This window comes from Pseudarthrobacter sp. 01T43 (genome assembly GCF_056398665.1).
Window position 1 is genome coordinate 1 of record NZ_JBFTPV010000008.1, and the last position, 113,137, is coordinate 113,137.

Sequence of the window (113,137 nt, forward strand, 5' to 3'; positions counted from 1 at the left end):
AAAAAGCTTTCCACCCCCCACCATGCGATGAGGAGTCATATCCGGTATTAGACCCAGTTTCCCAGGCTTATCCCAGAGTCAAGGGCAGGTTACTCACGTGTTACTCACCCGTTCGCCACTAATCCCCCCACAAGTGAGGTTCATCGTTCGACTTGCATGTGTTAAGCACGCCGCCAGCGTTCATCCTGAGCCAGGATCAAACTCTCCGTTGAAGTAAAACAAAAACGAACACAACCAACACCCCCGGAAATAACGGRARACGAAGGCTGCAAAATTTGAAACCAGCTGTAAAAACCAGACCACACCACAGGGGCGGCACGGCCTGGCAAATTCAACCAATTCAATACAATAAATTGGTATCAACAAACTTGGCACACTATTGAGTTCTCAAACAACAGACACATTCGAATACTTCCCGAAACAATTCAGTAATTGAATTCTTTTGCTTCGTTTTTCTTCGCTGCGATGTTTATACTTTAGTTGATTCAAGTTTACTTTGCAAATCCCGGTATTTTCCGGATATTCATCTCAGTAAGCCGAATCCGCCCAGCAACAATCGAAGCTTTTCATCATCTTTGTGCCTTGCACATGACGAATTGCTTGATTTCGAAGGGGGTTTGTCACCACTCAGCGGCGGCGACTCAGAAAACATTACACGCTCCCCCGCGGCCGTGCAAATCGGCTGCGGAGGAGCGTGCATTGAAGCCGGAAGTACCTTAGGGGACCAGAACCTCCACGGTGGCCAGGTTCTTTTTGCCGCGGCGCAAGAGCAGGTACTGCCCGTGCAGTAGCTCATCTTCGGAGATGACAGCCTCCGGATCGGACACCTTCTCGTTATTCACGTAGGCACCGCCTTCACTGACTGTCCGCCGGGCAGCAGACTTGCTGTCCGCCAGACCTGAAGCCACCAGCAGATCAACGATCCCAAGCCCGTCCACCTGGACCCGTGCAGACGGAAGCTCCGAAGTCGCGGCCTCGAGCGTCGGCTTGTCCAATGTGGACAGGTCGCCATTGCCGAAGAGGGCAGCCGAGGCGGCGATGACTTTCTCGGTTGCTTCAACACCATGGACGAGTGACGTAACTTCGAACGCCAACTTCCGCTGGCCCTCCCGGGCAAACGGACGCTCAGCCACGGCAGCGGCAATCGTGTCGGTCTCCGCGCGGGTCAGGAAAGTGAAGACCTTCAGCCGGTCCACCACGTCGGCGTCGGCGGTGTTGAGCCAGAACTGGTAGAAGGCGTACGGGCTGCACATTCCGGCGTCGAGCCAGATGGCGTTGCCTTCACTCTTGCCAAACTTGGTTCCGTCCGAGTTGGTGATCAACGGCGTGCCTAGGGCGTGGACAGTCTTGGCCTCCACCTTGCGGATCAGTTCGGTGCCGCTGGTGAGGTTGCCCCACTGGTCCGAACCCCCAGTCTGCAGCATGCAGCCGTAGTCGCGGAAGAGCTGCAGGTAGTCCATGCCCTGGAGGATCTGGTAGCTGAATTCCGTGTAGCTGATGCCCTCATCTGAACTGAGGCGGGAGGCCACGGCATCCTTGCGGAGCATGGTGCCCACCCTGTAGTGCTTGCCGATCTCCCGCAGGAAATCAATCGCGCTCAGGGGCGCAGTCCAGTCAAGGTTGTTGACCATTCGCGCAGCGTTTTGGCCATCAAAGCTCAGGAAGCGGCGGACCTGGGCCTGCAGGTAGCCCACCCACTCATTCACGGTGTCCTTGGTGTTCAGCGTCCGCTCGGCCGTCGGCCGCGGGTCGCCGATCAGCCCGGTGGAACCACCCACGAGTCCCAGCGGCTTGTGGCCGGCCAACTGGAGACGGCGCATCAGGAGGAGCTGGACCAGGTTTCCCAGATGCAGGCTCGGCGCGGTGGGATCGAACCCGCAGTAATAGGTGACCGGTTCACCGGCGAGGAGCTTTTCCAGTTCCGCTTCATCGGTGGAGACGTGGACCAGGCCGCGCCACTTCAACTCCTGCCAGACATTGGCGAAGGTGGGGTCGTTCTGCTGGGATTCGAGATCGTTGAGTTCTGACACGACTTCTAAGTTAGCAGGATCGACGACGCCCGGCGCCGTCATGATCGGCGCCGGGCGTCAGAAGGGCAGCAGGGGACCAGCTCAGCCTTCGATACCGGCGGGAATACCGTCCGCGGCGATCAGCCTGAGCCGCTGCGTCGGACGGGTCATGGCCACGTACAAGTCACCCACGCGGCCGTGCTCATGGTTGAGCATCTCCGACGGTTCCAGCACCACAACGCCGTCGAACTCCAGGCCCTTGGCCTCGCGCGGGCTGATGACCACGATGTCCTGCTCATAGCTGCCCGCCCCGTTGCCGATACGGCGGCCGTAGACCGCGCGGAGGGCTTTGGTTGCAGCGGGAAGGAGGTCGCCGTCGGCAATCACCGCCAGCAGGCCGCCGTCGAGCGCTTCGAGTTCCTCGGGGAGCACCTCCACGAGGCGGCTGACCACCTGGCCGTGACCCACCTTGTCAATGACAGGCGACCAGCGTCCCTCCCGAACGGCCTTCGGGGCGGACACAACCAGCCCGGCCGCGTTGGCCATACGGGCGGCGGCTTCGGCGATCTGCGAGGGCGTCCGATAGTTGACCGTCAGCTCCTCCAACTGCCAGCGGTCACCAAACATGGGTCCCAAAGCACCCTGCCAGGAGTTGGCCCCGGCAACGGAACTCGTCTGGGCGATATCCCCCACGATCGTGAACGACTTCAGCGGGCACCGGCGGACCAGGAGGCGCCACTGCATCGGCGAGAGCTCCTGTGCCTCATCCACCACAATATGGCCGAAGGCCCACGTGCGGTCGGTGGTTGCCCGCTCGGCGGCCGTCAAGCGGTTCTGCCGCTCCTGGTTCTGGTCCACCAGTTCCTCGGCGGTCATCATGACATCAACGCCCATGTGCTCCATGTTCACCAGCGTCTGCTTGGCGTTGGCGAGATCGCGGGCACGGTCATGCTCTTGCTGGGCAAGCCCGCGGCCTGCGGCCGGATCGAGCTCACCAAGGAGTTCGGCCGCTTCGTCCAGGAGCGGGACATCCGCCTCGGTCCAGGGAGCATCCGCCGGGCGCAGCAACAGTGACTGCTCTTTGAGGCTGAGGTGCGGTGTGCAGGCCGCCAGCACGGCGGGTTTGCTCAGGAGTTCGGTGATCAGCTTCTCCGGAGTCATGGGCATCCAGCACAGGTTGAGTGCGATCCGGACATCGCGGGCCGTGCGGACGTCCTCCGCAAGATAGGAGCGGTCCGCATTGTTACCGATGCTCCCGGCCTCCACAAGCTCAGTCATCTGTTCTGTCAGCTCACGGAGCAGGATTTTGACGAACGTCAGGCGTGCCTCGTTGTGTGGCTTGCCGGTTGACCGGGCACGTTCGCGGGCACGGCTCACCTGCCGGGGCGTCAGCACCAGCTTCCGGCCATCGACCTCGAGGACGCGGTCCTCACCCGGGATCCGCTGCCGGTTGGCCACGGCGTTGGCCACAACCTTCGCCATGTCCAGCCGCCCCTTGATGGCTGCGACGTCGGCCTCGGGTTCAGGAACGGCGTTAACGCCCGGCATCAGGCGTCCCAGGCTCGCCATAACCACGCCGGTCTCACCGAGTGAGGGAAGGACACGTTCGATGTACTTCATGAACGACGACGACGGCCCCACCAGCAGCACGCCGGCAGTCTTCAGCCGTTCCCGGTGGGTGTACAGCAGGTATGCCGCACGGTGCAGGGCGACAGCCGTCTTCCCGGTGCCCGGACCACCCTGAACCACCAGGGCCCCGGAGATGGAGGACCTGATGATGCGGTCCTGCTCGGACTGAATGGTGCCGACAATGTCCGACATCCGGCCGGTACGCTTGGAGTCCAGCGCGGCCAGCAGCGCACCTTCACCCTGCAGCGAGGCGTCATCCGCCAGCATCCCGGCGTCGAGCACGTCATCCTCGATGGCCTTGACTTCACGGCCCTGGAGGATGAGGTGCCGCCGGCGCCGGACGCCCTGCCGGTCAAACGCGGTTGCCTGGTAGAAGTGCCCGGCTTCAGGCGCGCGCCAGTCCACCATGAGCCGCTGCAGGTCATCGGTGGTCAGGCCGATGCGGCCGATGTACTGGGCCTCACCGGAATCCAGGTCCAGGCGGCCGAACACCAGGCGGTCATCAACCGCATCGAGCTGGGCCAGGCGGTCCTCATAGAGCGCGGCAAAGGCATCACGTTCGGAAACATTCTGCATGGTGCCCACAGCACCGGCCCGGCGGACCTGTGCCAACTGCTGGCGCTTCTCAACGCGGAGCTCTTCGAGCCGCGCGTACAAGCCAGCGACATAATCGCGTTCGTGGGCCAAATCGGCGTCAAGCATTAAACGTTCCCCTATCGCAAAAGACAGACCGTCCATTCTACAACCATTTCGGTTAACGTGCCCGCCCGCCCCCTCGCCCCGGATGTCATCCAATGTTCACTTTTCCGGCCGCCTCCATCTGTTTCGGCGCGGGCCCCGGACTGATTCAATACTGCAATGCACCACGAGACTGTCCTGACCGGATACGGGCTTTCCCTCATCCCGCTAACACCGGACCATGCCCTTGCCCTGCACGACTTCGTGGATGCCACGATGTGGGCCGGCATGGCGGCACCGCAGCCGCGCACCGCCGGGGAGCTCACGGCATTGTTTGAGACCAAAATTTCCGATCCGGCCAGCCTGGCCTTCGCCGTGACGGACCAACGGACGGGTGCGCTCCTGGGCACCACTGCCTTGAACGCTTTCGACGCCGGACAGCAGCGGGTCGAGGTCGGCGGAACCTTTTTCGGCCGGCAGTTCTGGGGAAGCCACGTCAACCCGGCCAGCAAGCACGCCCTGCTCACCTTCGCCTTTGAGGATCTGCACGTCCAGCGGGTCGCTTTCCGGTGCGACGCGCGCAATGTGCGCAGCGCCGCGGCAATCGAACGGCTCGGCGCCACGTTCGAGGGTGTGCTGCGCAGTCACCGCACCGCGCCTGACGGCACCAGGGCGGACTCTGCCGTGTTCTCGATCCTGCAGCCGGAATGGCCTTCCGTGCAGCGCGACCTTCAGCGCCGGCTGGTGTCATTTGCCCAACAGGGCGACAGCCCGAGAGATCACGCCGAAATCCGGCCGGAAAGCCGACCCGGCCACGCCGGCGCCGCTATCTATGCCCGCCGGACCTTCGCGGCCTTGTAGCGGGAGACGGTGGGATCCCCGGGCAGCCAGAAACGCCAGGGGTAGTCGGCGGAACCGCCGTCGCCGGAGACCCCCACCCTGGGTCCGGAACTGTAAGCGGGGGCGGGCGCCGCCGGCAGCCGCAGTTCGAAGGGCTCCGCCAGCGCGTCCCGGCCGCTGTCCGCAGTAGTGAGGGCCAGGGCTGTGGCGAGGCGGGCGGGTCCGCTCGCCAGGTCCAGTGGTGATTTCGACGTCGGCCGCCTCACCAGCGCCAGGTGCCGCCCTTCCACCACCTCGCCCGCGCGCAACAGCACGCCCGACGCCGTGCCGGCAGGCCCGCAGACGATGTTGGCGCAGTAGTGCATCCCGTACGTGAAGTAGACGTACAGGTGCCCGGCCGGCCCGAACATGGGCGCGTTGCGGGCCGTGGGTCCGCGGAACGTGTGGGACCCGGGATCCGGGTGCAGGGAGTCACCGGGACCCATGTACGCCTCCACCTCAGTGATCCGCACGGCGACCGTCCCCTCGTGGCTGTTGTGGCTCAGGACGGAACCCAGCAGCAGCGGCGCGATTTTCCGCGCGTCACCGGAAAGCAGGTCCCGGAGCTGCGCCGGGGACTGTTCCGGCCCCGGGTGAGTGCTGCTGACGGTCATCCACCGACTCTACCGAACGCCCACGGCCGTGTCCGATTTCCGCTAGCACACCCGGAGCCAGGCTGGCAGGATAGGGGGATGGACTTCTGGCAGCGCTATCGCGCCATCGACGCGCGGGACACCCGTTTCGACGGGCAGTTCTACACCGCTGTCCGGACCACGGGGATTTACTGCCGCCCGTCCTGCCCGGCCCGGACCCCCAAAGCGGCAAACGTCACCTTCTACGAAACCTCCGCCGCGGCGCACGACGCCGGCTACCGGGCCTGCAAGCGGTGCCTCCCCGAAGCCGTTCCCGGGACGCCGGCCTGGAACGTCAGGCAGGACCTGGCCGGGCGGGCCATGCGGCTGATCAACGACGGCGTGATCAACCGCGACGGCGTGGAAGGGCTGGCGGCCCGGCTGGGCTACTCCGCCCGCCAGTTGAATCGGATCCTCAGCCACGAACTCGGCGCCGGCCCGCTGTCCCTCGCTCGGGCCAGCCGTGCCCAAACCGCGCGCACCTTGCTGGTCTCCACGTCCATGAAGCTTGCAGACATCGCCTTCGCGTCCGGCTTCAGCAGCGTCCGGCAATTCAACGACACCATGGTGGAGGTCTTCGCCATGACGCCCACCGCCCTGCGCGCCACTGCCCGGCACCACGCAGCCACCACTGCGGCGACGTCGCTGACACTGAGCCTGCCATACCGCGAACCGTTCGACCCCGGCGTTTTTTCCTTCCTCGCCGTCAGGGCGATCCCCGGGATCGAGGCGGGGACACCGACGTCGTACGCCCGTACCCTGCGGCTCCCCCACGGTGACGCGCGCTTCAGTGTGAATTACGACGACGGCGCACCGGGGCGGCCGCTGACCCTCACCATCGGCGCGGTGGACCTCCGGGACCTGCCCGCGCTGCTGAGCAGGGTGCGCCGCCTGTTCGACCTCGACGCGGACCCCGTTGCGATCGACAATGCGTTGGCTGCTGATCCACGCCTCGCCCCCTCAGTGGCGCGCGTCCCGGGGATGAGGATGCCGGGGGCGGTGGACCCGCAGGAGCTCCTGGTCCGGGCCATGATCGGGCAACAGATCACCGTGGCTGCAGCACGCACCGCCCTGACACAGCTGTCCGCCGCCGGCAGCACCAGCATGGTCCCGGGCGAGGGACTGGACCGGTTGTTCCCCACCGCAGCCGAGATCGCCGGTTCAGGCTACTCGCTGCTGCGCGGTCCCCAGCGCCGGATCGATTCCCTTCGGTCCGCCGCGTCAGCCCTCGCCGGCGGCGAGCTGGAGTTCGGCTACGGCGACGACCTGCCCGGGCTGGAAGCCAAGCTGCTCCCCCTGCCGGGCGTGGGACCTTGGACGGTGGGCTACGTGGCCATGCGTGTCCTCGGCGCCCCGGACGTCTTCCTGGCCAACGACGCCGCGGTGCGGAACGGCATTCGTGCCCTCGCTCCGGAAGCCAGTGGCGCTGAGGTGGGCACGGTTGTGGGCACGGCACCGAATTTCCGGGAGGTCAGCCCGTGGCGGTCCTACGCCACCATGCACCTGTGGCGGGCATCGTCGTCGTCGAAGGCCCCCAAGCGTAAACAGAACATTCCAGAGAAAGCGATGCAATGAAAGCCCAGCTGTTGACTATGTCCACCGCGGACGGTCCGTTCACCATCCTCGCGCAGGACGGCGTGGTCCTTGCGTCCGGCTGGACCGCCGAGCTTGGCGAGCTGACCGGGCAGATCCACCCTGAGCTGCGTCCCGCAGAGATGGAGGCCGTGACCGATCTGGGTCCGATTTCCCGGGCCGTGGAAGCGTATTACGCCGGAGACTCGGCCCCTGCCATGGCTGTTCCCGTTCTGCAGAGGTCCGGGCCGTTCAGGGCTCATGCCTGGGATGTGCTGAGGACTGTCCGCCCGGGGTCCCCGGTGACCTACACCGAATACGCCGGACTGTCGGGCAATCCCAAGGCGGTCCGGGCCGCCGCCAGCGCCTGCGCCTTCAACGCCGCTGCCCTGTTCGTGCCGTGCCACCGCGTGATCCGTACCGACGGTTCCCTGGGCGGCTTCCGCTGGGGCCTGGCCATCAAGGAGAGCCTGCTGGCGAGGGAGGCAAAGGAAAGCCTGCTGGCCCGCGAGGCGGTGTAGCCCCTACGTGAGCGGGATTCCGTCCGGGCCGAAGCGGTGCCGAATGTGCCGGCGGTCGTGGCGTGCCTGCCAAAACTCCAGTTCCGTTGGCCTGACCGCGTAGAGCTGCCAGTCGGGATTGTGGCTGCCGTCCGCGGCGGGCCGCGCGTCCCAGTCTGCCGCCGACGCCTCAGCAGACAGCTCAACCACCGGGCCGAGCACCCGGACCTGTCTGCCCAGCTGCGGCCAGAAGAAGTTCAGAGCCGCGGCGGGGTTGACCGCGAGTTCCCGGCCCTTCCGTGAGGTGCGGGATGTGGCGAAATGCCAGCCGTCGTCGTCGATGTCTTTCAGGATCAGCATCCGGGCGGATGGTTGGCCGTTACGGTCCGCCGTGGCGAGGCTGCAGGCGTGCGGTTGCAGCACCCCGGCAGCCAGCGCCTGGTCCAGCCATAGTTTGAAGCGCGCCACCGGATCGGCGGGTGCCGTGGCGGGGTCGAAGTCCGGCAGATCTGAGGGAAAATCCGGCAGGGCCCGGAGTTGGCTGCGGAAGGCGTCGCTCATGCCGCAATGGTAGCGGGGAGGTTCCGCCCGTTAACGCACAACGCTCTCTCACTTTCCTCAGGAAAGTGAGAGAGCGTTGTCAGAAAACCCGCATTAACGGAGAGAGCGTTTGACGGTCAGGAGGCGTAATCCCTGACGCCGGCTAGCTCGGCCTCCAGCGCCACAAGCTGGCGTTCGACGGCGGCCGGCGCGGTGCCGCCCTGGGAGTTACGGCTGTTGAGCGACCCCTGCGTGGACAGGACGGTGCGGACCTCGGGGGTGAGGTGCTCCGAGATGGCAGCGTATTCCTCGTCCGTCAGGTCCCACAGCTCCACGCCACGGCTTTCGGCCTGTTTGACCGCTGCTCCGGAGAGCTCGTGTGCCTCACGGAACGGAACACCCTGGCGGACCAGCCATTCCGCAATATCCGTGGCCAGCGCGAAGCCCTGGGGTGCCAGGGACTCCATCCGTTCGGTGTTGAACTTCAGCGTCGCGATCATGCCGGACACTGCGGGGAGCAGGAGCTCCAGCGTGTCGGCGGCGTCGAAGACCGGTTCCTTGTCCTCCTGCAGGTCGCGGTTGTACGCGAGCGGCAGCCCCTTGAGCGTGGCCAGCAGCCCGGTCAGGTTGCCGATCAGGCGCCCTGCCTTGCCGCGGGCCAGCTCCGCCACGTCCGGGTTCTTCTTCTGCGGCATGATCGATGAGCCGGTGGAGTAGGAATCGTGCAGGGTCACAAAGGAGAACTCCTTGGTGGCCCACAGGATGACTTCCTCCGAAACACGGGACAGGTCCACTCCGATCATGGCGGTCACCCACGCGAACTCGGCAAAGACGTCACGGGAGGCGGTGCCGTCGATCGAGTTGTGGGTTGCGGAGAAGAAACCCAGATCCGCTGCGACTGCCTCCGGATCCAGGCCCAGCGAAGAGCCTGCGAGGGCGCCCGAACCGTAGGGCGACACCCCGGCGCGCTTGTCCCAGTCCTGGAGCCGCTGCACATCGCGCAGCAGCGCCCAGGCGTGGGCCAGCAGGTGGTGGCTGAGCAGGACCGGCTGGGCGTGCTGCAGGTGGGTGCGGCCAGGCATGGCGACACCCTGGTGTGCCTTGGCCTGGTCCACCAGCGCTTCGATGGTGGCGAGCACGCCTCGCGCGATGATCCGCGCGTGGTCACGCAGGAACATGCGGCCCAATGTGGCCACCTGGTCGTTGCGGGACCGGCCTGCGCGGAGCTTGCCGCCCAGCTGGGTGCCGGCGCGCTCGATCAGTCCGCGCTCCAGCGAACCGTGCACGTCCTCGTCCGACTCCGCCGGCAAGTACGCGCCGGAGGCAACGTCAGCGTCCAGCTGGCCCAGGGCGTCGAGCATGCCTTCGAGCTCGGCGGCATCCAGCAGTCCGGCCTTGTGCAGCACACGCGCGTGCGCCTTGGAACCGGCAATGTCGTAGCGGGCCAACCGCCAGTCGAAGTGCGTGGACTTGCTCAGCGCGGCAAGGGCATCTGCGGGGCCGCCAGCGAACCGGCCGCCCCACAGTGCGCCGGTGTTGGTCGCTTCTGCCTTCTTGGTTTCGACGGGCTCAACCACGGAGTCTTACTTTCCTGCGACGCGGATATCGCGGCCCGAGGCGACCTTGGCGGACATGCCCCACAGCTCGATGAACCCGCGCGCCATTGACTGGTCGAACGTGTCGCCGGTGTCGTAGGTGGCGAGGTCGAAGTCGTAGAGCGAGGTCTCGGAGCGGCGTCCGTTGACGATCGCCTGGCCACCGTGCAGGGTCATGCGGATGTCCCCGGAGACGTACTTCTGGGTGTCTTCGATGAAGGCGTCCAGGGAGCGCTTCAGCGGGGAGAACCACTGGCCGTCGTACACCAGTTCGGCCCAGCGCTGGCCAACGGTGGCCTTGAAGCGGGCCTGCTCGCGCTCAATGGTGATGTCCTCGAGGTGCTTGTGCGCGGTGATCAGGGCCATGGCGCCCGGGGCTTCGTAGATTTCGCGGGACTTGATGCCCACGAGGCGGTCCTCGACGACGTCGATGCGGCCCACGCCCTGGGCGCCGGCACGGCGGTTGAGTTCCTTGATGGCCTGCAGCGGGGTGACCCGGACGCCGTCGATCGCTACCGGCACGCCGGCTTCGAAGGAGATAGTGACTTCATCCGGCGCCGGCGGGAACTCCGGGGTGGCGGTGTAGTCGTAGATGTCCTTGGTGGGGGCGTTCCAGATGTCCTCGAGGTAGCCGGTTTCGACGGCGCGGCCCCAGACGTTCTGGTCGATGGAGTACGGGTTCTTCTTGGTGGTCTCGATCGGCAGTCCCTTTTCCTCGGCGAAGGCGATGGCCTTGTCGCGGGTCAGGGCGAGGTCGCGGACGGGGGCGATGCACTTCAGGTCCGGGCCGAGGGTCTGGATGCCCACTTCGAAGCGGACCTGGTCGTTGCCCTTGCCCGTGCAGCCGTGCGCAACGGTGGTGGCGCCGAATTCGCGGGCGGCCTTGACCAGGTGCTTGACGATCACCGGGCGGGAAATGGCGGAGACCAGCGGGTAGTGGCCCTGATAGAGGGCGTTGGCCTTCAGGGTGGGCATGCAGTACTCGTTGGCGAACTCATCGGAGGCGTCGGCCACATAGGCTTCGACGGCGCCGCAGCCCAAGGCGCGCTGGCGAATGGTTTCCAGCGACTCGCCGCCCTGTCCGACGTCGACCGCTACCGCGATGACCTCGGCGCCGGTGGCTTCACCGATCCAGCCAATGGCTACGGAAGTATCAAGGCCACCGGAGTAGGCCAGAACAATACGCTCAGTCACGAAAATGCTCCTTAGTTGTTTGGTTCTTGGTTGTCTTCAAGTTTATGGCGCGAAGTTTATTGCGCTGCTTCCTCGGCCAGTTGCAGGAACCGGACGGCGAGGTCCTGCCCGCCCTGCGGATCCCGCGAGACCAGCAGCACGGTGTCGTCACCGGCGATGGTTCCCAGAATGGATGGCATCACCGAGTGGTCGATGGCCAGGGCAAGGAAGTTGGCTGCGCCCGGCGGCGTCCGAAGCACCGCGATGTTGGCCGACGCTTCGGCAGTGACCAGCAGTTCGCTGCACAGCCGGGCCAGCCTGGCGTCCAGGATTTCCTGGCTCACACCGCTCTTGGCCGCACGTTCTCCACCTTCGCCGGGGACGGCGTAGACCAGCACGCCTTCCTTGCCGCGCACCCGGACAGCGCCGAGTTCCACCAGGTCCCGGGACAGGGTCGCCTGGGTGACCTGGACGCCGTCGTCCGCCAGCAACGCGGCCAGCTCCGCCTGGGAGCGCACCGATTCACCCGTCAGGATGGCGGCGATGCGCGCCTGACGGGCGGTTTTGGTGGCCGGGCTAGCGCCCGGCGCTGCGGACGGGACGGACACTAGAACGCGCTCTCCCCGGCGCCTTCAACCGGCGAAAGGCCCTCGACGAATGCCAGCCCGGACCGGTGCATCAGCCACGCCATCAATGCCTTCTGGGCGTGCAGGCGGTTCTCGGCCTCGTCCCAGACGATGGACTGCGGGCCGTCGATGACACCGGCAGAGATCTCGTATCCGCGGTACGCGGGCAGGCAGTGAAGCACGACGGCGTCATCCGCCGCGTGTGCCATCGCCGCCTCATCGACGGAGTACTCCCGGAACAACTGCATCCGGGCTTCCTTTTCGGCTTCCTGCCCCATGGAGACCCACGTGTCTGTAGCGACGACGTCGGCATCCTTAAGGGCTGCGGTGGCGTCGGTGGTGACCAGGACGGACCCGCCAGTCTCGGCTGCGCGCTCCTCGGCTGCGGCGACGATCTCCGCGGCCGGCAGGTAGCCCTCTGGCCCCGCGATGCGGACGTGCATTCCGGCGGTGACACCCGCCAGCAGGTAGGAGTTGGCCATGTTGTTGGCGGCATCGCCAAGGTAAGTCATGGTCAGGCCCTTGAGCCCGCCCTTGTGTTCCTTGACGGCGAGCAGGTCCGCCAGGAGCTGGCAGGGGTGGTAGTCATCGCACAGGGCGTTGATGACCGGCACCTTGGAGTTTTCCGCCATGGCCACCAGGCCGGCGTGGGCACCGGTGCGCCAGACAATGGTGGACACCATGCGCTCCAGCACCTTGGCGGTGTCCTCCACCGATTCCTTGTGGCCGATCTGCGCCTCGCCGGGGTTGATGATCAGGGCGTTGCCGCCCATGTCCGCGATGCCGGTGGCAAACGACACCCGGGTACGCGTGGAGGTCTTATCGAAGATGACGGCAACGGTCTTGCGGCCGTTCCCCTTGGCGGCAAACGGCTGCACGCTGTACGGCTCAGCCTTCATCCGGACAGCAAGCTCCAGGACCTCTGCCTGCTCGGCGGGGCTGAGGTCGGTGTCCTTCAGGAAGTGGCGGGTGGTGCTGGGTGCTGCACCGGAGGATGAAACTACGGGGGTCACTTCGCGTCCTTAGCTGTCTGGAGGAGGGCCGGGAGGGCGGCGAGGAACGTGCCGGCCTGTTCGGTGGTGAGGACCAGCGGCGGGGCAAGCCGTATGGTGCGGGGTCCTGGACTGTTCACGATGAAGCCGGCGTCCAGTCCTGCAGTGACCACGGCAGGGGCCACGTCCGCATCCAGGTCAAAGCCGATCAGCAGGCCTTCGCCGCGGACTTCCGTGACGCCGTCGACGCCGGCCAGTCCGGTGCGGAGGTACTCGCCGACCTTCGCGACGTTCTCCAGCACGCGTTGGCTTTCAATTGCGTGCAGCGTCGCCAGTGCGGCCGCCGTCGCCACCGGGTTCCCGCCGAAAGTGCTGCCGTGCTGACCGGCGCCGAGGAGCGACGACGTCTGCTCGCCGAAGGTGACCAGCGCGCCGATGGGGAACCCGCCGCCCAGGCCCTTGGCCAGGGTGATGGCGTCCGGAACAATCCCGGCGTCCTCGCTGGCGAACCATTTCCCGGTGCGGCCAATGCCGGTCTGGACCTCGTCCAGGATCAGCAGGGCGCCGGCCCTGGTGGTCGCTTCCCTGGCTGCCTTGAGGTAACCGGCGGGCAGGGGCCGGACGCCGGCTTCGCCCTGGATAGGTTCCAGGAAGACGGCGGCCACGGTCTCGTCGATGGCAGCTTCGAGTGCTGCGACATCACCGAACGGGATGTGGACCACGCCGCCGGGCAGCGGCTCGAACGGTGCCCGGTAGGCTTCCTTGGCTGTCAAGGCCAGGGCACCCATGGTGCGCCCGTGGAAGGCACCTTCGAGGGCAATGATCTTGGTGCGGGGCGCACCGTTGGGGCCCGTGTTGTTTCGCCGGGCCAGCTTGAAGGCGGCCTCCACGGCTTCCGTGCCGGAGTTGGCGAAGAACACCTTGGAGCCGGCAGGGGCGTGCGCCAGGGCCAGCAGTTTTTCGGCCAGCGCGATCTGAGTGGGGCTGGTGAAGAAGTTGGAGACGTGCCCCAGGGTGGCCAGCTGGCTGGAGATCACGGACGTGACAAACGGGTTGGCGTGTCCCAGGGCGTTGACGGCAATACCGCCGAGCAGGTCCAGGTATTCCTTGCCGTCCGCGTCCCAGACCAGGCAACCGGCACCACGGACCAGCACCCGCTGAGGGGTACCGAAAACACCCATCAGCGACGTGGAGTAGCGGGCCAGCCACTCAGCGCCGCTGGTGTGGCCTACGAGTGCACTTGCGGCGGACTGGCTCAGTTCTGTGTTGTTCATGCGTTCACCTCTTCGTCGGGGACGACCTGCGTGCCGATGCCCGCCGTCGTAAATGTTTCCAGGAGCATGGAGTGCGGCAGCCTGCCGTCAACGATGTGCGCGCGCTCCACTCCCCCTTCGATGGCTTTGAGGCACGCTTCCATCTTGGGGATCATGCCGGACTCGAGGGACGGCAGCAGCTCGCGCAGTTCCGACGCCGTCAGGGAGGAAATGAGCGAGGACCTGTCCGGCCAGTTGGCGTAGAGGCCTTCGACGTCGGTAAGGATCACCAGTTTGGATGCCCCGAGGGCTTCGGCCACGGCGGCCGCTGCCGTATCGGCGTTGACGTTGAGGACCTGGCCCGTGGTCTGAACCTCTCCAGCCGCTGTCTCGACGCCGTGGGATTCGATCTCCGGGGCGACGGTGGAGATAACCGGAATGCGGCCGGCGGCCAGGATGTCCAGAATCCCCTCCGGGTTCACACCCACTACTTCGCCCACCAGGCCGAGGTCCACCTCCTCGCCATCAATGACGGTTCCGGTGCGGACGGCCTGCAGCAAACCGCCGTCTTCGCCGGACATGCCCACTGCGTAGGGGCCGTGGGAGTTGATGAGGCCCACGAGTTCGCGGCCGACCTGCCCCGTAAGCACCATCCGGACCACGTCCATGGCTTCGGGGGTGGTGACGCGCAGGCCGCCCTTGAACTCTGACTCGATGCCCAGCCGCGCCAGCATGGCGTTGATCTGGGGTCCGCCGCCGTGGACCACTACAGGATGGATGCCTACATGGTGCAGGAACACGACATCTTCGGCGAACGCCCGGCGCAGCTCCTCGTTGACCATGGCGTTGCCGCCGTACTTGATCACCATGGTGGTGCCGGCGAAGCGCTGGATCCAGGGCAGCGCCTCGATCAGCGTGCCTGCTTTGCTTTGGGCATCGCTCATGGACGTGGTTTCGCGGGTCTGGGTGTTCATGCGGCGGTCTCTCCAGGGTTGCTGGCGGATCTAGCTTGAGTAGGCGCTGTTCTCGTGGACGTAATCGTGGGTGAGGTCGTTGGTCCAGATGGTTGCCTCGGCGTCACCGGACTGCAGGTCGATCTCTACCAGGACTTCACGGGGTTCCAGGTCCACCAGGTTGCGGTCATCGCCGATGCTGCCGTTCCGGCAGATCTGGATGCCGTTGATGGCCACGTTCAGCTGGTCCGGTTCAAAGACGGCGTCCGTGGTTCCTACTGCGGACAACACGCGGCCCCAGTTGGGGTCCTTGCCGAAGATGGCTGCCTTGAAGAGGTTGGACCGGGCCACGGACCGGCTAACAGTTTCGGCGTCCCGCTCGGAGGCTGCATTGAAGGTCCGGATGGCGATGTCGTGGCTGGCTCCCTCGGCGTCTCCGATGAGCTTGCGTGCCAGTTCTGCACACACCCGGGTGAGCCCGGTACCAAACGCTTCGGCGGACGGAACAGCGCCGGACGCGCCGGAGGCCAGCAGCACCACGGTGTCGTTCGTGGACATGCAGCCGTCGGAGTCCGCCCGGTCGAAGGTGACGCGCGTGGCATCGCGGAGGACGACGTCGAGCATTTCCGCTTCGACAGTGGCGTCGGTGGTGAGGACCACCAGCATGGTGGCGAGCCCGGGTGCCAGCATGCCGGCTCCCTTGGCGATCCCGCCGATGGTGAATTCCTGGCCGTCCGCGTCCGTTCCGATGAACAGCGCAGACTTCGGCACCGAGTCGGTGGTCATGATGGCGTTTCCGGCATCCGGGCCACCGTCAGTGCTGAGCGCCGCGGCGGCAGCTTCAACGCCGGGGAGGATCTTGTCCATCGGCAACTGTTCGCCGATCAGGCCGGTGGAGCAGACAAAAACGTCCGTGGCTGAGATGCCGAGGACTGCGGCGACCTTCTCGGCTGTGCTGTGTGTGTTCTGGAAGCCCTGGGGACCTGTACAGGCGTTGGCCCCGCCGGAGTTGAGCACCACGGCGTCCACCCGGCCGTCGGAGACAACCTGACGGGACCAGTGGACAGGTGCCGCGGCCACGCGGTTGCTGGTGAATACAGCGGCCGCCGTCTTGGACGGGCCGTCGTTGACTATCAGGGCGAGGTCCGGCTTACCGGACGTCTTCAGGCCGGCGGTGACGCCGGCGGCCCGGAATCCCAAGGGGGCGGTTACGGTCACGGGGCAACTCCCTGCAGGTTAAGGCCGGCCGTTTCCGGCAGGCCGAGCGCAATGTTCATGGACTGCACGGCGCCGCCGGCAGTCCCTTTGGTGAGGTTATCAATGACGCAAGTCACAATCACACGGCCGGTGTGCTCGTCGAAGGCCAACTGCATGGCCGCATGGTTGGACCCAACCACGGACTTGGTGGTGGGCCATTGCCCCTCAGGGAGCAAGTGCACGAACGGCTCGTCGTCGTAGGCATCCGCCCACGCCTGGCGAAGGTCAGCGGCAGTCGTGCCGGATTTGACCTTGGCGGTGGCCGTGGTGAGGATGCCGCGGCTCATGGGTGCCAGCGTGGGGGTGAAGGAGACGATGACACGTTCGCCGGCCGCCTTGGAGAACCCCTGTTCCATCTCCGGCGTGTGCCGGTGGCCGCCGCCCACTCCATACGGGCTCATGGAGCCCATGACCTCAGAGCCGATCAGGTTCACTTTCGCAGCCTTGCCTGCACCCGAGGTGCCGGAGGCGGACACTATGACGACGTCGTCGGGCTGAAGCAGTTTGGCGGCAAAACCTGGCGTCAGCGCCAGCAGCGCCGACGTCGGGTAGCAACCGGGGACGGCGACCCGGGTGGCACCCTTGAGTGCCTCACGCTGGCCGGGTAGTTCCGGCAGGCCATAGGGCCACGTGCCGGCGTGGGCGGAGCCGTAGAACTTCTCCCACGCCGCCGGATCCTCGAGGCGGTGGTCTGCGCCGGCGTCGATCACCACGGTGCCTGCGGGAAGCTGCGCCGCAATCTCGGCGGACGCGCCGTGCGGTAGCGCCAGGAACACCACGTCGTGACCGGCAAGGTTTTCCACGGTGGTGTCTTCGAGGATGCGGCTGGCGAGCCCGTGCAGGTGCGGCTGGAGTTCACCGAGGCGGGAGCCCGCATTACTGTGCGCAGTGATGGCGCCAATGGTCACGTCCGGATGGCCCGCGAGCAGGCGCAGGACTTCTCCTCCGGCGTAACCGCTGGCCCCGGAGACGGCAACAGAAATAGTCATGGCTAAAATCTTACAGCAAAAGTATTCAGTGTGCCCGATATTTATGCAGGCACTGCTTCCTGCCCCGGGCCGGTTGGACACGTACCCGTAGGCTGGAGTGAGGGTGATCCTGACCGTGCAGTCCGAATGTCGGCTGCAGCGTTGCCCGTAACTGTGACGAGGCCCCGCTTCATGTCCACCACCCTACACACACCTCAATCGCGTGTCCGCAAGCCCAACGCAGTTGTCCTGAGTTACTCGGAGCTGCTGAAGAGCGTCAAGGCTGAAGGCCTGCTGGAACGCCGCGTCGGCTTCTACATCACGTTGTTTGCCAGCCTTGTCCTGCTCATGGCTGCGGCCTGGTTCGGCTTCGCCCTGATCGGTGACAGCTGGTTCCAACTCCTTATCGCCGCCGCTGTCGGTGTCCTTTGCACCCAGCTAAGTTTCCTGGCCCACGAGGCCGGCCACCGCCAAATCTTCGCATCCCGCAGGGCCAACGACTGGACCGCACGCATCCTGGCTACCTCGGTGGCCGGCATGAGCTACTCCTGGTGGGAGCAAAAGCACGGCGCCCACCACAACCACCCCAACGTCATCTCCAAGGATCCGGACATCGCCCCCGGCCCCATGGCGTTCCACACCGAAGCGGTCGCCGACCGCCAGGGCCGGTTTTCGTTCCTGACCCGCAAGCAGGGCTGGTTCTTCTTCCCGCTTCTGTTCCTGGTGGGCCTGGGCCTCCAGATCGACTCCGTCCGGTTTGTCTTCCGCCGGGCCAAGGTCACGCACCGCTGGGTGGAGATCCCCATCCTGCTGGTCCGACTCGGCGCCCTTCCCGCCCTGGCCTTTACCTTCCTGCCGCTGGGGATGGCTTTCGCCTTCATCGGCGTGCAGCTTGCCGTGTTCGGCTTCTACATGGGCGCATCCTTCGCACCGAACCACAAAGGCATGCCGGTCCTGCCGGCGGACAGCCGTGTGGACTTCTTCAGCCGACAGGTCCTGACCTCGCGGAACATCTCGGGTGGCCGCTTTATGGACATCCTGCTCGGTGGCCTGAATCGGCAGGCTGAGCACCACCTCTTCCCCGACATGGCGCGCCCCCAACTGGACAAGGCCGCCAAGATCGTCCGCGAGTACTGCAAAAAGCACCAGGTTCCCTACACGGAAACCACCCTGCTCCAGTCCTACGGCATCATTGTCCGCTACCTCAACAACGTAGGACTCTCCGCCGGGCGCCACTTCGAGTGCCCCATGGCAACCGTCACCCGCCGCTACTGACCCCCGCAAAACTTCGTCGCAGGAAGCGGCATCCCTAGGATGGTCAGAGAAGCCGGCCCGGGAAATCCCCGCCCGGAGAGGAGACGTTCCATGCATGCCATCGTTGCCCGCCAGTCCGGAGGTCCGGAAGTCCTCGAGTCCGCGGAGGTGGAGCGGCCCACACCCGGCCCCGGTCAGGTGCTGATCAAGGTGGCTGCCACCGGGGTCAATTTCATTGAGACATACCAGCGTGGCGGCATGTACAAAGTGGCATATCCATTCACGCCCGGGTCCGAGGCGGCGGGAACCGTTGAGGAAGTCGGGGAAGGCGTCGAAGGCTTCACGGTGGGCAGCCGGGTGGCAACCGCCGAGGGGCAGGAATGCTACGCCGAATACACCGTCCTGGACGCGGCGAAAGCACTTCCCGTTCCGGACGGCGTGGACCTCCACACCGCCGCAGCGCTGCCTCTGCAGGGCATGACCGCCCACTACCTCATCAATTCCTCCTTCAACGTGCAGCCTGGGCATACGGTGCTTGTCCACGCCGGAGCCGGCGGCGTGGGATTGCTCATCACACAGCTCCTGAAGACCCGGGGCGCCCGTGTCATCACCACGGTCTCCACCGACGAAAAGGAAGAACTGGCACGCGCCGCCGGCGCGGACGAAGTCCTCCGCTACGAGGGATTCGCGGAGGCCGTCCGTCAACTCACGAACGGCGTGGGGGTCGATGTGGTGTACGACGGCGTGGGGAAAGACACGTTCGACGGCTCGCTTGCCAGCCTGCGCGCGCGGGGCTTCCTAGTGTTGTTCGGCGCTGCTTCCGGCGCGGTGCCGCCGGTGGATCCGCAACGGCTCAATTCCGGCGGCTCCCTGTCCCTGACGCGGCCAAAGCTGGCCGATTTCCTCGCCAATCCCCAGGAACGGCTGTGGCGGTCCAGCGAAATTTTCGCCGCCGCGGCAGATGGAAGCCTGAACGTGAGGATCGGCGCGAGCTATCCACTGGCAGAGGCGCGGCGCGCCCACGAGGACCTCGAAGGCCGCCGCACCACTGGCAAGGTCCTGCTGGTTCCCTGACACCCGCCAAGTCGGAAGTGAACGGAATGTGAACCTTCAACTAATTACGGACACCTTCCGTTCACCTTCGGAAGGCATAATTCGACGGTGAGTGAGCATCTGCCTGACGTCGTCGCATCCCTTCCTGAAGAGCTATACCGCGCCCAGCTGCCCGGCTTGCCCCTGGCCCCGCCTGAGCGGACCCTGATGGACGTACTTGAGGACTCGGCTACCCGTTTCCCCGAGGCGTCGGCCCTCGACGACGGGCGGCGGTCCCTGAGCTACGCCGACCTGATGGCCGCCGTGCGGGCCAAGGGACGTGCCCTCCAGGCCGAGGGTCTCGGCGCCGGGCACCGGATCGGCGTCCGCATACCGTCCGGGACCAACGAGCTCTACGTCTCGATCCTGGCCATCCTCTACATCGGCGCCGCCTACGTGCCCGTCGACGCCGACGATCCGGAGGAACGTGCCCGGCTGGTCTTCGGCGAAGCGCGTGTCGCGGCAGTCCTCACCGGCGGGGACGCAGTCACTTTCCCGGAGCCCCGGGACTCCACCGGGCGCCTCCACGCCGAGGGCAAGGAAACCGCGCACACCGATGCCGGTCGCAGTGAAGCCGGTCGCAGTGAAGCTGCGCAGAACACAGCCGAGCGTCGCCTCGCGGCGCCAGGCGACGACGCGTGGATCATTTTTACCTCCGGGTCCACCGGCACACCCAAAGGCGTAGCCGTCCAGCACCGCTCCGCCGCCGCCTTTGTCGACGCCGAGGCCAGGATCTTCCTTCAGGAGGAACCTCTCGGTCCACAGGACAGGGTCCTGGCCGGTCTTTCCGTCGCCTTTGATGCCTCCTGCGAAGAGATGTGGCTGGCCTGGCGCCACGGCTCCTGCCTGGTGCCCGCCCCGCGTGCCCTCGTCCGGACCGGTACTGACCTTGGTCCCTGGCTCATCAACCACGGAATCACCGCCGTGTCCACGGTCCCCACCCTTGCCGCCCTGTGGCCGGCTGAATCCTTGGAGAACGTCCGGCTGCTCATTTTCGGCGGTGAGGCCTGCCCGCCCGAACTCGCCGAGCGCCTCGCCGTCCCGGGCCGGGAAGTCTGGAACACCTACGGCCCCACCGAGGCCACAGTGGTGGCCTGCGCCGCTCCCCTGGGTGGCACCGGCCCCGTCCGCATCGGCCTGCCGCTGGACGGCTGGGACCTGGCCGTGGTGGACACCGACGGACTGCCCGTCGGCGAAGGCGAAATCGGCGAGCTGATCATCGCCGGCGTCGGTTTGGCGCGCTACCTGGATCCGGACAAGGACCGGGAGAAGTACGCGCCGATGCCCACCTTCGGCTGGGAGCGCGCCTACCGTTCCGGCGACCTGGTCCGCTACGAAGCCGAAGGCCTGATCTTTATGGGCCGCGCTGATGAGCAGGTCAAGCTGGGTGGCCGCCGGATCGAACTGGGTGAAATTGACGCCGCCCTGCAAGCCCTCCCCCACGTCGCGGGAGCTGCCGCAGCCGTTAAGACCACCGCGGCGGGCAACCAAATCCTGGTGGGCTACCTGGCGGCCGCAGATGCGGATCTCGACCTGGTGTCCGCCCGCGAACACTTGGCGGCAAGCCTCCCCGCCCCGCTCATTCCGCTGCTGACTGTGGTGGACTCGCTGCCCACCAAAACCAGCGGGAAGGTGGACCGCCACTCGCTGCCCTGGCCACTGACCGGATCCGGCGCAGCCGATGCTGACGCCGCACCGTTGAACCTCCCCGAAGACGCCGCCTGGGTGGCCGAACAGTGGGCCGCCGTCCTGGGCAGCCCTGTAACGAGCCTCGACGCCGACTTCTTCGCCTACGGCGGCGGCTCGCTCTCGGCCGCCCAGCTGGTTTCGGCCCTCCGGGTGCGCTATCCCACCATCACCGTCGCTGACATCTACGCGACGCCCAGGATCGGCGCGCTAATTGATACGGCCCGCCAGTCCCTGCCGGAAGGGGTGGCTGCAGGACCGCCGCCGGCGAGGACCGTCCGCCCCACCGCGTTGAAGTCCCAAATCTTCCAGACACTGATGGGTATCCCACTGCACATTTTGGTGGGGATGCGCTGGCTGACGTACCTGATGCTGGCCAACAACCTGCTGGCCGCGTTCGCAGGCTTCACCGCTGCCCCCACCCTGTCCTGGTGGTGGGTGGCCGCGTCCTGGCTGGTGTTCGTCTCCCCTGCCGGCCGCATGCTGATTTCCATCGCCGCGGCCCGGTTCCTGCTCCGCAGGGTGGTCCCCGGTACGTATCCACGCTCCGGGAAGATCCACCTGCGCCTGTGGCTGGCGGAACAGATCCAGGATTTGGCGGGCGCGATCAGCCTGGCCAGTGCACCGTGGGTGCCGTACTACGCCCGGGCTTTGGGCGCCACGATCGGCAATAACGTCCAGCTGCACTCCCTGCCACCGGTCACCGGACTGCTGTCCCTCGGCAGCGGGTCGAACGTGGAGCCCGAGGTGGACCTTTCCGGCTGGTGGATCGACGGCGACGTTGTCCACATCGGCGCCGTCCGCATCGGCGCCGGAGCCAGCGTCGGTGCGCGCAGTACGCTGATGCCCGGCGCTTCGATCGGTGCGGGCGCACAGGTGGAACCGGGTTCGGCTGTCCTGGGCAAGGTGAAGGCCGGGCACCACGTGGCCGGTTCGCCCGCCGAACGCCGGGGCAAGGCCAAACACACACTGCCGGTCCCACCGGTAGAACACCGGCTGATTGGCCGGCTCTGGTTCGTCGGGTTCTCCCTCGCCTCGGCCACGCTGGCGCTCATTCCCTACATTTCCGCCGCCGCCGCCGCCCTGGTGATCTTCGCCTTCATCCGCGGAAGCGAATCGCTGTCTGCGGCTGTGCCTCAAATCCTGCTCTCCCTGGCGCCCGCAGCCCTCGCCTGGTTCGTGGTCAACCTCCTGTTGATCCTGGTCGCAACGCGGTTGCTGGGCATTGGTCTGCAAGAGGGCTACTACCGTGTCCGCAGCCGGATCGGCTGGCAGGTCTGGGCCACCGAACGGGTTCTGGACCTGGCCCGKGAYCTGCTCTTCCCSRTCTACGCCAGCCTCTTCACGCCSGTSTGGCTCCGCCTGCTCGGGGCGAAGATCGGCAAGAACGTTGAGGCCTCCACTGTCCTGCTGATCCCCAAGATGACCACGGTGGGTGAGGGTGCCTTCCTGGCGGACGACACCATGGTGGCGTCCTACGAGCTCGACGGCGGCTGGCTGCGGATTGCGCCGGCCAAGATCGGCAAGCGCTCCTTCCTCGGCAACTCCGGCATGACCGCCGCCGGCCGGAACGTGCCCAAGAACTCTCTCGTTGCCGTCCTGTCCGCCACACCGGCCAAGGCAAAATCCGGGACATCCTGGCTGGGCAGCCCGCCCGTGCGGCTCCGCCGCACCGCCATCGCCTCGGACGACACCCGCACTTACGAGCCCCCGCTGCGGCTCAAGTTTGCCCGTTGCCTGTGGGAGCTGGGCCGCTTCGTCCCGGTGGTGACCACGGTGGCAATAGCGGTTGGTGTGATGCTTGCGTTCGACTGGCTGGCAACGGCCTACAACTACGGAATTGCGGCTGCGGTGGGCGGGGTGGTCATGCTGGTGGCCGGTGCGGTGGCCGCGGGCAGCGCCGTCGTCGCCAAATGGGTCCTCGTGGGACGGATCCGCGAAGGTGAGCACCCGTTGTGGAGTTCCTTTATCTGGCGTAACGAGGTAGTGGACACGTTCATCGAGATGGTCAGCGCTCCCTGGTTTGCACGCGCAGCCACCGGGACGCCGGCCCTGCTCTGGTGGCTACGGTCGCTCGGCGCGAAGATCGGCCGCGGCACGTGGTGTGAAAGCTACTGGCTCCCGGAAGCGGACCTTGTAACGCTCGGCCGGAATTCCACCGTCAACCGTGGCTGTGTGGTCCAAACGCACCTCTTCCACGACCGGGTCATGAGCCTGGACACTGTTACGCTCGAAGACGGAGCAACCATGGGACCCCACGGCGTCATCCTGCCCCAGGCAAGCATCGGCAACGGTGGAACAGTGGGACCGGCGTCGCTGGTCATGCGTGGCGAATCGGTTCCGGCCGCGACGTACTGGATGGGCAACCCGGTGAGTCCCTGGAGTGGCCCCGCGAAGGCTGCGCCAAAACCAAGATAGCCCCGCACCACCCAGCTGTCCCTGCCGCCCCTCCTGATCGGAAAGACCGTCTTATGAGTTCCCCCGCACCGAGCCCCGCGGTCGCCAGTACCGGCCCGTCACCCACCTCGGAGCAAGGCCCGTCAGCGCCGGACCCCTATGTGCCCGGCCATGGCACCAACGCCTATCGGGTGAACCGCTACGAGCTGGACCTTGACTACAAGCTCAGCAGCAACCGCCTCAGCGGGCGCGCAGTCCTGCACGCTGTCACGCAGTACAGCACGGCGGCCCTGGTGCTGGACCTGACCGGGCTGCGGGCCACCAAGATCCAGCTCAGCGGGCGGCGCGTGCGCAAGTACAGCCAGCGCGCCGAGCAGTTGGTCATCGTGCCTGAAACTGCACTGCCAGCCGGCGAAGTCTTCACCCTGGACATCAAGTACGAGGGCAATCCTGCTCCCCGGCGCGGTTTCTGGGGGGAAGTCGGCTGGGAGGAGTTAACTGATGGTGTCCTGGTGGCGGGCCAGCCTAACGGCGCTGCATCCTGGTTCCCCTGCAACGACCACCCCGGTGAAAAGGCCAGCTACCGCATCAGTGTGACCACAGACGCCAATTACCGGGCGGTCTGCAATGGCACACTTGTCTCCCACAGCAGCAGGTCAAGCCGCGAGACCTGGGTCTACGAGCAGCCGGAGCCCATGGCCACCTACCTTGCCACGGTGCAAATCGGCCGCTACGAGCTGCTCAGGCTGGACTCCGCCGCCGCGAAGGGGCAGGTCCCCCAGTTTGCGGCCGTGCCGGCGCTATTGGCCCAAGCAGCCCGGGAGGGCCTGGCCAGGCAGCCGGAGATGATGCGTACCTTTGCAAGCTGCTTCGGGCCTTACCCTTTCCCGGAATACACCGTCGTGGTGACTGAAGACGAACTTGAAATACCCCTTGAGGCGCAAACGCTCTCCATCCTGGGCCGGAACCACCTGACGAAGGAGTGGGAGTCCCAACGGCTCATCGCCCACGAACTCGCCCATCAGTGGTTCGGCAACTCCCTCACCGCCGCAACCTGGGCGGACATCTGGCTGCACGAGGGATTCGCGTGCTACGCAGAGTGGATCTGGTCCGAGGAAGCCGGCGTCATGCCCGTGGCTGACCGAGCCGCCGCGGCCTGGCGGAAGCTCGCGTCCGGCAGCCAGGACATCGTCATCGGTGACCCGGGTCCGGAGCTGATGTTTGATGACCGCGTCTACAAGCGCGGGGCCCTGGCCCTGCACGCCCTGCGGGTCCGGTGCGGTGATTTGGCGTTTTTTGCCCTCCTGCACGACTGGACCACTACCCACCGGCACGCTTCGGTGTCCACCGCGGCCCTTATTCTCGCCGCGGACCGGGCCACCGGACTGGATACTGAGGCGCTGCTGCACCCGTGGCTCCACGAAACGGCCCTGCCGCCCCTGCCTGTGCACTGACGGTCTGTGCGCTGACGGCCTGTGCACTGACGGTCTGTGCGCTGACGGCCTGTGCGCTAAGACGCGGTAGCTGAAAGCGCGACGGCGGCGCGGAGGTCCAGCGGCAGGCCCGCCTCCCCGGGGGCCAGGTCACGGAGTTCCGCGCAATGCAGGATATCCACCGTGTCCGGGGCGGTGGTGAGGCCCCGGCCGCTCATCTTGAGCCACGCCTCCTTGCGCGCCCACAGCCGGGCCCGCTCGTCGAGAAGGGCGGCCCCGGACAGCCCGGCAAGTGCCGCACGCTCGGCCAGGGTCAGGGCAACAGCGTCGAACCCGTCAAAGTCCAGCCGGGCCGGGCCCTCCAGGTCCACGCCGATCGTTACACCGGCCGGTGGTTCCACCACGGCACCAAGCAGGATCCAGCCGGAACTCCGCGAGAGGCTCAGCGCCAGCGGTACCGGCTTTCCCCGGAACGCGTAGCCCGGCCTGCCATGAGCTAAGCCGGGGCCGGTACCGCACCGGGGGCAGCTGAAATTCGTGGTGAGGTCCGACGCCGGAACGTTGAGCAGTTCTGCGGCCAACGTTCGGAGGGCCAGCCTGCCAGCGACAAAACCGGCCCGCGGTCCTGGCGCCAGGGCGGCTGCCCGCTCCAGCTCGGCTGGGCCCAACAGCGGGCGCCCGCCAGCCGCCGTCGGGCCCTGCCCGAACCCTTCGTGTTCCGGCCACAACCCGAACTGCCCTCCCGGATCACCGGGAGGGCAGGAACGCAGGACCGGAACCGCCGTTGCCGGTCCTGCCACGGAGATCAGCGCCTAGCGCTGGACGGCGCCGAAGCGCTCGGCGGCCAGGGCCACGGCGCTCTCGCGGGCGGCCGAGGCCTCATCTGACGTCAGCGTCCGGTCCGTTGCGCGGAAGCGCAGGCCGAAGGCCAGCGACTTCTTGCCGTTCTCAATGCCCTTGCCGGCATAGACGTCGAACAGCGCCACGTCCTCCAGCAGCTCCCCGGCGCCTTCGCGCAGCGCCTCGAGGACCTGGTCTGCCGGGATCTCCTGCGGCACAACCAAGGCCACGTCCTGGGTGGCTACCGGGAACGTGGAGATGTGGCGGGCCACAATGACATCCGCGGCTGCTTCGAACAGTGCATCGGCGTTGAACTCCAGCGCCACGGAACGGGCAGGCATGTCGTGCGCGGCCAGGAGCTTCGGGTGCAGCTCGCCGGCGTAGCCCACGACTTCACCGGTGCGAAGCGAAAGCTGAGCAGCGCGGCCCGGGTGGAACGCCTGGTGCGCCCCCTGGCTGACCACAATCTCCACGCCCAGGACCTCGCCGGCGAGCCGGGCAATATCCAGCGCGTCGGACCAGTCCCACAAGCGCGGCGTGTGGCCAGCGGCAGCCGGTGAATCATGGCCGGTCAGGACGGCAGCGACGTACAGCGGCTGGTCCGGGACGCCGTCGTACAGTGCATCCAGTACCTCGTCGGCGGGCTTGACGCCCAGCGGCGGGATGGACGGCGTTCCCATCGTCCCGCCGGGCAGGAAGACGAGGCCTGATTCAAAAAGCGCCAGGTCGCGGAAGCCGCGCGAGTGGTTCCGCTTGGCCACCTCGATGAGCCCGGGCAAGTTGGACGTCCGCAGGTAGCCGTGGTCCGCGCTGATGGGGTTGGCCAGCTTGATCGCCCGCCGGGCAGCGCCCTGCTCCGCCACACCGAACGTGTCATTGGCTGCCTTGGAGACGAACGGGTAGGCCAGGACTTCGGTCAGTCCGGCGTCCGCCAGTGCCTGGATGAGCCGCCGGCGCTGCTGCTGCACGCGGGTCAGGCCACGTCCGGGAGGGGCCACAGGGAGGGTGGCGGGGATGTTTTCGTAGCCCACCAGCCGCGCGATTTCCTCGGTGAGGTCCTCTTTGGTTTCCAGGTCGTTGCGCCAGCTGGGGGCGGTAACCGTCCAGCCGCCGTCGGTCTTCTCCACCATGGCGCCGAGGTCCACGAGCGAGGTGACAATCTGCTCCTCGGTGAAGTCGATGCCGATCCGCTGGGCAGCGAAGCCCGCGGGCAAGGTGATGGTCACGGCGTCGGGTGCGGTCCCGACGTCGGTCCCGGCCTGGTCAGCGACGCCGCCGGCGAGCTCCACCAGGAGGTCAACCACACGCTGGGCGGCGATGTCCGCCACGTGCCAGTCCACGCCCCGCTCGAAGCGCTTGGACGCCTCGGACGGTAGCTTGTGGCGGCGGCGGGAGCGGCCAATGGACACCTCGTCAAAGTGCGCGGCCTCAACGAGGACGTTCGACGTCGAATCGCTCACCTCGGTGGCTGCGCCGCCCATCACGCCGGCGATGCCGATCGCGCCGGAGCCGTCGGTGATGAGGAGGTCCTCGACGTCGAGCGCGCGCTCTTTGTCATCCAGGGTAGTGATTTTCTCCCCTGCCACGGCACGCCGGACCACGATGTCACCGGACAGTTTGTCCAGGTCGTAGCAGTGCGTGGGCTGGCCGAGCTCGAGCATCACGTAGTTGGAGATGTCCACCGGCAGGGAGATGGAGCGGATGCCGGCCAGCCTCAGCCGCGAGGTCATCCACGGCGGAGTGGGCCTGGTGGCGTCCACGCCGCGGATGGTGCGGGCCACAAAGCGGTCGCAGCCGGGCTTGCCGTAAATGGGGGCGTCGTCGTTGAGCTTGACGCCGTAGCCACCTGTCAGCTCGGCCGGCGCCTGCACCTTGGACGCCGGATCGGTGAACGGCGTTCCGGTGGCGTGCGCGTATTCACGGGCCGCGCCGCGGATGGAGAACGCGTAGCCGCGGTCAGGGGTCACGTTGATCTCGGCGGCCTGGTCGTAAAGACCGAGCAGGTCCATGGCATCCGTGCCGATTTCCGGGTCGAGCCCGATCCGGGACAGGACAAGGATGCCGTCGTGGTCATCGCCGATGCCCAGTTCACGGACCGAGGCGATCATGCCGGCGGAGAGGTGGCCGTAGGTCTTCCGCGCGGAGATGCGGAAGTCGCCCGGCAGCACGGCCCCCGGAAGGGTGACTACCACTTTGTCGCCCTCCACGAAGTTGTGCGCGCCGCAGATGATGCCCTGGACGCCGGAGGGGTCGATGCCCTCGCCGGTGAGGGTCTGGGCCTGGCCTTCGGGGACMACGCGGACCTGGCACCAGTTGATGGTCTTGCCGTTGGTCTGCGGTTCCTTGACGATGCTCAGGACCTGGCCCACCACAACCGGGCCCTGCAGGGCGTCCGTGGGGCGGTGGACGGCCTCTTCTTCAAAACCGACTTTGACCAGTTCGGCCATAACGTCTTCGGCCGTTGCTCCGGCCGGTACTGCTGCGAATTCACGCAGCCAGGAAAGTGGGATACGCACTGTTAGATCTCCATCCCGAAGTGCTCGCTGAAACGTACGTCGCCTTCGATCATGTCGCGCATGTCGCCAACCTCGTTGCGGAACATCAGCGCACGCTCGATGCCCATGCCGAAGGCAAAACCTGAATAGATGTCCGGGTCGATGCCGGCGGCGCGGAGCACGTTGGGATTGACCATGCCGCAGCCGCCCCATTCGATCCAGCGCGGACCGCCCTTGGCACCCGGGTGCCAGATGTCCAGTTCCGCGGACGGCTCGGTGAAGGGGAAGTAGTTCGGGCGCAGCCGGACGGAGGCCTCGTCTCCGAACATCTGCCGGGTGAAGTGCTCCAGCGTGCCGAGGAGATCGGCCATGCTCAGGTTTTTGTCGATGGCCAGGCCCTCGAACTGGTGGAACACCGGCGTGTGGGTGGCATCCAGCTCGTCGGTACGGAACACCTTGCCGGGGCACAGCACGTAGATGGGCACCTCGCGTTCCAGCATGGAACGGACCTGCACCGGGGAGGTGTGTGTCCGCATCACGAGGTGGGCCTCAGGCGGCTCCACAAAGAAGGTGTCCTGCATTTCGCGGGCCGGGTGGTCCGGCTTGAAGTTCAGCGCGTCGAAGTTGAACCATTCGGATTCCACCTCGGGGCCTTCGGCGATTTCCCAGCCCATGCCCACAAAGATGTCCGCCACGCGGTCCTGCAGGGTGGAGAGCGGGTGGCGTGCTCCGGCCCGACGACGGCGCGGTGCGGCAGTGACGTCCACCGTTTCTTCCAGCAGGATCCGGGCGTCGTTTTGGGCTTCCAGCTCGGCTGTCCGGTCCGCGAGCGCCTTGTTGACCTTGCCGCGGGACGCGCCCATGAGTTTGCCTGCTACGGCCTTCTGGTCTTTCGGCAGGCCGCCGATCTCGCGGTTGGCCAGGCTCAGCGGTGACTTCTCACCGGTATGGGCCAGTCTCACCGCCTTGAGTTCGTCAAGGGAGCCTGCGCCGGCAATGGCGGCGATGGCCTGGTCTACAGCGGCAGTGATGGCGGCTTCATCCGTGGGGTTCGGGATGGGGGCGCCCGGCAAAGTTTCAGTCATCTACTGTTCTTAGCTACGAGTCGGGGCTGCCGGTGAAGGTGCGGCAGTGCGCGGTCTCCCGGCACCGCATCCGTCACTGGCAGGTCATTTCGTGAATCCATGCACGACGGATGCACTCGATGACCAGGGCAGGGCCGCTGGCGAAATACCCGGTTGGAAAATTACCGACTGAAGAATTACCGGCGGCCACTATCCATCAGTCTAATTGAACCCTCCGGCTACCATGGCCTCATGACAGAACGATGGCGTCTGGCAGGAGCATGGCCGATGGCGCGTGTGCAGAAAGCAGCCGCGATTCCGCCGTTGACGGATCACCTGACGGAGCACTTGACGGCGGCACAGCGGGCGCGGCAGCTTGTCAACCTTGCCAATGGCACCACCCTGCTTGGTTTGGCACTGGCGCGGGCTGCCGGGACGGCCATCACAAAGGGGCCCAAAGGGCTGATCATCGCCTCCGGCTATACGTGGCGGGTCCCCTTCGCCGGGGCGTTCACCCTGGGCAACGTCGTCATCTGCCGGGTCCGCGCTGAACAGCTGACAGCCAACAGGTCGCTCCTGGGGCATGAGGCAAGGCACTGCAGCCAGTACGCCTGGTGCCTGGGGCTCCCCTTCCTTCCGTTGTACTTCCTGGCTGCGGGCTGGTCGCTGCTTCGGACCGGCAACCCAGCGTCAGCCAATTTCTTCGAACGGCAGGCCGGCCTGGCAGCCGGCGGATACGTTGACACCAGGACACCAAAGCCGGCTCGCGGCGGAATCGAGGTCTGACCATGGCGGGCGACACCACTATCAGAACCGTTACCGTGACGGGAACGGGAACGGCCGAGGCGCCGCCTGACCTGCTGACCATTTCCGTAGGCGTCGAATGCCGCCGGACGAGCGTTGGCTCCGCCTATGCCGACGCCGGGACAGCGTCCGCCGCCGTTTCGGAAGTTCTCCGCCGGAGTGGCGTGGCGGACGCGGATATCCGGACGTCAGGGCTGAACGTCCGGCCGGAGCTTGTCTGGCGCGAGGGCGAGGGCCAGCAGGTGGCCGGGTACGTGGCGTCCAGCGTCCTCACCGTGCGGGTCAGGCGGGTGGCTGCTGCTTCCGCCGTTATCGCGTCCGTGGTTGAGGCCGGCGGCGACGATGTGCGGCTGAACGGCCTCGAGCTCGGCTTCGCGGACGAATCCGCTGTGCTTGCCCGGGCCCGGGAAACCGCATGGCAGGACGCCGTTGCCGCGGCGGAGAAGTTTGCCTCCCTCGCCTCGGCACACCTCGGCGCGGTAGTGTCCGTCGCTGAGCACCCCCTCTCATCCGGACCGGTCCCGGTGGCCAGGATGCAGCGCGCCGCCGCCACCGAAGCCATCAGTATCGAGGCCGGCCACGCGAGCATCGGCGCCAGCGTCACTGTGGTGTGGGACTTGATGGCCTGAAGGCCGCGCGGGGCTGCACCTGGCTCTCGACGCGTGAAGGGTGTCGGGAGCCAGGTGCACCACGTCAGGTGGCCGTCAGACGCCGCTAAGCTCCTCCACCGACGCGTCCTTCGCGATTACCTCTTTGGACCGGATCATTCCAACAGCGACGGCGCTGATAAGTACTACGGCACCGACAGCGAGGTAGAGCTGCACGGCTGACCATGAGGCGTCGAGCAAGGCGCCGGTGATCAGGGGCGCAATGATGGCACCGATTCGGCCGATGCCGATGCCCCACCCGACCCCTGTGCTGCGGACCGACGCAGGGTAGAGGGAAGGGGCTAGCGTGTACAGGCCGGCGATGCAGCCGTTGATCAGCATGCCAACGAGGACGCCTGCGCCCAAGGCGAGCACAATCACAGAGGCAGAGGAGATGAAGACGACAATCATCACGGACGACAGGCAAGTGAACGCCACGAGGACCACCTTGCTGTTCCATTTGGTGGCGACGACGCCGTAGAGGACTGCTCCAAAGATTCCGCCCAAGGTCAGCATAAGTCCGCCGGTAATGCCTTGGCTTTCAGTCATGCCAGCGGTGACCAGCAGGCGTGGGGTCCAGCTGTTGACGAAGTAGAAGCCGAACATTGTGGTGAAGAAGGCCAGCCAGAGCAGCAGCGTTGACCGCCGGTTCGAGGCTGACATGAGCTCGGAAATTGGATTGGCCTTCTTCTTGGCCGAGACAACGGCGTCCTGGAGGGAATCACTTTCGGGGTGCCCGGTCTTGCGTGCGATTCGATTCAAGCGATCCAGGACGTTCCGGGGCCTTTTTGTCACCAGGAAGTCGACGGATTCGGGCAGCAGGAACAGCAGGACGACCAGAATGCTCAGAGTGCTGATGCCGCCGAAGACGAAGACGGAACGCCAGCCGTACTGGCTTTGGAGGTACACAGCTGCAGCACCTCCGAGGGTCGCCCCGACACTATAGCCGGCCGTGTAAATGCCAATGCTCAGTCCACGCCGCTGCTTGGAGGAGTATTCGCTGGCAATAACGTTTGTGCATGCCAGGATGCAACCGACGCCGAGTCCTGTGAGCAAACGCCAGATTCCCAGCTGCACCATGTCCCCGGCAGTGGCGGCCAACAGCATTCCTGCTCCAGCTACGCCGACTGCAGCCAAAATCATCGGCCGCCGCCCGATGGCGTCTGCCAGTGGGGCGAGGCAGAGAGAGCCTATCGCCATACCGACCAGGCCCGCACTGAGCAAAACACCCAGCTCTGAGCCGGTCAGGCCAAATTCCTTGGTGACCCCGTTGGCCGTGAAAGCCATCGCCAGGACGTCGAAGCCGTCCAGGGCGTTCAGCAGGACGCACATTCCGATGATCAGCCATTGGTACGGCGACATTCGGGAGGTGTCTATACGTTCACGTAGATCCATTATGTTTTCCTCGAAGAGTCAGGAGCTCCCGTGGGAGCCAATTCTTGTGAAGGACGGCGGGAGATGTCCGCGGCCCGTCCGGGGTAAGTCAAAGGGTGCTGGGGCAGGCGCGGTCAGGACACGTCGATCGTGACGACTGCCGGGAAGCCCGAGCTGTTGGCGTCGGCCCGGGAACCGCTGGCGGAACTGACGGCCCGTGAGACGCAGCAGCACATCTTCTCCTCAGCGTTCTGCTGCCGTTGGCTGTAGAAGACGTCGCGGTGGTCGACGGCGCCGTTCAAGCCCAGGATGCGGACCTCGCAGAGGCCGCACTCGCCCTTGCGGCAATCGAACATCATGTCGACGCCGGCGTCCTCGAGTGCCTCAAGCATGGAGCGGCCCTGCCCGACTGTGGCTTCGACACCCAGCCGTGGAATGCGGACGAGGAACTCCTCCGGGTCATACCAGCCGGAGTTGCCGAACGTTTCGTAACGCAAATCAGGCAGCTCCAGTTCGCGTTCGGTCCAGCCGCGGCGGACCGCATCCATGAGCCGGATAGGTCCGCACATATAGAGTTCGACGCCCGGGTCGATTTCCCCTACCAAAGCGCTCACGTCCAAGGTGCTTCCTTCGTCGTCGACGTGGACCTCCAGCCGGGCGCCGTGGAGGTCCTGCAGATCCTCCAGGTAGGCCATGGCAGCTCGGGTCCGGCCGGCGTAGACCAAGGTGTAGTCCGCCTTGACGTTGCGAAGCACCGCGGCCATGTTCATGATTGCGGTGATTCCAATGCCACCCGCCAGCAGGACGTAACGCTCTGCCCCGACCCGCAGCGGAAAATTCTGCAGGGGCTGGGTGATGCGGAGTATGTCACCAGGCTTGAGCGTGTGCATGAAGTCGGATCCGCCCCGGGAGACGGGGGCTCTGAAGACGCTGATGGCCAGGGTGCTTCCGCCGTCGACGGATTCAACCACGGAATAGGAGCGCTTCTCCTGCCCGCCGTTGATGGTGACCATAACGTCGATGTGCGATCCGGGCTCTGCTTGCTTGGGCTCTGACGGTTCCAGTTCGATGCGCCGGATGCCCGTTGCCACGTCTGAGACGGCTACGACCTTTGCGGACTGCCAGACCTCGTTGTTGGTTGCTGCCATTGTCTATTCCCCTGTAGTCCCGGGCCGCTCAGAGCGCCGCCGCCAGGCGGCCCTCTGCCTGGAGCATCCGCTCGATTAATCTGCGGACCCACATGCCGCCGGCGTCGATGTTCAGGCTGTAGAACTCGTAGTCAGGATTGGCGTCGATTGCTTCCTGCTGAGCCTTCAGCATGGCTTCGTCCTCACCAAACACGCCATGGACGCCATTGCGCAGCTGGGTGGTGATGACCTGGCTGTCCAGGCGATAGTTGCGCATGAAGGCCCAAAAGTAATGGCAGGTCTTGGCAGTCTCCGGGCTGATCGTGTTCATGACATAGCCGTTGACCCCGTGGCTGCGGTCGCCCTCCGGGGCACCCGTGCCGGCCTTGGCAACACCGACGTCGATGCGGATAGTGGAGGGCGCCTCGAAGCGGATGATCTGCCAACGGTCCACTTTGCCTTCGAAGCCGGGGAACTTGTCCCGCATGTTCTTGAGCCAGAACGGCGGGGCATCGATATTGTGCATCCACCGCGTGACAGTTACGGTCCGGTCATCGTGAGTGACCACGAAGTCGGATTCGCTGAGCTCTTCCTGGCCGATGCTGGAGGCGTGGACAAACTCCTCGTGAGTGAGGTCCATCAGGTTGTCCAGGACCAGCTGGTAATTGCACGGCGCGAAAATCGTCTCACCGTCACCTGCCCAGTCGGGGCTGTCCATTTGGTGCATATCCGGCACCAGGTCGGGGTCCGCCTTGGTCGGATCGCCCAGCCAGACCCAGACAAACCTATAACGCTCAACCACGGGGAAGGACGGGACTGTGGCAGAGGGATTGATGCTCTCCTGCGCCGGCATGGAGGCACAGCGCCCCGCGGAGTTGTAAACGATGCCGTGGTACGGGCATTGGATCCCGTCCTTGCCAACGGTTTTGCCCATGGACAAGGGTGCCAGCCGGTGCCAGCACGCATCCGCCAGGGCAATGGCCTTGCCGTCCTCGGTGCGGTACAGGGCCAGCGGCCGGTCCGCAATCCGGCGGGCCATCGGTTTGCGGGTCACCTCGTGGTCCCAGGCTGCGACGTACCAGGCGTTCAGTGGGTGACCGAGGACTTTGTTGGTGGTGGAACTGCTGGACTCAAGCACAGTCATCATTGACCTCTTTCGGGGTGGCCGGGCAACCTTCGGTGAAGGTGCCTGCCAGAGATGGAATCGTTCGTACCGGACAACTAACTATGAACATAGGTAGTGGCTTGGATCACAGACTATCTATAGATATAGTTAGTTGGCAAGACCTCGAAAGGAATCTCCATGAGTCTTCGCTTCGCGCTGTTGGCCCTCCTGACCGTCGAACCGATGACCGGATACGATCTGGCCAAGCGATTCGAGTCCTCCGTGGCATTTGTCTGGCACGCGCCGGACTCGCAGATTTACCCCGAACTGCGGAAGATGGCGAAAGAGAGGCTCCTCACGGCCGAAGAAATCTCATGGGGGCCCAACGGCAAAAAGACGCAGTATCGCATCACCCCTGAAGGCCGCGCGGCTTTCAGGCAATGGATGAACACGCCCCTGGAGTACGCCCGCGAGCGCGATCCGGTCCACCTGAAAGCTGCTTACCTCGAATGGGCCGAGCCGAGCATGGCAAAGCAACACATGCAGGCCCACGTTGAGTACCACAGGATGCGCCGCGGCCAATGGGCGGACATGATCCAGGGGCTACGGGACGGGACCAACGAAATGCTTGGCAAGCGCTTGGCCGCAACCGCCGAGCAGGATCGCCACCGCACCCTTGAATACAAGATCTTCACCTATGAGGGACTCATAGCCAGGGCGGACACGGAAATCGAATGGGGCCTGCGAGGCCTGGAGCTCATCGATTCACTCTCGGATACCCGTCCGGATGTTCAACCCATCCACACTCATCCCTCTACTTAAAAACTCCCGCGCCTCGCCGGCCTTGACTTAAATTAGAACATACCTTCGAATAGAGTGCATGAGATGGGATGCGCAAGCACTGATGCAGCGGCCTGCCGACGCCGCCGGAAACGTCGCAACACCGGCGTTGCTACCGCTCGCCGGGCTAGTCCGTTCGGTCACCACTCCCGAGTTCGCCGGCATCACCCTCCATGAGGTCACCGCCAAATCGGTGCTCAACAAGGTGGTTGCCGGTTCGCGGATGCCATTCGAATGGACCGTGAACCCGTACCGCGGCTGCAGCCATGCCTGCGTCTACTGCTTTGCGCGCAAGAGCCACACGTATCTGGACTTTGACGCCGGACTCGATTTCGACAGCCAAGTGGTCGTCAAGATCAACGCCGCCGAGGTGCTTCGAAAGGAACTCGCCAAGCCTTCGTGGGGCCGCCACCAGGTTGCACTGGGCACCAATACAGACCCGTACCAGCGGGCCGAGGGCCGCTACCAGCTCATGCCGGGAATCATTTCAGCGCTGGCGGACTCCGGCACGCCGTTGTCCATCCTCACCAAAGGGACGCTGCTGGCACGCGACATTCCGCTCCTGAAGCACGCTGCTGCCCAGGTTCCGGTCGGGGTCGGCATCTCGCTTGCCATGACGGACGAGGCACTGTCCGAGGCTGTGGAACCGGGCACGCCTGGGCCCCGGGCCCGGCTCAAGCTGGTCTCGCGCCTCCGCGACGCCGGACTCCCCTGCGGTGTGATGGCCATGCCCATCCTGCCTTGGCTCTCCGACAGCGACGAAGCTTTGGATGCCCTCTTCGGGTCCCTGGCTGCGGCCGGTGCCACAGGTGTGACGGCCGGCGCCCTGTACCTGAAGCCGGGCACCCGGGAATGGTTCATGCAGTGGATTGCCAAGAACCACCCCGACCTCGCCGGTCGCTACCGCGGCCTGTATGGGGCCGGATCATATGCCTCCAAGGAATACCGCATCTGGCTCGCGGCGAAAGTCCGCTACTTCAAGCAGCGGCACGGATTCACTAGCGGCCACGGGTTCAGCCACCGCGACCTTGAGGACGATCCCCGGGGTGAAGAAGCACAGTACCCCGAGGGGATCCTCCCGGTTTCCGGGCAGCCCGGCGCAGACAGCGGGCACGGATCCGGCGGCCCGGCCCTGCGCCAACCAACCCTGTTCTGACCAAGAGTTTTAACCACGTTAGGCGTCCAGGTCATGCGGACCTTCAGCGTGTGCGGGAGTGCAGCACCTGTGAGCTGAGCGCGTCCAGCAGGGCCTGGACAATGGGAAAATCGGCAGGAATCCAGGGAAGGTCAAGAACCGCTTGGTGATCTGCCAGGCCCACCCAGCGAAGTTCGTCGTGGTCCTCCAGCGGATGCGGCTCCCCTTCAGTGATTTCTGCCTGCCAGACCCGCATGCTTGCCCGCTCGTTCAGCCGCCATCCGGCGGGCTCGCCTGCCGGCAGTTCGGTCCCCAGCCGGACACCAACACCAAGCTCTTCCTTGAGTTCACGGTGCAGCGCGGCCTGGCATTCCTCGCCGGCTTCCACCTTCCCGCCGGGGAATTCCCAGAGTCCGGCAAACTGCTCCGGAGCCGTCCGCCGCGCCACCAGCATGCGGACAGGATGTTCCAACGAGTCCAGTATTGCTGCGCCAACTACCTGTATCTGTTCACTCACCGCCCCAGTCTATGAGCGACAATGGTTTCGGGGCCTTTCCCCAGCATCCCCTCTGAAAAGCAGGCACATGAGCAGCACCACCCGAACACCCACCACGTCCAGAGTGAAGACTCACAACATTGGTGCGGCCATCTTCGCTTTGGCCATGGGCGGAGTGGGGATCGGCGTCACGGAATTCACCATGATGGGCTTGCTCAAGGAGGTGGAGCAGGGACTCAACATCAGCACTCCGGAAGCAGGCCACCTCATTTCCGCTTACGCCCTGGGAGTGGTGGTGGGGGCGCCCCTGCTCGCCGCGGTCGGCGCCAAACTTCCCCGCAAACACCTCGCACTCGGACTGATGCTGTTCTTCACCTTGGCAAACCTGACTTCCTACTTTGCTCCGGACTACGGAACCATGCTGGTTTCCCGGTTTGCAGCGGGATTGCCACACGGTGCGTTCTTTGGCGTCGCGGCCGTGATCGCCGCCTCCCTGGTTCCAGCCAGCCGACGCGGCTGGGCCATTTCCATGGTGATGGCCGGTCTGTCAGTATCCAACGTTATTGGCGTTCCTGCCGCCACGTGGGTGGGACAGACTTTCGGCTGGCGGCTGCTGTTCGTCCTCGTGGGCGGCATTGGCGCCCTGACGCTGGTCCTGCTGTGGAGATTCGTGCCCTTCCAGGCGCCCCATCCGGACGCCAGCATCCGCCGCGAGTTGGGTGCGCTCAAACGGCTGCAGGTCTGGCTGGCAATCCTCATCGGCATCGTGGGCTTTGGCGGCTTCTTTGCCACCTACACGTACATTGCCCACACCATGACGATGGTGGCCGGTATCCCTGCTTCGCTGCTCCCCCTTGTGGTTGCGCTTTACGGGCTTGGCATGGTTGCCGGAACCGTGGTAGGCGGAAGGCTGGCTGACAAGTCCGTGATGGGTACCCTTTACTGGGTCCTGCCAGGCATCGCGGCCGCCCTGGTGATTTACGCCGTAGCCGTTCACTGGCCGTGGTCAGCCTTGGTCATGGTCTTTGTGGTGGGTGCATCGGGGTCCCTGCTCATCCCCGCACTCCAGACCCGCCTGTTGGACGCCTCACCCGACGCCCCTTCCCTGGCGTCCTCACTCAACCATGCAGCGCTCAACGTGGCCAACGCCTTAGGCGCCTTCCTGGGCGGCGTGGTGATCGCGTGGGGGTGGGGCTTCGTGGCGCCCGCGCTCGTGGGTGCGGTACTGGCCCTCCTGGGCCTCGCCGTCGCGGTCATCAGTGGCCTGCTGGAACGCAAAAAGCCGCTGACTGCCTGATCCGAGGGAACGGGCAGCCACCGGCCGCTCCGGGACAACCAGCTCCCTGATCCCTGTTCAGGGCGCCCTGAACAGGGATCAGGCCTGGGAGTCCTGCGGCCGTGGCTCGGCCGGGACCTGGCCGGCACCTTGCGCGTCTTCGCGGTACAGATCCGGTTCCAGATAGATCACGCGGGCGATCGGAACAGCGCTGCGGATCCTGGACTCTGCGCCGTCAATGGACGCGGCGATGTCCCTGCCCGTTTCGGCGGCCCCCACGGAAATCTTTGCGGCCACCAGCAGCTCCTCCGGTCCGAGGTGAAGGGTCTTGAGGTGGATGATGCGGTTGTGCCCTCCGGCCTCGATGGCCTCACTGATCCGGACCACGTCGTCCCGCGTGGCAGACTCCCCCAGGAGCAGGGACTTGGTTTCGACCGCCAGCACCACGGCGATAGCCACAAGCAGCAGGCCGATCATGCCGGTGCCTGCGGCGTCCCAGATGCCGTTCCCGGTAATGAGGGTCATGCCAACTCCGACGAGCGCGAAGGCCAGGCCAAGAAGCGCCCCGAAGTCCTCCAACAGGATCACCGGCAACTCAGGCTGTTTGGCCGTGCGAACAAAGCTCACCCAGCCCTGGTTACCACGAATGAGGTTTGACTCGATGATCGCCGTCCGGAAGGAGAAGGACTCAGCCGCGATGGCCCCGATCAGCACAGCCAACGGAACCCACCAGAAGTCCCCTTCAATGCCATGCGGGTCCTGTAACTTGTTCCACGCCTCGAACAGCGCAAAAAGGCCACCCACGCTGAAGAGCACGATGGAGACGATGAAGGCGTAAATGTAGCGTTCGCCGCCATACCCGAACGGATGCTCAGCGCTGGCTGCCTTGCGGGCGCGTTTGCCACCGATCAGCAGCAACAGCTGGTTGCCCGAGTCTGCGACGGAGTGGATGGCTTCCGCCAGCATGGACGAGGAAGCGGTAAGGATGAACGCGACGAACTTGAGGACAGCGATGGTCAGGTTCGCGGCAAGCGCCGCGACAATCGCTTTGGTACCGCCATGTGCAGCCACGGAAGCCCCCTTCAGGGTCACGGAACGAGCAATGATCATCACAGGGCCGGAATGGGCCCCGTCCATCAATACCGTACCTTTTCAGCTGAAACCACACCCCCGCGACAGGCACTAAGCCTGCTGACAATGATGCAACCGTGTGTTAGCTTGAACACTAATCGGGACATTTAAAATCCCGACGAAATATGAAGGAGGAGACATGGGCTTTCTAGGCTGGATCATTCTCGGACTCATAGTAGGTGCCATTGTTAAGGCAGTCATGCCTGGCAGGGTCGGCGGCGGCTGGGTCACCAGCCTGGTGCTCGGCGTAGTCGGGGCAATTGTCGGCGGCTGGATCGGTGACCTGCTCTTCGGCGGCGGCAAGATGGAATTCTGGAATCTCGGTTCCTGGCTCCTGGCCATTGTTGGCGGCCTCGTCGTTGCCGGCATTTACGGCGCCATCACGGGACGCAGCAAGTCCACGCGGGCACCTTAATAACTTCACGCAATCTATTCACTACGAAGGGCCCCGAAAATTTCGGGGCCCTGCCTTATTCTCCGGAGGCGCCTGTCACCCCGCCTGTTCGGGTTCGGACGGCGTCTTGTTGGGACCGCGCACTGGCATAGAGGCACACCGTCGCCGCCGTACCCAGGTTCAGGCTCTCCGCTGCTCCATAGACGGGCACAGCCACCCGGTGGTCGGCCAAGGCCAGTTCAGCTTCTGAGAGCCCCTGCGCTTCGTTCCCGAAGAGCCACGCTGTTGGCCCCTCTAACGCATACGCCGATTCGACGCCGGAGGACGCAATGCGACGGGCGGCGTTTTGGTCCTGGAGCGTATCCAGGTTGACGTCGCCGTCGCCATCGGCGGCCAGCAACCCAATCCCCCGAGCACGGCACGCGGCTGCCACGTCTGAAATGTCGGCGCCCAGGACCACGGGCAGATGGAACAGGGAACCGGCCGTGGACCGGACCGCCTTGGGATTATAAATATCGACGCTGGAGGCGGTCAGGATGACGGCGTCCGCCCCGGCTGCGTCAGCTGCCCGGAGGACGGTGCCGGCGTTGCCGGGGTCCCGGACCTGACACAGCACGGCAAGCAGCCGCGGGCCGGCGTCGAGGACCTGCTCCAGGCTCACGTCCAGGAAACCGCAGACCGCGAGAATGCCCTGCGGGGTGACCGTGTCCGCCATCGCGGCAAGGACTTCGTCGGTGGTGAGGTAGGCGTCCGTGCCCTCGGCGAGAGCCTCCAGGTCCGGGTGCCGGTCGAGGCACGCCTCACTCGCGTAGACCTCGTATACGACACCGGGCTCCCCCGCAGCGATCCGCTTCCGGTGCAGCGTCAAAGCCTCACGGACAGCCTGCGGACCCTCCGCCAGGAACTCGCTGCGCTTTAAACGGGCCGGGCGCCCGGCAAGCTGTGCCACCTTCCTCACCCGATCAGCTCGGGGATTGGAAAGTGGCAAATCTTGCGGGCGCCCGGTTTCGTTCATATAAGAACCTTAGTGGCTTCAGCCACCAGTCCTCGAACGGCCTTCAGTGCTACTTTGCAGCCGGAGCCGACGTGTCAGCAGGCAGGGAATCCTTGGCAATCTTCACCAGTGCAGCGAAAGCGTTGGCGTCAGAGACAGCCAGCTCGGCCAGCATACGGCGGTCAACCTCGACCTCAGCGGCCTTCAGGCCCTGGATCAGACGGTTGTAGGTGAGGCCGTTGGCGCGGGATGCAGCGTTGATACGCTGGATCCACAGGCGACGGAAGTCACCCTTTTTCTTTTTGCGGTCACCGTAGCTGTACACAAACGAGTGCAGCAGCTGCTCTTTGGCCTTGCGGTACAGGCGTGAACGCTGTCCACGGTAGCCCTTTGCGCGTTCAAGGATAACCCGGCGCTTCTTGTGGGCGTTGACCGCCCTCTTCACACGTGCCACGTGCGTACTCCTTCGAAAATCTGATCCCAAGCATCTACTGCCGGAACAACCGGCTGGCCTGAGAAGCCTTTTTGGTAGTTGACTGCTGCCAGGTGGCATCAGTCAGAGAACTTGGAACTTAGATGCCGAGCATCTTCCGGATGACCTTTGCGTCACCCTTGAAGACGATCTTGTCGCCGGCGAGACGACGAGTCAGCCTGGAGGACTTGTGCTCCAGGTAGTGGCGGCGGTTGGCCTGCTGGCGGCGCAGCTTGCCGCTGCCGGTCAGCTTGAAGCGCTTCTTAGCACCACTGTGGGTCTTCATCTTCGGCATGGGAACCGATCTCCTTACGTATCCACAGACATTGTCTGCAGTTCTTTCGAGCAGCCACCCCTGCAGGCGGCATGCTGGTTGCGTACTGCCGGAGGAAACCTCCTGCAGCTTTGAACTAGGTAGTCTTCTTGCCGGCCGGCTTCGGAGCTGCCTTGGGGGCAGGCCTCGCAGCCGGCTTCGGAGCTGCCGGCCGGGCTACCGGCTTGGGCATCGGTACCGGCGGCCTCGGAGCTGCCGGAGCCGGAGCGGCTGCCTTGGCTGCCTCGGCGGGCTTGGCCTCGGGAGCCTTGGCCGGAGCCGGGGCTGCCTTGGGGGCCTCCCGTTTGGGAGCAGCGGCCTTCGGGGCAGCCTGCTTGGGCGCCTCCTGTGCAGCGGCTTCCTTCACCGGAGCTTCCTTCGCAGCAGCTTCCTTTGCAGGGGCTTCCTTGGCGGGAGCTTCCTTCGCCGGGGTCTCGGCTGCAGGTGCAGCAACGGGCGCCTCGGCTGCTTCAGCCTTGGCGGGCGCTGCCGTTTCCGGAGCTGCCGCCTCAGTGGCTTCAGTTTCAGGGGCCTCCGTTTCAGGGGCCTCCGTCTCGGGCTGCGTGGTGATGGCGAAACCTTCCGGAAGAAGGTCAGCCAACGACTGGGTCAGCGGCGCTTGGTCGTCACCGGTGACGTCGATGCGGCCCGAAGCCTTGGCTTCGTTCTGTGCCTTGGCCTCTGCACGCTGCGATGCGCGGCGTGCCTCAGCCTTGGCCTCGGCCTTGTTCTTGAGCGGGCCCACGACCATCACCATGTTGCGGCCGTCAATACGCGGGCTTGACTCAACAACACCAACCTCGGCGACGTCGTCAGCGAAACGCTGGAGCAGGCGGATGCCCATCTCCGGACGCTGCTGCTCGCGGCCACGGAACTGGATCATGGCCTTGACCTTGTCACCTGCACCGAGGAAGCGGAGCGCATGGCCGCGCTTGGTCTCGTAGTCATGCGTGTCGATCTTCAGACGGAAGCGGATTTCCTTCAGAACCGTGTTGGTCTGGTTCTTCCGCGCTTCACGTGCCTTGACTGCGGCCTCGTACTTGTACTTGCCAAAGTCCATCAGCTTACACACCGGAGGCTTGGCCTGGGGTGCTACTTCAACGAGATCAAGATCGGATTCAGCAGCCAAACGCAGGGCATCCTCAATACGGACGACTCCTACCTGTTCACCTGCAGGGCCGACCAGCCGCACCTCGGGGACGCGGATACGCTCATTGATTCTTGGCTCGCTAATGTTAAAGCTCCTGTGATTGATGTAGTAACCCACCGGCAAATAGAGAAGGCCCCCAATTGCCGGAGCAATCGAAGGCCTCGATGATCGGATGCACAGGGCCCCGAAGAGGCTGTGCGCAGTTCTTCGGGCTCAACGCCTGATGAACTGTCCGACCGGTACCCGGCAACCTTGCTTCCCTGGAATGACTTCCGGTGGGAAAACGGCTGACGCGGGTGGGAGAGAACTCCGCTTGCAAACTGGATGCCATTCTACAGAAAAAATCCCTCACGACGCAGCGGGGCGCCGGTGGGACCTTAACACAGCAAAATAACGACATTCAGTCGGTCTGTGACAAGCTTACCAGTATGAGTACCCCAGACAGCAATTCATACGTTTTCGAGGCTGCCCCGGCCGAAGCTGACGTGAGCCAGCAAATCCGCGACATCTCCGAGGTGGCGGCCATTGAGGTCATCACCACCGCCGCCGTTCACCTGATGAGTGCAGCAGCCGTAAAGCTCGGCCTCGCCGCCGAGGACAACGCGGAGGAACTGAAGGACCTGGACGAGGCCCGCAAACTCATCACCGCCCTTGCCGGCCTGGTGACGGCGGCTGCCCCCGAAATCGGCTCCCAGCACGCCGGGCCGTTGCGTGATGGCCTGCGTTCCCTGCAGCTCGCCTTCCGCGAAGAGTCCGTCATTCCTGACGCCCCGGGCAAGGGCCCCGGCGAGAAGTACACTGGCGCGGTCAACTAGTACCTGACCAGGAATTCCTTCAAGAAACCAAATCACGACGGCGGCGGGCGGACCACGGAGGTCCCCACCAGGCAAAGCACAACTCCAGCTAAGCCCACTGCCACAAACCCTCCGGACGGCCCCGTCCCGTCGATGAAGATTCCGGCAAGGGGCGCTCCCAGCGCCACACCGGCTGTCAGCGCAGAGCCATACCAGCCCATCGCCTCGCCGCGGCGGTCCTCAGCCACCAGGTCAGCAACTTTTTCGGAAGCCGCTGAGAGCACAGGTGCGCACAGGAGCCCCGGAAGGATCGAAACAAACGCCAGGGTCCAGGTATCGTGCGCGAAGCCCATCGGGATGGTCAATGCTGCCATGCCGAGGAGCAGGACGATCGGCGAGACCGGCCGGTGCATGGCGCCGTAGACCAATCCACCGATGACGGACGCGGCGCACCAAAAGAGGAAAACGATGCCAATTTCGCTTTGGTGCCCGCCGGTTTCCAGGGCCGCAACAATGCCGACGTCGGTGCCGCTGAGCACCATCCCGGTTCCCGCCGCAACCGCAAAGACCGCCGCGACGGTGGCAGTGAACCAGGCAAAATTGTGAGCCACTTTGCCGCGCAGGCCAACCCGCCCGCCGCGGGCGGTTTCCGTACCGGCCGGCACAAGGTCGGCCGCCGCCTCCTGGACATGCGCGGGCGCTGCGCACACCACCGCCACTTCCGCGGCGTGCCGTTGGTCCGCCTCGCCTTCCTCGGTCTGCGTGGCGCTGCGCGTGGGTGGATTGAACCACATCAGGAACAGGCCGGCGAGGGACGTGGACGCACCCACCACGGTGAGCCCCAGAACGGTGAAGCCGCTGGTGGCCACGACGGCGCCGACGGCGGGTCCGATCATAAACACGATCTCCGTGGCGATCGAGTCCAGGGCAAAAGCGGTCCGCCGCTGGGTCCCGTCCGCGAGGACGCCCAAGGACTGTCGGATCACGCTGAAGATCGGCAGGGTCAGCAGGCCGCCGATGAACACCAACGGCAACAGCAACTCGTAGCTGACATGCGGCACGACGGACCAGATGACTGCTTCGGAAACTACTGATGGGATAAGGGCCCTGCGCAGGCCAACCGTGTCAACACGCCGGCCGCGCCAGGGCGCGCCCACAGCTATGCCGATAGTCATTACCGCTGCAGCTGCGCCGGCGGCGGCATAGCCCTTGTCCAGGGTGAGGACGATATGCAAGGTCAGCAGGACGCCTGCGGCCGAGTGCGGGATACGGGCCACCATACCCACAAGCAGGAGCCGCCTGATGGGCTCGACGGCGAGCAACTCCCGGTAGAGAGCGAAATTCACGGGGAATCCTTTGGGTCTGGCACGGGCAGCCCGAGGGGTCTCCCCGGTGACCGTCAGCTACTGAACCGCGCGCCGCAACTTGATTTCCATCGAATCGACCCGCTCCCCAAACAATACAGTCCGGGACCAGGCAGCCTGAAGTCCGGCCACGAGTTCCTGGACCCCGGCGGCATCAAGGCCGTCCTCGAGGTAGAGAACCGCCTGCAGTTCCGGTCCGGCGCCGCCCCCGGAGAGCGGGACTCCCCCGCCGGTCACGGCGGCAACTCCGGAGCCCGGAAGCAGTTCGATGTTCCGGACCGCCGGGAATTCGGCCGCCGCGGTGGCCATTTCGGCTGCCAGCGAGGCATCCCTGTAAGAGGGAATCCACTCCTGCTGTTGTGCAAGCGCCCAGACTGCAGGCCGACGGACCACGAGGGTAACGTCCGAGCCGGGGTCAAGGACCAGCAATTCGGCCCCCTCGGCGACGGCTGACAGCGCGGCGCGGGCCGCGTAGACAGCCACAGGCCGTGCGTCAGGATGCCAGGCGGCCAGGCGGCCAGAAGACGTGAACGCGGGCATGGCTGTCCGGCCGTCTGCGGCCTTCAGGGTGACCAGCGCCATGTCTGCCTGCTTGTCCGCAGTGAGCCCGTCCACGCCCTCCGCTTCGGCGCCGAGCTGCGCGATGATGGGGATGAAGACGCGGGCAGTGGCGAGCGTGGCCACCACTACCGCTTCGTCGCCGCTGCCGCCAACCAGCGCCGCCACGGCGGCGAGGTAACCGGCGTCGGCCGTTCCGTCGTCGTCCCCGAAGTTGTGGATCTTGGCGTCGTCCCCGGCCAGGCTACGGCCTTCCCAAGGCCTCCCCGCCGAGTCTGCGGGGCCACCCGCACCGGCAAGGGCTGCGGCGATATGCCCGGGCAGGTGTCGCTGGACGGGAGCCCCGCCAGCAAGTCCTGGAGTGTGCGTGCTGTCCACGGGGCCGGACTAGCGGCGTCCGGCGACGCCGAGGGCTTCCGGCAGCGTAAACGCACCGGCGTAGAGCGCCTTGCCGACGATCGCGCCCTCCACGCCCAGGGGCACCAGGGACCGGAGCACTTTTAGGTCGTCAAGGCTGGAAATACCGCCCGAGGCCACTACCGGCTTGCCGGTTTTCTCCACCATCCGACGCAGCAGTTCCACGTTGGGGCCCTGCAGGGTACCGTCCTTGGTGACGTCGGTGACAACGTACCGGGCGCAGCCGGCCTCCTCCAGGCGGCCCAGAACATCCCAGAGGTCACCGCCTTCCTTGGTCCAGCCCCGGCCCGCCAGTGTTGTTCCGCGGACATCAAGGCCGACGGCGATCTTGTCACCGAAACGTTCGATGGCCCTGCGGGTCCATTCCGGGTTCTCCAGTGCCGCTGTACCGAGGTTGACGCGGGCCACGCCAAGACCAAGGGCCGCCTCAAGGGACTCGTCGTCCCGGAGGCCACCGGAGAGCTCCACGTTGATGTCCAGCCGGCCTACAACTTCGCGGAGCAGCTCTGCGTTGGAGCCGCGGCCGAAGGCAGCGTCAAGATCCACCAGGTGCACCCACTCGGCGCCCTGCTGCTGCCAGTTGAGGGCTGCTTCCAGCGGTGTGCCGTAGCTCGTCTCGCTGCCGGCCTCCCCCTGGACCAGCCGAACGGCCTGGCCGTTAACGACGTCGACGGCGGGCAGCAGTTCAAGAACCGGCAGGTCGGTTGCGGTGGTCATCTCAAATCCTCTTCAATGTTGTGATGCTGGTGGAGCGGAGTGTGGGGGTGCGCCGGCAGTCTAGTTGCCGGGAAGCGTCAGCAGGTAGGCAGCCAACAACGCCATTCCGGCGAGGACGTAAAAACTAATCTGCGTCCACAGCGGTTTGTGCTGCTGCCGGAAGGACAGGGCCCCGCCTACCAGGATGCCCGCCAGGCCCATCAGGACGATGGACCACATCTAGGCTGCATCCGCACGGGCCGGTTTGCGAAGGCCGTCCACCCAGTTGCGCAGCAGCCGGGCACCGGCATCACCGGACTTTTCCGGGTGGAACTGGGTGGCGCAGAGCGGGCCATTTTCCACCGCGGCGATGAAGCGGGCACCGTGTTCGGACCAGGTCACCAGCGGCGCCGTCATCCGGGGCTGGATCACATCGAAGTTCCACTTCTGGACACCGTAGGAGTGGACGAAGTAGAACCGCTCGTTCTCAACGCCGGCGAAAAGCTTTGAGCCTTCAGGTACCTGCACCGTGTTCCAGCCCATGTGCGGCACAACGTCCGCGGGAAGGAGTTCCACCTTGCCGGGCCACTCCCCCATACCTTCGGCTTCGGTCCCGTGCTCGACCCCGGCTTCGAACATCACTTGCAAGCCGACGCAGATGGCCAGGACCGGCCGGCCGCCAGCCACCCGCCGGCCGATCAGCCGGATGCCGTCCACGGCTTTGAGCTCACGCATCACGGTTTCAAAGGCACCCACGCCAGGCACCACCAGGCCGTCGGCATTGAGCACGTCCTCGGGCCTGGAGCTCAGGATGACCTCGGCACCGGCCCGTTCGAGGGCACGGACCGCTGAGCGGACGTTGCCTGAACCGTAGTCGAGCACGGTGACTGTGGGTTTACCTTCGGGCGACACGGGCTTGTTACCCGTAGCCGGATCGATCACCGCACCATCACGAAGGATCTGGCCGCTCACAGGGCACCCTTGGTGGACGGGATCCCCTCAACGCGGGGGTCCGGTTCGACGGCGGCACGCAGGGCGCGGGCGAAGGCTTTGAACTGCGCTTCCGCGATGTGGTGGGGGTCGCGGCCGGAAATGACATTCATGTGCAGGCAGATGCCGGCGTGCAGTGTGATGGCCTCAAAGACGTGACGGGTCAGCGAACCGGTGAAGTGGCCGCCAATCAGGTGGTATTCCTGCCCGGCGGGCTCGCCGCCGTGCACGAGGTAGGGGCGCCCGGAGACATCAACGACGGCGTTCGCAAGGGCTTCGTCGAGGGGCACCGTGGCTTCTCCGAACCTGCGGATGCCGGCCTTGTTGCCCAGCGCGGTGCGCAAAACCTCGCCGAAGGTAATGGCGACGTCCTCCACTGTGTGGTGGACATCAATATGGGTGTCACCGGTGGCCTTGACGGTCATGTCAATGAGCGAGTGCTTGCACAGCGCCGTCAGCATGTGGTCGTAGAAGGGGACGGACGTGTCGATGTCCGATACGCCCGTGCCATCGAGGTTGATCTCCACGAGCACTGACGATTCACTGGTGGCACGCTCCATGCGTGCGGTCCGGGGCGCGGCAGCGTTCGATCCGGTGGAACTCATGATTATCTGGTCCTTCTAACGCAGGAGTGGTAGGGCGCGCTGAGGCGCCGGCAGTTCAAGTCTAGGCGGGGAGCTTCGATCGGCTGGTCAGGATGCCCTCCAGGGAGGCCAGGAAGGCTGTGGTCTCCCTCTCAGTTCCCGCTGTGACCCGCAAGTGGCCGGGGATCCCGACGTCGCGAATCAGCACGCCCGCGTCCAGCAATTGCTGCCAGACCTCGTGCGGGCTGTCCAGGCCGCCGAAGAAGACATAGTTTGAATCGGAGGCCGCCGGTTTGAGGCCCATCCGGGTCAATTCCGTGACAATGCGGTCCCGCTGTTCCTTGATGTCCTGGACGTCCGCCATCAGGGCGGTCCGGTGCTGAAGGGCGGCCAGGGCGGTAGCCTGGGTGATCGCGGAGAGGTGGTAGGGCAGCCGCACCAGGCGGAGGGCATCCGTCACCTCCGGCGCAGCAGCCATGTAGCCGAGGCGCGCTCCGGCAAGAGCGAACGCTTTGCTCATGGTGCGGGACACAATCAGGCGTTCCCTGCCCGGCAGCAGGGTAAGGGCACTGGGCGTGCCGTCATGGGCGAACTCATGGTACGCCTCGTCGACGATCACGATGGTCTGGCTGGCCTCGCCGGCCGCATACACGGCCTCCACCACGTCCAGGCCAAGGCCTGTACCGGTGGGGTTATTAGGCGAACAAAGGAAAACGACGTTCGGCTGAAGTTCCTTGACCTGCAACGCGGCGGATTCTGCACTGAGGCCGTATCCCTCAGCGCGCTGACCGACGATGTACTCGGTGTCAGTCCCGCTGGCCAGCAAGGGGTACATGGAATACGTGGGCGGGAACCCGAGGGCCTTGCGGCCCGGGCCGCCGAATGCCTGCAGGATCTGCTGGAGAACCTCATTGGATCCATTGGCGGCCCAGATGTTAGTGGCATCGAGTCCGTGACCCAGGTACTCGGCCAGTGCTTCCCGGAGCTCGGTGAACTCGCGGTCCGGGTAGCGGTTGAGCCCGGTTGCGGCTTCCGTTACGGCTGCTGTAATGGCGGCCTGCACATCCGCCGGAACGCCATGGGTATTCTCATTGACGTTCAACAGGATGGGAACATCCAACTGCGGGGCACCATAGGGGGTAAGCCCGCGAAGATTGGTCCGGAGGGGAAGTCGGTTCAGACGCTCTAGCTGGTCATTCACCTGAACAGTTTAGTTCCGAAGGCGATGGCCGGAAAATGTGACGGCAATCCGTGGACCTGTCCACGGTTAATCTGGCCCTTGCCGGCGACTAACGCTGGCCCTTCCCGTCGACTAGCGGGTGGGAACAAAGAGCTGCTGGCCAGGTACCACGCCGCCGCCCGTGAGGTTGTTCAGTTGAACAATGTCCGCAATGACGTCCCGGGCGTCACGCTGGGGTGCTACGGTGCCGGCAATGGCCCAGAGGGACTGCCCCGGCTGGACCGTCACCGTGATGGTGGGCGTGACGGAGAGACCAGCTGCGGAATCTGCCGCCTTCGCCGGAGAGGTAAGAAAACCAACCAGTGAGAGAAGGATCGCTGCAAGGAGCACCAACGGGATGCCGATGAGGACAACCCGGCCCCGGCGGGTAAGACGGAGCGGCGGCAAGGACTCCTTGCGTTGCTGTGACGTCAGGTGCTCGACGGAAATGAACTGCGGACGGGAATCCTGTGAAGCAGATATAGCTGACATGAGATGAGCCCTCCTGGACCATACTGTGCTGCCCGGCGTGACCTCCAGGTCGCCAACGCACTAAGGCTCAAGCCTCCGCATGTGGCGGATATTCGAATCCGCTGGCAACGAGTAGAACACATATTCGAACTTTGCTTCCTCAGTTTTAGCACTTATCAACGAACATTGTCGAGACTCGCTAGAACAAATGTTTGAAAAAGCCATGTGGCTGGCCTACGTTTGGATCAAAAGATCAACCACTCGTGTAGTTGATCAGCAGGGTCTGACATTCAAAGCAGCCCGGCCATTCCGGCAACTAACAGCCGGACCGGAACCGGGGCAACCGAAAGGCATTGGCGAACATGGCAGCACCAGCCGCCGAGGGCAAGGCGACTCCGCAGGGCCGCCAGCCCCAGAGGACCCCGAAGGGGCTCACTGCCCGCCAGAAGAAGATCCTCGAAACCATCCAGCGTTCCGTCAATGACAACGGCTACCCGCCCTCGATGCGGGAAATCGGCGACACTGTCGGCCTGGCCAGCCTTTCGAGCGTCACCCACCAGCTCTCCCAGCTGGAGAAGCTGGGTTACCTGCGCCGGGACCCGAAGCGGCCCCGTGCCATGGAAGTCCTGATGCCGCTGACGCTGGACGGGGGGACCGGCAAAAACGGCGCGTCGGCCAAACCGGGCCTGCATAGCGTCGGCGGTACTGGTACCGAAATTCCCAGTGCCATGGACACTGCCATGGTGCCGCTGGTTGGGCGTATCGCTGCAGGTGGACCGATCCTGGCCGACCAGATGGTGGAGGACGTGATGCCGCTGCCCCGGCAACTTGTAGGGCAGGGCGAGCTGTTTATGCTGCGCGTCGCCGGCGACTCAATGGTGGACGCCGCGATCTGCGACGGCGACTGGGTGGTGGTCCGCCGGCAGGCCGACGCCGCCAACGGCGACATTGTTGCGGCCCTTTTGGACGACGAAGCCACAGTGAAGACCTTCCGCCAGCGCGACGGCCACACCTGGCTGTTGCCCCAGAACACCCAGTACGAGCCGATCCTCGGGGATCACGCCACGATCATGGGGAAAGTCGTTTCGGTCCTGCGGTCGCTGTAGCACCCGGGCCGAGCGGGCAGGCCTCAGGCGCCCTTTCCGGCCAGCCTTTCGAGTGCCGCAAATGTTGTCTTACGGTCCGTGGTGGGCCAGAACGGCGGGAGTGCGGCGCGCAGGAAGCCGGCGTAACGCTCCGTGGCCAGGCGTGAATCGAGCACGGCCACCACACCCTTGTCCCCCGTCGAACGGATCAGCCGGCCTGCCCCCTGGGCCAGGCGGATGGCCGCGTGCGTGGCGGAGACCGCCATGAAGCCGTTACCGCCGGCCTGCGCCACGGCGCGGGAGCGGGCGGTCATGAGCGGATCATCGGGCCGCGGGAAGGGAATTCGGTCGATGACCACCAGCCGGCAGGATCCGCCGGGAACGTCAACGCCCTGCCACAGCGACATGGTGCCGAACAGGCAAGTATCGGGCTCGTCAGCGAACTGCTTCACGAGCGCCGTCATGGTGGAGTCGCCCTGACAAAGAATGCTGAGCCCGAGCCGTGGTCGCATCGCCTCAGCCGCTTCTTCTGCCGCACGGCGCGATGAAAAGAGGCACAACGCACCGCCGCCGGAAGCCCGGATCAGCGCCTCCAGCTCGTCCAGCGCCTCCGGTGACGCTCCCCGCCCTGGTTTGGGCAGGTGCCCGGCGACATAGAGGATCCCCTGCTTGGGATAATCGAACGGCGAGCCGACGTCGATGCCGGTCCAACTCGGCGCGCCCTCCCCTACCAGCCCCAGGCCGCCGGCGGCCGGTTCGAACGCAGAACCGATGGCCAAGGTTGCCGAGGTCAGCACAACGGTGTGGCCGGCGAACAAGCCCTCGCGCAACTTACCGGCAACACTGAGCGGCGCAATGTTGATCAAGGCAGGAGACGTCTCGTCAGGCTGCGAGTAGCCCTGCTGCGGGTCGAAGGAGCTGGCCCGGGAAAACCAGACGACTTCGCGGTTCTCGCGGGCGACTATGAGGCGTTCGCACAGTTCCAGGATCAGCATCAGCCGCGAGCGGGCGAGCTGCCGCCCGCCGTCGGCCGTCTGGCTGCCATCCCCCTTGGAATCTGAGAGGGCAGCCCGGCAGGCCTCCCGCAACTGATCCACGCAGTCCAACTGTTCGTCGTTGAGCCCGTTGGGCAGCAGCCCGTTCGGGACTCCCGCCAAGGCGAGTTCGAGGTTGGCGGCGGCCGCATTAAGTGCGTCAACGGTGATGGCGGTGTGCTTACGGGCGCCGGCTGCCGCCGCGTGGACCATGGCCACGGAAAGCTGCCCGGAGACCGCGCCGGTGACCCTGTCCTGGAGTTCGTGGGCCTCGTCCACCACTACGACGTCGTATTCGGGCAGTACGGCAAGGCCTTCAAACGCGCTGACGGCCAGCATGGCATGGTTGGTGACCACGACGTCAGCTTCGGCCGCATCATGGCGGGCCAGTTCGCTGAAGCATTCGGCCGCCATCGGGCACTTCTGCGCGCCCAGGCATTCCATCGACGTCACCGAGACCTGCCGCCAGGCGCGGTCGGTGACGCCGGGAAGGAGCTCGTCGCGGTCTCCCGTGGCGGTTTTTTCCGCCCATTCCCGCAGGCGAACCACTTCCTTGCCCAGTTGCGACGACGGGCCGCCGAGGGCGGCGGCGAAGTGCGGGACGCTGGTGTCTTCGCCGAGGGAGAAAAGCTGGCCCTCGGCGGGTTCCTCGGACGGGAACCCGCCTTCCAGCTTGTGCCGGCAAACATAGTTTGAGCGGCCCTTGACGAGTGCCACCTTGACGGGGCGGTCCAAGGCAGGGGTGATGGTTTTCAGCAGGCGGGGAAGGTCGCGGCCCACAATTTGGGTCTGCAGCGCAAGGGTTGCGGTGGAAACCAGTGTGGGCTTGTTGCTCACGAGGGAATGCGCAATCAGCGGGATGAGGTAGGCAAGCGACTTTCCGGTGCCGGTGCCGGCCTGGACCAGAAGGTGGTCTCCGGTTTCGATGGCTTTCGCCACCTGCCGGGCCATTTCGTGCTGGCCGGCCCGGCTTTGGCCACCCATCCCCGCGACAGCGCGGTCGAGCAGTTCAATGACGAACTGCTCGCCGGCCGTATCGGAAATCTCCCCTGCCACCAGGTCAGTCATTGCTGACGAAGGATTCCAGTTCAGCGGCGAGGCCCTCCCGGACCATGACCACAACACGCGTGCCGTGTTCGCCGTGATCCAGGCTGAGGATCTCGGCGTCGGTCTCGTGCAGCTTGCTGATCAGGTCACCACGGTCGTACGGGATCAGCAACTCGAGTTTGACGCTGGGCCGCGGAATCCCGTCGCTGATGGCCTTGAGCAGTTCGGCGATTCCCTGGCCGGTCCGGGCCGACACCACCACGTGGCGGGGCTCGCGCTGCTTGAGGCGTTCCACGACAAACGGGTCGGCGGCATCGGCCTTGTTGAGGACAATGATCTCTGGCACGTTGCGGGCGTCAACCTCACTGAACACCTTGCGGACCGCCGCGATCTGGCCTTCGGGGTCCGGATGTGACACATCCACCACGTGCAGGATCAGATCGGAGTCAGCCACTTCCTCCAGCGTGGAGCGGAACGCTTCCACCAACTGGGTAGGGAGGGAACGGACGAATCCCACGGTATCGGCCAGCGTGTACCCCAGCCCATCGGACGTTTCTGCTTTGCGGACAGTCGGATCCAGGGTGGCGAACAGGGCGTTCTCCACGAGCACGCCGGCGTCGGTAAGCCGGTTGAGCAAGGAGGACTTTCCGGCGTTTGTGTACCCGGCGATTGCCACGGACGGCACTGAATTACGACGGCGATTGGCCCGCTTCGTTTCCCGTGCCGGCTTCATCGCGGCGATCTCCCGCCGCAGCTTGGCCATGCGTGTACGGATCCTGCGGCGGTCCAGTTCGATCTTCGTCTCACCGGGTCCGCGCGAACCCATGCCGGCACCGGCGCCACCCACCTGGCCACCGGCCTGCCGGGACATCGATTCGCCCCAGCCACGCAGGCGCGGCAGCAGGTATTCAAGCTGCGCCAACTCAACCTGGGCCTTGCCTTCACGGCTCTTGGCGTGTTGGGCGAAGATGTCCAGGATCAGGGCCGTGCGGTCAATGACCTTGACCTTCACGATGTCTTCGAGGCTACGGCGCTGGGACGGCGCCAGTTCGGCGTCGACCACCACGGTGTCGGCGCCAGTGGCCATAACGATTTCCTTGAGCTCCTGCGCCTTGCCGGAGCCAAGGAATGTGCCCGGGTCCGGTTTGGCACGGCGCTGCACCAGCCCATCCAGGACTTCCGAGCCTGCCGTCTCTGCGAGGGCTGCGAGCTCACGGAGTGAGTTCTCAGCGTCAGCGAGGGTACCCTCGGACCAAAGACCTGCCAGTACCACCCGTTCGAGCCGCAACTGCCGGTATTCGACTTCGGTGACATCTTCGAGTTCTGTGGAGAGCCCCGCCACGCGCCGTAAAGCCCGGCGTTCGTCGAGGTCCTGCTGGTCGCCGTCGTAGCTTGTGTGTTCGTCTGCCTGGCGGGAGATGGCTTGGGCCCTGCCCAGCACGGCCTTTTCGCCGTCGGCAGCTTTGACGTTCCTGGCCGGGACATCCTTGGCGAGGATCCGGTCGATGACAGCTTGGATCTCCTCTGGACTCATGTCCTGGGCTGCTGGATCGGAACCGGTGTTGGGCTGGCTGGTCATGTTCTCCTTTGAAGATTCGGCATTTTCAGAATAGTGCCGTTTGTTGGTATCTGGTGAAGTATTCGCGCTGGGCTGACGGCTTGCAGTCATCCTGGCCTCCTGGTCTGCTCTGCGGCCGGACAAACCGATGGCGCGCAGGGTGGGTCGCATCACAGTTGATGCGTGGAGTGATGGAAAGGGCGCAGGCAATCTCAGAAAAGGGACCGGCGTGGGGCTGATCACTCGAGTCTGACCCTGCGGCAGGACAGGTACGGAAGAACCGCCCTGTGGCGCACAGACGGAAGGCTAAACCTGCATCGCTGTGGGGCACGGGCTTCGGGACGGACAGCTGCGAAAGGCGCAGCCCCGGTCCGGCTACTCGAAGATCAAGAACATGGGTTCAAGATTAGCAGAACCGGACGCTGCGGTTTCGCAGGGGCCGTTTCGCATTGTCCTGTGCGGCCAACTAATCTGGCCAGTTATGGAGTCCGCACACTATTTCAGCGCATCGCCCGCAGGGCCGTTCACCCGCAAGCCCCTGACGGTGGAACTGGCCGGCGCAACGCGTACCCTCCAGACGTCCGCCGGGATCTTCAGTCCCGACGCCATCGACAAGGGAACAGCGGTCCTCCTTGCCGAAGTCCCGGCGCCCTCCCCAACCGGGAACCTCCTGGACATCGGCTGCGGCTGGGGGCCCATCGCCCTGACCCTTGCCCTGCGGGCGCCCCATGCCCAGGTTTACGCCGTTGACGTCAATGAACGCTGCATCACCCTGACCAATGAAAACGCGGCCCTGCTGGGTCTGGGCAACGTGGTAGCCAGCGCCCCGGACTCGGTGGATCCGGACCTGCGCTTCGATACCATCTGGTCCAATCCGCCCATCCGGATCGGCAAGGACGAACTGCACAGCCTGCTCAAACTGTGGCTCCCCCGGCTGGCACCCGGCGGCTCAGCGTGGCTGGTGGTGCAGAAGAACCTTGGTTCGGACTCGCTTCAGCGCTGGCTGTCCGCTGAACTGGACGGCTCGTTCACCGTCACCCGCGAGAGCACCGCAAAATCCTTCCGGATGCTGCGGGTCAGGAAAGCGTCCCACTAGCCACAATCACGGCGGGGCCGCTGAGTTCGACGTGCTCGTGGCCTGCTGCCCCCACGAAGAATTTGACCCTGACTACCCCGCCCGGCACGTTAACCAGCCAGGAGTCCGGAGCCTCGGCCCCGGCCCAGTGCCTGGTGGCCACCGCTGCAGCGCACGCCCCGGTGCCGCAGGACTGCGTTTCCCCGACGCCGCGTTCGTGGACACGCATGGTGACGGTACCGACGCCGTTGTGGACCAGCGGTTCGGCGGGCACCACAAATTCGACATTCGTGCCATTGGCGGGCAGTGGATCCACCAGTGGAGCGGTAAACAGCCTGGTGGCTTCCAACTCGGACAGTTCCGCGAGGGCGACCACCGTGTGCGGATTGCCCATGCTGACGGACAGCGCCGGCCGGGGAACTTCCAGGCCGTCCGCCGTCACGAGGGAATCCATGGCCTTGGCAGTCGCTTCGCCGGGGAAAATGAACTCCCACGGCCCCATATCCACCGCGTAGCTGTCGCCTGTCCGGACAACTGTCTTGGGACCGCCCCGCGTTCCGATGGTCAGCGATCCGCCGTCGGGCAGGTCAACCAAACCCTCGGCACGCAGGAAGTGCACAAAGACGCGGACGCCATTGCCGCACATTTCCGAGAGGGACCCGTCACCGTTGCGGTAGTCCATGAACCATTCCGCCGCAGGGCTGGTTTTCAGCAGTTCGCGGCCTTCGGACAGGTAGCGGGACGGAACGGCCCTGATCAGGCCGTCCCCGCCGATGCCGCGGTGCCGATCGCACAGGGCGGCAACCTGCCCGGCGTCGATGGTGTGGACGCCCTCAGGATCGGCGATCAACACAAAGTCGTTGCCCGTGCCGTGGCCCTTGGAGAAGCGAAGTCCGCCCAGCGAACGGTAGGCGGGCTCGGTGGTCTCTGCGGGGGTTGCGTCCATGCTCCTAGGTTACCGGCCCTTACCGCATCACTTACACAGTGCTGCGGCCTGCGCAGTCAGGTCCGGTGCCTGCCAGTCCAGCCAGCTGATACGGGGATCCGCCCGGAACCAGGTGAGCTGGCGTCTGGCGAATTGCCGGGTGGCCACGATGGTGTCCCCGGTGGCCTCCGCGACGGTTGCGACGCCGTCGAGCACCTTGAGGAATTGGGCGTAGCCCAGTGCCCGGGGCGCGGTCTTGCCGCTGCGCAGTCCTGCCGCGTCCAGTCGGCCCACTTCCGCCAGCAGGCCCTGGTCCACCATCCTGTGCACGCGTACGCCCAGCCGTTCACGAAGTGCATCGCGGTCCACGGCCAGTCCGATCTGCACCGCCGGCTGGAAGTACTCCCGCTGGGGCATAAAGGAACTAAAGGGCCTGCCCGTGAGCTGGTGCACCTCCAGTGCCCTGACGATGCGACGGGCATCGCTGACCCGGCCGGCGGAGACGGGGTCCACTTCCCGGAGCCGGGCGAGGAGTGACTCCGGTCCTGACTGCTCGAGCTCGGCTTCCAGGTTGCGCCGGACTACGGGGTCGGTACCGGGGAACTCAAGAACGTCCAGTACTGCCCGCACGTAGAGACCGGATCCGCCCGCCAGGATGGCGCGCTTGCCGCGGGCGTGGATGCCGCTGATGACCTCCCGGGCCTGCTGCTGGTAGTCAGAAACGCTCGCTTCCTCGGTGACGTCCAGGGTGTCCAGGAGGTGGTGGGGTACGCCGCGCCGTTCGGCCGGAGTGATCTTGGCGGTGCCAATGTCCATGCCCCGGTAGAACTGCATGGCATCGGCGTTGATCACCTCGCCATCCAGCTCGATTGCCAGGCTGACCGCAAGATCGGACTTACCTGAGCCCGTGGGACCAACTACCGCGATGACCGGAGGCTGGGCCACCGGTCAGCGGCTCCGGGCCGGCAGCGTGGGCATGCCCAGCGAGACACCGGTCCGGCCAACGCCACCTGCGGCGCCTGGTACGGGCGCACCGCACGAATCGGCCTGCGACCTGTCCCAGGCATCGCCGGCTCGGGACCGGCGCAGGCTGTAGTCCTGCAGTGCGGGGTCCGCGACGAGGTGGAAGGCGGCGGCCTCCGTGATGGTGACAGTGACCAGGTCACCGGGGCGGGGCGGCTCGGCACCTTCCGGCACCGAGAAGTGCACCAGCCGCTGGTCCCGGGACCGGCCGGAGAGCCGGTGGGTTTCTTCAGACTTCCGCCCGGACTGGGCAGTGACCATGACTTCCACCCGGCGTCCCAGCTGCCTGGCGTTTTCTTCGGCAGCAATCCGGTCCTGCAAGGCGGTGAGGCGTTCGAAGCGCTCCTGGACTACGGCTTTGGGCAGCTGATCGGGCAGGTCGGCCGCGGGGGTGCCAGGCCGCTTGGAGTACTGGAACGTGAAGGCGGTGGCGAAACGGGATTTCTCCACCACATCGAGAGTGGCCTGGAAGTCCTCCTCCGTTTCACCGGGGAATCCCACAATGATGTCGGTGGAAATGGCGGCGTGCGGGATCTTTTCCCGGACCTTGTCCAGGATGCCCAGGAACTTGGTGGACCGGTAGGACCGCTTCATGTCTTTCAGGACCTTGTCCGATCCGGACTGCAGCGGCATGTGCAGCTGGGGCATGACGTTGGGGGTCTCGGCCATCGCGTCAATGACGTCGTCCGTGAAGGCGGCGGGGTGCGGGCTGGTGAACCTCACCCTTTCCAGGCCTTCAATGGCACCGCAGGCGCGCAGGAGTTTTGAAAAGGCCTGCCTGTCGCCGAATTCCACGCCATAGGAGTTGACGTTCTGCCCGAGAAGGGTGACTTCGATGGCGCCATCGTCCACAAGCGCCTGGATTTCGGCCAGGATGTCACCGGGGCGGCGGTCTTTTTCCTTGCCGCGCAGGGCCGGGACGATACAGAACGTGCAGGTATTGTTGCAGCCCACCGAAATGGAGACCCACCCGGAGTAGACCGAGTCCCGCTTGGTGGGCAGCGTGGAGGGGAAAACGTCGAGTGATTCCAGGATCTCCAACTGGGCCTCATTGTTGTGCCGGGCCCGGTCCAGCAGCGCCGGAAGCGCACCGACGTTGTGGGTGCCGAACACGGCATCCACCCAAGGGGCTTTCTTGAGGATGGCTTCCCGGTCTTTTTGGGCCAGGCAGCCGCCCACGGCAATCTGCATTCCCGGGTTGGCGGCCTTCACAGGCGCCAGCATGCCCAGGTTCCCGTAGAGCTTGTTGTCCGCGTTCTCCCGGACGGCGCAGGTGTTGAACACCACAACGTCGGCCTGCTCACCCTGGGCCGGTACGTAGCCTGCGGCCTCAAGCATGCCGGCCATCCGCTCCGAATCATGGACATTCATCTGGCAGCCGAAAGTGCGCACCTGATACGTGCGCGGCTGCGGCACACCTGTAACTTGCAGTGCGCCAGAGGCTGCGGAGGGGACGGTGCCGGATGCGGGGGAAGGAATGGTCAAACTCACCTGTTAAGGGTACCGGCTCAGCGGAGGCACCGCCCCGGCAGCCTAGAGGCCCGGCTCGTAGTCGTCCTGGATGGCCCGGTGGCCACCCAGCCGTTCGTCGATGACCTCACCTACCACCCTGAATGCCTGGGCGGGCTGGTAGCCCTTTCGGGCGAGCATGGAGGCGAGGCGGCGCGTCATCTTGTCCCGCTCGGCCCGGTCCGACAGGTCCGCGCCGGGCCGGAGCTTACGTTCCACCAGCACGCGGGCGGCCGCTTCCTCGTCCGCGTCGGAGAGTTGCTCCAGCGCGGCAGCAGCGGTGTCCGCGTCGATGCCCTTGTCCGACAACTCGCGGCGGAGTACTCCCTTAGCGAGCCTCCGCGACTGGGACCGGCTGCGGACCCACATGTCGGCGAAGTCGGCGTCGTCAATCAGGCGGACTTCCTCGAACCGGTCCAGGACGGCCTCGGCCACGTCCTCGGGGATGTTCCGTTCCGCAAGCTTGCGGGCCAGCTGGAGCCGGCTTTTCGCCGAACTGGTCAGCTGCCGCAGGACTATGGCGCGGGCGACTGAGGCGGGGTCAGGCTCGGCGTCCGCAGCGACGGATGACTCCGGATCAGGCCCATCCCCGGCAGCGCTGCGCCGGCCGTCCGCGCTCCTACGCCGCCCGCGTCCTGCCCCGGAATCCCACTCACCCATAAATCCGCGCTGCCTGCGAACGCACGGCCCTGTAATCGGTCAACCTTGGAAGCCGTCGACTTTAGAAGCCGTCGACGGCCTTCAGCTTGGGCGAGTCCTTGGTCTCATCCGCAGCGGGCTTGACGCCCACACCCAGCTTCTCCTTGATAAGGCGTTCCAGCTCGGCGGCCAGTTCGGGGTTGTCGCGCAGGAAGCGGCGGGAGTTCTCCATGCCCTGGCCCAGCTGGTCGCCGTCGTAGGTGAACCATGAACCGGACTTCTTGATGATGCCGTGCTCAACGCCCATGTCGATGATGCCGCCCTCGCGGGAAATGCCCTGGCCATAGATGATGTCGAACTCGGCGATCTTGAAGGGCGGCGCCATCTTGTTCTTGACGATCTTGGCCTTGGTGCGGTTACCGACAGAGTCGGCGCCTTCCTTAAGCGTCTGGATCCGGCGAACGTCGATGCGGATGGAGGCGTAGAACTTCAGCGCCTTACCACCGGTGGTGGTCTCCGGGGAGCCGAAGAACACGCCGATCTTTTCACGGAGCTGGTTGATGAAGATTGCGGTGGTCTTGGTTTGGCTCAGCCGGCCGGTAATCTTACGCAGCGCCTGGCTCATCAGGCGGGCCTGCAGGCCAACGTGGCTGTCGCCCATGTCACCCTCGATTTCAGCACGCGGCACCAGGGCGGCAACGGAGTCGATGACGATGACGTCCAGCGACCCGGAGCCGATCAGCATGTCCATGATTTCCAGGGCCTGCTCACCGGTGTCAGGCTGGGAGACCAGGAGGGCGTCAGTATCAACACCCAGTTTGGCAGCGTATTCCGGGTCCAGGGCGTGCTCGGCATCGATAAACGCGGCGATGCCGCCCAGCCGCTGGGCGTTGGCAACTGCGTGCAGCGCGACAGTGGTTTTACCTGACGATTCCGGGCCATAGATCTCTACGACGCGGCCGCGGGGCAGGCCGCCAATTCCCAGGGCCACGTCCAGTGCGATGGAGCCGGTGGGGATGACCTCGATGGGGGCACGGACTTCGTCCCCCAGGCGCATGACCGATCCTTTGCCGAACTGCTTGTCAATCTGGGCCAGCGCTGCTTCCAACGCTTTTTCACGATCCGGGGCTGCCGCCATGGTTCACACCTCTAATGCTTTCTCGCTTTGGAGTGGCCTCAGGGGCCTTTATTGGTCATCTCTGACGCTAATGGCACCCTCCGACATTCAGGACGGGCACCATCGCGTATGTGGATAACCCACTACAAAAAGCATAGCTTTACCCGAACAGATATTCGAACAGATCCGACGGCGTGTCAGCCGCAGGGAGTTACAGGGGCCAGCCGGAAGAGTCTAGTCGCGGGGCTTGACGTCACGGCCCAGGCGCCGCTCCGGCGGCACGTCCTGCACCTCGCACATGGCCAGCCAGACGTCGCGGGGGCTCACGCCAGAACCTAGTGCTTGGTCTCCAGTGCGTCCCCCCACACCGGCCAGGACCAGGGTGCTGCTCAGGACCCGGGAGTAGCCTGCCCCGAATTCGTCGTCCATAAGCCGCCAATAGTCACTGATCCGCACCAATAGAGTCTCTCATGATCCCGGACCCTAGACTTGTTGCCATGAGCAACCCTGCCGATGGCCGTCCCATGGAAGCACCTGCTGATGCAGGCGCTCCTGACACTGGTGCCCGCGGCGACACCCTTGACGAATCGCTCAACACGGTCGAACAGCAGATCAGCCTCTTTTGGCGCCGCGCCCGGTCCGTTTCACACCAGCTCTCCCGCCAGGTCCATCCGGACATGGAGCCGGCGGCCTACGGCCTGCTGGCGGTCATCCGCCGTGAGGGTCCCATCCGTTTGACCGACCTCGCCCAGAACATCGGCGTGGGCAAGCCGTCAGTCAGCCGCCAAATCGCTTTCCTGGAAAGCATCGGACTGGTGTCAAAGGAAGCTGATCCCCTGGACGGACGGGCACAGTCGATCCGACTTACCGAAAAGGGTGAGGAGAAGATGCACCAGGTCCAGGACGCACGCCGGCGGGACTTCCGTGAGCGCTTGGGGGAATGGCCGGAGGAGGAACTGCAGACGCTCGCCGAATACATGGCCAAGCTCAACTCAATCTTTGACCTGGACGTCCTCGGCAAGGAGGCAGCCACCCGGGGCGGCGCGACGAACCGGCCGGACAACGGCACAAGGTAGCTGCACACGATGAAGCCTCCGGCCGCTGGCCGGAGGCTTCATCTTCAATGCGTCAAACCCCTGCGGGCCGGCTTACCGTGCGCCGGAAAGGAGGCCCTTGGAGAGTTCGTTGCTAAGTTCAGCATTCAGGTCGCGGTCAAGATCGCGGCCATAGCGCTGCGAGAATTCCTGGGGAACGGTGTCTGGAACGGCAACACCCTCGGCGACGGCTACGCGGTCGCTGACTTCCCGGAGCATGATGGACAACGGCACGTCCAAGGCCGAGCAGATCGACGACAGGAGCTCTGACGAGGCTTCCTTCTGGCCCCGCTCCACTTCGCTGAGGTAGCCCAGGGATACGCGGGCACTGTGCGATACTTCGCGGAGCGTACGCCCCTGGCGCTGGCGGACATCGCGCAGGACATCACCTATTTCATGGCGAAGTACAACCATTTTGCGCTCCTTCTGTTCGCTCTTAGCCTGATCGGCGAGGCCCACATCCTTCCAGCGGACAACGCCGTTTACGGATACGGGCTGCTTTACCATCTGTATCGCCTTGCTCCTTCATCTGTCCGGTTCACCATGGGAAACCGGAGTTGTTATTCATCCTAGGCGCCTCAGCTCTGCCAAAGCGACACATTGTAATAACTAATAGGTCCGGGGATTTGTTCCCGGCAACTTTACGCCCGGTAGCTTCAGGGGGAATGAGCCTGGGACGACAGGACGGTAAGCAGCCTTTCCAGGGCTGCGCCGCACGCTTGCCCGCGGATATCGGCACGGTTCCCGGTGAAACTGTATTGGAAGGCGGCGGCCCCTTCGGCGGTTGCTACACCGATGAAGACAGTGCCCACCGCTTTGCCGTCGTGTTCCTCGGGGCCGGCGACACCTGTGGTGGCTACGCCGATGTCCGCGTCCAAAGCCGTCCGGACACCCGTGGCCATGGCCGCAGCGACGTCGCCGTCCACCGAGCCGACGGCCGCCAGCAGCTCAGCCGAAACACCCAGGACATCAACTTTCACGGAGTTCTGGTAGGCCACCACCCCGCCTTGCAGCATGCCCGAGGCCCCGGCAGTATCGGCCAGGACGGCGGTGACCATCCCCGCAGTAAGTGACTCCGCGGCGGCAACCGTGCGGCCTGTGTCCAGCGCATTCCGGACTGCCTGTTCCGCCAGATGGTGAAGATTTGTCACGTCAGCTCCTAGGTGCCAAGCGTTGAGTTTCGGGACCGCTTTCCCTGCGCCCGCAGCCGCAGGGCTTCCACGACGTACTCGACGCCGGTCCATACCGTGATGAGTACAGCCACCATCATGACCGCGAAAGCCACCCAGACCAGCCATGGTGCCAGCGCGCCCAGCGGCAGCAGATACAGGAAGATTGCGGCAGTCTGCACCACGGTCTTGAGCTTGCCGCCGCGCGATGCCGGGATGACGCCGTAGCGGATGACAAAGAAGCGAAGTGCGGTGATACCCCATTCCCGGACAAGGATCACGATGGTGACCCACCAAGGCAGCTCACCGAGTAGGCACAACATAACGAGCGCAGAGCCGATCAGCAGCTTGTCCGCGATGGGATCGGCGATCTTGCCAAAATTGGTGACGAGCCCGCGGCTCCTGGCGATGTCGCCGTCGAGCTTATCCGTGTAGATTGCGACGGCAAACGCCAGCACCGCCACCCAGCGCCACGGACCCGACTCGCTGCGCAGCCCGGGGGCATCGAGGAGGAGGAACCAGACGAAGAACGGCACGAGGGCGATCCGCAGCATGGTCAGGATGTTTGGCAGATTCCAGATCCCGGGGCTGCTGGAGCCGGCGGCAGTTGCTTCGGTGCTAGTCACCCTTCTAGGCTACCGTCCGGTGAGTGACCAGGCGTCTTCGGAGCCGTCTTCGTCGTCGCCATTGGAGCTCGTGTCTGCTCCGTCGAAGTATTCGACCGACTGGCTGCGCTGGTCAAGGTCGGCCTGGACGAGGTCCTCAGCGTAACCGCCCTGGGCGATGTTGGCGTTGGCGTTTTCGCTGAGGGCGGCGGTCTGGGAATCCGCAACAACCGGCGCGTCCTGACCCTTCATGGCTGCCAGCACGGCAGCAAGATCGTCCGGTTTGACCAGGACGTCGCGTGCCTTGGAACCTTCCGAGGGGCCAACCACTCCCCTGGACTCCAGCAGGTCCATGAGCCTGCCAGCCTTGGCGAAGCCGACGCGGAGCTTGCGCTGCAGCATCGAGGTGGACCCGAACTGGGTGGTGACCACGAGTTCGGTGGCCTGCAGCAGTACGTCGAGATCGTCCCCGATGTCGTCGTCGATCTGCTTCTTCTGCGCCTCGGGTGCCACGTCATCGCGGTAGACGGCCTTCAGCTGGCCCTTGACGTGTTCCACCACCTTGTGGATTTCCGACTCGGTGACCCAGGCGCCCTGGACGCGCATGGCTTTGGAGGCGCCCATGGGCAGGAACAGGGCATCACCCTGGCCGATGAGTTTCTCCGCGCCGGGCTGGTCGAGGACCACACGTGAGTCGGTGACCGAGGACGTGGCGAATGCCATGCGGGATGGCACGTTGGCCTTGATCAGGCCGGTAACAACGTCAACGGAGGGCCGCTGGGTTGCCAGTACGAGGTGGATGCCGGCCGCACGGGCCAGCTGCGTGATGCGGACAATCGAATCTTCCACATCGCGGGGGGCCACCATCATCAGGTCAGCGAGCTCGTCCACGATGACCAGCAGGTAAGGGTACGGCCGGATGACCCGTTTGGAGTCGACCGGCGGCTGGACCTTGCCGGCGCGGACCGCCTTGTTGAAGTCGTCAATGTGTTTGAACCCGTAGTTGGCGAGGTCGTCGTAGCGGGCGTCCATTTCGCGGACCACCCACTGCAGGGCCTCGGCGGCCTTCTTCGGGTTGGTGATGATGGGCGTGATCAGGTGCGGCACGCCCTCGTAGGCCGTCAGTTCCACACGCTTGGGGTCTACCATGACCATCCGGACTTCATCGGGCGTGGCCCGCATCAGGATGGACGTGATCATGGAGTTCACGAAGGACGATTTACCGGCGCCGGTGGCACCGGCCACGAGCAGGTGGGGCATTTTGGCGAGGTTCGCCACGACGTAGCCACCTTCGACGTCCTTGCCCACGCCCATCACCATGGGGTGCTCGGTCCGGCGCGCGTTCTGGCTTCGCAGGACGTCACCCAGGGAGACCGTCTCGCGGTCGGAGTTGGGGATCTCGATGCCGATGGCGGACTTGCCGGGAATGGGGCTCAAAATCCGGACGTCGCTGGAGGCCACCGCGTAGGAAATGTTCTTGGACAGGGCGGTGACCCGCTCCACCTTCGTGCCCGGGGACAGCTCGATTTCGTACCGCGTCACAGTGGGCCCGCGGCTGAAGCCGGTGACCTGTGCTTCCACGTTGAACTGATTGAGCGTTTCGGTCAGGGAAGCAACAATCGCGTCGTTGGCCTCGGTCCGCTCCTTCGGGATGGATCCAGGGGTCAGAACGTCCGACGGCGGCAGGGTGTAGGTAACGTCGCCGGCGAGTGAGAGTTGCTCGGTCCGCTGCGGGATGGGTGTGGGCAGCGGCACGGGGGTGACGGGTTTGGCCGGCACCTGCGGGACGGCGGCGGGCGCAGGGTTGAGCGAGCCTGCGGCCACCATGCCAGGGGTAACAAGCGGAATGGCCTCGGTGGCGTTCTCCGCGGGGCTGTGGCCTGCACTTCCGAGGCCTTGGGCAGCCTTGATCTTTTCGACGGCGATTTCCGCCTGCGTGGGGCGGCGCACCCCGGGGGCAGGGCGGGCTCCGCGGCTTGGTTTGCCGCCGTCAGCTTCCTCGTCATCGATGACCGCATGCTCGAAGGCTTCGTCACCGACATAGCCTTCCAGCCCGGCGTCGGCGTCCTCGTCCCTGCCGAAGAAGCGCCGCTTCTTCTTTTTCGGGGCCTCCGCGGCGCGGGTTTCCTCGAGGTAGCTGCGGTCGTGGCGGTCACTGGCGTCGCCTGGCTCCTGCAGGTCAATGCCCATCAGGTGTTCGTAGGCCGAGTGGAGCCGGCGCGGAATGGCCCCGAAGGGTGTGGCAGTGATGATCAGCAGTGAGATGAAGGCGAGGGCGCCGTACAGCACCAGGGGCACCACGGGGTGGATGGCGGCAAGCGGCGACGCGGCCAGGAAGCCGAGCATGCCGCCTGCCTGGCGGAGGCCGTCGAAGCCCTCGGCGACGGTGGGCTGGCCGCCCAGGACGTGCGCGAGGCCGCAGCCCGCGAACGTCATGATGAGGAAGCCGATCCCTACGCGGTTGTTTCCGCGGCCGTCGTCGGGCTGCCTGAACAGCCGGAACGCACAGGCAAAGAGCATCAGCGGCAATACCAGCGACACCCAGCCGAAGGTGCCGTTGATCACACTGTAGACGGTGTCCGGGAACCAGCCCGTCAGCCCCCACCACGCGAAGGTGGCGATGAAGACGCCCAGCGCGAGGTTGAACAGGGCAGCACCGTCGCGGCGCTCCTCCGCCGGCAGGTCACTGACGTCCGAACCGATTCTGCGGACTCCCCCGCCCACCAGGTGCCCTACGCCCAGCCATGCGCCACCCACCACACGCAGGAGCCAGGGTTGCCGCTGCTCGACGGCGGGAAGCTGGCGCGTGCGCGCGGCGCCGGTGGAGGATCCCGACCTTCCGCTGGCGCCGCCGCCTTTGGACGCTGCTGAGCCGGCTCCGCGGCCCGCGGAGCTGCCGGATTTGGCGTTGTTCGCGCCTCTGGCGGTGCCTTTGGGCGCGGGGGTAGTACGAGTGGCCATACGTGCCACGGTACCGGAACTGGTCCGGTATTCCGCGGATTTCCGGCTGATCCGGGGCTTCCATGTTGCCGGTCCGAGCCCGCTCCACTATGTCCCGGGACAGCGAAAAGGCCCGGTTCCGAAGAACCGGGCCTTTCAGCTCCCCTCAGAGCAGGGCTGACAGGCTGGTTACGCCTCCAGGACCACCGGGATGATCATGGGCTTGCGGCGGAGCTTGCGGTTGACCCACGTGCCCACCACGCGCCGGACAACCTGCTGGAGCTGGTGCGTGGTGTGGTCCGTGCGGTTGAGCACAGCTTCTTCCAGGGCGGCGTTGATCTTCGGGATGATCTCATCGAAGACTGAATCGTCCTCGGCCACACCGCGGGCGTGGATCTCCGGTCCCGAGACCACCTTGCCGGTGGCGCGGTGGATGACCGTGATGATGGAGATGAAGCCTTCATCACCGAGCGTCTGGCGGTCCTTGAGGTCAGCTTCCGTGACCTCACCGACGCTGGAGCCATCCACGTAGACAAAGCCCACTTCGACCTGGCCCACCACGTCGGCGCGGTGATCCTTGAGGTCGATGACGGTGCCGTTGTCGGCAAGGATGACACTCGCGGTGGGAACGCCGGACTCGATGGCGATTTTGCCGTTGGCGATCAGGTGCCGGGTCTCGCCGTGCACGGGCATGGCGTTGAGCGGCTCAAGGATGTTGTAGCAGTACAGCAGTTCGCCGGCGGCTGCGTGTCCCGAGACGTGGACCTTGGCGTTGCCCTTGTGGATGACGTCCGCGCCCAGTTTCAGCAGGCCGTTGATGATCCGGAACACGGCGTTCTCGTTGCCCGGGATCAGGCTGGACGCCAGGATCACGGTATCGCCGTCGCCCACCACCACACGGTGGTCACCGTTGGCCATGCGGGAAAGCGCTGCCATCGGTTCGCCCTGTGACCCGGTGGACATCAGCACCACGCGGTTGTCCGGCAGGTTGTCGATGTTCTTGATATCCACGAGGAGGCCATCGGGGACGTCGAGGTAGCCGAGTTTTGCGGCAATGGCCATGTTGCGGACCATGGAGCGGCCTACAAAGGCCACCTTGCGGTTGTGCTTGGCCGCTGCGTCAAGGACCTGCTGGACGCGGTGGACGTGCGAGGAGAAGGACGCCACAATGATGCGCTTGCTGGCCTGGCCGAAGAGCCGTTCCAGCGTTGGGCCGATTTCCTTCTCGGCGGTGGTGAAGCCCGGGACGTCGGCGTTGGTGGAATCGGACATAAAGAGGTCAACGCCCTCTTCACCCAGTTTGGCGAAGTGSCGGAGGTCGGTGATCCGGCCGTCCAGGGGCAGCTGGTCCATCTTGAAGTCGCCCGTGTGCAGGACGGTACCGCCGGCCGTGCGGATGAACACTGCCAAAGCGTCGGGGATGGAGTGGTTGACGGCAACAAACTCGCACTCGAAGGGGCCAAACTTTTCGACCTGGCCCTCTTCAACGGTCATGGTGTACGGACGGATCCGGTGTTCCTGCAGCTTGGCCTCGATGAGCGCCAGCGTCAGCTGTGAGCCAACCAGGGGGATGTCGGCGCGAAGCCTCAGGAGGTAGGGAACGGCGCCGATGTGGTCCTCGTGGCCGTGGGTAAGGACAACGGCCACGATGTCGTCGAGACGGTTCTCGATGTAGGAGAAATCGGGCAGGATCAGGTCAACGCCGGGCTGGGTCTCCTCCGGGAAGAGGACACCGCAGTCCACGATGAGCAGTTTGCCGTCGATTTCGAACACGGCCATGTTCCGGCCGATCTCCCCCAGTCCGCCCAACGGAACGATCCGAAGGGTGCCTTGCGGCAGGCGTGGGGGCGTGACAAGGCCGGGAAGGGCGGTTTGGGTCATAGTGCACTACTTTCCAGGCGGAAGGGCGCTGGTCTTAGCCCTCAGGGAAAGACCAGCCCCGCTTCCGCCAAATCCTCGCGGATGGATACGATCTCGGCTTCGTCCGGCTCCACGAGGGGCAAACGGACAATCGAGTTGGGCAGGACTCCCTGCCATTTAAGAATTTGTTTGGCTGCAACGGCTCCCTGGACGCGGGTCATCGTTGCCCTCACCACGGGCAGCAGCTCGAAGTTGATCTTACGCGCGGTTTCGAGGTCGTTCGCGTTGATGGCGTCGATCAGTTCGCGGAACCGGCGCGTTGCGATGTGGGTTGTGACACCCACCAGTCCGACGGCGCCCAAGGACATCCACGGAAGGGTCAGTCCGTCGTCGCCGGAGTAGAAGTACAGGTCCGTCTCTGCCATCACCCGGCTGGCCGCCATGAAATCGGCTTTGGCATCCTTGACGGCGACAATGTTCGGGTGCTGCGCCAGGCTGATCATGGTTTCGGGTTCGATCGCGATGGAGGAGCGGCCCGGAATGTCATAGAGCATTACGGGCACGTCGGTTGCGGACGCGACGGTCTCGAAGTGTGCGCGGACGCCTGCCTGGCTGGGCTTGTTGTAGTACGGCGTGACGAGCAGCAGGCCGTCGACGCCGAGCGCTGCCGCCTGCTGGGAAAGGTGCACCGAGTGTGCGGTGTCGTTTGTCCCGGTGCCGGCGATGATGGCGGCACGGTCTCCCACGGCCTCCTTGACGGCGCGGAACATGCCAAGGTTTTCTTCATCCGAAAGGGTGGATGTTTCGCCGGTGGTCCCCGTGACGACCAGGCCGTCGCAGCCATCGTCCACAAGCTTGATAGCCAGTTCGGCCGCCTGCTTGTAGTCCACGGCGCCATCCTTGGTGAAGGGCGTGACCATGGCGGTCAGGAGCGTACCAAGGGCAGGAGCGGTGGCGGATGTGTGAGGCATGGAAAAAACGTTACCCTGTCCGCCACCGGTTAGGACAATGGCGGCGGGGTGATAAGCGTCAAATAGCTGCCGGCGTCAGCGGAATTTGCGCAAAGCACCTCGCTGCAGGACCGCGGTGATGACCTCGGTGCCGGTTCCGGCCGCGTGCTCCATCCGGTGGCCATCAGGCCCCCAGAATCCGCTGAGTCCGCAGGAAAGGCCCAACGGCGTGGCTCCGCCCATGTTCGCCAGGACGCCAAACATCCGGTTGTCCATGGCCGCGGCCCCAAGGTGCAGTGCAAGCCGCCGCCCCTCCTCCGCCGTGTAGACCGCCGACACCGCATAGATGTCAGCGCCGGCCAGTGCCGCCTCGGTGGAGTGGGCGGGAACCGAAGCATCCGCGCAGATAGCCAGCGCCACCTGCCAGCCGTCCAACTCGAGGTGGAGCGCACTGTCTCCTGCGGCGAAGAGGTCCTTTTCCGCTCCGCGAAGGTGGGCCTTGAATCCGAAATCGGTGGCACCGCCCGGGTGGACGGCAACGCTCGCCAGCCGAGGCGTACCGTCAGGCTCCCGGTAGGCGGCCCCTGCCACGGCAGTGATGCCGGTCCTGCGGCAGATTTCGTGGAGGTCACCCAGCCGCGGATCATCCGGCCTAAGCCACGCCTCATCAGCAGGCAGCAACGCCAAGTTGTAGCCGGTCAACGACATTTCCGGGAAGATCACCAGCCTCGCGCCGTGGGAATCGGCGTCTTCGATCAGCCGGATGTGTTCCTCGACATTCGGCATGATCCCGCCGTCCAGCGCCTGGTACTGGATGGCGGATACTGTCAGGGCGTCGGTCACCCCTTCATCCTAGGCAACCACCCTGCAGCCGCGCACCAGGCACCCTGGCATCCTGCACCTCGCCCGGCCGGCAATATCTTTGCACTGCCGCCTCCCGCAATCCTTCGGCCCAGGCCGCCAGGCGCTGGGCGGACCGGACGTAGTGGAACAGTTCGGTGGGCGTGAGCGCATCAAGGTCAGTCTCGGCCAACCGGCGCGCCAGTTCGGCTCCCGGCGGCTGCGCGGTCAGGGCAATGCCCTCCTGCTGCCACTGGATGTCCTCCGCGGACCGTCCCGCCACAAGCTGGCGGAAGAGGAAGTCGACCACCCCCGGGCTCATGGCCCTCATCAGTCCCGCCGGCTGCACCGCGGCAGTGGTGTCAGGTGCGGGCCGCAGGTGGCCCCCAGCGGCTGGAGGTTCCGGGAACTGCTGCGGCTCGAATGGGGTGTGCATAATGCTCATGCTATTCGAACATATATTCGAACACAAGTGGCTGTTGGGTGGTTTTTCAACCAGCCGGGCGTGCTGGCGACATGTTGACTGGGGCCGGGCGGATCCGTGTGAGACCATCGCCTCATGACGTCCCGAGCCACAGCAAGACCCTCGCGGGCGCCCCGAACCGCTTCCCCCGCCGGCCGTCTCCGCGGTATCGATGCAGCCAGGGGGCTCGCGCTCCTGGGCATGATGGCCACGCATCTGCTGCCGACGTTCGAGGCCAATGCAGACCTGACACCCACCTGGATCGGCCTGACGTTCTCGGGCCGGGCGGCTGCCCTGTTCGCCGTGCTGGCGGGCGTCGGACTGGCGCTTTCAACCGGCAAGCAAGTGCCGCCGGAAGGAACCGCCCTCAGCGCTGCCCGCCGCGGCGTCGCCCTGCGCGCACTGGTGATTGCCGCCGTCGGACTGTCCCTGGGCGGGTTGGAAGTCAACCTTGCCATCATCCTGGTCCACTACGCCCTGCTGTTTCTGTGCGTCCTGCCTTTCCTTGGACTGAAGCTGAAAGCGCTCTGCGCGTGGGCCCTCGCGTGGATCGTGCTTTCACCGGTGCTCGCCTATCTTCTCCGCCCTTGGCTCATGGCGGCGAACCCGCCCCTGCACCTGGGGCACAACCCGTCATGGGAGGACCTGTCAACGCCCCTCCCCCTGGTGGGCGACCTGTTCCTGACCGGCTACTACCCTGCCTTCCAATGGTTGGCCTATCTGCTGGTTGGCCTGGTGATTGGCCGGCTGTCACTCACCAAGGCGATGGTTCCGGTCCTGCTGCTGACCGGCGGCACAGCGGTGGCCGCACTGGCCAAGGCCCTCGGCACTGCCGCCATGGAGACCTGGGGTGGCCGGGCGGCGCTGGAGCAGGTGCTGAACGCCCCGGGCTACCCGCTCGGTAGCGTGCTCCAGGTCAACCTCACCGGAATACGGCAGGAAGGATCGTGGTGGTGGCTGGCGTCCGCCGCACCGCATTCCGCCACACCGCTGGACCTGGCGCACACCTCAGGGGTGGCCGCAGCGGTGGTGGGCGCATGCCTCCTGCTCGGCAGGCTGGCTGACTGGCTGGACCTGGACCTGTTGCTGCCGCTGCGCGGGGCCGGCGCCATGACACTGACCCTCTACTCGGCGCACGTCTGGGTGGTGTCCGGGTTCTACCTCAAGCCCCTGCCGGCCGGCTGGACGGAGGATGGCATGTTCTTCGCGCACGCCGCCATAGCGGTCATCGCAGGCACGGTGTTTGTGCTGTTGAAATGGCGTGGGCCGCTGGAGTACCTGGGCCACGCCGCCAATCAGCTTGGCCGCAGCGGACGGATCGGTCCGGGCTAGGAGGCCCGCGATGAGCGGACGTCCTCAGGGCCGTGTGAGCCTGCCGCCGTCAGTTGGAAAAGCCAGTGCGGTTCGCCCTCAACTGGCCGGAACGTTGCCGTGGAAGAGGCGGCCGGCGTCCCGCATGGAGGCCCGGGCGCGTTTCCGGTCCCCGGCGGCGTCGTAAGCGCAGCTCAGGCGGAACCAGGAGCGCCAGTCCTCGGGCGCCGCTTCAGCCTCGGCCCGGTACTTCTCGAATTCCTGATCAGCCGCTGCCCGGATGATCCGGCCCGCGGGAGTCCGCGGGAGGTTGTCTACGGGCAGCCCGCCCTCGGCTTCCAGGATCCGGGCCATCTTTTCCGTGCGGGCCCCGAACATCAGTTCCCGGATGAGGGCCCAGGCGCCGACGATCGGCAGCACCAGGTACGCGGCGCCGATGGCTTTGGCCGCAAGGTTGTTGTCCGTGAGCAGCAAAATCGAGCGCTGGAACGACACAACGAGATAGAAGACCAGCAGTAGCGTGACGGCACCCACCCAGATCTTGGTGCGGTTCTTCCGGAACGCGGCGAGGAAAGCGCCCACGGCCTAGAGTCCCAGGTCCAGGTAGCCGTCCAGGCCGACGGTCAGCCCCGGGTTGGCCGCGACCTTGCGGATGCCCAGGAGCACACCTGGCATGAAGGAGGCACGGTCAAAGGAGTCGTGCCGCAAGGTCAGTTGCTCGCCCGGACCGCCGAGCAGGACTTCCTGGTGTGCCACGAGTCCGCGAAGCCTGACGCTGTGGACGCGCACTCCGTCCACGTCGCAGCCCCGGGCGCCGGCGAGTTCACTGGTGGTTGCGTCAGGGCTGGCCGGCACGTGTGCGGCTGCGCGTTCCGCGGCGATGAGCTGGGCGGTCCGGACGGCGGTTCCCGAGGGTGCATCCACCTTGTCCGGGTGGTGCAGTTCGACTATTTCCACGGATTCAAAGTACTTGGCGGCCTTGGCGGCGAACGCCGAGGCGAGCACCGAACCGAGGGCAAAATTGGGGGCGATCAACACACCGGTTTCGGGGTGCTCCGCGAGAAGGGCCTCGAGGGCAGCGAGCCGGGTGGCATCCCACCCGGTGGTTCCCACCACGGCGTGCATGCCGTGCTCGACGGCGTAGCGTACGTTCGCTTCGGTGCTCTCGGGAACGGTGAGGTCCACGACGAATTCGGCTCCGGCGTCTGCCAGCTGATCCAGCGAATCGCCGCGCCCCAGGGCGGCTACAAGCGTCATATCGGCGGCGGCTTCAACGGCCTTGACGGCTTCGGCGCCCATGCGCCCATTGGCGCCAAGGACAGCCACACGGCTGGGGGCGGGGTGTTGTTCGGTCATGCCGTTAACCCTACCGTCGGGCCGGGTACTGGACGGAACCCGCAGACGTGCGTTACCTCGCCTGCCAGCGTCGGGCGGGAGCGGCAGGCGGGAGCGGCCAGCGGAACCGAGGGCGGTGCACCGACAGCACGTTGCCCGCCGCAGTCAGCTGCCTGCGCCCACCCATTCGACGGCGCCGTCAGTGAAGAACTGCTCCTTCCAGATGGGAACCTGTTCCTTGATCCTGTCCACCAGCTCGGAGCACACGGCGAAGGCCTCGCCCCGGTGCGCGGCGGAGACGGCGCATACCAGCGCGGGGTCACCTATTTCCAGTAAGCCGATGCGGTGAGCGGCCCAGATCCGCACAGGCTGCGCGCCGGACGAACCCTCAGAACGCTCTGCGACGAGGGCAGCGACGACGTCGGCCATCACCTGGTGCGCCGTGGGGTGCGCACTGTAGCTGAGACGCTCGACTGCCTTGCCGCCGTCGTGATTCCTTACCACCCCGCTGAAGCTGACAACGGCGCCGGCGGTGTCCGACTCGACGGCGGCGATGGCCTGCTCCACGGAGATCGGTTCCGCGCTCAATACGGCGTGGACAACGTCAAAAACTGATTCAGTGCCCATTCCGGCCCTCCAACTGGTCGCAAAGGTGCCCGATCACGGGATTCAAAACTGAAAGCCCGTCCATGACGCCCTTTGGCGAACCCGGCAGGTTGACGATGAACGTGCGGCCCGCGGTTCCGGCGTGGCCCCGGCTCAGCGCGGCAAGCGGAGTTTTGGCCGCCCCGGCGCGCCTGATGGCCTCCATGATGCCCGGGATCTCACGGTCCAGCAGGGGCAGCGTCACGTCCGGGGTCCGGTCGTCGGGGCTGAGTCCGGTCCCGCCGCTGGTGATAACGACGGCGGGGTGCTGGGTCAGGAGCGCGCGGATGGCCGCGCCTACCGGTTCGCCATCCGGGACCACCATGGCGGGATAGGCCTCGAAGCCGTGTTCGGTCAGCCAATCGATGATCACGGGGCCGGTCTCATCCTCGTAAATACCGGCCGCGGCCCGGGTGGAGGCAATGACAACCCCTGCCTTCCGGCCCTGCACCTCGCCGTGTGTGTGGTTCCCGTGGGTGTGCGGCTCAGGCAGGAAAGTGTCCTCGGTAGTTCCGCTCATAGTGTCCAGTCCCCGCTCTTTCCGCCGCTTTTCGCCAGCACCTTGATGTCGGTCAGTACTGCGTGCTTGTCGACGGCCTTGATCATGTCGTAAACGCTGAGGGCCGCCACGGACGCCGCTGTGAGCGCCTCCATTTCGACTCCGGTGACCCCGCGGGTCTTCACCGTGGCAAGGATGTCCACGGACTTCGCCCCCAGCTCAAAGTCGACGGTGACTTTGGAGAGCGGCAGCGGATGGCACAGTGGGATGAGCTCCGGCGTTTTCTTGGCAGCCATGATCCCTGCGACGCGCGCCACCGCCAGGGCGTCGCCTTTGGGCAGGCCGCCGGAGCCGAGCAGGCCCAGCACTTCGCCTGTTGTGCGGACGGTGGCGGTGGCGGTGGCTTCCCGGGTGGTTTCGGCCTTGTTCGAAACGTCCACCATCTGGGCGCTGCCATCCTGGCGCAGGTGGGTCAGTGCCGGCGGGGCTTGTTCTTGAGTCACAGCATCCATACTTCCACCTCGTCGCCCTCGGCGAGCGCCGAGACTCCAGCCGGAACATGAACGAGGGCGTTGGAGCCGGCGAGGGCATGCATAAGGTGGGAGCTTTCGCCCCCTTCCAGGCGGACAGTGCCGTCAGCCCGGTAGCTTCCGCGCCTGACCTGGTGTTTGTGTTCCGGAGATGTCAGGCCGTGGGCCAGATGTGCGCGGATGGCGGTCCGGGGAGGGGGCGAGCCGAACATTCCGGACAGCACCGGCCGCAGGAACATCTCGAAAGACACCAGGCAGCTCACGGGGTTGCCTGGAAATCCCAGGAAGGGTACGCCGTCGAAGACGCCGATCCCCTGCGGGCCGCCAGGCTGCATGGCTACGTGCACGAACTCGGCGGACTGGCCGTCCATGGCCTGCCGGACCACTTCGTAGGCGCCTTTGCTGACCCCGCCGGTGGTGACAATCAGGTCCACGGACCCGGAATGGCTGCGCAGCAGCGCCCGGAGTTCCTCGGGGCGGTCAGAGGCGATGGCAGTGCGCACCACAGCCAGTCCTGCCTGCCGCAGGGCGCTCTCCAGGAGGGTTCCGTTGGAGTCGTAGATCTTGCCGGCGGACAGCGGCTGGCCCGGCTCAACTACTTCGTCACCGGTGGTGGCCAGCAGGACCGTCACTGTCCGGTGCACGGTCACCTCCCCGAGGCCCAGGGCCGCGAGCAATCCAAGCTGTGCCGGGCCGAGGAACGTTCCGGCGGCCAGCGCCCGCTCCCCCGCTGCAATGTCACTACCGGGGGCGCGCACAAAGGTGCCGGCCGCCGTCGCCGGCAACCACACAGTGCTTGCCACTCCGGGGACAGGAAACCTGTCCGGGACGGCACGCTCTACGGGTACGACGGCGTCAGCACCGTCAGGAATCATGGCGCCGGTCATGATGGGGGCGGCTGTGCCGCGCTTAAGGGCAGCGGGCGTGGCACCTGCCGGAACCGGGTCCACGATCCGCAGCTCCGCGCCGCCGTCGGGCAGGTCTGCACTGTTGATAGCGAAGCCGTCCATTTGGGAGTTCGCGAACGGCGGGAGGCTCAGGGGCGCCGCAATGTCGTGGGCCAGGCCCTTCCCCAGAGCGTCCCGCAGTGCCAGCGTTTCCGTCCTGGCTTCAGTCAGCAGCGGTGCCAGCAGTTCGGCGACGGCAGCGCGGTGCAGGGCAACGGACCTCGACTGGTGAGGGGCGGCGCCGTGCTGGTGTGGAGGGCTGTGCATGGTCCTGCCTTCGATGGACGCCGTCATGGATTCACGTCAACTCTAATGGTGTGGAAGCCGGTGGCTCCGTCCGGCGTAACCGGCCGGCGCTCCTCAGCCTGCGGCATACCGTTGAGGTCCGTGGCGCGGACCTGGACTTCGTACTGGCCAGCACTCAGGTTGATACCCACCTGCCACTGATACCACGTGTCCAGCGAAATCCCGGGCGCGAGGTCAGCCTGCTGCCACGGTCCGCGGTTGACGCGCAGCTCCACTTTGCCGATGCCGGTGTGCTGTGACCAGGCCACACCGCCGAACATGACTGTGCCGGCGCTGACGCGCCTTCCCGAGCGCGGGACATCGATCCGGGACTCGGTCTTGATGGGGCCTCGCTCGGACCAGCCACGCGGCGTCCAATAACCTTCGTCGTTGGCGAACTTTGTGACGCGAAGCTCCGTCAGCCACTTGGTGGCGGATACGTAGCCGTAGAGGCCCGGGACGATCATGCGCACCGGGAAGCCATGTTCGAGCGGCAGCGGCTCGCCGTTCATCCCTACCGCCAGCAGGGCGTCCCTGGGGTCGGTGAGGACCTCCAGCGGTGTGCCTGCGGTCCAGCCGTCGGAGCTTCGGGACAGCACCATGTCCGCACCGCCTTGCGGACGCGCCAGGGCGAGCAGTTCCCGTACCGGCCACCCAAGCCAGCGGGCGTTGCCGATCAGGTCGCCGCCCACTTCGTTGGACACGCAGGCAATGGTGATGTGCCGTTCGATGAGCGGCTTGGCCAGGAGGTCGGCCAGGTTCAGTTCGATCTCCTGGTCCACCATCCCCGTCACCCGGAGTGTCCAGGTATTAGGGTCCATGACCGGCACGATCAGGGCGGTGTCGATCCGGTAGAAATCCCCGTTCGGCGTGACCAGCGGCTGCATGCCGTCCAGGTCCACCTCGGCGCCCGCCGGAATCGCAGGGACCCCGGATACGGCTGCTGGCAGCTTCAACTTCTCCCGGGCGGTGCTGATGCCCGCGGCCGCGCCCCGCCAAATTCCGGCCACGATCCCGCCCAGAGCCGTCACCCCAACAGCGGTTGCGAGGACCTGCAGGAACGTGCGCCGCCCAGTATCAGGCATTCCGTTTGGGGCCGACTCAGCTGGCGTATCCTCTCGGAGCCTGCGGATCAGGAACCGCAACAGGAGACCGCCGGCCAAAGCTGCGAGCAGCGGCACCGGAACGGCGCCGAGAGTCAGCTGCGCCCGGCTCAGGACCGCAGCGAGCCCCACGAGCCCAAATACGGCAATCACAGCCTGGCCGGCGAAGCGTCTTCGCTGTTCCAGGATTCCGGCGAGACCCCCCACGGCTGCAATAACGACCAGCATGCCGGCTACGAATACGGCTTTGTCGGCCGTGCCGAACAGGCTGACGGCCCACTCCTTCACACCCGGCGGAAGAGCATCGATCAAGGCACCGCCGACGGCCGTCAGCGGTGACAGGGATGGACTCAGCAGCCCGGCGAGCAGCTCTCCGGCTACCACGGCCGCGACCGCGGAAACCATCCCCGACGCAGCGGCACGGCCGCGGCCCCCTCGAGCGGCATGCGGGCCACCCGGCCGCATTCCGTGGCTCGCGCCGTCGTCGGCCGTTTCCTCTGCGGGCTGGGACCTGTTCACACCTCCAGCATAGGTTCGCGTCAGCCCGGCGGCACCGGACTTTGCCGCTGTATCCGCAGGAGGTAGGTGGCTTGCCGGATGTTTTCTCCGATACTGCGCATCACCGGGCTTCTGCGCGTCACGGGCGCGATGTCCGGGGCAAACGTGGCGTAGCCTGAATCCATGAGCGTTCAGCTAGGCATGCCGCAACCCCGGGACGGTGCAGATCCCGCCCTGCCGCCTGCCCGGCCGGCGGACGCGCCGGCCGGGCTGGCCGACCGGTTTGGCCGCCGCGCCACCGACATGCGGCTCTCGCTGACGGACAAGTGCAATCTGCGTTGCACTTACTGCATGCCTGCCGAAGGGCTTGAGTGGCTCGCCAAGCAGGCCGTGATGACTGCGGACGAGATCGTGCGGATTGTCCGCATCGGCGTCGAACTGCTGGGTGTGCGGGAGCTTCGCCTGACGGGCGGGGAGCCCCTGGTAAGGGCAGACCTGGTGGACATCATCGCAGCGCTCCGCAGCAATCATCCCGACCTGCCGATCTCCATGACCACCAACGGTGTTGGGCTGGATAAAAAGGCCGCCGCGCTCAAGGCTGCGGGCCTCACCCGCATCAATGTTTCCCTGGATTCGCTGCACGAAGAGACATTCGCCAAGCTCACCCGCCGGCCGTTCCTGGACCGTGTGCTGGCCGGGGTCGACGCCGCGTGGGCGGCCGGGCTGGGCCCGGTCAAGCTCAATGCGGTGCTGATGCGGGGCATCAATGACGCTGAGTCGCCCGCCCTGCTCGCCTGGGCTTTGGACCGGGGTTACGAACTCCGGTTTATCGAGCAGATGCCCTTGGACGCCGACCACGGCTGGACCCGCCGGAACATGATTACGGCGGCCGAAATCCGTTCCCTGCTTTCTGTGGACTATGTCCTGAACCCGGACCCGCGCGCACGCGACGGCGCCCCTGCCGAGCGCTTTGAAGTACGACGGCGAATGGCTGGGTCTGTGGGTGCCTCCGGGCTTGCGCTGGGCGCTTCCGGGTCCGCGCAGGGCGCTGAAGGGCCGGTGCTGGGCGCTTCCGGGTCCGCGCAGGGCGCTGAAGGGCCGGTGCTGGGCGCTTCCGGGTCCGCGCAGGGCGCTGAAGGGCCGGTGCTGGGCACCGTGGGGATCATCGCCTCCGTCACTGAGCCGTTCTGCGCGGATTGCCGTCGCACGCGGATCACCGCCGAGGGCAAAATCATGAGTTGCCTGTTCTCGCGCGAGGAGTTTGATCTGCTGGGCCTTCTTCGCCGCGGGGCCAGCGATGACGCCTTGGCCGAACGCTGGCAGGACGCCATGTGGGTCAAGCCCAAGGCGCACGGCATGGACCACACGGGTCTCGGCGCGGCGGACTTCGTCCAGCCGGACCGCAGCATGAGCGCCATCGGAGGCTGAATTTCTTGAACGTACGATACTTCGCTGCCGCGCGCGCCGCCGCAGGTGTGGAAGAGGAACGCTTTGAACTCCCCGCCGGCGCCACCGTGGCGGACTTGCTGGAGGCTGTCCTGGCCGTGGACCGCGCCGCGGCGCCTGCTGGCACTCCTCCCCTGCAGCGCATCCTCTCGCGCAGCAGCTTCCTCCTCAACGAGGTCGCCGTTCGGGACCGCGCCACGGTGCTGAACCCGGACGATGTGGTTGATGTTTTGCCGCCCTTCGCCGGGGGGTAAGCGATTCTTCAGGTTATCCACATAGCCGCTTAGCTCCGCGGTTTTGTCGGACCCCTCTGTGATGCTTGAGGTATGGAACGCAGAGCAGCGGTGTCGGCGTCAGCAGGCGCGGTGTCGGCGGATGCCGGCCCAGCAACAGCCGTGCCAGTCGACCCGGCGTCAGCGGATGCGGCGTTTGAGGCCGTCGTAGCTAGTGTTGCCGAACTGACCGAACTCCGCCGTGGCCAGCGTGAGGATCCGGCCGGGCCGGATCCGCTGCGCCGGGGTGTGGACCGCTCCCTGGACCGCCTGGCCGTAATCTCCCGGCTCGAAGCAAGCACCGCCGCTTTGAAAGTTTTCACCACCACCGAATACATCGACGGCACCACGGCGTTAGCGCCACCGGCGGTGTCCCCGCAGGAGCACACAGCCCACGAAATGGCCGCGATCGCGGAGGTCGCCTGCGTCCTGACCGTCAGCGAGCCGAACGCTGCATCGCTTCTCTTCACCTCTCACCGGCTTACCACCGCTCTGCCTTTGACGCTGGCCGCCCTGCAGGCAGGAACCATTTCGTGGCAGCACGCCCGGATCATGGTGGACGAAACCCTGAACCTGAACCCCACCGGCGCGGCAGCCCTGGAAGCGCACTTCCTCGACCCGGACGCACCCAACCCGGCACGCGGGCCGGCCGGGGAGCTGACCCCTGGCCGATTCCGCGCCAAAGCCCGGACCTGGCGGGAGCGGCATCACCCGGACAGCATCGAACAACGCCATGTCCGGTCCGCCGTCGACCGGCGTCTCGAGTACTCCCCGGACCGGGACGGCATGGCCTGGGTTTCGGCCTACCTGCCAGCCGATCAGGCCGCCGGGATCTGGGACCGCACCACCACCGCCTCCCGGGCCATGCAAGGCCCCACCGAGTCCAGGACCCTCACCCAACTCAGGGCAGACAATGCCGCCGCCTGGCTCCTGGGCGGGCAAGCCGACCTCCTCCCGACACCGAAAGCCCAAGTCCTGGTCACGGTGCCCGTGTTCGCACTGATGGGCCTGACCGAGGAACCCGCCACCCTCGACGGGTACGGGCCTATCCCGCCATCCATGGCCCGCACCCTCGTCGCCGGCGGCGCGGACTCCTTCCGCAGGGTCCTGACCGACCCCAGGGACGGGGCACCGTTGGAGATCGGCCGGGAAAGTTACCGGATCCCCACCGCCATGCGCCAATGGCTGAGGATGCGGGACGGGAAGTGCCCGTTCCCGGGCTGCAGCAACCAGTCCCTGGACAACGAAGCCGACCACCTGCTCGCCTGGGCAAAGGGCGGAACCACGGGTATCAACAACCTCGGCCAGCCATGCCGCAAGCATCACCGGCTCAAACACAGCACACCCTGGAAACCCACCGCGGCGAGTCCCACCGAACCACCCGGCTGGACCTCACCCACCGGCCGCCACTACCGAAGCGAACACCCGGACTGGGAACCACCCCATTGGCCAGACGGAGTCAGTATCAACGGCCCTGATGCGGTCAGTGACAGTGACTCGGACAGTGATGCCCTCAGTGACGCTGACGCCATCAATGGCATCGAGGCGGATGATGCATGTCCGCCTAAGCGCCGTCCCCGGGTGCCTGAAGGATCACGGGCCTGACGGCTCACATTCCCTGACCGCGGCGGACAGTGAACGACTGGGGTCGTCGGTTGACAGGGTTCGTCGGATGACTGTGTTCCGCCGAATCGCACCACTGAAAAACTGAGATCTCAGTGGGGCTTGCCGCGTCCGGGGAGTCTGGCTCTGACTCTAGCGCGGGCTATGGTTTTGGCTCTGGCTCTGGAAAGGCCTGGCTTGCTGCCTGCAGATGTGGACGCAGCTCTTGACGCAGTGTTCACGCGCGGCGGCACTCGGCGGTCATGAACGGGACAAAGCTCTGGCCCTCGCCCAGGCGGAGCTCGGCGGAGTAGGTGAGTACGCCGTCGACAACCCGGAAGGTATGGCGGGCTGTCCCCCGGTCGCTATGGCGCTCCACGCGCAGGACACCGTCCACCCAAGTGCACCGGACCGGTGCTCCGGGGGGCAGGCCAGTGCTGTCGACGTAGTACCAGAGGACATCGTGGTGGTCGGGGTCCACAGTGAACACTCCATGGCCGTCGAAATGAGTGCCATTTGCTTCAGTGTGCCGGTAGCTCTGAACGACAGCGAATCCTCCCGCCGCTCGGGTGAAGCTGATTTCCGCCACTGCCGAGCGTCCAGGGCCCCACGCTGAGGGTGCAAGACGCGTGGTCCCGTGCCAATGCCCTAAGAAGTCTTCCAACACGGCGTGCACAGTGCCCGACTGGGGTGCATTCATGGCTTCATTATCGCCGGACGGCCAGGTCGTCAACAGAGTAGTCCGGGACAAGGAGATCCCAGGCTCGATGACCCGGGACGGGGAGACCCAGCCCCCCGGAGACGCACGTCAGAGGCCGAACGTCTCAGTCTCCTCGAACGGGCCCACCACCGTGACGGTCCGTGGCGCGGCGGCCAGCTCCCGGGCAAGGTCCTGGACCTCCTGTACGGTGACCGACTTGATGAGCCGCAACGTTTCGTCGATGTCCTGGTATTCGCCGGAGACGAGCTCGGCCCGGCCCAGGCGTGACATCCTGGACCCGGTGTCCTCAAGAGCCAGGACGATGCCGCCGCAGAGCTGCCCCACGGCCTTGCGGAGTTCGTCGTCGGAGATCCCGCCTTCGGCGAGCTTGTCCAGCTCCCGTCCGAGCAGGTCCAGCACCTGGCGTACTTTGGACGGTGTGCACCCGGCGTACATCCCGAAGTAGCCTGCATCGGCGTAGGAAGAAGCAAATGAGTAGGTGGAGTACACGAGGCCACGCTTCTCGCGGATCTCCTGGAACAGCCGCGAGGACATCCCGCCGCCCAGGACGGCGTTGAGAACACTCATGACATAGCGGCGATCATCCGTGGCCACGATGGTGGGACAGCCCATGATGATGTTGGCCTGCTCCACTGCACGCTTGACCACGTGCAGGCCGGCAGTGCCAGCGATCTCGGCACGCGCGGTGGAGCGGCGATCAACAGGGGCGGCGTCGGACTCCAGTGACCAACCGGCGGAGTGGAGGGCATCCACCACAAGGCTGCAGACGACGTCGTGCTCCAGGCCCCCAGCGGCGGTGATAACCAGCTCGTCGGGGCGGTAGTAGCGCCGGTAGTGATCCCAGACGGATTCCCGGGCGACCGCTCGGATGGCGGCCGGCGTGCCGCCGATGGGGCGGCCCAGTGGGTGCGTGCCCAGCACGGCCGCAACAAAGTTTTCGTGCGCCACGTCGGTGGGGTCGTCACTGTCCATGGCGATTTCTTCCAGGATGACGTCGCGCTCCTGCTCCATTTCGGCCGGGTCCAGGACGGCACCCGTGATCATGTCCGCAATGACGTCAATGGCCATGGGCAGATCCGTGTCCAGGACCCGCGCGAAGTAGCAGGTGCTCTCCTTGGCCGTAGCGGCGTTGGACTCCCCGCCCACTTCATCGAAGGCCGAGGCGATTTCGAGGGCTGTACGGCGTTTGGTTCCCTTGAACAGGAGGTGCTCCAGGAAGTGCGTGGAGCCGTGCTGGCCCGGGGCCTCATCGCGTGAACCGACCCCTACCCAGAATCCGATGGTTGCCGAGCGCTGCCCCGGCATCGCTTCAGTGAGCACCCGCACGCCACCGGGCAGCACAGAACGCCGGACAACGGAGCCGCCGTCGGAGCCGTGGACCAGGGTGTCGCCGGGCTGGTTCTGCTCAAGCGGCAGGGGTACAACAGTCAATTGAAGCCTTTCAGGAGTGGCAGCCGGATCTGGCTGCCATCGTAACAGCGGCGGGGGGGGGGGGGGGAAAGCGACAGCTTGCCACGGTCATCGATCTTGGTGATTTCCACCTGGATCTTCTGGCCGACGGAAACCACGTCATCAACGTTGTCCACACGCTTGCCGTTGGCCAGCTTGCGCAGCTCGGAGATGTGCAGCAGGCCGTCCTTGCCCGGGGTCAGGGAAATGAAGGCACCGAAGGTGGTGGTCTTGACGACCGTACCCAGGTAACGCTCGCCGATTTCCGGAATCTGCGGGTTGGCAATGGCGTTGATGGCGGAGCGTGCTGCGTCTGCAGACGGACCGTTGGTGGCGCCAATGTAGACCGTGCCGTCATCCTCGATGGAGATGTCAGCGCCGGTGTCTTCCTGGATCTGGTTGATCATCTTGCCCTTGGGCCCAATGACCTCGCCGATCTTGTCAACCGGGATCTTGACCGCGATGACGCGCGGCGCGAACTCGGAGAGCTCGTCCGGGGTGTCGATCGCGGAGTTGATGACGTCCAGGATGTGCAGGCGGGCTTCGCGGGCCTGCTTCAGTGCTGCAGCCAGCACCGAGGCGGGGATGCCGTCGAGCTTGGTGTCCAGCTGGATGGCCGTGACGAACTCGGACGTACCGGCAACCTTGAAGTCCATGTCGCCGAAAGCATCTTCGGCGCCCAGGATGTCCGTCAGGGCTGCGTAGCGGGTCTGGCCGTCAACCTGGTCGGAGACCAGGCCCATGGCGATACCTGCGACAGCTGCCTTCAGCGGCACACCAGCGTTCAGCAGGGAGAGCGTGGAGGCGCAGACGGAACCCATCGACGTCGAACCGTTGGAGCTGAGAGCCTCAGACACCTGGCGGATGGCGTACGGGAATTCCTCGCGGGACGGCAGCACCGGCACGAGTGCCCGCTCTGCCAGGGCACCGTGGCCGATTTCGCGGCGCTTGGGCGAGCCCACGCGGCCGGTTTCACCGGTGGAGTACGGCGGGAAGTTGTAGTTGTGCATGTAGCGCTTGCGCGTGACGGGTGACAGCGAGTCGATCTGCTGTTCCATCTTGAGCATGTTCAGCGTGGTGACGCCCATGATCTGGGTTTCGCCGCGCTCGAAGATAGCCGAACCGTGTACGCGGGGCAGAACCTCAACCTCGGCGGTGAGCTGGCGGATGTCCGTCAGGCCGCGGCCGTCGATGCGGATCTGGTCCTTGAGGATGCGCTGGCGCACAACCTGCTTGGTGACAGAGCGGAATGCTGCGGACAGCTCCTTCTCGCGGCCTTCGAACTGGCCGGCCAGGGAAGAAGTGACTTCGTCCTTGAGCGAATCCGTGGCAACGTCGCGGTCCTGCTTGTCAGCAATCTGGAAGACCGCGGCCAGCTTCTCAGCGGCAGCGGACTCAACAGCTGCGTAAACATCGTCCTGGTAGTCCAGGAAGACCGGGAACTCAACGGTGGGCTTGGCGGCACGTGCAGCCAGGTCAGCCTGCGCCTCGCAGAGTGCCTTGATGAACGGCTTGGCAGCCTCGAGGCCCTCGGAAACAACCTCTTCGGTGGGGGCGGTGGCGCCCTGTTCCTTGATGAGGTTCCAGGAGTTGTCGGTGGCTTCGGCTTCAACCATCATGATGGCGACGTCGTCACCGGCAACACGGCCGGCTACAACCATGTTGAACACGGAGTTCTCAAGCTGGGAGTGCTTGGGGAAAGCAACCCACTGCGAACCGTGCTCGTCGGCGACGAGGGCAACGCGGACGCCGCCGATCGGGCCGGAGAACGGAAGGCCGGAGAGCTGGGTGGACATGGAGGAGGCGTTGATGGCCACCACGTCGTACAGCTCGTCAGGGTTGATGGCCAGGACGGTCACCACAATCTGAACTTCGTTGCGCAGGCCCTTGACGAAGGCCGGACGCAGCGGGCGGTCCATGAGGCGGCAAGCCAGGATGGCTTCGGTGGACGGGCGGCCTTCACGGCGGAAGAACGAACCCGGGATGCGGCCGGCGGCGTACATGCGCTCTTCRACGTCRACSGTCAGCGGGAAGAAGTCGAAGCCTTCRCGCGGGKRCTTGCCTGCGGTGGTKGCGGAMAGCAGCGCGGTGTCTTCGTCGATGTACACCATGGCTGCGCCGGCTGCCTGCTTGGCAAGACGGCCGGTTTCAAAGCGGATTACACGCTTGCCAAAGCGGCCATTGTCAATGACTGCTTCTGAGAACTGGATTTCGGGACCCTCCAAGAGAGTCACCTCCGTTTCTTGATTAACGGAGCCCAGCCGCATCAACCCAGGCCAGCATCTGTCTACTGGCCTGCACTGCACCCGGTCATCGATCGAGACCCACGGGCCGGGGCTTCCATCGTGGAAGCCGTTCCCGGGGATCACTACCGAGGACCGCGAATGCGTGATGCGGTTGATCCTCCTGTTTAATTTTTCTTCTGAAGAAGGCGGCCCGATCCACAAGGGAAAGGGCCGCCCCTTAAGCCTGACTAGCGGCGCAGGCCGAGACGCTCAATGAGCGCGCGGTAGCGGGTGATGTCAGTGTTCTTGAGGTAGGTCAGCATGCGCTTGCGACGACCAACCATGGCCAGCAGACCGCGCTGGGTGTGGTAATCGTGCTTGTGCTCCTTCATGTGCTCAGTCAGATCCTTGATCCGCTGGGTCAGGACTGCAACCTGGACCTCCGGCGAACCGGTGTCGCCTTCAGACGTTGCGAAATCCTTGATGATGGACTGCTTTACAGCGGCGTCAAGTGCCACAATAACTCCTAGAGATGTGCCGTGAGGCCCGAATCAGTAATTCACTGCCGGGTCTGCCCGCGCAGAAATTCCCTGATTTCCAGGGGCTTTCCACGCATGGCAGGAACCAGCCGCCACGGACTGCAGCCAGATCCAACGTTCAGTTTACCGGCAGCGCCGCGAACTTGTCGAAACAGCCGCTCCGCCGCACTAAAGCGAGGACACTGCGAGCGGGCAGTTACCGCTGCAAGAGGTCCCGGATTGCGGCCATTCCCCGGTGCACCTCGGCGAAGCTGGTGCTCAGCGGTGACAGTCCGATCCGGATACCCTGCGGCGCGCGGAAGTCCGGGATGACATCCTGCTCCCACAGCGCCGCGGTCACGTTCCGGAATGCCGGATGGTCCAGGGTGATGTGGCTCCCCCTGCGTTCGGGGTCACGAGGTGATGCCAATTCCACCCCCAGCGGTTCAAGCCAGGCCTCGAACAGGTCCACTGCGTAAGCGGTCAGCGCCAGGGATTTCTGTCGGATGGCCGCCATGCCGGTCTCCTCGATGAGGTCCAGGGTCCCACGCATGGCCAGCATCCCGAAGATGGCCGGCGTGCCGCTGAGGAAACTCCGGATGCCGGACGCCGGTTCATAGCCCGCGGCCATCTCGAACGCGTCTTTGCGCCCCATCCAGCCCCAGATCGGCTGCCGGAGGCCGGGAAGGTGGCGGGCGTTGACGTAGGCGAAGGCGGGCGAACCCGGTCCCCCGTTGAGGTACTTATAGGTACAGCCCGCGGCAAAATCCACTTCTGCGCCGTCAAGGTCCAGCTCCACGGAACCGGCGGAATGGCACAGGTCCCAGACCACCAGCGCCCCCGCGTTGTGCACAACTTCGGTGATGGTCGGCAGATCGGCCAGGAACCCCGAGCGGTACGCCACCTGGCTTAGAAGTACGACGGCGGTGGCGGGTCCGGTTGCGTCCCGCACCTGCGCGGGTGTCACCCCCGTTGCGGGATCGGCTTCGATCCACGTGAGGGTCAGGCCTTCCTCCCGGGCGATTCCCTCTACGAGGTACCGGTCGGTGGGGAAGTTGTCGGTGTCGAGGACAATCTCTGTCCGGGCAGGATCAGCAACGGCGGCCAGGGCCGCCCGGATCAGTTTGTACAGGACCACCGTGGTGGAGTCGGCGATGATGGTCTGGCCCGGGGCAGCGCCGAGGACGGCACGGCCCAGCTGGTCGCCGATGGCCTGCGGCAGGTCCAGCCATTGCTCATCCCAGCCGCGGATCAGCCGCCCGCCCCAGCCATCCTGGATGAAGGCACTGATGTCGGCCACGGTTCTTTTCAGCGGCCGGCCCAGGGAGTTGCCATCGAGGTAGGACAGGTCCGTCTCCGTGCCGATGAAATGATCGCGGCAGCGCGCCAACGGGTCCACGGCGTCAAGGTGCGCTGCCCGCACCAGGAGGGCGGCGTCGTCGTGATTTTCCATCCGCGCATCGGTGGTGCTGCTCATTGGCCGATCTCCGTCCGTACCGCGAAAAGTTCCGGGAAGAAGGTGAGTTCAAGGGCTTTCTGCAGGAACGCGGCACCGCTGGATCCGCCGGTTCCTGATTTCATGCCGATGGTCCGCTGCACGGTGCGCAGGTGCCGGAACCGCCACAACTGGAAGTTGTCTTCAAGGTCGACAAGTTCCTCGCATGCCTCGTAGGCGCCCCAGTTGCCTGCGGCGTCTTCATAGATGTGTTTGAACAATGGCACCAGCTCCGGGCAGAACTCGTGGGCGCGGGTGACGTCCCGTTCCAGGACGGTTTGCGGCACATCATAGCCCTGCCGGGCAAGGTACGAGAGGAACTCATCGTAGATGCTGGGGGCAGTAAGCACCTCCGTCAGCATGGCGTGGGCGGCCGGATCTGATTCGAACACCGGCAGCATCTTGCGGTTCTTGTTGCCGAGGACAAATTCCACCGCACGGTACTGGCTGGACTGGAAGCCCGAGGAGCTGCCCAAGAAGCCGCGGAATTGGGAGTACTCCGTGGGCGTCAGCGTGGCCAGGACTGACCATTGTTCGGTGAGTGTCTTCTGGATGTGCTTGACGCGGGCGATGCCCTTGAGCGCGGAGCCAAGGTCGTCGGCGCGCAGCCGGGCGGCCGCGCTGCGGAGCTCGTGCAGTACCAGCTTCAGCCACAGCTCGGTGGTCTGGTGCTGGATAATGAACAGCATTTCGTCGTGGTGTTCAGGCTGGCTGACCGGCTGCTGGGCACTGAGGAGAGTGGGCAGTTGGAGGTAAGCCGCGTAGCTCATCCGGGAACTGAAGTCACGGACTATTCCCTTGTCCAGCTTGCGGGTGTTCTTCTCAACAGTCATTACTCTGCCTTTCTCCTTCACGACGGCCGCCTTCGGTTAGCGGTGGGCCGGTCAGCGCTGCGCCAGGAGATCGTGGGCCTGGACGACGTCCAGCCGCATCTGGTCAACGAGGGCCTCAGGCCCACGGTAAGCCACCATGCCGCGGAGCCGCGCCATGAATTCCACGACTACTGTCTGCCCGTACAGATCGAAGTCCTCCACGTCTTCATGCGGGCGGTCGATCACGTGGGCTTCGACCTGGCGGCTGACGCCATCGAACGTGGGATTCGAACCCACCGAGATGGCCGCCGGCCAGCGCTTGCCGGCCTGGTCAACGAGCCAACCCGCGTAAATTCCATCTGCCGGCACAAACCCGCTGGCCTCGTGGGCGAGGTTTGCAGTGGGGAACCCGAGGGCCCGGCCGCGGGCAGCACCGTGCACCACTTCGCCACGCATGCGGTGAGGACGGCCCAGCACTTCTGCCGCCGTGGCGACGTCGCCCTCCTGCAGGGCTTCCCGCACCCAGGTGGAGGAACAGCGGCGGTCAGTGTCCGCGTCGTTATGCAGCGGGTAGCCTTCGGAGCCGAACTCGCTGATGACCTGAACGTCGAAGTTGAACTTCTCGCCCAGCTGCTTCATGGTGTCAAGGTCGCCGGAGTTGCCCCGGCCGAACCGGGCGTCGTGGCCAATGACGACGTGACTTGCGTGGAGGCTGTCCACCAGGACCTGGCCCACAAATTCCTCGGCAGTCAAACTGGCGAGGTTCAGCGAGTACTTCATGACCAGGACACCGTCCAGGCCCAACTCCGCCAGGGCCACCAGTTTGTCCTCCAGGCCCATGATCATCTCGGGCGCGGTCTCCGGCCGGTGGATGAGGGCCGGATGCGGATCGAAGGTCACCGCAACGGCTTTGGTCCCGTTGAGGCGGGCTGACCGGATGAGCTCGGAGAGCACCTGCTGGTGGCCTCGATGGACGCCGTCGAAGTTGCCGAAAGTGACAACGGAGGGACCAAAGTCCGCCGGGACCTCGGACGGATCGTTCCAGATGTAGACCATCACCCTCGCCTTTTACTGCCTGCACTGACATCTATCCGAACGCGCCGGCGCCGGAACTCTCTAAGATTACCCGCATTAAGCATGCCCTCCTGACGCGGCCCGGTGGCAGGCGGGCATGCTTGAAATCACGCGGCCATCCCCGAGTACACGCGGCTTTCCCCCTAGTAGCGGGCCGGGAGCCGGGACTACGATTCAAGGGCAATCCTCCTACGGCACCCGCACGTGCCGTGAAAACCATGTCCGCGAACCGCTGCGGCGCTGAAGGAGTACCTCATGACCGAGATTCACGACCTCCTCAACCAGATCGACGTCAACCAAGTGGCGTCACTGCTGGGTACCGACCCGGCCTCGGCGCAGTCCGCCGTGGAAGCGGCCCTGCCCACCCTGCTGGCGGGTATGCACACCAACGCCCAGGCTCCTGACGGCGCCGCGTCGCTTCAATCGGCTCTCGGACAGCACCAGGACGGCCTGCTCGACGGCGGGGTGGATGTGAGCCAAGTTGACACGGCCGACGGCGAGAAAATTGTTGGTCACGTGTTTGGCGGCCAACAGGACCAGGTGGCCGCGCAACTGGCCGGTAATGCGGGGCTGGGTGGCGTGGGCGGCGACCTCATCCGCAAGGCCTTGCCCATCCTGGCTCCCATCGTGATGTCCTACCTTGCCAGGAAGATCTTCGGGCAGGGCGGTGAGGGCAGCGGCCAGGCAGGAGTTGGTGCTGGCCGAGTTGGTGCCGGCGGAGTGGGAGAAGGACAGCAGGGCGGCATCGACATTGGCGGCATTCTGGGCGGAATCCTTGGAGCTGGCGCTGGTGCAGGCGCAGGAGCAAATGCTGGACCCGGGCAGCAGGGTTCTGTGTTGGACAGCATCCTGGGTGGCCTTGGCGATAAGTCCGGCGGGCTGGGCGGCCTGCTTGGCGGCCTTTTCGGTAAGAAGTAGCTGCTTTTCGACCCGGTGGAGTGGCTAGTCCCCTGCGCCTGACAGTCGCTTGCCGGGCCGACGACGGTAAAGCCAGACCAGCCCGAGGATGGGGAGCAGCAACGGAATGAACGCGTAACCGCGGCCGAAAAGCGACCAGACCGTTTCGTGCGGGAAGGCCACCGGATCGACGACACTCAGCGCGCCCACCACAAGAACTCCGACAAGCTCCACCAGCACGGCGGCCAGCGACACTTTGAACCAGGTACTGCCTGCCTTGGCCAGGGAAACGGTGGCCACGAGGTACACCACGGCGGCGAACGCTGAAAGCAGATACGCCAGCGGGGCGTCGGAAAACTTGGTCAGGATCTGGTAGCCGGCCCGGGCGGTGGCCGAGATGGCAAACACCGCATAGACGGCGATCAGAAGCCGGCCCGGCCCGGTATTGCGGGTGCTGCGGGTTTCGGTGCTGCGAATGTCTGCGCCGGGTGAGTTGGCGTGGCCTGTTTCGGCGCTGGGTGAGTCGGTGCTGTTGGTGTCCTTGGCGGAGGCCGATCCGTGGTCCGGAGTCACTTCGGGATGAGGGGCATTCACGTTGCGGGCTTCTTCCATGTCAGTACCAGATCTGGTTCATTCGGGCGGCCATCACCAGCGCGGTGACACCGACGGCGGCCAGGACAAAGTTGCTCCACCGGGTCCGTTCGAGGATTGCCCAGTAAACGGCGGCCGGCGGCAGGAGCATTGCCGTGGCCAGGTAGCCCCAGAACTCCCAGGCCTCCCCGGCGATCGGTTCGCCTGCGATCACCCTCACGATGGAACCCACCAAATAGACCACGAGTGCCAGTTCCACGGCCGCGACCGAAAGGATGGTGATGTCATTGGGTGCTTTCTTGAGAAGGCCGGCCACCAGGCAGATTCCGGTCGAGAGCAGGCCCACCACAAGGATGATGTAGAAAAAGGCATCCATTCCTAGGCGTCCCCGCCGGCAACGTTTGCGGACGAAGCGTTGCCGGGCGCGAACACAAGCACCGGCTTGGCGAAGTTGCCCGCATCGGCCAGCAGCGCCACGAGGCTCCCATCAGGCGCAAAGGCCGCCGCAGGGTGTTCAATGGTGGCAGCCCCGGGACTTTCCGCGGGTGCCCCTGCCGCGATCCGGCGGCCGAAGGAGATCTCGGTAGTTTCCTCGGCAGTAAGTTCGCGGTTGGGCATGAGTGCCCGCGCAGCCTGGGACATCTCCAGGACAGTAAGTTCCTCGGCCAACTGCTCAAGGCTGCGCGCCTGGTCCAGTGAGTAGGGCCCAACATGGGTCCGGCGGAGAGCCGTGAGGTGGCCGCCGACTCCCAGTCCGTCGCCGAGGTCACGGGCGAGCGCCCGAATGTACGTGCCGGAGGAGCACTCCACCGTGACGTCGATGTCTATGACGTCACCGCCCCGCTCCCGCCGGATGCCATGGATATCGAAGCGGTGGATAGTGACCGGGCGCGCCGCGAGCTTCACTTCTTCGCCGGACCGGACCCGGGCGTAGGCGCGTTCACCGTTGACTTTAATAGCGCTCACGCTGCTGGGCACCTGCTGGATGGCGCCCGTGAGGGCTGTGACGCCGTCGTGAATGGCTTCGTCGCGCACGACGGCGGCACTCACGGCAGCAACAACGTCACCTTCGGCGTCGTCTGTGATGGTGGACTCGCCCAGGCGGATGGTGGCCGTATAGGTCTTGGAGGTGCCCACGATATAGGTGAGCAGGCGCGTGGCCTTGTTGATCCCCACTACCAACACGCCCGTAGCCATGGGGTCCAGGGTGCCGGCATGGCCAACTTTCCGGGTTCCGGCAATGCGCCGCATCCGACCAACCACATCATGGCTGGTCCATCCCTGCGGTTTGTCCACTATCACCAGTCCAGAAAGCACGCTCCCCAGTATATCGGCGCCGGCACCGGTCCCGGCCCAGCTGATGCGGTCCCGGCCCAGCTGATGCGGTCCCCGCCCAGCCGATGCGGCGCCTGCCCGGACGATGCGACTCCCGTCCAGGTGATGGCGCCGCCCACATCACGCGACTCCCGCCCACGTGATGGCGCGCCGGTTAGAATGGCAGGCATGCCTGAGCTTGCCGCGCACGCCCGCGACGTCCCCGTCAACCAGATCCGCGAAATCACCGAAGCTGCCTGGCGGACACCCGGTGCAATAGTGCTCAGCATCGGCGAACCTGGCTTCCCGATCCCCCGCCATGTCCTGGAGGCCGGCATGGCCTGCCTGGACCGGGACGAGACCAACTACACGCCCAACGGCGGGATCCCGGCCCTGCGCGATGCTTTTGCGGAAAGGTTCAGCGAGCGGGCAGGCCTGGACGGTGACAGGATCGGCCCGGAGCGCGCCTACGTGGTGGACGGCGCCCAGCAGGGCCTGCACTTCGCCATGAGCCTCCTCCTCTCCCCCGGCGATGAGGTGCTGATCCCCAATCCCGGCTACCCCACGTTCGCCATGACCGCCGGGCTTCTGAGCGCCGTCCCGGTAGGCTACCCGCAGTATCCGGACCATGACTTCCAGCCCCGGATCGAGGACCTGGAGGCGCTCATCACCGACAGGACGCGCGTCCTGATCCTGAACTCGCCGTCGAACCCGCTCGGGGCCGTCCTGGGTGAGGAGCTGACCCGGCAACTCGTGGAATTGGCCCGCAGGCATGATCTGTGGATCATCTCGGACGAGTGCTACGAGGCGTTCACCTACGACGTTCCGCATGTCAGCCCGGCACGTTTCGACAGCGATGTCCCCGGCCAGGCACGCGTCTTCACCTCACTGACCCTGTCGAAGACGTACGGACTGACGGGCCTCAGAATCGGCGCGCTGATATGTCCACCTGGACTGGAGCGGACCATGAACAACGTGATGGAAGCGATCGTCTCCTGCATTGCCTCGCCGTCGCAGTATGCAGCTTTGGCGGCCCTGACCGGCCCTCAGGAGTACGTTATCGACGCCCACGCGCACTACCGGGCCAACAGGGACGCTGCCTCCGCGGTGCTGGCGGCCAAAGGCATTCGCTACTTGAGTGCGCAGGGTGCGTTTTATCTGTGGGCCGACGTCTCCCATGCCAGTGGCGGCGACGTCCGCGCCTGGACACACAGGTTCCTGGCTGAGTCCGGCGTGGCACTGGCGCCGGGCACAGCCTTCGGCTCCATCGGCGAGGGCTGGGTGCGGATCGCGCTGTGCGGCAACCGGCCGCAGCTCGTTGAAGGCCTCGGCCGGTTGCCGGAACAAAAATAGCACATCGTGGTTAAGACAGCGTCCTCAGGACGGCGCGGGGTGAGACAGGGCAGCGTGGTTAGGACATGACGGCGCGCGGCTAAGAATGGCCGGCCAGTGCCGAGTCGAGCCAGGAGCGTAAGGCCGCAGCCGGCGCTGCCCCTGCCTGTTTAGCCAGCACCTTGCCCCCAGCCATAACCATCAACGTGGGAATGGCCTGGACGTCGAACCGGCTGGAGAGCCGCGGCGCCCGGTCAACATCGACTTTGACCAGCTTGATGCCGCCGGCCCGCTCGGTGGCCAGCTTATCCAGGACGGGGCTCACCCTCCGGCAGGGTCCACACCACGCGGCCCAGAAGTCAACGAGCACCGGAACCGGGGACTGCTCCGCGACGACAGCGAAGTCGTCGTCCCCCGCCGCTGTGATCCATGGGAGTCCCTGCTTGCAGTTTCCGCAACGTGGTCGTCCGGACGCAGCTGCGGGTACCCGGTTGGTCTTGCCGCAGCTCGGACAGTTGATCAGTGCAGGTTCCACGGGTACCTCCGGACTTAGTATGCGGTGCGTTGCGCATTGGCGCGCCACGCCTCAAACGGGGCGTCCGACGTCGGAATCGCCTCGTGCGCCACGGGCATCAGTTCCGGCCTGGTGCCTTCGAAATAGTCGTAGAACACGGCGTCGTCGAAACCTGCGGCCGCTGCGCCGTGGCGGTCCGCCGCGAAATAGACGCGGTTGATCCGTGCCCAGAGCGCGGCAGACAGGCACAGCGGGCATGGCTCACAACTGGTGTAAAGCACTGCGCCGCTGAGATCGAAGTTTGCTGTGGCTGCGGCTGCCGTCCGGATGGCAACCACTTCAGCATGGGCGGTGGGATCATTGTCGCGCGTGACCCGGTTGACGCCCTCATGGACGCCGCCGTCCGGGGTGACCACCAGCGCGCCGAAAGGACCGCCCCCATCGTTGACGTTCCGGATGGCCAGCTGAATGGCCTGTTGCAGGTATCGGGTGGCATCGTGGTTTTCGCTCGCCTGGGTCATAGCTAGATCCTAGCCATGACCGGACGCTTCGCAGGCAAAATAGGGGGCACCGGAACGGGAAATCCAGTCGACGGTGCCGCGCCGGAGGACTATTCTTGCGCCCGGGCGTTGTACAAGTCCATATCAACTTTGGTCTCATTGCCCGCAGCCCCGCCTGCGGGGTGGCGCACCTCAATCCGTGTCGGGTGTTTGCTGAGCAGCAGGGCTGCTTCAGAACGGCTGGGGTCGCAGGAAACAAGACCAACCGCCGGCCGCGCCAGCGAAGGACAGCGCCCTGGGCCCACAACCAGGAACATCCAGTGGAACGCCACCAGCGCCGAGGCCAGCACCTCGCCGGGCCCTCAGCCCGCAAATCCGCCCAAGCCGTATAGGTTATCCGCCCAGGCAGATCGGTGGATCAAGGCTTAGTGCGGGAAGAAACCGACGTGTCCGTAGAAGACGGTGATGCTGAGGAACAGCCACATCATTCCTGCGATGAACAACGACACGGCGAAGACCCTGGCCACCAGGCGATGCTCAGGTGCGAACGGGGCCGTGATGGCGGCCACGCCAGTGATGATGTAGGCGAACGCCATGTAGAGCGCTTCCAGAATGGAGCCTGCCAGCATCCCAGCGATGGGTTCCACCTCGGGTGGATGCCACATCCCGAACTCGAGTCCGGCGACGGCGATCATGATGAGCCCGATACCGCCGAAGGCACCCGCGTACAGGAACGGCCGGACGGTGGCCACGAGCTCGAGCTGCACCCCGCGGCCGACGGCGTTTCTCTCCGCACGCATCAACGCTATGGCCCCGAAGAACACCAGAAAGCCATAGAACATGGCGGGTTCACCGAAGGTGAGGTTGTCGACCGCGCAGCAAGGAACTCCGGGAACGGGAATCTGTTTCAGTGGCCACGTGAGGGTCATGTGAGTTCCGGTGACGGCCAAAAACAACCCGAGGGCTGCAAACATCCAGGCCCATCCGTCGATCGTTTTGCGACCAGGTTGCTGGACCATGCGCAGAAAGACGAGCACCAAGAGCATGATGGCACCTGCGACCATCGCCATGGTCGTGTTGTAGGTGATGCCCTGATCAAGCATGGACTACCCCCGCTCTGCCAGAAGTGCCTGCCGAATGACCATCAGGCCAGCGCAGGCCGCAAACGTGGCGGACAGGATCAATGCGCCCATGTCGCTACTGATGGCTGCCCAGAGAATCGCCGACAGGACAACACCGACCACCAGGATCGCAAAGACAGCCTTGACCAATATCGCTCCCCACCGGCGAGTTTGCACGTCGTTGACTTCAATCGGGAGCCCGGTGAACCCATCATATTGGGACATATAGATGTCGTACCACGCGTAGGGCATGGAGCGAAAGGGCAATTGGGCACGTTCTCCTGTCCGGGTTGGTTGGGGGTACCTCAGCTTGGGCCGCCATGGGCCCTGATACCGTACCCACTCGGTTTGTAGGTGGTGCCGTCGCGGAGCATGGCCTGGACATGGGTTTGCCTTCGGTGCGTTTCCCGGGTGAGGACGGCGACGATCAGCTCCCCGACGTGCTGCGCGGGAACGATGGTGTGCTGGGATTTCGCGGCCCCGACTGTTGATGTGGCGACGGCAGCGGGAGGAGCGGGCGCCGTGCTTCTGCAGACAAGGGAAGGCCCGGTCCGCAGCAGCTGCGGACCGGGCCTTCCATGCGTGAGATTACTTGTTGCCGTCTTCGTCGAGGTCTTCGGCGTCGGTGAGGTCAAGGTCCTCTTCGTCGAAGTCGTCCTCGTCGATCTCCACATCCGCGGGAATATCGCTCTTGTAGGGATCGGCGTCGCCGGCGTGCTTGGCGTTCTCGGCGAGGGCGGCCACTTCGGCGTCGCGCTTCTTGGCCTCCCGAAGGAGTTCCTCAAGATTGGAGGCGACCACAGGGATCTGGTCGGCCACGAATTCCAAGGTGGGGGTCAGGCGGACAGTAACGTTCCTGCCCACTTCCTGGCGGAGCACACCCTTGGCCTTCTCCAGCCCCTTGGCGGCATCCAGCTGGACAGCCTGGTCACCGAAAACGGTGTAGTAGATCGTGGCATGCTGCAGATCATTGGTCACGCGGGCATCAGTAACTGTAATGCCCTCCAGCCGGGGATCCTTAACCTTCCGGCCAAGAGCCTCCGCAATAACAACCTTGATCCGCTGCGCCAACTTGGCAGCCCGTGCGGGATCAGCCATTTCCACTCCTAAAAATTTGGGATGTACGACGGCGCCGGAACGGCACCCGCACAATTGTTGGGTTTTGATGCCACGCACCTAAGGCGAGTCTACGACGGACGCCGGTGGGATTATTCCGGCGGCCTGGGAGTGGCATCGGGCCTGCCGAAGCTGGGTGGCCGACGTCGTAAGACGTTGGCCACCCAGCGAAGGGGCGGGGCCGCCGGAAAATCCCAGCGACCCCACCTGCGAAAGCAACGAACCTTAGACGCGCGGCTTTTCGCGCATCTCGAAGGTCTCAATGATGTCGCCTTCGGTGATGTCGTTGAACGAACCAAGTCCGATACCACACTCGAAGTCCGTGCGGACCTCAGTGGCGTCGTCCTTGAAGCGCTTGAGCGTCTCAACGGTGAGGTTGTCACCGATGATCTTGCCGTCGCGGCTGACGCGGGCCTTCGTGTTGCGTCGGATGATGCCCGAGCGGACGATGGAGCCTGCAATGTTGCCGAACTTGGAGGAACGGAACACTTCGCGGACTTCGGCGGTGCCCAGCTGGACCTCTTCGTACTCCGGCTTGAGCATGCCCTTGAGGGCCATCTCGATGTCATCAATTGCTCCGTAGATGACGGAGTAGAAGCGCATGTCGACGCCTTCGCGGTCTGCCAGTTCGGCAACACGCTCGGCAGGCTTGACGTTGAAGCCGATGATGACGGCACTGTCGACCGTCGCCAGGTTGACGTCGTTCTGCGTGATGGCACCAACACCGCGGTGGATGACGCGTAGCTGCACGCCTTCGCCGACGTCGATCTTGAGCAGGGCGTCTTCGAGGGCTTCCACGGCACCGGACACGTCACCCTTGAGGATGAGGTTGAGGGTGTCGATCTTGCCATCGGCCACGGCCTGGTCGAAGTCTTCGAGGCTGATGCGCTTGCGGCGCTTGGCCAGTGCGGCGTTGCGGTCGGCTGCTTCACGCTTCTCGGCGATCTGGCGGGCGGTGCGCTCGTCAGCAGTCACAAAGAAGGTGTCGCCGGCGCGCGGCACGTTGGACAGACCCAGTACCTGCACGGGGCGGGACGGGCCGGCCTCGGTCAGTGCACTGCCGTCGTCGTCGAACATGGCGCGGACTCGGCCGTGGGCCGTGCCTGCCACGATCGTGTCACCGACACGCAGGGTACCGGACTGCACGAGGACGGTGGCAACTGCACCGCGGCCCTTGTCCAGGTTGGCTTCAATCGCAATACCGCGGGCGTCCTTGTTCGGGTTGGCGCGCATGTCCAGGGCGGCGTCTGCGGTGAGCAGCACAGCCTCAAGCAGCTCGTCGATGTTGAGGTTCTGGCGGGCAGAGACCTCCACGAACATGGTGTCGCCACCGTATTCCTCGGGAACCAGGCCGTACTCGGTCAGCTGGCCGCGGACCTTGTCCGGGTTGGCGCCTTCCTTGTCGATCTTGTTCACTGCAACCACGATCGGCACATTAGCTGCCTGTGCGTGGTTGAGGGCCTCAACGGTCTGCGGCATCACGCCGTCGTCCGCTGCGACCACCAGGATGGCGATGTCGGTGACCTTCGCACCACGGGCACGCATGGCGGTGAACGCCTCGTGGCCCGGAGTATCGATGAAGGTGATCTTGCGATCTTCGCCTTCGTGGGTGTGGSTGAYCTGGTAGGCACCGATGTGCTGCGTGATGCCGCCGTGYTCGCCSGCMACMACGTYGGWCTTGCGGATRGCRTCGAGCARKCGGGTYTTACCGTGGTCAACGTGRCCCATGACGGTGACAACCGGMGGACGTGCCTCGAGGTCTTCGTCGCCTTCTGCTTCAAGCTCGGCGTCGAAGTCAATGTCGAAACCGGAGAGCAGCTCGCGCTCCTCGTCCTCAGGCGATACAACCTGGAGCTTGTAGCCAAGCTCCTCGCCGAGCAGTGCGAAGGTTTCTTCATCCAGTGACTGCGTGGCCGTGGCCATTTCGCCCAGGTGGAACAGGACGGTGACCAGCGCTGCGGGGTTTGCCTCGATCTTGTCGGCAAAGTCCGTGATGGACGAACCGCGGCGGAGCCGCACTACGGTGTTGCCGTCGCCGCGGGGTACGCTCACGCCACCCAGCGACGGGGCACTCATCTGCTCAAGTTCCTGGCGCTTGGCGCGCTTCGACTTGCGCTGCTTGCCACGGCCTGCGCCGCCCTTACCGAAGGCACCCTGGGTGCCACCGCGTCCGCGGCCACCCTTGCCGAAGCCGCCGCCGGCCGGAGCGCCGCCACCTGCACCGGGAGCGCCGCCTGTACCTGGAGCGCCACCCGGACGTCCGGGTCCACGGGCTCCGCCGCCGGGACGTCCTGCACCAGCGGGTGCGGGACGCTCAGTGCGGTTGGGCATCATGCCCGGAGTCGGACGGTTTCCGGCACCTGCCGGACGGGGTGCACCCGGGCGGGGTCCACCTGCACCAGCGGCCGGACGGGGGCCGCCTGCACCGGCTGCGGGACGGGGACCACCCGGGCGGGGGCCACCTGCACCGGCTGCGGGACGGGGGCCACCGGGACGTTCGCCGTCGGTACGGCCACCCGCGCGGGGCATGCCCTGGGAGGGAGCGAACGGGTTGTTACCCGGACGCGGTGCACGTTCTCCGTCGCCGCCGCGGCCGCGGGGCATGCCCTGGGACGTGGCGAAGGGGTTGTTGCCCGGGCGGGGGCCGCCGGGGCGCGGTGCAGAGCCGCCCTGGGGGCCCGATCCGCCGGAGCGGGTAGGTGCCGACGGGGTTTCAGCCTTGGGTGCGGGCCGGGCGCCGGGCTTGGCGCCGGTGGACGGGGCACTTGTAGCCGGGGCTGCTGCAGCGGGTGCTGCAGGCGCGGCCGGAGCTGCGGCGGCAGGCACGGCCGGCGCTGAAGGAGCGGCGGCAGCGGGAGCCGTTGCAGCAGGTGCTGCCGGGGCTTTGGGAGCTGCGGGACCCGGAGCGGGTGCTGCGGGACGTGATTCGGCCGACGGGGCAGCCGCCTTGGGCGCTGCTGCCGGAGCTGCAGCCTTGGCCGCGGCGTCGGGGTAGGCGTTGCGGAGCTTCCGCACCACCGGGGCCTCAATGGTTGAAGAGGCGGAGCGAACGAATTCGCCCAGTTCCTGCAGTTTTGTCACTGCATCTTTGGAAGTAATACCGAGCTCTTTRGCGAGCTCRTGTACGCGGACCTTGGCCACATTTCTCCTGTCTCGGTCCGCACCGAGCCAGGCACGAACCGTCTACTTCTTACTGCGGGCCCCAGCCGCGGTTGCAGCTGAAGGGCCCATTGCAGAGCGCAACAAATTTGTCATCGTTGCGCACTCATCGCTGGGAACTCATCGGGTTTCCATCAGTTTTCTGACCCGCTTTCAGGTTGGACGGTTTTTGCTGCATCTGCCAGAGGCATGTGCTCAGGCATCTGCAGCGGGCCGGCGGCCTGCTTGCCTGCCAGGATCCAGCGTTCGACGGCGGTGGCCCCGGTTGCGCCGTTGAGGGCCCTTCCGAATGCTCGCCGTTTGACCGCCAGGGCCAGGCACGCTTCGCTGGGGTGCAGCCATGCACCCCTGCCAGCCATCCGGCGTCGTTCGTCTACCAACACTGCGGTGGAACCGCTGCCTTCGGCGACGAGCCGGAGTAACTCAGACCGCGAAGCCTTCTTCCGGCATCCGATGCAGGTACGCTGCGGTTGATCCTCGCTGTGCTGATTCGCGCTGTGAAGCACTTCTGCCACGGTGAGCATCTTCCTGACGTTCATAACTGCCGGCCCCGGGAGTTCCCTCCGCCGGTCAGCGGAACAGAAACACTCAGGGCACACGAATACCGGCCGTTAGGCGCGGTCATTGTCTATTCTAGCCCCTCAGGGCCGTTCTGCCCGAAACCGGCGCATCGGCCGGGACGATCCCGGGCCGGCCGACGCGCTTGAGACGGTTCAGCTTTGCGTTGGCGCGACGGCGTCCGAAACGATATCGATCCGCCAGCCGGTGAGCTTGGCAGCCAGGCGGGCGTTCTGGCCCTCTTTGCCGATGGCCAGGGAGAGCTGGTAGTCCGGAACCACCACGCGCGCGGAGCGGGTGGCTTCGTCGATGATAGTGACCGAATTCACCCGGGACGGGGACAGCGCGCTGGCGATAAACGTTGCGGGGTCCTCGCTGAAGTCGACGATGTCGATCTTTTCGTCGTTCAGTTCCGTCATGACGGCGCGGACACGTGAACCCATTTCGCCGATGCAGGCACCCTTGGCGTTGATGCCGGCGGTGTTGGCCTTGACGGCGATCTTGGTCCGGTGACCGGCCTCGCGGGCCAGGGCAACGATCTCCACCGAGCGGTCCGCGATCTCCGGGACTTCCAGCTCAAAGAGCTTCCGTACCAGGCCCGGGTGTGAACGGGACAGCGTGACAGACGGGCCCTTGGTGCCGCGGTGCACATCAATGACCAAGGCGCGTAGCCGGTTGCCGTGGGTGTACTTCTCCCCCGGCACCTGCTCGGGCGGCGGCAGCAAGGCCTCCACCGCGCCCAGGTTGACCTGGATCATGTGCGGATTGTTGCCCTGCTGGATCAGGCCGGCCACCAGTTCACCCTCGCGGCCCTTGAACTCACCGAGGATGTTGTCGTCCTCGACGTCGCGCAGGCGCTGCAGGATGATCTGGCGGGCGGTGCTCGCCGCGATCCGGCCGAAACCGGCAGGCGTGTCCTCGAACTCGCCGATGGGGGCGCCGTCGTCGTCAATCTCCACAGCCCAGATCGTCACGTGGCCGCTCTTCCGGTCCAGCTCGGCCCGTGCCTTCTCAAAGGCGCCGGGCGACTTGTGGTACGCCACCAGGAGCGCCTGCTCGATGGTGGGGATCAGGAGGTCCAGCGGGATTTCGCGCTCACGCTCCAGAAGCCTCAGTGCGCTCATGTCAATATCCATCAGGCCTCCTCAGAAGGTCCATTGTGCTCAGGTTCCAGACCAGCTTCTTCAAGGTGGCTGAATTCGATCTCGACTTTTCCGTTACGGATCCTGTCGAAAGGAAGATTCTGGGGCTCGCCCTGCTTGGGCTTCATGCCCTTCTTCACGGCGATCTCAGGGATGATGGTGACGCCGGTTTCGTCCACGGACTGCACCCTGCCGGTGACGTTCTCGCCCTGGATGACGTTGACCTTGACCATCCGGCCCTTGGCCCTGTGCCAGTGCCTGGGTTCGGTCAGGGGACGCCCGACGCCCGGGGAGGACACCTCGAGATCGTAGGGCCGTCCGTCGTCCGCAGGATCATTGTCCAGGACGTCCGAGAGGACTCGGGAAATATCGGCAATGACGTCAAGATTCACGCCGCCGGTTTCCTCCTGCGGCAGGTCCACCACTACGTGGACCACACGGTGGGAGCCGGGAACGATGGACACGTCCTCCAGGTAGAGGCGGTTCGCCTGTACCGAGGGCTCCAGCAGGGCCCGGAGCCGTGCGGCTTCCGGATTGTAGGCGGGCGCAGCTTCAGCCGTACCCGATCCGGTAGGGTCTGATGAAGTCGTGGCTTCTGCATTACTCACGATGCCGGCCGCCTTCCAATAGATGATGTTGTGAGTACTAGACTAGCGATTTTCCGGCCGCAGTGGTGCACGAAGATGCCCCCTTGCCGTGACACCATGGTCTGTTGTGAACGACGACACCAAGGAATCCGACCGGCGCAGACGCTATTTCCGGTACGCCGTTTTCGCCCTGGCCGCATTGTTGGTGCTGAGCCTTGGTTTTGTGCTGATCCCCCGCGAGCCGGACGCCCCCGCGCCGCCGCCGTTTTCGGAGCAGGCCAGGGCTGCAGCGTTCTCGGACGCCATGGATCTGAGGGCACTTGCCGTGGCTGCCGCCGGGGCAACCCAACAGGAACCCACGGCCGCCGCATTGCAGCGCACTGTGACTTTGCTGACTGTGCAGGCGCGGGCGTTGATGCTGCCGGCTGACATGCAGCCTGCTGGTCCGTCGACGGCCAGCACTTCGGCCGCAACGTCCTCTGCGCAAGTTACGCCCCCGCCTTCAGCCGCGGAGCTCGCCACCGCCCTTCACGCGAGTGGTGCCCAGCGGCTCGATGACGCTGAAAAGGCCGACGGCGGCATGGCCCGCCTTCTCGCCGGCGCCGGCACCGTCCAGCTCCTGGCGGCCGAGGAGCTGGCCGCGGCGACGGGTACCGCGTTGGACACACTTCCGGGCCGCGCCTTGCCAGGGTCCGCCCCGGCCTCTCACGAACCGCGTTCCCCCGAAGCGTCCTCCCCTGCCGCATCTTCCCCGGCCAGCTCCTCCCTTGAGTCACCAGGTGCCGGCTGCACCGCAGCGGCGACCAGCGGCGGTGCGGACCTGGCTTCTTCCTTCACCTCGGTAGCGCGAGCGGAGCTGGAACTCGTGTACGCCTACCAGGCGGCACTGACCCGGCTTCCCCCCGCGTCCGTGCCTCCGGCGTCGGACTTTCTGACCCAGCACGAAGGCCTCAGCCGCAAGGCGGAAGCGGCGGCCGGTGCCCACTGCGCCGCCCTGCCTCCGATGCCCGCAGGCTATGCCTTGGACGCAGCCTTCCTGGCACGTCCGGTAGCTGCGCTGGGGATGCTGGAGGCCGGGTCGCTCCCGGCGTACGGCGACCTGGTTGCCCTCAGCGATGGAGCCGAGCGGGTCTGGGCGGTCGCCGCCCTTGAATCGGCGGCGCGGAGAACCGTTTACTGGGGTACATCCACGGGCCCCGTTGCCGGTGTGGGCCTGGACGAATCAGCCCTGGCAGAGCTGCCCGCTGTGGCCCAGAGTCGTTCCGCCGGCAGCACGCCATCCCGCGGCATGCCTTAGCGTAGCCTCAGCACACTGGCCAGCCCCCGGCCCCGGATGGTTTGCTGAAGTCATGGACAACGCACCTGCAGCTACTCTTCACGACAACGAGCCGCACCACAACGACATCGCCCACCGCCTCAACTGGCTCCGTGCCGGTGTGCTGGGCGCCAACGACGGAATCGTATCCGTGGCAGCCATCGTGGTTGGCGTCGCGGGAGTAACCAACGAACCTGGCCCGATCCTGGTGGCCGGCGCTGCCGGCGTGGTTGGCGGCGCAATCTCGATGGCCCTGGGCGAATACGTCTCCGTCAGCAGCCAGAAGGACAGCCAGCAGGCCCTGATCGAAAAAGAGCGCCGGGAACTCCTCGAACAGCCGGAGGAGGAACTGGCCGAACTTGCCGCGATCTACCAGGCCAAGGGACTCAGTGCCGAAACCGCCGGCACGGTAGCCCGCGAACTCACAGCCCACGACGCCCTGGGCGCCCACCTGTCCGCGGAACTGAACATTAATGAAACGGACATCGTCAGCCCCTGGCACGCCGCCTTCGCTTCAGCGGTCGCCTTCCTGATCGGCGCGATCCTGCCAATGCTGGCCATCCTCCTTCCGCCTGCGGATGTCAGAATCCCGCTGACCTTCGTTGCCGTCCTCGTGGCGCTTGCGGCCACCGGCGCGTTGGGAGCCTGGATCGGTGGCGGATCGAAGATGCGTGCAGCGGTGCGCGTGGTGGTGGGCGGCGCGCTGGCCCTCGTGGCCACGTTCCTGATCGGCAACCTGCTCGGGGCTAGCGGCGTGGTGTGAGCCTCCGGACAGAAGTAGCTGTCCCGCCGGCCCTCAGCGCGCGCTACGGAAGCAGCAGCGCCGGACGGGCCTGGCTTTCCTCGCTGCCGGATCTCCTGCACGGACGGCTGGAACATTGGGAGCTGGCCGTGGACCTGGAAACTGGTGCGTTACCCTGGCACGGGCACGGCGGCATGGTGATCCCCGTTCGCAGGAAAGACGGGAGCCCGGGTGCCCTCAAGATCGCCTTTCCCCACGACGAAGCCAAGGCTGAACGGCAGGCACTCTCCCTGTGGGCAGGGTCCGGTGCCGTCAGGCTGCTGGAGTCCGACGCCGGAACCTGCGCGATGCTCCTGGAACGGCTGGATCCGGGGTGTTCACTCCAGACCGTCCCCCTCGAGGAAGCGGTGGTTGTCTGGGGCGGGCTCATGCGGCAGTTGAGCCTGGTGCCCGACGATGAGCCCATCTGGCAGGAATTCGACCACATCGCGGGCAGGGCAGAACAGTGGAGCGATGACCTGCCCGCCGACTGGGAACAGCAGGGCCGCCCCTTTCCCCGCTGGCTGCTCGAAGCTGCCCTTGAAGTCTGCCAGACCCGGGGTGCCGTGGGCAGGCGCTCGGGCCGGGACGTCCTGGTGCACACCGACTTCCATTTCCTGAATATCCTGGCGCGGCCCGGGGCCACGGGTGTTGTGGGCGCACGCGTGCAGGGCGGCGGTGTCCAGCGCGGCGGCGGTGTCCAGGGCCCTGGCGGTAGAACCTTCGTCGCCATCGACCCGCAGCCGATGATCGGTGAACCCGAATTCGCGGTGGCCCCGCTCTTGTGGAATCGCCTGGGCGACCTGCCGCGGGGCAAGCCGGCCGCAGGACTGAGGCAGCGCTGTTCGGATCTCAGCGCCGCAGCGGGCCTTGACGAGGAAGCTGCACGACAATGGGCAGTGGTGCGGGAAGTGGAAAACGCGCTCTGGTATTCCTCACGGCCAGGCCTTCAAGGCGATCTGGCGAGATCCCTGTGGGTGGCCAGTACCCTTGCGGGGCAGACTCTTGAGGACCTCCCCGCCGCCCACGACCTGCCCGAACCGGGCAATTCCAAACCAGGCATGGCTGACCGTTGAGGATCCAAGGCCCTGGCCGCCAGGCCTGTCAGCCGGCTGCCCGGACCGCCGCAAGAGCAGAGCTGACCGCCTCGACCGCGGTACCGACGTCGTCCGTGTTTGTACTCCAGTTACTCACCGAGACGCGCAGGACGTCCCTGCCCTGCCAGCGTGAACCGGACATCCACACCTTACCGTCCTCTATCACCCGGGCTGTCACGGCCCGGGTAGTGGCGTCGTCGCCGAAGGCCAGCGAAACCTGGGTGTAGTCGACGTCGTTGAGCACCTCGACGCCGTCCACGTCTGCCAGGCGGCTGGCTATGCTGGCAGCGGCCTCGGCGAGTCCGCGCACCTGGGCGGCCACACCGTCCCGTCCCAGCGATCGGAGGGCAGCCCACACGGGCACGCCGCGGCCCCGGCGGGACAGCTCCGGCACCTTTTGGAATGGGTCGCCCGGGCCTTCTGCATCGTGGATCAGGTAACTCGTGTGCAGGCCCATGGCGTTGCGCAGCGCCGTGCTGTCCTTGACCACAGCGATGCCGCAGTCGTACGGAACGTTGAGGGTTTTGTGAGCATCGGTCCCCCATGAATCGGCCAGCGCCATCCCGTGCGTCAGATGCGCGAGTTCCGGCACCGCCGCGGCCCATAGCCCGAACGCCCCGTCCACGTGGACCCAGGCACCGTGCCGTCGGGCAACCTCGATGGCATCGTCGAAGGGATCGAAGGCGCCGGAGTGAAGATTTCCGGCCTGGAGGCAAACCAGCGCCGGCCCGGATCCTTCGGAGAGCAGCCGCTCCAACGCTGCCGGGAGCAGCCTTCCCTGGGCATCTGCCGGTACTGCAAGAGGCTGACCCAGCCCGAGGTAGCGCAGGCCCAAGTCAATGGTCTCGTGGCGTTCCTGGCCCACGAAGCACCTGATCCGCGGGCCACCTGCCAACCCGTCGCCGTCAAGATCCCAGCCGGCATCGGCCAACAACCGCCACCGGGCGGCGGCCAGGCCGGTGAAGTTGGCCATGGTCGCGCCGGTGGTGAAGCCGACGTCGGCTTCCGCGGGGAGGCCAAGGAGGTCCAGCAGCCAGTGGCCGGCACCCTCTTCGATGGCGGCTATTGCGGGGGTGGCGTAGCGCAGGCCGGAGTTCTGGTCCCAGGCGCTGACCAGCCAGTCGGCGGCCAGCGCTGCAGGCAACGTCCCACCGATCACCCAGCCGAAGAAGCGCCCGGAGGGCATGGCCATCAGCCCGGGCTCGGCCTTGTCCGCGAGATATTCAACCACCTCCGCGGCGGGCATCCCGTGCGCCGGCAGGGGTCCGTTGAAGTCCGCCGCGAGGTCGTGGGCGCTTTGGGCGGGCCCGACATGCCGGTCCGGCATGCTCGCCAGCCACTCGGCGGCACGCCGGGCCGCGACTGACAATGCTTCCGAATAGGGTTCCCCACCTGCGGACATACCTGCATGGTACGCCCGGGCAGCGCTGGGCTGCGAGGTTCACCTGGCCCCGCTCAGGCGAAGTTTTCCTGCCAGACGTCGAAGCCGAGCTTGATGATCAAGGCACCCACCACAACGAGGAACACAGCACGGATGAACCTGCTTCCCTGCTTTACGGCGGTCCTCGCCCCCAGGTAGCCGCCGGCCATGTTGGACAGGCCCAGCACCAGGCCCACACCCCACAGGAGGGAGCCGTGGGGCAGGAAGAAGAGCAGGGCGCCGGCGTTGGTGGCCATGTTCACGATCTTGGCCTTCGCGCTGGCTTCCAGGAAGGCGTAACCCATCGCCGATACCAGGGCGATGATGAGGAAGGACCCGGTGCCCGGGCCGATCAGGCCGTCGTAGAAACCGATGACTGCACCGATGAGGCACGCGACAACATAGTGTGTGCGGCCGTCATGGCGCAGCAGGGTGATGTCGCCGACGCTGGGCTTCAGGGCGGTGAACAGTGCGACCGCGACCAGTGCCGCTACGATGATCGGTTTGAACACACTGGCCGGCAGGTTGGCGGCCAGCACAGCGCCGCCGAAGCTGCCCGCCAGTGCGATCACCGCCATCGGGATGGCGGTCCGAAGATCGGGTTTGACCCGGCCGTAGTACGTCACCGCACTGGTGGTGGTCCCAAAAATCGACCCCATCTTGTTGGTGGCCAGGGCCTGGACCGGAGTGATTCCCGGAACCAGCAGCAAGGCAGGCAGCTGCAGCAGCCCGCCGCCCCCCACCACGGCGTCCACCCAGCCGGCGGCGAATCCAGCCACCACAATCAGGATGATCGTGGTGAGCTGGATTGACTCGAAACCAGATATCACCGCCGGGAATCAGCTGCGGACGGCAGTGACCACGTAGTCAACGGCTTTGTCCACGGGCACGTTCTCCGCTTCGCCGCTCCGGCGGTCCTTGATCTCGACGACGCCGTCCACCAGTCCCCGGCCAACGGCCAGGATGGTGGGGACACCCACCAGTTCGGCATCGCCGAACTTGACACCCGGGGAAACCTTGGGGCGGTCGTCATAGATGACATCCAGGCCGGCGGCTTCCAGGTCCAGCGCCAACTGCTCAGCGGCGGCGAAGATTTCCTCGCCGCGGCCCACGGCCACCACATGGACATCGGCGGGGGCAACGGCGCGCGGCCAGATCAGGCCCTTGTCGTCGTGGTTGGACTCGGCAAGGGCTGCCACGGCGCGCGTCACGCCGACGCCGTAGGAACCCATGGTGACCACCACCTGCTTGCCGTTCTGGTCCAGGACCTTCAGCTCGAGGGCTTCGGCGTACTTGCGGCCAAGCTGGAAGATGTGGCCCATCTCGATGCCGCGGGCGATTTCCAGCGGGCCGGAGCCGTCCGGAGCGGGGTCGCCTTCGTGGACGTCGGTGCATTCAATGACGCCGTCCCAGCCAAAGTCGCGTCCGGCCACGAGGCCGAACACATGCTTTCCGGCTTCGTTGGCACCGGTGATCCAGGCAGTGCCGCTGACAACGCGGGGATCCACGAGATACAGGAGCTTGGTTGAGCTTTCGCTGCCCAGCAGGGGGTCCGCCAGGGTCAGGCCCGGACCCAGGTAACCCTTAACGATGAGGGGCTGCTTCTTGAGGTCGTCGTCGTTGGCTGCTTCCAGTCCGATCTCGCCGGCGATGGGCAGGAAGGAACCGATGTTGGCTTCCACGCGCTTCAGGTCGACGCCGCGGTCGCCCGGCAGGCCGATAACCACCAGCTGGCGTTCGCCGGTGGGCAGGGTGACGGCGAGGACGACGTTCTTGAGCGTGTCAGCGCCAGTCCAGGCGCCGCCGTCGGCCTCTGAACGGGGGGCGAGCACATTGGCGGCTGCCACCAACGTGTCGATGGTGGGGGTGTCCGGCGTGTCCAGGACCTCGGCCGCGGGGGCGTCGCTGAAGTCGATGTCCGCAGGCACCACGGTGGTGACGGCCTCGACGTTGGCTGCGTAGCCGCCAGGAGAGCGCACGAAGGTGTCCTCGCCCACCTCGGTGGGGTGCAGGAATTCCTCGCTCTTGGAACCGCCCATGGCGCCGGCGGTGGCCGCGACGGGGATGACCTCCAGGCCGAGGCGCTCGAAGATGCGGAGGTAGGCGCCGCGGTGCGCCGCGTAGCTGGCGTCCAGGCCGGCGTCGTCAACGTCGAAGGAGTAGGAGTCCTTCATGATGAACTCGCGGCCGCGCAGCAGGCCCGCGCGGGGGCGCGCTTCATCGCGGTACTTGTTCTGGATCTGGTAGAGGCTCAGCGGCAGGTCCTTGTACGAGGAGTACAGGTCCTTCACCAGGAGGGTGAACATTTCCTCGTGGGTGGGGGCCAGCAGGTAGTCGGCACCCTTGCGGTCCTGGAGCCGGAACAGCCCTTCGCCGTATTCGGTCCACCGGTTGGTGACCTCGTAGGGTTCCCGCGGCAGCAGGGCCGGGAAATGCACTTCCTGGGCACCGATGGCCGCCATTTCCTCGCGGATGACCGCTTCAACCTTGCGCAGCACGCTGAGGCCCAGCGGAAGCCAGGTGTAGATGCCCGGTGCCGCGCGCCGGATGTAGCCGGCACGGACCAGGAGCCGGTGGCTGGCCACCTCGGCGTCAACGGGATCTTCACGCAGGGTGCGCAGGAAAAGCTGGGACAGTCTTGTGACCACGGGCGGGTATCCGTTTCTGGGGAATGGCTGCTGGAAAGCAGAGCCGGGCAATTCGTCTGGGTACTAATCTACCGGCAAACCGCTCCACGCTTGGCGGCGGAGGGGCAAAGGCCACAGAGAGGGCGGACGCAATAGAGCCACGCCTGGTAACGCAAAGCCCCTGGCCGTAAACGGCTGGTCATTGCATCCGGGCGTGGCTCTACGGCCGTCGACGCTTAGGTACTGGTGAGGACTGGTGAGACCGCCCACCCACTCCAGCGCAGCTAGATCGAACCTATGGGATAGCGGCCGCGTTGACAAGGGGTTTCTCCATTCGAAGGTGTAGGCCACCCTGCCCTGGTCTGCTGCCGGACCTAGAACAGGACCGTGGCGAACGTGCCGACCTGCCGAAAGCCCACCCGCTCGTAGGTGGACCGGGCCCGGAGGTTAAAACCGTTGACATAAAGACTGGTCACCGGAGCCAGGGTCCGGGCCTTCTCCACCACTGCTGCCATGTACCCGGCACTCAGACCTTGTCCGCGGTAGGCAGGGTTCATCCAGACACCCTGGATCTGTGTGACGTCGGCAGTGACTGCTCCGAGTTCGGCCTTGAAGACCACTTCGCCGGAGTCGTTGACGTGCGCAAGGGAGTGGCCCTGCCTGATCAGGCCTTCAACCCGGCGGCTGTAGAACTCCTTGCCGCCAAGGAAAGGTGAGTAGCCCACCTCTTCTTCAAACATGGCCGCACAGGCCGGAAGGATGCGCTCGAAATCGGCCAGGCGGCCCAGCTCCAGTTCGGCGTTCGGCACCACTGCCGGCGGCCCGCACAGGGTCATCAGTGGCTGCTCGTCCCGCACCTCGTGGGCTGCATGCCCCAGTTCCGCCAGCTCAGTGTGGAGGGCCAGGACTGAATCTGCCGGACCAAAGGCCGAAGCAAAGCGCCGGCCGGACGCGCTGGCCGCTTCGGCCACCAGACCGGCAAACCCGGGGTCCAGCTCCACCGGGACCAGGTTCGCTCCCGCCCAGCACGCACCCAACAGGACGCCCTCGTCGAACACTCCCAGCACTGCGGCGCCGCCGGTGGTGGGTGCCGCCGACCCCGCTGCCCTCAGGTGCGCCAGCATAAAGACATTCGCCACCGGATCCCGCAGGGCAAGTTGCCGCAGGGCAGGGGTATCCGCGCCGGAAAGGGCACGGACGCTGACCCCCTCCGGCGCGGCGCCCTCCTTATGAGACGCTAACCACGGGGCCACCCTTGACAGCATCTTCGCCATCGGCTTCCCCCATCTCCTCTGCAATGCGCATGGCTTCTTCGATCAGTGTCTCAACAATCTCACTCTCAGGCACAGTTTTAATAACTTCACCACGCACAAAAATCTGGCCCTTACCGTTGCCGGAAGCCACGCCCAGGTCGGCCTCGCGGGCTTCCCCTGGCCCGTTGACCACACACCCCATCACGGCGACGCGCAACGGAACCTCCATGCCCTCCAGGCCGGCGGTGACCTGTTCGGCAAGGGTGTAGACGTCTACCTGGGCACGGCCGCAGGACGGGCACGAGACGATCTCAAGCTTGCGCGGGCGCAGGTTAAGGGACTGGAGGATCTGGTTGCCCACCTTGATTTCCTCCACCGGCGGGGCGGAAAGGGAAACGCGGATGGTATCGCCGATTCCCTTGGCCAGGAGGGCGCCGAAGGCAGTGGCGGATTTGATGGTTCCCTGGAAGGCCGGGCCGGCTTCGGTGACCCCAAGGTGCAGCGGCCAGTCGCCCTTTTCGGCCAGCATCTCGTAGGCAGCCACCATGATCACGGGGTCGTTGTGCTTGACGGAGATCTTGAAGTCGTGGAAACCGTGCTCCTCGAACAGCGACGCCTCCCAGACTGCCGACTCAACGAGCGCTTCGGGCGTAGCCTTGCCATATTTCTTGAGGATGCCGGGCTCGAGGGAGCCGGCGTTGACACCGATGCGGATGGACGTGCCGTGGTCCTTGGCGGCGCGGGCGATTTCCTTCACCTGGTCATCGAACTTGCGGATGTTGCCAGGGTTCACGCGCACGGCCGCGCACCCGGCCTCAATCGCTGCGAAGACGTACTTGGGCTGGAAATGGATGTCCGCGATGACAGGGATCTGCGACTTGCGCGCGATGATGGGCAACGCCTCCGCGTCATCCGCTGAGGGGCAGGCGACGCGCACAATGTCGCAGCCCGAGGCGGTCAGTTCCGCGATCTGTTGCAGGGTGGCGTTGATGTCCGTGGTGGGTGTGGTGGTCATGGACTGCACGCTGATGGGCGAGTCCGAGCCGACTCCGACCGAACCCACTTTGATCTGGCGCGTCTTACGGCGGGGGGCGAGAACGGGCGGCGGTGCTGACGGCATTCCCAGGCTGACCGAGGTCACATGGACTCCTTGGATAGGTGTTTCGGAGGGGAAAGTGGTCCGGGAATCAGGACGCGTGCGGGGCGAGGACGCCGATCACGGGCGTCCACTCGGTAGTGCGGATACCGGCAATCGTCCCGGCGGTGGCGAAAGGATCCCGCTTCAGCAGGTCGTTCAGCTGGTCTTCGTCCTGGACCTTGAAGATCAACAGGGCGCCTGCCCCGTCACCATAGGGTCCGCTGGTCAGCAACTGGCCGTCGTCCGCCAAGCCTGCCAGCCAGGCGCGGTGCGCGGGACGGTGCTCATCACGGGCGGCGGTGGAATCGGCGGCGTACACATATTCAACGGCAAAAACAGTCATGAGGACAGCCTATCCCCCGGGGCGGACTGGCACCGATCCGGGAGCTCAGTTCAGGAAGTACACCTTGACGATGGCTGCCGTGCCTGCCGCCCACAGCATCGACGTGAGCGTTCCGATGATGAACCGTTCTGCAGCCACAGGAGTTTCCTTCAGCTCGGCAAACCTGCCCAAGCCTTTGATCGCCACGATGTACGCGATGGCCACCGGCTGTCCTGTGAGGATTGCCACACTAACGCCAAGGCGTTCGAGGACTCCGATGATCGCCCCGCCGCGCAGGATCCGCTCGCCGGGAGCGGCCTGCCCCGGGACTTTCGGTGCCGGGCTGGAGACGTCCGACGGCGGCCGGCCGCCTCCCGCCGTTAGCTCGCCGTCCACGCTTTGCCCGTGTTCGTGATGGTCCGGCCCTGCCGACGGGGCGCCCGGCGGGACAGCCGGCAGGGTGTCCACCGTGACGTCCGCCGACGGGTCCTGCCCGGAAGCATCCTCGGCTGCCCAGCCCCTCCCGGCTGCGTCCGCCTTGTCATCGATGGTCCTGGCCAGCCGGAACACCAGCGAGGTCACCGGCCAGCCAGCAAAGCCGGCGACCAGGAGTGCCACTGCGATCCAGAGTGCGTTCACCGTTCTCCTTTGGTGGGGCGGGAGGGCGTCAGGACTTGGGTGTGGGCGTATTCGAGGAGCATGACGGCCGCCGGCCTGGCGGCCCATTCTTCCTGCCAGCCGGACCTGAGTACGGCACGGCTCACCGATTGCTCGGATATTCTCAG

The 113,137-nt window shown here is 65.5% G+C and carries 107 protein-coding genes, 1 rRNA gene and 1 pseudogene (1 of these 109 cut by a window edge); 26 read left to right on the plus strand and 83 right to left on the minus strand.

The genetic code is table 11. The annotated features are described in order from the left end of the window. The 3 genes from AC1DIM_RS09555 to AC1DIM_RS09565 form a co-directional block, all read right to left on the minus strand. Positions 1 to 212, minus strand: a 16S ribosomal RNA gene (locus AC1DIM_RS09555); the annotation flags it as partial. Between the two features lie 504 nt (positions 213 to 716). After that, positions 717 to 2,030: a tyrosine--tRNA ligase gene (gene tyrS, locus AC1DIM_RS09560; RefSeq protein WP_477710246.1), complete on the minus strand. Its 1,314-nt coding sequence runs from the start codon at positions 2,028 to 2,030 to the stop codon at positions 717 to 719. An 81-nt stretch (positions 2,031 to 2,111) separates the two neighbouring features. Further along, positions 2,112 to 4,340, minus strand: a complete 2,229-nt coding sequence (locus tag AC1DIM_RS09565) for a HelD family protein (protein WP_477710247.1) — start codon at positions 4,338 to 4,340, stop codon at positions 2,112 to 2,114. Positions 4,341 to 4,496: 156 nt separating this feature from the next. On the opposite strand from AC1DIM_RS09565, the gene AC1DIM_RS09570 reads away from it, so the two are divergent. Then, a complete protein-coding gene (locus AC1DIM_RS09570) occupies positions 4,497 to 5,177 on the plus strand; it encodes a GNAT family N-acetyltransferase (protein ID WP_477710248.1) in 681 nt (226 codons plus the stop codon). Here AC1DIM_RS09570 and AC1DIM_RS09575 read toward each other — a convergent pair. After that, complete coding sequence (locus AC1DIM_RS09575) at positions 5,147 to 5,809, minus strand: DNA-3-methyladenine glycosylase (protein WP_477710249.1); 663 nt, start codon at positions 5,807 to 5,809, stop codon at positions 5,147 to 5,149. The two genes, AC1DIM_RS09570 and AC1DIM_RS09575, sit on opposite strands and share 31 nt — an antisense overlap. 78 nt (positions 5,810 to 5,887) lie before the next feature. Between AC1DIM_RS09575 and AC1DIM_RS09580 the strand changes: the two genes are divergently transcribed. Together AC1DIM_RS09580 and AC1DIM_RS09585 are read left to right on the plus strand one after the other, a co-directional pair. Then, positions 5,888 to 7,402, plus strand: a complete 1,515-nt coding sequence (locus tag AC1DIM_RS09580; RefSeq protein WP_477710250.1) for a DNA-3-methyladenine glycosylase 2 family protein — start codon at positions 5,888 to 5,890, stop codon at positions 7,400 to 7,402. After that, entirely contained in the window at positions 7,399 to 7,920 is a 522-nt protein-coding gene (locus AC1DIM_RS09585; RefSeq protein WP_477710251.1) for a methylated-DNA--[protein]-cysteine S-methyltransferase, read from the plus strand. The genes AC1DIM_RS09580 and AC1DIM_RS09585 overlap by 4 nt, the downstream gene beginning before the upstream one ends. Positions 7,921 to 7,923: 3 nt before the next feature. On the opposite strand, the gene AC1DIM_RS09590 is transcribed toward AC1DIM_RS09585, so the two are convergent. The 9 genes from AC1DIM_RS09590 to argC form a co-directional block, all read right to left on the minus strand. Beyond that, a complete protein-coding gene (locus tag AC1DIM_RS09590; protein WP_477710252.1) occupies positions 7,924 to 8,460 on the minus strand; it encodes a pyridoxine/pyridoxamine 5'-phosphate oxidase in 537 nt (178 codons plus the stop codon). A 116-nt stretch (positions 8,461 to 8,576) separates the two neighbouring features. After that, entirely contained in the window at positions 8,577 to 10,016 is a 1,440-nt protein-coding gene (gene argH / locus AC1DIM_RS09595) for an argininosuccinate lyase (protein ID WP_477710253.1), read from the minus strand. 6 nt (positions 10,017 to 10,022) lie between these two features. Beyond that, the gene (locus tag AC1DIM_RS09600; RefSeq protein WP_477710254.1) at positions 10,023 to 11,228 is read right to left on the minus strand and encodes an argininosuccinate synthase; all 1,206 of its coding nucleotides are present in this window, start codon (positions 11,226 to 11,228) and stop codon (positions 10,023 to 10,025) included. Between the two features lie 56 nt (positions 11,229 to 11,284). Further along, positions 11,285 to 11,815, minus strand: coding sequence for an arginine repressor (locus AC1DIM_RS09605; RefSeq protein WP_477710255.1), 531 nt, complete (start codon positions 11,813 to 11,815; stop codon positions 11,285 to 11,287). Further along, positions 11,815 to 12,846, minus strand: a complete 1,032-nt coding sequence (argF, locus tag AC1DIM_RS09610) for an ornithine carbamoyltransferase (protein WP_477710256.1) — start codon at positions 12,844 to 12,846, stop codon at positions 11,815 to 11,817. Before argF ends, AC1DIM_RS09605 begins: the two co-directional genes overlap by 1 nt. Then, positions 12,843 to 14,099 (minus strand): acetylornithine transaminase, encoded by a 1,257-nt coding sequence (locus AC1DIM_RS09615; protein WP_477710257.1) that lies wholly within the window; start codon positions 14,097 to 14,099, stop codon positions 12,843 to 12,845. The genes argF and AC1DIM_RS09615 overlap by 4 nt, the downstream gene beginning before the upstream one ends. Then, positions 14,096 to 15,052, minus strand: a complete 957-nt coding sequence (gene argB / locus AC1DIM_RS09620; protein ID WP_477710258.1) for an acetylglutamate kinase — start codon at positions 15,050 to 15,052, stop codon at positions 14,096 to 14,098. The genes AC1DIM_RS09615 and argB overlap by 4 nt, the downstream gene beginning before the upstream one ends. A gap of 30 nt (positions 15,053 to 15,082) precedes the next feature. After that, on the minus strand, positions 15,083 to 16,249 hold the full coding sequence (gene argJ / locus AC1DIM_RS09625; RefSeq protein WP_477710259.1) for a bifunctional glutamate N-acetyltransferase/amino-acid acetyltransferase ArgJ: 1,167 nt from the start codon (positions 16,247 to 16,249) through the stop codon (positions 15,083 to 15,085). Beyond that, on the minus strand, positions 16,246 to 17,277 hold the full coding sequence (gene argC / locus AC1DIM_RS09630; RefSeq protein WP_477710260.1) for an N-acetyl-gamma-glutamyl-phosphate reductase: 1,032 nt from the start codon (positions 17,275 to 17,277) through the stop codon (positions 16,246 to 16,248). Before argC ends, argJ begins: the two co-directional genes overlap by 4 nt. A gap of 171 nt (positions 17,278 to 17,448) precedes the next feature. Between argC and AC1DIM_RS09635 the strand changes: the two genes are divergently transcribed. From AC1DIM_RS09635 to AC1DIM_RS09650, 4 genes are all read left to right on the plus strand, one after another. Next, the gene (locus AC1DIM_RS09635) at positions 17,449 to 18,531 is read left to right on the plus strand and encodes a fatty acid desaturase family protein (RefSeq protein ID WP_477710261.1); all 1,083 of its coding nucleotides are present in this window, start codon (positions 17,449 to 17,451) and stop codon (positions 18,529 to 18,531) included. 90 nt (positions 18,532 to 18,621) lie between these two features. Then, positions 18,622 to 19,584, plus strand: a complete 963-nt coding sequence (locus AC1DIM_RS09640; RefSeq protein WP_477710262.1) for a quinone oxidoreductase family protein — start codon at positions 18,622 to 18,624, stop codon at positions 19,582 to 19,584. Between the two features lie 186 nt (positions 19,585 to 19,770). After that, a complete protein-coding gene (locus AC1DIM_RS09645) occupies positions 19,771 to 23,706 on the plus strand; it encodes a Pls/PosA family non-ribosomal peptide synthetase (protein WP_477710420.1) in 3,936 nt (1,311 codons plus the stop codon). A gap of 53 nt (positions 23,707 to 23,759) precedes the next feature. Then, positions 23,760 to 25,139: a M1 family metallopeptidase gene (locus tag AC1DIM_RS09650; protein ID WP_477710263.1), complete on the plus strand. Its 1,380-nt coding sequence runs from the start codon at positions 23,760 to 23,762 to the stop codon at positions 25,137 to 25,139. A 56-nt stretch (positions 25,140 to 25,195) separates the two neighbouring features. Here the strand turns inward: AC1DIM_RS09650 and AC1DIM_RS09655 are convergent, their stop codons facing one another. Genes AC1DIM_RS09655 through pheS form a run of 3 tightly spaced genes read right to left on the minus strand, consistent with a single transcriptional unit; the run spans position 25,196 to position 29,538 of the window. Then, complete coding sequence (locus AC1DIM_RS09655) at positions 25,196 to 25,918, minus strand: 4'-phosphopantetheinyl transferase family protein (protein ID WP_477710264.1); 723 nt, start codon at positions 25,916 to 25,918, stop codon at positions 25,196 to 25,198. Between the two features lie 12 nt (positions 25,919 to 25,930). Further along, on the minus strand, positions 25,931 to 28,474 hold the full coding sequence (gene pheT / locus AC1DIM_RS09660; protein ID WP_477710265.1) for a phenylalanine--tRNA ligase subunit beta: 2,544 nt from the start codon (positions 28,472 to 28,474) through the stop codon (positions 25,931 to 25,933). Between the two features lie 2 nt (positions 28,475 to 28,476). Beyond that, entirely contained in the window at positions 28,477 to 29,538 is a 1,062-nt protein-coding gene (gene pheS, locus AC1DIM_RS09665) for a phenylalanine--tRNA ligase subunit alpha (protein ID WP_477710266.1), read from the minus strand. Between the two features lie 327 nt (positions 29,539 to 29,865). Here pheS and AC1DIM_RS09670 point away from each other — a divergent pair, with 327 nt between their 5' ends. Together AC1DIM_RS09670 and AC1DIM_RS09675 are read left to right on the plus strand one after the other, a co-directional pair. Beyond that, positions 29,866 to 30,303 carry a hypothetical protein gene (locus tag AC1DIM_RS09670; RefSeq protein WP_477710421.1) on the plus strand — a complete coding sequence of 146 codons (438 nt, stop codon included), beginning with the start codon at positions 29,866 to 29,868 and terminating at the stop codon, positions 30,301 to 30,303. A 2-nt stretch (positions 30,304 to 30,305) separates the two neighbouring features. Continuing rightward, positions 30,306 to 30,950 (plus strand): SIMPL domain-containing protein, encoded by a 645-nt coding sequence (locus AC1DIM_RS09675; protein WP_477710267.1) that lies wholly within the window; start codon positions 30,306 to 30,308, stop codon positions 30,948 to 30,950. Between the two features lie 75 nt (positions 30,951 to 31,025). Here the strand turns inward: AC1DIM_RS09675 and AC1DIM_RS09680 are convergent, their stop codons facing one another. The 3 genes from AC1DIM_RS09680 to AC1DIM_RS09690 all read right to left on the minus strand — a co-directional run bounded on the left by AC1DIM_RS09680 (position 31,026) and on the right by AC1DIM_RS09690 (position 34,613). Continuing rightward, positions 31,026 to 32,363 (minus strand): MFS transporter, encoded by a 1,338-nt coding sequence (locus AC1DIM_RS09680; protein ID WP_477710268.1) that lies wholly within the window; start codon positions 32,361 to 32,363, stop codon positions 31,026 to 31,028. Between the two features lie 113 nt (positions 32,364 to 32,476). Then, positions 32,477 to 33,490: a PDR/VanB family oxidoreductase gene (locus AC1DIM_RS09685; RefSeq protein WP_477710269.1), complete on the minus strand. Its 1,014-nt coding sequence runs from the start codon at positions 33,488 to 33,490 to the stop codon at positions 32,477 to 32,479. Between the two features lie 28 nt (positions 33,491 to 33,518). After that, entirely contained in the window at positions 33,519 to 34,613 is a 1,095-nt protein-coding gene (locus tag AC1DIM_RS09690) for an aromatic ring-hydroxylating oxygenase subunit alpha (protein ID WP_477710270.1), read from the minus strand. A gap of 159 nt (positions 34,614 to 34,772) precedes the next feature. Between AC1DIM_RS09690 and AC1DIM_RS09695 the strand changes: the two genes are divergently transcribed. Together AC1DIM_RS09695 and AC1DIM_RS09700 are read left to right on the plus strand one after the other, a co-directional pair. Then, entirely contained in the window at positions 34,773 to 35,396 is a 624-nt protein-coding gene (locus AC1DIM_RS09695) for a PadR family transcriptional regulator (RefSeq protein WP_477710271.1), read from the plus strand. Positions 35,397 to 35,454: 58 nt separating this feature from the next. After that, complete coding sequence (locus AC1DIM_RS09700) at positions 35,455 to 36,570, plus strand: Rv2578c family radical SAM protein (protein WP_477710272.1); 1,116 nt, start codon at positions 35,455 to 35,457, stop codon at positions 36,568 to 36,570. Positions 36,571 to 36,613: 43 nt separating this feature from the next. Here AC1DIM_RS09700 and AC1DIM_RS09705 read toward each other — a convergent pair whose 3' ends face one another. Then, positions 36,614 to 37,066 (minus strand): (deoxy)nucleoside triphosphate pyrophosphohydrolase, encoded by a 453-nt coding sequence (locus tag AC1DIM_RS09705; protein WP_477710273.1) that lies wholly within the window; start codon positions 37,064 to 37,066, stop codon positions 36,614 to 36,616. A 67-nt stretch (positions 37,067 to 37,133) separates the two neighbouring features. Between AC1DIM_RS09705 and AC1DIM_RS09710 the strand changes: the two genes are divergently transcribed. Further along, on the plus strand, positions 37,134 to 38,342 hold the full coding sequence (locus AC1DIM_RS09710; protein ID WP_477710274.1) for an MFS transporter: 1,209 nt from the start codon (positions 37,134 to 37,136) through the stop codon (positions 38,340 to 38,342). 78 nt (positions 38,343 to 38,420) lie between these two features. Here AC1DIM_RS09710 and AC1DIM_RS09715 read toward each other — a convergent pair whose 3' ends face one another. Then, the gene (locus tag AC1DIM_RS09715; protein WP_477710275.1) at positions 38,421 to 39,392 is read right to left on the minus strand and encodes a cation diffusion facilitator family transporter; all 972 of its coding nucleotides are present in this window, start codon (positions 39,390 to 39,392) and stop codon (positions 38,421 to 38,423) included. A 199-nt stretch (positions 39,393 to 39,591) separates the two neighbouring features. On the opposite strand from AC1DIM_RS09715, the gene AC1DIM_RS09720 reads away from it, so the two are divergent. Continuing rightward, positions 39,592 to 39,867: a GlsB/YeaQ/YmgE family stress response membrane protein gene (locus AC1DIM_RS09720; protein ID WP_441874241.1), complete on the plus strand. Its 276-nt coding sequence runs from the start codon at positions 39,592 to 39,594 to the stop codon at positions 39,865 to 39,867. A gap of 55 nt (positions 39,868 to 39,922) precedes the next feature. On the opposite strand, the gene AC1DIM_RS09725 is transcribed toward AC1DIM_RS09720, so the two are convergent. From AC1DIM_RS09725 to infC, 4 genes are all read right to left on the minus strand, one after another. After that, the gene (locus AC1DIM_RS09725) at positions 39,923 to 40,861 is read right to left on the minus strand and encodes a TrmH family RNA methyltransferase (RefSeq protein WP_477710276.1); all 939 of its coding nucleotides are present in this window, start codon (positions 40,859 to 40,861) and stop codon (positions 39,923 to 39,925) included. 49 nt (positions 40,862 to 40,910) lie between these two features. Continuing rightward, positions 40,911 to 41,294, minus strand: a complete 384-nt coding sequence (rplT, locus tag AC1DIM_RS09730) for a 50S ribosomal protein L20 (protein WP_164201051.1) — start codon at positions 41,292 to 41,294, stop codon at positions 40,911 to 40,913. Positions 41,295 to 41,412: 118 nt separating this feature from the next. Then, the gene (gene rpmI / locus AC1DIM_RS09735; RefSeq protein ID WP_009358635.1) at positions 41,413 to 41,607 is read right to left on the minus strand and encodes a 50S ribosomal protein L35; all 195 of its coding nucleotides are present in this window, start codon (positions 41,605 to 41,607) and stop codon (positions 41,413 to 41,415) included. Positions 41,608 to 41,722: 115 nt separating this feature from the next. After that, on the minus strand, positions 41,723 to 42,892 hold the full coding sequence (gene infC, locus AC1DIM_RS09740) for a translation initiation factor IF-3 (protein WP_477710277.1): 1,170 nt from the start codon (positions 42,890 to 42,892) through the stop codon (positions 41,723 to 41,725). 311 nt (positions 42,893 to 43,203) lie between these two features. Here infC and AC1DIM_RS09745 point away from each other — a divergent pair, with 311 nt between their 5' ends. Next, positions 43,204 to 43,590 carry a DUF1844 domain-containing protein gene (locus AC1DIM_RS09745; protein ID WP_477710278.1) on the plus strand — a complete coding sequence of 129 codons (387 nt, stop codon included), beginning with the start codon at positions 43,204 to 43,206 and terminating at the stop codon, positions 43,588 to 43,590. A 32-nt stretch (positions 43,591 to 43,622) separates the two neighbouring features. On the opposite strand, the gene AC1DIM_RS09750 is transcribed toward AC1DIM_RS09745, so the two are convergent. The 8 genes from AC1DIM_RS09750 to AC1DIM_RS09785 all read right to left on the minus strand — a co-directional run bounded on the left by AC1DIM_RS09750 (position 43,623) and on the right by AC1DIM_RS09785 (position 49,889). After that, complete coding sequence (locus tag AC1DIM_RS09750) at positions 43,623 to 44,915, minus strand: MFS transporter (RefSeq protein WP_477710279.1); 1,293 nt, start codon at positions 44,913 to 44,915, stop codon at positions 43,623 to 43,625. Positions 44,916 to 44,972: 57 nt separating this feature from the next. After that, positions 44,973 to 45,869, minus strand: coding sequence for an SseB family protein (locus AC1DIM_RS09755; protein ID WP_477710280.1), 897 nt, complete (start codon positions 45,867 to 45,869; stop codon positions 44,973 to 44,975). A 9-nt stretch (positions 45,870 to 45,878) separates the two neighbouring features. Then, positions 45,879 to 46,625: a bifunctional 1-(5-phosphoribosyl)-5-((5-phosphoribosylamino)methylideneamino)imidazole-4-carboxamide isomerase/phosphoribosylanthranilate isomerase PriA gene (gene priA / locus AC1DIM_RS09760; RefSeq protein WP_477710281.1), complete on the minus strand. Its 747-nt coding sequence runs from the start codon at positions 46,623 to 46,625 to the stop codon at positions 45,879 to 45,881. A 60-nt stretch (positions 46,626 to 46,685) separates the two neighbouring features. Further along, the gene (locus tag AC1DIM_RS09765) at positions 46,686 to 46,844 is read right to left on the minus strand and encodes a hypothetical protein (RefSeq protein ID WP_477710282.1); all 159 of its coding nucleotides are present in this window, start codon (positions 46,842 to 46,844) and stop codon (positions 46,686 to 46,688) included. Beyond that, on the minus strand, positions 46,845 to 47,576 hold the full coding sequence (gene hisH, locus AC1DIM_RS09770) for an imidazole glycerol phosphate synthase subunit HisH (RefSeq protein ID WP_477710283.1): 732 nt from the start codon (positions 47,574 to 47,576) through the stop codon (positions 46,845 to 46,847). It abuts the gene before it with no gap. Beyond that, positions 47,573 to 48,199, minus strand: coding sequence for an imidazoleglycerol-phosphate dehydratase HisB (gene hisB, locus AC1DIM_RS09775; RefSeq protein WP_477710284.1), 627 nt, complete (start codon positions 48,197 to 48,199; stop codon positions 47,573 to 47,575). The genes hisH and hisB overlap by 4 nt, the downstream gene beginning before the upstream one ends. 61 nt (positions 48,200 to 48,260) lie before the next feature. Then, entirely contained in the window at positions 48,261 to 49,379 is a 1,119-nt protein-coding gene (locus AC1DIM_RS09780; protein WP_477710285.1) for a histidinol-phosphate transaminase, read from the minus strand. Between the two features lie 111 nt (positions 49,380 to 49,490). Then, positions 49,491 to 49,889, minus strand: coding sequence for a LysM peptidoglycan-binding domain-containing protein (locus AC1DIM_RS09785; RefSeq protein WP_477710286.1), 399 nt, complete (start codon positions 49,887 to 49,889; stop codon positions 49,491 to 49,493). Positions 49,890 to 50,230: 341 nt separating this feature from the next. On the opposite strand from AC1DIM_RS09785, the gene lexA reads away from it, so the two are divergent. Continuing rightward, positions 50,231 to 50,974, plus strand: coding sequence for a transcriptional repressor LexA (lexA, locus tag AC1DIM_RS09790; RefSeq protein WP_477710287.1), 744 nt, complete (start codon positions 50,231 to 50,233; stop codon positions 50,972 to 50,974). 23 nt (positions 50,975 to 50,997) lie between these two features. On the opposite strand, the gene AC1DIM_RS09795 is transcribed toward lexA, so the two are convergent. After that, the gene (locus AC1DIM_RS09795; protein ID WP_477710288.1) at positions 50,998 to 53,055 is read right to left on the minus strand and encodes an ATP-dependent DNA helicase; all 2,058 of its coding nucleotides are present in this window, start codon (positions 53,053 to 53,055) and stop codon (positions 50,998 to 51,000) included. Then, positions 53,048 to 54,613, minus strand: coding sequence for a GTPase HflX (gene hflX, locus AC1DIM_RS09800; protein WP_477710289.1), 1,566 nt, complete (start codon positions 54,611 to 54,613; stop codon positions 53,048 to 53,050). Before hflX ends, AC1DIM_RS09795 begins: the two co-directional genes overlap by 8 nt. A gap of 460 nt (positions 54,614 to 55,073) precedes the next feature. On the opposite strand from hflX, the gene AC1DIM_RS09805 reads away from it, so the two are divergent. After that, positions 55,074 to 55,688 carry a class I SAM-dependent methyltransferase gene (locus tag AC1DIM_RS09805; RefSeq protein WP_477710290.1) on the plus strand — a complete coding sequence of 205 codons (615 nt, stop codon included), beginning with the start codon at positions 55,074 to 55,076 and terminating at the stop codon, positions 55,686 to 55,688. Here the strand turns inward: AC1DIM_RS09805 and dapF are convergent. The 6 genes from dapF to AC1DIM_RS09835 form a co-directional block, all read right to left on the minus strand. Next, entirely contained in the window at positions 55,669 to 56,613 is a 945-nt protein-coding gene (gene dapF / locus AC1DIM_RS09810) for a diaminopimelate epimerase (protein WP_477710291.1), read from the minus strand. The two genes, AC1DIM_RS09805 and dapF, sit on opposite strands and share 20 nt — an antisense overlap. Before the next feature lie 27 nt (positions 56,614 to 56,640). Beyond that, positions 56,641 to 57,537 (minus strand): tRNA (adenosine(37)-N6)-dimethylallyltransferase MiaA, encoded by an 897-nt coding sequence (miaA, locus tag AC1DIM_RS09815; protein WP_477710292.1) that lies wholly within the window; start codon positions 57,535 to 57,537, stop codon positions 56,641 to 56,643. Between the two features lie 3 nt (positions 57,538 to 57,540). Beyond that, positions 57,541 to 59,106, minus strand: a complete 1,566-nt coding sequence (miaB, locus tag AC1DIM_RS09820) for a tRNA (N6-isopentenyl adenosine(37)-C2)-methylthiotransferase MiaB (protein ID WP_477710293.1) — start codon at positions 59,104 to 59,106, stop codon at positions 57,541 to 57,543. A gap of 42 nt (positions 59,107 to 59,148) precedes the next feature. Continuing rightward, a complete protein-coding gene (locus tag AC1DIM_RS09825; RefSeq protein ID WP_477710294.1) occupies positions 59,149 to 59,784 on the minus strand; it encodes a regulatory protein RecX in 636 nt (211 codons plus the stop codon). A 61-nt stretch (positions 59,785 to 59,845) separates the two neighbouring features. Beyond that, on the minus strand, positions 59,846 to 60,901 hold the full coding sequence (gene recA / locus AC1DIM_RS09830) for a recombinase RecA (RefSeq protein ID WP_477710295.1): 1,056 nt from the start codon (positions 60,899 to 60,901) through the stop codon (positions 59,846 to 59,848). 213 nt (positions 60,902 to 61,114) lie between these two features. Further along, positions 61,115 to 61,336 (minus strand): DUF3046 domain-containing protein, encoded by a 222-nt coding sequence (locus tag AC1DIM_RS09835; RefSeq protein WP_477710296.1) that lies wholly within the window; start codon positions 61,334 to 61,336, stop codon positions 61,115 to 61,117. Positions 61,337 to 61,377: 41 nt separating this feature from the next. Between AC1DIM_RS09835 and AC1DIM_RS09840 the strand changes: the two genes are divergently transcribed. After that, on the plus strand, positions 61,378 to 61,956 hold the full coding sequence (locus AC1DIM_RS09840) for a MarR family winged helix-turn-helix transcriptional regulator (protein ID WP_477710297.1): 579 nt from the start codon (positions 61,378 to 61,380) through the stop codon (positions 61,954 to 61,956). A gap of 72 nt (positions 61,957 to 62,028) precedes the next feature. On the opposite strand, the gene AC1DIM_RS09845 is transcribed toward AC1DIM_RS09840, so the two are convergent. The 8 genes from AC1DIM_RS09845 to AC1DIM_RS09880 form a co-directional block, all read right to left on the minus strand. Further along, positions 62,029 to 62,481, minus strand: coding sequence for a helix-turn-helix domain-containing protein (locus AC1DIM_RS09845; RefSeq protein WP_477710298.1), 453 nt, complete (start codon positions 62,479 to 62,481; stop codon positions 62,029 to 62,031). 149 nt (positions 62,482 to 62,630) lie between these two features. Beyond that, the gene (locus tag AC1DIM_RS09850; RefSeq protein WP_477710299.1) at positions 62,631 to 63,125 is read right to left on the minus strand and encodes a CinA family protein; all 495 of its coding nucleotides are present in this window, start codon (positions 63,123 to 63,125) and stop codon (positions 62,631 to 62,633) included. Between the two features lie 8 nt (positions 63,126 to 63,133). Then, a complete protein-coding gene (gene pgsA, locus AC1DIM_RS09855) occupies positions 63,134 to 63,769 on the minus strand; it encodes a CDP-diacylglycerol--glycerol-3-phosphate 3-phosphatidyltransferase (RefSeq protein ID WP_477710300.1) in 636 nt (211 codons plus the stop codon). 9 nt (positions 63,770 to 63,778) lie between these two features. Beyond that, positions 63,779 to 66,709: an FtsK/SpoIIIE family DNA translocase gene (locus AC1DIM_RS09860; protein WP_477710301.1), complete on the minus strand. Its 2,931-nt coding sequence runs from the start codon at positions 66,707 to 66,709 to the stop codon at positions 63,779 to 63,781. Positions 66,710 to 66,877: 168 nt separating this feature from the next. After that, on the minus strand, positions 66,878 to 68,569 hold the full coding sequence (locus AC1DIM_RS09865; RefSeq protein WP_477710302.1) for a ribonuclease J: 1,692 nt from the start codon (positions 68,567 to 68,569) through the stop codon (positions 66,878 to 66,880). 41 nt (positions 68,570 to 68,610) lie between these two features. Then, on the minus strand, positions 68,611 to 69,519 hold the full coding sequence (gene dapA, locus AC1DIM_RS09870) for a 4-hydroxy-tetrahydrodipicolinate synthase (protein ID WP_477710303.1): 909 nt from the start codon (positions 69,517 to 69,519) through the stop codon (positions 68,611 to 68,613). A 75-nt stretch (positions 69,520 to 69,594) separates the two neighbouring features. After that, a complete protein-coding gene (locus tag AC1DIM_RS09875) occupies positions 69,595 to 70,341 on the minus strand; it encodes a carbon-nitrogen hydrolase family protein (RefSeq protein ID WP_477710304.1) in 747 nt (248 codons plus the stop codon). Positions 70,342 to 70,345: 4 nt separating this feature from the next. Continuing rightward, the gene (locus tag AC1DIM_RS09880; protein ID WP_477710305.1) at positions 70,346 to 70,774 is read right to left on the minus strand and encodes a hypothetical protein; all 429 of its coding nucleotides are present in this window, start codon (positions 70,772 to 70,774) and stop codon (positions 70,346 to 70,348) included. A 123-nt stretch (positions 70,775 to 70,897) separates the two neighbouring features. On the opposite strand from AC1DIM_RS09880, the gene AC1DIM_RS09885 reads away from it, so the two are divergent. Further along, positions 70,898 to 72,133 (plus strand): heparan-alpha-glucosaminide N-acetyltransferase domain-containing protein, encoded by a 1,236-nt coding sequence (locus AC1DIM_RS09885; RefSeq protein WP_477710306.1) that lies wholly within the window; start codon positions 70,898 to 70,900, stop codon positions 72,131 to 72,133. Between the two features lie 78 nt (positions 72,134 to 72,211). On the opposite strand, the gene AC1DIM_RS09890 is transcribed toward AC1DIM_RS09885, so the two are convergent. From AC1DIM_RS09890 to AC1DIM_RS09920, 7 genes are all read right to left on the minus strand, one after another. Further along, positions 72,212 to 72,694 carry a hypothetical protein gene (locus tag AC1DIM_RS09890; RefSeq protein ID WP_477710307.1) on the minus strand — a complete coding sequence of 161 codons (483 nt, stop codon included), beginning with the start codon at positions 72,692 to 72,694 and terminating at the stop codon, positions 72,212 to 72,214. 3 nt (positions 72,695 to 72,697) lie between these two features. After that, positions 72,698 to 73,468 carry a 4-hydroxy-tetrahydrodipicolinate reductase gene (gene dapB, locus AC1DIM_RS09895; protein ID WP_477710308.1) on the minus strand — a complete coding sequence of 257 codons (771 nt, stop codon included), beginning with the start codon at positions 73,466 to 73,468 and terminating at the stop codon, positions 72,698 to 72,700. A 144-nt stretch (positions 73,469 to 73,612) separates the two neighbouring features. Beyond that, entirely contained in the window at positions 73,613 to 74,074 is a 462-nt protein-coding gene (locus AC1DIM_RS09900) for a molybdenum cofactor biosynthesis protein MoaE (protein ID WP_477710309.1), read from the minus strand. Continuing rightward, positions 74,064 to 74,612 (minus strand): MogA/MoaB family molybdenum cofactor biosynthesis protein, encoded by a 549-nt coding sequence (locus AC1DIM_RS09905; protein ID WP_477710310.1) that lies wholly within the window; start codon positions 74,610 to 74,612, stop codon positions 74,064 to 74,066. Before AC1DIM_RS09905 ends, AC1DIM_RS09900 begins: the two co-directional genes overlap by 11 nt. Continuing rightward, positions 74,609 to 75,103, minus strand: coding sequence for a cyclic pyranopterin monophosphate synthase MoaC (moaC, locus tag AC1DIM_RS09910; protein ID WP_477710311.1), 495 nt, complete (start codon positions 75,101 to 75,103; stop codon positions 74,609 to 74,611). Before moaC ends, AC1DIM_RS09905 begins: the two co-directional genes overlap by 4 nt. Continuing rightward, entirely contained in the window at positions 75,091 to 76,335 is a 1,245-nt protein-coding gene (locus AC1DIM_RS09915) for a molybdopterin molybdotransferase MoeA (protein ID WP_477710422.1), read from the minus strand. The genes moaC and AC1DIM_RS09915 overlap by 13 nt, the downstream gene beginning before the upstream one ends. A 23-nt stretch (positions 76,336 to 76,358) precedes the next feature. After that, positions 76,359 to 77,921, minus strand: coding sequence for a molybdopterin-dependent oxidoreductase (locus tag AC1DIM_RS09920; RefSeq protein WP_477710423.1), 1,563 nt, complete (start codon positions 77,919 to 77,921; stop codon positions 76,359 to 76,361). 216 nt (positions 77,922 to 78,137) lie between these two features. Here AC1DIM_RS09920 and moaA point away from each other — a divergent pair, with 216 nt between their 5' ends. The 3 genes from moaA to AC1DIM_RS09935 all read left to right on the plus strand — a co-directional run bounded on the left by moaA (position 78,138) and on the right by AC1DIM_RS09935 (position 81,277). Further along, a complete protein-coding gene (gene moaA / locus AC1DIM_RS09925; protein WP_477710312.1) occupies positions 78,138 to 79,382 on the plus strand; it encodes a GTP 3',8-cyclase MoaA in 1,245 nt (414 codons plus the stop codon). Positions 79,383 to 79,387: 5 nt separating this feature from the next. Further along, the gene (locus tag AC1DIM_RS09930) at positions 79,388 to 79,654 is read left to right on the plus strand and encodes a MoaD/ThiS family protein (protein ID WP_477710313.1); all 267 of its coding nucleotides are present in this window, start codon (positions 79,388 to 79,390) and stop codon (positions 79,652 to 79,654) included. A 72-nt stretch (positions 79,655 to 79,726) separates the two neighbouring features. Next, positions 79,727 to 81,277 (plus strand): HNH endonuclease signature motif containing protein, encoded by a 1,551-nt coding sequence (locus AC1DIM_RS09935; RefSeq protein ID WP_477710314.1) that lies wholly within the window; start codon positions 79,727 to 79,729, stop codon positions 81,275 to 81,277. 235 nt (positions 81,278 to 81,512) lie between these two features. Here AC1DIM_RS09935 and AC1DIM_RS09940 read toward each other — a convergent pair whose 3' ends face one another. The 7 genes and pseudogenes from AC1DIM_RS09940 to AC1DIM_RS09970 form a co-directional block, all read right to left on the minus strand. Further along, positions 81,513 to 81,974, minus strand: a complete 462-nt coding sequence (locus AC1DIM_RS09940; RefSeq protein ID WP_477710315.1) for a DUF1579 domain-containing protein — start codon at positions 81,972 to 81,974, stop codon at positions 81,513 to 81,515. Between the two features lie 108 nt (positions 81,975 to 82,082). Beyond that, positions 82,083 to 83,426, minus strand: a complete 1,344-nt coding sequence (locus AC1DIM_RS09945) for a M16 family metallopeptidase (protein ID WP_477710316.1) — start codon at positions 83,424 to 83,426, stop codon at positions 82,083 to 82,085. A gap of 62 nt (positions 83,427 to 83,488) precedes the next feature. Further along, positions 83,489 to 85,669: pseudogene (locus AC1DIM_RS09950) on the minus strand (polyribonucleotide nucleotidyltransferase); the annotation flags it as partial. A gap of 248 nt (positions 85,670 to 85,917) precedes the next feature. Then, a complete protein-coding gene (rpsO, locus tag AC1DIM_RS09955; protein ID WP_477710317.1) occupies positions 85,918 to 86,187 on the minus strand; it encodes a 30S ribosomal protein S15 in 270 nt (89 codons plus the stop codon). A gap of 217 nt (positions 86,188 to 86,404) precedes the next feature. Then, the gene (gene kynU / locus AC1DIM_RS09960; protein ID WP_477710318.1) at positions 86,405 to 87,664 is read right to left on the minus strand and encodes a kynureninase; all 1,260 of its coding nucleotides are present in this window, start codon (positions 87,662 to 87,664) and stop codon (positions 86,405 to 86,407) included. Then, positions 87,661 to 88,515, minus strand: coding sequence for a tryptophan 2,3-dioxygenase (gene kynA, locus AC1DIM_RS09965; protein WP_477710319.1), 855 nt, complete (start codon positions 88,513 to 88,515; stop codon positions 87,661 to 87,663). Before kynA ends, kynU begins: the two co-directional genes overlap by 4 nt. Before the next feature lie 51 nt (positions 88,516 to 88,566). Continuing rightward, entirely contained in the window at positions 88,567 to 89,550 is a 984-nt protein-coding gene (locus AC1DIM_RS09970) for a bifunctional riboflavin kinase/FAD synthetase (protein ID WP_477710320.1), read from the minus strand. A gap of 273 nt (positions 89,551 to 89,823) precedes the next feature. Here AC1DIM_RS09970 and AC1DIM_RS09975 point away from each other — a divergent pair, with 273 nt between their 5' ends. Next, complete coding sequence (locus AC1DIM_RS09975) at positions 89,824 to 90,486, plus strand: DUF937 domain-containing protein (RefSeq protein ID WP_477710321.1); 663 nt, start codon at positions 89,824 to 89,826, stop codon at positions 90,484 to 90,486. Positions 90,487 to 90,510: 24 nt separating this feature from the next. Here AC1DIM_RS09975 and AC1DIM_RS09980 read toward each other — a convergent pair whose 3' ends face one another. From AC1DIM_RS09980 to truB, 3 genes are read right to left on the minus strand one after another with little or no spacing between them, the layout of a single operon-like run. Beyond that, entirely contained in the window at positions 90,511 to 91,077 is a 567-nt protein-coding gene (locus AC1DIM_RS09980; RefSeq protein ID WP_477710322.1) for a hypothetical protein, read from the minus strand. A 1-nt stretch (position 91,078) separates the two neighbouring features. Then, complete coding sequence (locus AC1DIM_RS09985) at positions 91,079 to 91,432, minus strand: hypothetical protein (RefSeq protein WP_477710323.1); 354 nt, start codon at positions 91,430 to 91,432, stop codon at positions 91,079 to 91,081. 2 nt (positions 91,433 to 91,434) lie between these two features. Then, positions 91,435 to 92,373, minus strand: a complete 939-nt coding sequence (gene truB, locus AC1DIM_RS09990) for a tRNA pseudouridine(55) synthase TruB (protein ID WP_477710324.1) — start codon at positions 92,371 to 92,373, stop codon at positions 91,435 to 91,437. A 186-nt stretch (positions 92,374 to 92,559) separates the two neighbouring features. Between truB and AC1DIM_RS09995 the strand changes: the two genes are divergently transcribed. Continuing rightward, positions 92,560 to 93,723 carry a pyridoxal phosphate-dependent aminotransferase gene (locus tag AC1DIM_RS09995; protein ID WP_477710325.1) on the plus strand — a complete coding sequence of 388 codons (1,164 nt, stop codon included), beginning with the start codon at positions 92,560 to 92,562 and terminating at the stop codon, positions 93,721 to 93,723. A gap of 79 nt (positions 93,724 to 93,802) precedes the next feature. On the opposite strand, the gene trxA is transcribed toward AC1DIM_RS09995, so the two are convergent. The 9 genes from trxA to AC1DIM_RS10040 form a co-directional block, all read right to left on the minus strand. Beyond that, positions 93,803 to 94,237: a thioredoxin gene (gene trxA / locus AC1DIM_RS10000; protein ID WP_477710326.1), complete on the minus strand. Its 435-nt coding sequence runs from the start codon at positions 94,235 to 94,237 to the stop codon at positions 93,803 to 93,805. 14 nt (positions 94,238 to 94,251) lie between these two features. Continuing rightward, on the minus strand, positions 94,252 to 94,737 hold the full coding sequence (locus AC1DIM_RS10005; RefSeq protein WP_477710327.1) for a nucleoside deaminase: 486 nt from the start codon (positions 94,735 to 94,737) through the stop codon (positions 94,252 to 94,254). A gap of 404 nt (positions 94,738 to 95,141) precedes the next feature. After that, the gene (locus AC1DIM_RS10010) at positions 95,142 to 95,819 is read right to left on the minus strand and encodes a DUF981 family protein (protein ID WP_477710328.1); all 678 of its coding nucleotides are present in this window, start codon (positions 95,817 to 95,819) and stop codon (positions 95,142 to 95,144) included. A 3-nt stretch (positions 95,820 to 95,822) separates the two neighbouring features. Continuing rightward, positions 95,823 to 96,104, minus strand: coding sequence for a hypothetical protein (locus tag AC1DIM_RS10015; protein WP_477710329.1), 282 nt, complete (start codon positions 96,102 to 96,104; stop codon positions 95,823 to 95,825). Between the two features lie 321 nt (positions 96,105 to 96,425). Next, complete coding sequence (gene rbfA, locus AC1DIM_RS10020) at positions 96,426 to 96,935, minus strand: 30S ribosome-binding factor RbfA (protein ID WP_477710330.1); 510 nt, start codon at positions 96,933 to 96,935, stop codon at positions 96,426 to 96,428. A gap of 243 nt (positions 96,936 to 97,178) precedes the next feature. After that, positions 97,179 to 100,094, minus strand: a complete 2,916-nt coding sequence (infB, locus tag AC1DIM_RS10025) for a translation initiation factor IF-2 (protein WP_477710331.1) — start codon at positions 100,092 to 100,094, stop codon at positions 97,179 to 97,181. 152 nt (positions 100,095 to 100,246) lie between these two features. Then, positions 100,247 to 100,651, minus strand: coding sequence for a YlxR family protein (locus AC1DIM_RS10030; protein WP_477710332.1), 405 nt, complete (start codon positions 100,649 to 100,651; stop codon positions 100,247 to 100,249). 174 nt (positions 100,652 to 100,825) lie between these two features. Next, entirely contained in the window at positions 100,826 to 101,806 is a 981-nt protein-coding gene (gene nusA / locus AC1DIM_RS10035) for a transcription termination factor NusA (RefSeq protein ID WP_477710333.1), read from the minus strand. Continuing rightward, on the minus strand, positions 101,806 to 102,420 hold the full coding sequence (locus AC1DIM_RS10040; RefSeq protein ID WP_477710334.1) for a ribosome maturation factor RimP: 615 nt from the start codon (positions 102,418 to 102,420) through the stop codon (positions 101,806 to 101,808). Before AC1DIM_RS10040 ends, nusA begins: the two co-directional genes overlap by 1 nt. Positions 102,421 to 102,526: 106 nt before the next feature. Here AC1DIM_RS10040 and AC1DIM_RS10045 point away from each other — a divergent pair, with 106 nt between their 5' ends. Genes AC1DIM_RS10045 through AC1DIM_RS10055 form a run of 3 tightly spaced genes read left to right on the plus strand, consistent with a single transcriptional unit; the run spans position 102,527 to position 105,571 of the window. Further along, the gene (locus AC1DIM_RS10045) at positions 102,527 to 103,696 is read left to right on the plus strand and encodes a DUF4439 domain-containing protein (protein ID WP_477710335.1); all 1,170 of its coding nucleotides are present in this window, start codon (positions 102,527 to 102,529) and stop codon (positions 103,694 to 103,696) included. A 52-nt stretch (positions 103,697 to 103,748) separates the two neighbouring features. Next, entirely contained in the window at positions 103,749 to 104,477 is a 729-nt protein-coding gene (locus AC1DIM_RS10050; RefSeq protein ID WP_477710336.1) for a VIT1/CCC1 transporter family protein, read from the plus strand. Further along, a complete protein-coding gene (locus tag AC1DIM_RS10055; protein ID WP_477710337.1) occupies positions 104,474 to 105,571 on the plus strand; it encodes an aminoglycoside phosphotransferase family protein in 1,098 nt (365 codons plus the stop codon). The genes AC1DIM_RS10050 and AC1DIM_RS10055 overlap by 4 nt, the downstream gene beginning before the upstream one ends. A 28-nt stretch (positions 105,572 to 105,599) precedes the next feature. Here AC1DIM_RS10055 and AC1DIM_RS10060 read toward each other — a convergent pair whose 3' ends face one another. The 8 genes from AC1DIM_RS10060 to AC1DIM_RS10095 form a co-directional block, all read right to left on the minus strand. Then, on the minus strand, positions 105,600 to 106,994 hold the full coding sequence (locus AC1DIM_RS10060; RefSeq protein WP_477710338.1) for a pyridoxal phosphate-dependent decarboxylase family protein: 1,395 nt from the start codon (positions 106,992 to 106,994) through the stop codon (positions 105,600 to 105,602). Between the two features lie 53 nt (positions 106,995 to 107,047). Further along, complete coding sequence (locus AC1DIM_RS10065) at positions 107,048 to 107,842, minus strand: sulfite exporter TauE/SafE family protein (protein WP_477710339.1); 795 nt, start codon at positions 107,840 to 107,842, stop codon at positions 107,048 to 107,050. Between the two features lie 9 nt (positions 107,843 to 107,851). Beyond that, the gene (locus tag AC1DIM_RS10070; protein WP_477710340.1) at positions 107,852 to 109,660 is read right to left on the minus strand and encodes a proline--tRNA ligase; all 1,809 of its coding nucleotides are present in this window, start codon (positions 109,658 to 109,660) and stop codon (positions 107,852 to 107,854) included. Between the two features lie 353 nt (positions 109,661 to 110,013). After that, a complete protein-coding gene (locus tag AC1DIM_RS10075) occupies positions 110,014 to 110,904 on the minus strand; it encodes a GNAT family N-acetyltransferase (protein ID WP_477710424.1) in 891 nt (296 codons plus the stop codon). Next, positions 110,867 to 112,033, minus strand: a complete 1,167-nt coding sequence (gene ispG / locus AC1DIM_RS10080) for a flavodoxin-dependent (E)-4-hydroxy-3-methylbut-2-enyl-diphosphate synthase (RefSeq protein WP_477710341.1) — start codon at positions 112,031 to 112,033, stop codon at positions 110,867 to 110,869. The genes AC1DIM_RS10075 and ispG overlap by 38 nt, the downstream gene beginning before the upstream one ends. Positions 112,034 to 112,079: 46 nt before the next feature. Further along, a complete protein-coding gene (locus tag AC1DIM_RS10085) occupies positions 112,080 to 112,373 on the minus strand; it encodes a YciI family protein (protein WP_477710342.1) in 294 nt (97 codons plus the stop codon). Positions 112,374 to 112,418: 45 nt separating this feature from the next. Further along, positions 112,419 to 112,991, minus strand: a complete 573-nt coding sequence (locus AC1DIM_RS10090; protein WP_477710343.1) for a hypothetical protein — start codon at positions 112,989 to 112,991, stop codon at positions 112,419 to 112,421. Then, positions 112,988 to 113,137 carry the final stretch of a MarR family transcriptional regulator gene (locus AC1DIM_RS10095; RefSeq protein WP_477710344.1) on the minus strand. The gene runs 537 nt beyond the window's last position, so 150 of the gene's 687 nt are visible here — the last part of the coding sequence; its start codon lies beyond the right edge, outside the window; the stop codon is at positions 112,988 to 112,990. The genes AC1DIM_RS10090 and AC1DIM_RS10095 overlap by 4 nt, the downstream gene beginning before the upstream one ends.

Bases quoted from the DNA above. Each gene is read 5' to 3' on its own strand.
- AC1DIM_RS09710 (WP_477710274.1), top strand. From the start codon at position 37,134: ATGAGCAGCACCACCCGAACACCCACCACGTCCAGAGTGAAGACTCAC.
- AC1DIM_RS09725 (WP_477710276.1), bottom strand. From the start codon at position 40,861: ATGAACGAAACCGGGCGCCCGCAAGATTTGCCACTTTCCAATCCCCGA.
- hflX (WP_477710289.1), bottom strand. From the start codon at position 54,613: ATGACCAGCCAGCCCAACACCGGTTCCGATCCAGCAGCCCAGGACATG.
- AC1DIM_RS09695 (WP_477710271.1), top strand. From the start codon at position 34,773: ATGAGTCTTCGCTTCGCGCTGTTGGCCCTCCTGACCGTCGAACCGATG.
- AC1DIM_RS09805 (WP_477710290.1), top strand. From the start codon at position 55,074: ATGGAGTCCGCACACTATTTCAGCGCATCGCCCGCAGGGCCGTTCACC.
- hisB (WP_477710284.1), bottom strand. From the start codon at position 48,199: ATGAGTTCCACCGGATCGAACGCTGCCGCGCCCCGGACCGCACGCATG.
- AC1DIM_RS09675 (WP_477710267.1), top strand. From the start codon at position 30,306: ATGGCGGGCGACACCACTATCAGAACCGTTACCGTGACGGGAACGGGA.
- AC1DIM_RS09580 (WP_477710250.1), top strand. From the start codon at position 5,888: ATGGACTTCTGGCAGCGCTATCGCGCCATCGACGCGCGGGACACCCGT.
- AC1DIM_RS09995 (WP_477710325.1), top strand. From the start codon at position 92,560: ATGCCTGAGCTTGCCGCGCACGCCCGCGACGTCCCCGTCAACCAGATC.
- AC1DIM_RS09615 (WP_477710257.1), bottom strand. From the start codon at position 14,099: ATGAACAACACAGAACTGAGCCAGTCCGCCGCAAGTGCACTCGTAGGC.
- argB (WP_477710258.1), bottom strand. From the start codon at position 15,052: ATGAACACCCAGACCCGCGAAACCACGTCCATGAGCGATGCCCAAAGC.
- AC1DIM_RS10005 (WP_477710327.1), bottom strand. From the start codon at position 94,737: ATGACCCAGGCGAGCGAAAACCACGATGCCACCCGATACCTGCAACAG.
- priA (WP_477710281.1), bottom strand. From the start codon at position 46,625: ATGACCACCGCAACCGACCTGCCGGTTCTTGAACTGCTGCCCGCCGTC.
- AC1DIM_RS09920 (WP_477710423.1), bottom strand. From the start codon at position 77,921: ATGCGGCCGGGTGGCCCGCATGCCGCTCGAGGGGGCCGCGGCCGTGCC.
- AC1DIM_RS10010 (WP_477710328.1), bottom strand. From the start codon at position 95,819: ATGCTTGATCAGGGCATCACCTACAACACGACCATGGCGATGGTCGCA.
- AC1DIM_RS09585 (WP_477710251.1), top strand. From the start codon at position 7,399: ATGAAAGCCCAGCTGTTGACTATGTCCACCGCGGACGGTCCGTTCACC.
- AC1DIM_RS09985 (WP_477710323.1), bottom strand. From the start codon at position 91,432: ATGGATGCCTTTTTCTACATCATCCTTGTGGTGGGCCTGCTCTCGACC.
- AC1DIM_RS09915 (WP_477710422.1), bottom strand. From the start codon at position 76,335: ATGCACAGCCCTCCACACCAGCACGGCGCCGCCCCTCACCAGTCGAGG.
- moaC (WP_477710311.1), bottom strand. From the start codon at position 75,103: ATGGATGCTGTGACTCAAGAACAAGCCCCGCCGGCACTGACCCACCTG.
- AC1DIM_RS09680 (WP_477710268.1), bottom strand. From the start codon at position 32,363: ATGGATCTACGTGAACGTATAGACACCTCCCGAATGTCGCCGTACCAA.
- AC1DIM_RS09690 (WP_477710270.1), bottom strand. From the start codon at position 34,613: ATGACTGTGCTTGAGTCCAGCAGTTCCACCACCAACAAAGTCCTCGGT.
- AC1DIM_RS09975 (WP_477710321.1), top strand. From the start codon at position 89,824: ATGACCGAGATTCACGACCTCCTCAACCAGATCGACGTCAACCAAGTG.
- AC1DIM_RS09650 (WP_477710263.1), top strand. From the start codon at position 23,760: ATGAGTTCCCCCGCACCGAGCCCCGCGGTCGCCAGTACCGGCCCGTCA.
- AC1DIM_RS09745 (WP_477710278.1), top strand. From the start codon at position 43,204: ATGAGTACCCCAGACAGCAATTCATACGTTTTCGAGGCTGCCCCGGCC.
- AC1DIM_RS09685 (WP_477710269.1), bottom strand. From the start codon at position 33,490: ATGGCAGCAACCAACAACGAGGTCTGGCAGTCCGCAAAGGTCGTAGCC.
- AC1DIM_RS09940 (WP_477710315.1), bottom strand. From the start codon at position 81,974: ATGAATGCACCCCAGTCGGGCACTGTGCACGCCGTGTTGGAAGACTTC.
- AC1DIM_RS09970 (WP_477710320.1), bottom strand. From the start codon at position 89,550: ATGGTCTACATCTGGAACGATCCGTCCGAGGTCCCGGCGGACTTTGGT.
- kynA (WP_477710319.1), bottom strand. From the start codon at position 88,515: ATGACTGTTGAGAAGAACACCCGCAAGCTGGACAAGGGAATAGTCCGT.
- AC1DIM_RS09575 (WP_477710249.1), bottom strand. From the start codon at position 5,809: ATGACCGTCAGCAGCACTCACCCGGGGCCGGAACAGTCCCCGGCGCAG.
- kynU (WP_477710318.1), bottom strand. From the start codon at position 87,664: ATGAGCAGCACCACCGATGCGCGGATGGAAAATCACGACGACGCCGCC.
- AC1DIM_RS09795 (WP_477710288.1), bottom strand. From the start codon at position 53,055: ATGACTGACCTGGTGGCAGGGGAGATTTCCGATACGGCCGGCGAGCAG.
- pheS (WP_477710266.1), bottom strand. From the start codon at position 29,538: ATGACTGAAACTTTGCCGGGCGCCCCCATCCCGAACCCCACGGATGAA.
- argC (WP_477710260.1), bottom strand. From the start codon at position 17,277: ATGACTATTTCTGTTGCCGTCTCCGGGGCCAGCGGTTACGCCGGAGGA.
- AC1DIM_RS09640 (WP_477710262.1), top strand. From the start codon at position 18,622: ATGCATGCCATCGTTGCCCGCCAGTCCGGAGGTCCGGAAGTCCTCGAG.
- nusA (WP_477710333.1), bottom strand. From the start codon at position 101,806: ATGGATATTGACATGAGCGCACTGAGGCTTCTGGAGCGTGAGCGCGAA.
- AC1DIM_RS09720 (WP_441874241.1), top strand. From the start codon at position 39,592: ATGGGCTTTCTAGGCTGGATCATTCTCGGACTCATAGTAGGTGCCATT.
- AC1DIM_RS09570 (WP_477710248.1), top strand. From the start codon at position 4,497: ATGCACCACGAGACTGTCCTGACCGGATACGGGCTTTCCCTCATCCCG.
- AC1DIM_RS09905 (WP_477710310.1), bottom strand. From the start codon at position 74,612: ATGAGCGGAACTACCGAGGACACTTTCCTGCCTGAGCCGCACACCCAC.
- AC1DIM_RS10030 (WP_477710332.1), bottom strand. From the start codon at position 100,651: ATGAACGTCAGGAAGATGCTCACCGTGGCAGAAGTGCTTCACAGCGCG.
- AC1DIM_RS09935 (WP_477710314.1), top strand. From the start codon at position 79,727: ATGGAACGCAGAGCAGCGGTGTCGGCGTCAGCAGGCGCGGTGTCGGCG.
- AC1DIM_RS09880 (WP_477710305.1), bottom strand. From the start codon at position 70,774: ATGCACACCCCATTCGAGCCGCAGCAGTTCCCGGAACCTCCAGCCGCT.
- AC1DIM_RS09860 (WP_477710301.1), bottom strand. From the start codon at position 66,709: ATGGCCACTCGTACTACCCCCGCGCCCAAAGGCACCGCCAGAGGCGCG.
- lexA (WP_477710287.1), top strand. From the start codon at position 50,231: ATGGCAGCACCAGCCGCCGAGGGCAAGGCGACTCCGCAGGGCCGCCAG.
- rpmI (WP_009358635.1), bottom strand. From the start codon at position 41,607: ATGCCGAAGATGAAGACCCACAGTGGTGCTAAGAAGCGCTTCAAGCTG.
- dapF (WP_477710291.1), bottom strand. From the start codon at position 56,613: ATGGACGCAACCCCCGCAGAGACCACCGAGCCCGCCTACCGTTCGCTG.
- dapB (WP_477710308.1), bottom strand. From the start codon at position 73,468: ATGACCGAACAACACCCCGCCCCCAGCCGTGTGGCTGTCCTTGGCGCC.
- AC1DIM_RS09635 (WP_477710261.1), top strand. From the start codon at position 17,449: ATGTCCACCACCCTACACACACCTCAATCGCGTGTCCGCAAGCCCAAC.
- AC1DIM_RS10050 (WP_477710336.1), top strand. From the start codon at position 103,749: ATGGACAACGCACCTGCAGCTACTCTTCACGACAACGAGCCGCACCAC.
- AC1DIM_RS09785 (WP_477710286.1), bottom strand. From the start codon at position 49,889: ATGTCAGCTATATCTGCTTCACAGGATTCCCGTCCGCAGTTCATTTCC.
- AC1DIM_RS09885 (WP_477710306.1), top strand. From the start codon at position 70,898: ATGACGTCCCGAGCCACAGCAAGACCCTCGCGGGCGCCCCGAACCGCT.
- rbfA (WP_477710330.1), bottom strand. From the start codon at position 96,935: ATGGCTGATCCCGCACGGGCTGCCAAGTTGGCGCAGCGGATCAAGGTT.
- dapA (WP_477710303.1), bottom strand. From the start codon at position 69,519: ATGCCTCACACATCCGCCACCGCTCCTGCCCTTGGTACGCTCCTGACC.
- AC1DIM_RS09980 (WP_477710322.1), bottom strand. From the start codon at position 91,077: ATGGAAGAAGCCCGCAACGTGAATGCCCCTCATCCCGAAGTGACTCCG.
- AC1DIM_RS09825 (WP_477710294.1), bottom strand. From the start codon at position 59,784: ATGGGTGAGTGGGATTCCGGGGCAGGACGCGGGCGGCGTAGGAGCGCG.
- moaA (WP_477710312.1), top strand. From the start codon at position 78,138: ATGAGCGTTCAGCTAGGCATGCCGCAACCCCGGGACGGTGCAGATCCC.
- recA (WP_477710295.1), bottom strand. From the start codon at position 60,901: ATGGCGGCAGCCCCGGATCGTGAAAAAGCGTTGGAAGCAGCGCTGGCC.
- AC1DIM_RS10075 (WP_477710424.1), bottom strand. From the start codon at position 110,904: ATGCTGTCAAGGGTGGCCCCGTGGTTAGCGTCTCATAAGGAGGGCGCC.
- AC1DIM_RS10060 (WP_477710338.1), bottom strand. From the start codon at position 106,994: ATGTCCGCAGGTGGGGAACCCTATTCGGAAGCATTGTCAGTCGCGGCC.
- AC1DIM_RS09565 (WP_477710247.1), bottom strand. From the start codon at position 4,340: ATGCTTGACGCCGATTTGGCCCACGAACGCGATTATGTCGCTGGCTTG.
- AC1DIM_RS09700 (WP_477710272.1), top strand. From the start codon at position 35,455: ATGAGATGGGATGCGCAAGCACTGATGCAGCGGCCTGCCGACGCCGCC.
- AC1DIM_RS09900 (WP_477710309.1), bottom strand. From the start codon at position 74,074: ATGGGCACTGAATCAGTTTTTGACGTTGTCCACGCCGTATTGAGCGCG.
- AC1DIM_RS09590 (WP_477710252.1), bottom strand. From the start codon at position 8,460: ATGAGCGACGCCTTCCGCAGCCAACTCCGGGCCCTGCCGGATTTTCCC.
- AC1DIM_RS09845 (WP_477710298.1), bottom strand. From the start codon at position 62,481: ATGGTAAAGCAGCCCGTATCCGTAAACGGCGTTGTCCGCTGGAAGGAT.
- AC1DIM_RS09765 (WP_477710282.1), bottom strand. From the start codon at position 46,844: ATGTGGTCCATCGTCCTGATGGGCCTGGCGGGCATCCTGGTAGGCGGG.
- AC1DIM_RS10085 (WP_477710342.1), bottom strand. From the start codon at position 112,373: ATGACTGTTTTTGCCGTTGAATATGTGTACGCCGCCGATTCCACCGCC.
- AC1DIM_RS09840 (WP_477710297.1), top strand. From the start codon at position 61,378: ATGAGCAACCCTGCCGATGGCCGTCCCATGGAAGCACCTGCTGATGCA.